General features: G+C 49.5%; 110 protein-coding genes and 1 tRNA gene (2 of these 111 running past the window's edge). 66 read left to right on the top strand and 45 right to left on the bottom strand.

From position 1 onward, the window contains the following. Nucleotides 1–1127, top strand: partial view of a CshA/CshB family fibrillar adhesin-related protein gene (locus MKQ68_RS24150; RefSeq protein WP_264281299.1) — the 3' portion only. Its footprint begins 1312 nt before the window's first position; the window shows 1127 of its 2439 coding nt (coding positions 1313–2439); the start codon falls outside the window, past its left edge; its stop codon occupies nucleotides 1125–1127. A gap of 57 nt (nucleotides 1128–1184) precedes the next feature. Here the strand turns inward: MKQ68_RS24150 and MKQ68_RS24155 are convergent, their stop codons facing one another. Continuing rightward, nucleotides 1185–1943, bottom strand: a complete 759-nt coding sequence (locus MKQ68_RS24155; RefSeq protein WP_264281300.1) for a hypothetical protein — start codon at nucleotides 1941–1943, stop codon at nucleotides 1185–1187. 150 nt (nucleotides 1944–2093) lie between these two features. Between MKQ68_RS24155 and purU the strand changes: the two genes are divergently transcribed. Both purU and MKQ68_RS24165 read left to right on the top strand, forming a co-directional pair. Next, entirely contained in the window at nucleotides 2094–2921 is an 828-nt protein-coding gene (gene purU / locus MKQ68_RS24160) for a formyltetrahydrofolate deformylase (RefSeq protein ID WP_264281301.1), read from the top strand. 48 nt (nucleotides 2922–2969) lie between these two features. Then, nucleotides 2970–3704: a TIGR02117 family protein gene (locus tag MKQ68_RS24165; RefSeq protein WP_264281302.1), complete on the top strand. Its 735-nt coding sequence runs from the start codon at nucleotides 2970–2972 to the stop codon at nucleotides 3702–3704. Here MKQ68_RS24165 and MKQ68_RS24170 read toward each other — a convergent pair. Further along, nucleotides 3651–4091 (bottom strand): lipocalin family protein, encoded by a 441-nt coding sequence (locus tag MKQ68_RS24170; RefSeq protein ID WP_244845027.1) that lies wholly within the window; start codon nucleotides 4089–4091, stop codon nucleotides 3651–3653. The two genes, MKQ68_RS24165 and MKQ68_RS24170, sit on opposite strands and share 54 nt — an antisense overlap. A 213-nt stretch (nucleotides 4092–4304) precedes the next feature. After that, the gene (locus tag MKQ68_RS24175; protein WP_264281303.1) at nucleotides 4305–4916 is read right to left on the bottom strand and encodes a hypothetical protein; all 612 of its coding nucleotides are present in this window, start codon (nucleotides 4914–4916) and stop codon (nucleotides 4305–4307) included. A gap of 190 nt (nucleotides 4917–5106) precedes the next feature. Between MKQ68_RS24175 and MKQ68_RS24180 the strand changes: the two genes are divergently transcribed. After that, the gene (locus MKQ68_RS24180; protein WP_264281304.1) at nucleotides 5107–5850 is read left to right on the top strand and encodes a class I SAM-dependent methyltransferase; all 744 of its coding nucleotides are present in this window, start codon (nucleotides 5107–5109) and stop codon (nucleotides 5848–5850) included. On the opposite strand, the gene MKQ68_RS24185 is transcribed toward MKQ68_RS24180, so the two are convergent. Further along, nucleotides 5847–6224 carry a winged helix-turn-helix transcriptional regulator gene (locus tag MKQ68_RS24185; protein WP_264281305.1) on the bottom strand — a complete coding sequence of 126 codons (378 nt, stop codon included), beginning with the start codon at nucleotides 6222–6224 and terminating at the stop codon, nucleotides 5847–5849. The genes MKQ68_RS24180 and MKQ68_RS24185 overlap by 4 nt on opposite strands. Before the next feature lie 139 nt (nucleotides 6225–6363). Here MKQ68_RS24185 and MKQ68_RS24190 point away from each other — a divergent pair, with 139 nt between their 5' ends. After that, nucleotides 6364–7008, top strand: a complete 645-nt coding sequence (locus tag MKQ68_RS24190; RefSeq protein ID WP_264281306.1) for a DUF2306 domain-containing protein — start codon at nucleotides 6364–6366, stop codon at nucleotides 7006–7008. Nucleotides 7009–7052: 44 nt separating this feature from the next. Continuing rightward, entirely contained in the window at nucleotides 7053–7907 is an 855-nt protein-coding gene (locus tag MKQ68_RS24195) for a family 43 glycosylhydrolase (RefSeq protein WP_264281307.1), read from the top strand. Here MKQ68_RS24195 and MKQ68_RS24200 read toward each other — a convergent pair. The 5 genes from MKQ68_RS24200 to MKQ68_RS24220 all read right to left on the bottom strand — a co-directional run bounded on the left by MKQ68_RS24200 (nucleotide 7897) and on the right by MKQ68_RS24220 (nucleotide 11431). Further along, nucleotides 7897–8442 (bottom strand): cupin domain-containing protein, encoded by a 546-nt coding sequence (locus MKQ68_RS24200; RefSeq protein WP_264281308.1) that lies wholly within the window; start codon nucleotides 8440–8442, stop codon nucleotides 7897–7899. The two genes, MKQ68_RS24195 and MKQ68_RS24200, sit on opposite strands and share 11 nt — an antisense overlap. A gap of 74 nt (nucleotides 8443–8516) precedes the next feature. Further along, nucleotides 8517–9353 (bottom strand): AraC family transcriptional regulator, encoded by an 837-nt coding sequence (locus tag MKQ68_RS24205; protein ID WP_264281309.1) that lies wholly within the window; start codon nucleotides 9351–9353, stop codon nucleotides 8517–8519. 94 nt (nucleotides 9354–9447) lie between these two features. Next, nucleotides 9448–9534, bottom strand: a tRNA-Ser gene (locus tag MKQ68_RS24210). Nucleotides 9535–9587: 53 nt separating this feature from the next. Continuing rightward, a complete protein-coding gene (locus tag MKQ68_RS24215; RefSeq protein WP_264281310.1) occupies nucleotides 9588–10619 on the bottom strand; it encodes an asparaginase in 1032 nt (343 codons plus the stop codon). 41 nt (nucleotides 10620–10660) lie between these two features. Beyond that, entirely contained in the window at nucleotides 10661–11431 is a 771-nt protein-coding gene (locus tag MKQ68_RS24220) for a TatD family hydrolase (protein ID WP_264281311.1), read from the bottom strand. Nucleotides 11432–11543: 112 nt separating this feature from the next. Between MKQ68_RS24220 and MKQ68_RS24225 the strand changes: the two genes are divergently transcribed. Then, complete coding sequence (locus MKQ68_RS24225) at nucleotides 11544–12440, top strand: hypothetical protein (protein ID WP_264281312.1); 897 nt, start codon at nucleotides 11544–11546, stop codon at nucleotides 12438–12440. A 52-nt stretch (nucleotides 12441–12492) separates the two neighbouring features. Here MKQ68_RS24225 and MKQ68_RS24230 read toward each other — a convergent pair whose 3' ends face one another. Further along, nucleotides 12493–13134, bottom strand: a complete 642-nt coding sequence (locus MKQ68_RS24230; RefSeq protein WP_264281313.1) for a polysaccharide deacetylase family protein — start codon at nucleotides 13132–13134, stop codon at nucleotides 12493–12495. A gap of 64 nt (nucleotides 13135–13198) precedes the next feature. On the opposite strand from MKQ68_RS24230, the gene gltX reads away from it, so the two are divergent. Next, nucleotides 13199–14728 (top strand): glutamate--tRNA ligase, encoded by a 1530-nt coding sequence (gltX, locus tag MKQ68_RS24235; protein WP_264281314.1) that lies wholly within the window; start codon nucleotides 13199–13201, stop codon nucleotides 14726–14728. Between the two features lie 238 nt (nucleotides 14729–14966). On the opposite strand, the gene MKQ68_RS24240 is transcribed toward gltX, so the two are convergent. Beyond that, on the bottom strand, nucleotides 14967–16631 hold the full coding sequence (locus tag MKQ68_RS24240; RefSeq protein WP_264281315.1) for a glutamine--tRNA ligase/YqeY domain fusion protein: 1665 nt from the start codon (nucleotides 16629–16631) through the stop codon (nucleotides 14967–14969). Between the two features lie 122 nt (nucleotides 16632–16753). Here MKQ68_RS24240 and MKQ68_RS24245 point away from each other — a divergent pair, with 122 nt between their 5' ends. The 3 genes from MKQ68_RS24245 (at nucleotide 16754) to fumC (ending at nucleotide 19429) form a co-directional block, all read left to right on the top strand. Continuing rightward, entirely contained in the window at nucleotides 16754–17173 is a 420-nt protein-coding gene (locus tag MKQ68_RS24245) for a cobalamin B12-binding domain-containing protein (RefSeq protein WP_264281316.1), read from the top strand. Nucleotides 17174–17185: 12 nt separating this feature from the next. Next, entirely contained in the window at nucleotides 17186–17962 is a 777-nt protein-coding gene (locus MKQ68_RS24250) for an enoyl-CoA hydratase/isomerase family protein (protein WP_264281317.1), read from the top strand. Nucleotides 17963–18025: 63 nt separating this feature from the next. Further along, on the top strand, nucleotides 18026–19429 hold the full coding sequence (gene fumC, locus MKQ68_RS24255) for a class II fumarate hydratase (RefSeq protein WP_264281318.1): 1404 nt from the start codon (nucleotides 18026–18028) through the stop codon (nucleotides 19427–19429). Nucleotides 19430–19497: 68 nt separating this feature from the next. Here fumC and MKQ68_RS24260 read toward each other — a convergent pair whose 3' ends face one another. From MKQ68_RS24260 to MKQ68_RS24290, 7 genes are all read right to left on the bottom strand, one after another. Beyond that, entirely contained in the window at nucleotides 19498–20463 is a 966-nt protein-coding gene (locus tag MKQ68_RS24260) for a sulfite exporter TauE/SafE family protein (RefSeq protein WP_264281319.1), read from the bottom strand. Between the two features lie 132 nt (nucleotides 20464–20595). Then, nucleotides 20596–21264 (bottom strand): lipoprotein signal peptidase, encoded by a 669-nt coding sequence (locus MKQ68_RS24265; protein ID WP_264281320.1) that lies wholly within the window; start codon nucleotides 21262–21264, stop codon nucleotides 20596–20598. A gap of 64 nt (nucleotides 21265–21328) precedes the next feature. Beyond that, nucleotides 21329–23830 carry a bifunctional UDP-N-acetylmuramoyl-tripeptide:D-alanyl-D-alanine ligase/alanine racemase gene (locus MKQ68_RS24270; protein ID WP_264281321.1) on the bottom strand — a complete coding sequence of 834 codons (2502 nt, stop codon included), beginning with the start codon at nucleotides 23828–23830 and terminating at the stop codon, nucleotides 21329–21331. Nucleotides 23831–23871: 41 nt separating this feature from the next. Then, the gene (locus MKQ68_RS24275; RefSeq protein ID WP_264281322.1) at nucleotides 23872–24822 is read right to left on the bottom strand and encodes a TerC/Alx family metal homeostasis membrane protein; all 951 of its coding nucleotides are present in this window, start codon (nucleotides 24820–24822) and stop codon (nucleotides 23872–23874) included. Between the two features lie 66 nt (nucleotides 24823–24888). Further along, nucleotides 24889–26604: a gliding motility-associated ABC transporter substrate-binding protein GldG gene (gldG, locus tag MKQ68_RS24280; RefSeq protein WP_264281323.1), complete on the bottom strand. Its 1716-nt coding sequence runs from the start codon at nucleotides 26602–26604 to the stop codon at nucleotides 24889–24891. Nucleotides 26605–26622: 18 nt separating this feature from the next. Continuing rightward, complete coding sequence (gldF, locus tag MKQ68_RS24285; RefSeq protein WP_264281324.1) at nucleotides 26623–27360, bottom strand: gliding motility-associated ABC transporter permease subunit GldF; 738 nt, start codon at nucleotides 27358–27360, stop codon at nucleotides 26623–26625. A gap of 62 nt (nucleotides 27361–27422) precedes the next feature. Then, nucleotides 27423–28634 carry a cysteine desulfurase family protein gene (locus MKQ68_RS24290; RefSeq protein WP_264281325.1) on the bottom strand — a complete coding sequence of 404 codons (1212 nt, stop codon included), beginning with the start codon at nucleotides 28632–28634 and terminating at the stop codon, nucleotides 27423–27425. Between the two features lie 47 nt (nucleotides 28635–28681). Here MKQ68_RS24290 and mce point away from each other — a divergent pair, with 47 nt between their 5' ends. Further along, nucleotides 28682–29089, top strand: coding sequence for a methylmalonyl-CoA epimerase (mce, locus tag MKQ68_RS24295; protein WP_264281326.1), 408 nt, complete (start codon nucleotides 28682–28684; stop codon nucleotides 29087–29089). Here mce and MKQ68_RS24300 read toward each other — a convergent pair. From MKQ68_RS24300 to MKQ68_RS24310, 3 genes are all read right to left on the bottom strand, one after another. Beyond that, nucleotides 29076–29564 (bottom strand): hypothetical protein, encoded by a 489-nt coding sequence (locus tag MKQ68_RS24300; protein WP_244845586.1) that lies wholly within the window; start codon nucleotides 29562–29564, stop codon nucleotides 29076–29078. The genes mce and MKQ68_RS24300 overlap by 14 nt on opposite strands. 3 nt (nucleotides 29565–29567) lie before the next feature. Then, a complete protein-coding gene (locus tag MKQ68_RS24305) occupies nucleotides 29568–30329 on the bottom strand; it encodes a COG1470 family protein (RefSeq protein WP_244845587.1) in 762 nt (253 codons plus the stop codon). A 147-nt stretch (nucleotides 30330–30476) separates the two neighbouring features. Beyond that, nucleotides 30477–30989: a hypothetical protein gene (locus tag MKQ68_RS24310; RefSeq protein WP_264281327.1), complete on the bottom strand. Its 513-nt coding sequence runs from the start codon at nucleotides 30987–30989 to the stop codon at nucleotides 30477–30479. 164 nt (nucleotides 30990–31153) lie between these two features. Here MKQ68_RS24310 and MKQ68_RS24315 point away from each other — a divergent pair, with 164 nt between their 5' ends. Continuing rightward, complete coding sequence (locus MKQ68_RS24315) at nucleotides 31154–33856, top strand: COG1470 family protein (RefSeq protein WP_264281328.1); 2703 nt, start codon at nucleotides 31154–31156, stop codon at nucleotides 33854–33856. 701 nt (nucleotides 33857–34557) lie between these two features. Here the strand turns inward: MKQ68_RS24315 and MKQ68_RS24320 are convergent. Then, complete coding sequence (locus MKQ68_RS24320; protein ID WP_264281329.1) at nucleotides 34558–35823, bottom strand: UDP-N-acetylmuramoyl-tripeptide--D-alanyl-D-alanine ligase; 1266 nt, start codon at nucleotides 35821–35823, stop codon at nucleotides 34558–34560. Nucleotides 35824–35935: 112 nt separating this feature from the next. Here MKQ68_RS24320 and MKQ68_RS24325 point away from each other — a divergent pair, with 112 nt between their 5' ends. The 5 genes from MKQ68_RS24325 (at nucleotide 35936) to apaG (ending at nucleotide 38630) form a co-directional block, all read left to right on the top strand. Further along, a complete protein-coding gene (locus MKQ68_RS24325) occupies nucleotides 35936–36310 on the top strand; it encodes a hypothetical protein (RefSeq protein ID WP_244845595.1) in 375 nt (124 codons plus the stop codon). A 19-nt stretch (nucleotides 36311–36329) separates the two neighbouring features. Then, entirely contained in the window at nucleotides 36330–36875 is a 546-nt protein-coding gene (locus MKQ68_RS24330; protein ID WP_264281330.1) for a YceI family protein, read from the top strand. A 22-nt stretch (nucleotides 36876–36897) separates the two neighbouring features. Then, complete coding sequence (locus tag MKQ68_RS24335) at nucleotides 36898–37836, top strand: DUF5777 family beta-barrel protein (RefSeq protein ID WP_244845597.1); 939 nt, start codon at nucleotides 36898–36900, stop codon at nucleotides 37834–37836. Then, the gene (locus tag MKQ68_RS24340; protein WP_244845598.1) at nucleotides 37833–38159 is read left to right on the top strand and encodes a DUF4157 domain-containing protein; all 327 of its coding nucleotides are present in this window, start codon (nucleotides 37833–37835) and stop codon (nucleotides 38157–38159) included. Before MKQ68_RS24335 ends, MKQ68_RS24340 begins: the two co-directional genes overlap by 4 nt. Nucleotides 38160–38243: 84 nt before the next feature. Further along, nucleotides 38244–38630, top strand: coding sequence for a Co2+/Mg2+ efflux protein ApaG (gene apaG / locus MKQ68_RS24345; RefSeq protein ID WP_244845599.1), 387 nt, complete (start codon nucleotides 38244–38246; stop codon nucleotides 38628–38630). A gap of 247 nt (nucleotides 38631–38877) precedes the next feature. Here the strand turns inward: apaG and gldB are convergent, their stop codons facing one another. Then, a complete protein-coding gene (gene gldB, locus MKQ68_RS24350) occupies nucleotides 38878–39924 on the bottom strand; it encodes a gliding motility lipoprotein GldB (RefSeq protein ID WP_264281331.1) in 1047 nt (348 codons plus the stop codon). A gap of 20 nt (nucleotides 39925–39944) precedes the next feature. Between gldB and MKQ68_RS24355 the strand changes: the two genes are divergently transcribed. From MKQ68_RS24355 to MKQ68_RS24395, 9 genes are all read left to right on the top strand, one after another. Continuing rightward, complete coding sequence (locus MKQ68_RS24355; protein WP_264281332.1) at nucleotides 39945–40688, top strand: porin family protein; 744 nt, start codon at nucleotides 39945–39947, stop codon at nucleotides 40686–40688. 18 nt (nucleotides 40689–40706) lie between these two features. Continuing rightward, entirely contained in the window at nucleotides 40707–42362 is a 1656-nt protein-coding gene (locus MKQ68_RS24360; RefSeq protein ID WP_264281333.1) for an NAD+ synthase, read from the top strand. 61 nt (nucleotides 42363–42423) lie between these two features. Then, a complete protein-coding gene (gene serS, locus MKQ68_RS24365) occupies nucleotides 42424–43695 on the top strand; it encodes a serine--tRNA ligase (RefSeq protein ID WP_264281334.1) in 1272 nt (423 codons plus the stop codon). A 674-nt stretch (nucleotides 43696–44369) separates the two neighbouring features. Next, nucleotides 44370–44663 carry a hypothetical protein gene (locus MKQ68_RS24370; RefSeq protein WP_264281335.1) on the top strand — a complete coding sequence of 98 codons (294 nt, stop codon included), beginning with the start codon at nucleotides 44370–44372 and terminating at the stop codon, nucleotides 44661–44663. A gap of 114 nt (nucleotides 44664–44777) precedes the next feature. Beyond that, a complete protein-coding gene (locus MKQ68_RS24375) occupies nucleotides 44778–45323 on the top strand; it encodes a GNAT family N-acetyltransferase (protein WP_264281336.1) in 546 nt (181 codons plus the stop codon). Nucleotides 45324–45330: 7 nt separating this feature from the next. Continuing rightward, the gene (locus tag MKQ68_RS24380) at nucleotides 45331–46410 is read left to right on the top strand and encodes a M48 family metallopeptidase (RefSeq protein WP_264281337.1); all 1080 of its coding nucleotides are present in this window, start codon (nucleotides 45331–45333) and stop codon (nucleotides 46408–46410) included. A 19-nt stretch (nucleotides 46411–46429) separates the two neighbouring features. Next, nucleotides 46430–47518, top strand: coding sequence for a HesA/MoeB/ThiF family protein (locus MKQ68_RS24385; RefSeq protein WP_264281338.1), 1089 nt, complete (start codon nucleotides 46430–46432; stop codon nucleotides 47516–47518). A gap of 259 nt (nucleotides 47519–47777) precedes the next feature. Continuing rightward, on the top strand, nucleotides 47778–49223 hold the full coding sequence (locus tag MKQ68_RS24390) for a DUF1800 domain-containing protein (RefSeq protein ID WP_264281339.1): 1446 nt from the start codon (nucleotides 47778–47780) through the stop codon (nucleotides 49221–49223). A 19-nt stretch (nucleotides 49224–49242) separates the two neighbouring features. Beyond that, nucleotides 49243–50451 (top strand): DUF1501 domain-containing protein, encoded by a 1209-nt coding sequence (locus MKQ68_RS24395; RefSeq protein WP_264281340.1) that lies wholly within the window; start codon nucleotides 49243–49245, stop codon nucleotides 50449–50451. Between the two features lies 1 nt (nucleotide 50452). On the opposite strand, the gene MKQ68_RS24400 is transcribed toward MKQ68_RS24395, so the two are convergent. From MKQ68_RS24400 to MKQ68_RS24410, 3 genes are all read right to left on the bottom strand, one after another. Next, the gene (locus MKQ68_RS24400; RefSeq protein ID WP_264281341.1) at nucleotides 50453–50950 is read right to left on the bottom strand and encodes a hypothetical protein; all 498 of its coding nucleotides are present in this window, start codon (nucleotides 50948–50950) and stop codon (nucleotides 50453–50455) included. A 106-nt stretch (nucleotides 50951–51056) separates the two neighbouring features. Further along, on the bottom strand, nucleotides 51057–53120 hold the full coding sequence (locus MKQ68_RS24405; protein ID WP_264281342.1) for an OPT family oligopeptide transporter: 2064 nt from the start codon (nucleotides 53118–53120) through the stop codon (nucleotides 51057–51059). A gap of 86 nt (nucleotides 53121–53206) precedes the next feature. Continuing rightward, entirely contained in the window at nucleotides 53207–54916 is a 1710-nt protein-coding gene (locus MKQ68_RS24410; protein ID WP_264281343.1) for a peptide MFS transporter, read from the bottom strand. Nucleotides 54917–55181: 265 nt separating this feature from the next. Here MKQ68_RS24410 and purD point away from each other — a divergent pair, with 265 nt between their 5' ends. From purD to MKQ68_RS24450, 8 genes are all read left to right on the top strand, one after another. After that, nucleotides 55182–56459 (top strand): phosphoribosylamine--glycine ligase, encoded by a 1278-nt coding sequence (gene purD, locus MKQ68_RS24415; RefSeq protein ID WP_244845620.1) that lies wholly within the window; start codon nucleotides 55182–55184, stop codon nucleotides 56457–56459. Nucleotides 56460–56659: 200 nt separating this feature from the next. Beyond that, nucleotides 56660–57682, top strand: coding sequence for a rod shape-determining protein (locus tag MKQ68_RS24420; protein ID WP_264281344.1), 1023 nt, complete (start codon nucleotides 56660–56662; stop codon nucleotides 57680–57682). 57 nt (nucleotides 57683–57739) lie between these two features. Continuing rightward, on the top strand, nucleotides 57740–58627 hold the full coding sequence (mreC, locus tag MKQ68_RS24425; protein WP_264281345.1) for a rod shape-determining protein MreC: 888 nt from the start codon (nucleotides 57740–57742) through the stop codon (nucleotides 58625–58627). 3 nt (nucleotides 58628–58630) lie between these two features. Continuing rightward, nucleotides 58631–59140 (top strand): rod shape-determining protein MreD, encoded by a 510-nt coding sequence (locus MKQ68_RS24430; protein WP_264281346.1) that lies wholly within the window; start codon nucleotides 58631–58633, stop codon nucleotides 59138–59140. A gap of 120 nt (nucleotides 59141–59260) precedes the next feature. Next, complete coding sequence (gene mrdA / locus MKQ68_RS24435) at nucleotides 59261–61198, top strand: penicillin-binding protein 2 (protein ID WP_264281347.1); 1938 nt, start codon at nucleotides 59261–59263, stop codon at nucleotides 61196–61198. A gap of 6 nt (nucleotides 61199–61204) precedes the next feature. Continuing rightward, nucleotides 61205–62494 (top strand): rod shape-determining protein RodA, encoded by a 1290-nt coding sequence (rodA, locus tag MKQ68_RS24440; protein ID WP_264281348.1) that lies wholly within the window; start codon nucleotides 61205–61207, stop codon nucleotides 62492–62494. 43 nt (nucleotides 62495–62537) lie between these two features. Further along, nucleotides 62538–63284, top strand: coding sequence for an MBL fold metallo-hydrolase (locus MKQ68_RS24445; protein ID WP_264281349.1), 747 nt, complete (start codon nucleotides 62538–62540; stop codon nucleotides 63282–63284). Nucleotides 63285–63348: 64 nt separating this feature from the next. Then, complete coding sequence (locus MKQ68_RS24450) at nucleotides 63349–63699, top strand: nuclear transport factor 2 family protein (protein ID WP_264281350.1); 351 nt, start codon at nucleotides 63349–63351, stop codon at nucleotides 63697–63699. A 66-nt stretch (nucleotides 63700–63765) separates the two neighbouring features. On the opposite strand, the gene MKQ68_RS24455 is transcribed toward MKQ68_RS24450, so the two are convergent. The 8 genes from MKQ68_RS24455 to MKQ68_RS24490 all read right to left on the bottom strand — a co-directional run bounded on the left by MKQ68_RS24455 (nucleotide 63766) and on the right by MKQ68_RS24490 (nucleotide 70560). Then, complete coding sequence (locus MKQ68_RS24455; protein WP_264281351.1) at nucleotides 63766–64239, bottom strand: hypothetical protein; 474 nt, start codon at nucleotides 64237–64239, stop codon at nucleotides 63766–63768. 6 nt (nucleotides 64240–64245) lie between these two features. Continuing rightward, nucleotides 64246–64842: a hypothetical protein gene (locus MKQ68_RS24460; RefSeq protein ID WP_244845628.1), complete on the bottom strand. Its 597-nt coding sequence runs from the start codon at nucleotides 64840–64842 to the stop codon at nucleotides 64246–64248. 75 nt (nucleotides 64843–64917) lie between these two features. Continuing rightward, nucleotides 64918–65469, bottom strand: a complete 552-nt coding sequence (locus tag MKQ68_RS24465) for an RNA polymerase sigma factor (protein WP_264281352.1) — start codon at nucleotides 65467–65469, stop codon at nucleotides 64918–64920. A gap of 96 nt (nucleotides 65470–65565) precedes the next feature. Then, nucleotides 65566–66528 (bottom strand): transketolase family protein, encoded by a 963-nt coding sequence (locus MKQ68_RS24470; protein WP_264281353.1) that lies wholly within the window; start codon nucleotides 66526–66528, stop codon nucleotides 65566–65568. A 56-nt stretch (nucleotides 66529–66584) separates the two neighbouring features. Beyond that, nucleotides 66585–67616, bottom strand: a complete 1032-nt coding sequence (gene galE / locus MKQ68_RS24475) for a UDP-glucose 4-epimerase GalE (RefSeq protein WP_264281354.1) — start codon at nucleotides 67614–67616, stop codon at nucleotides 66585–66587. A gap of 27 nt (nucleotides 67617–67643) precedes the next feature. After that, nucleotides 67644–68507 carry a glucose-1-phosphate thymidylyltransferase RfbA gene (rfbA, locus tag MKQ68_RS24480; RefSeq protein ID WP_264281355.1) on the bottom strand — a complete coding sequence of 288 codons (864 nt, stop codon included), beginning with the start codon at nucleotides 68505–68507 and terminating at the stop codon, nucleotides 67644–67646. Between the two features lie 358 nt (nucleotides 68508–68865). Next, nucleotides 68866–69870 carry an inorganic phosphate transporter gene (locus MKQ68_RS24485; RefSeq protein WP_264281356.1) on the bottom strand — a complete coding sequence of 335 codons (1005 nt, stop codon included), beginning with the start codon at nucleotides 69868–69870 and terminating at the stop codon, nucleotides 68866–68868. A gap of 39 nt (nucleotides 69871–69909) precedes the next feature. Then, a complete protein-coding gene (locus tag MKQ68_RS24490; protein ID WP_264281357.1) occupies nucleotides 69910–70560 on the bottom strand; it encodes a DUF47 domain-containing protein in 651 nt (216 codons plus the stop codon). A 305-nt stretch (nucleotides 70561–70865) separates the two neighbouring features. Here MKQ68_RS24490 and MKQ68_RS24495 point away from each other — a divergent pair, with 305 nt between their 5' ends. The 9 genes from MKQ68_RS24495 (at nucleotide 70866) to MKQ68_RS24535 (ending at nucleotide 79328) form a co-directional block, all read left to right on the top strand. Beyond that, on the top strand, nucleotides 70866–71702 hold the full coding sequence (locus tag MKQ68_RS24495; RefSeq protein ID WP_264281358.1) for a UDP-2,3-diacylglucosamine diphosphatase: 837 nt from the start codon (nucleotides 70866–70868) through the stop codon (nucleotides 71700–71702). 137 nt (nucleotides 71703–71839) lie between these two features. Beyond that, nucleotides 71840–72223, top strand: a complete 384-nt coding sequence (locus tag MKQ68_RS24500) for a hypothetical protein (RefSeq protein ID WP_244845634.1) — start codon at nucleotides 71840–71842, stop codon at nucleotides 72221–72223. Between the two features lie 166 nt (nucleotides 72224–72389). Next, nucleotides 72390–73361 carry a carboxypeptidase-like regulatory domain-containing protein gene (locus tag MKQ68_RS24505; RefSeq protein ID WP_264281359.1) on the top strand — a complete coding sequence of 324 codons (972 nt, stop codon included), beginning with the start codon at nucleotides 72390–72392 and terminating at the stop codon, nucleotides 73359–73361. Further along, a complete protein-coding gene (locus MKQ68_RS24510) occupies nucleotides 73358–75160 on the top strand; it encodes a TonB-dependent receptor (protein ID WP_264281360.1) in 1803 nt (600 codons plus the stop codon). The genes MKQ68_RS24505 and MKQ68_RS24510 overlap by 4 nt, the downstream gene beginning before the upstream one ends. Nucleotides 75161–75238: 78 nt before the next feature. Further along, nucleotides 75239–76657 (top strand): beta-helix domain-containing protein, encoded by a 1419-nt coding sequence (locus tag MKQ68_RS24515; RefSeq protein WP_264281361.1) that lies wholly within the window; start codon nucleotides 75239–75241, stop codon nucleotides 76655–76657. 186 nt (nucleotides 76658–76843) lie between these two features. Then, complete coding sequence (locus MKQ68_RS24520) at nucleotides 76844–77113, top strand: hypothetical protein (protein WP_264281362.1); 270 nt, start codon at nucleotides 76844–76846, stop codon at nucleotides 77111–77113. A 22-nt stretch (nucleotides 77114–77135) separates the two neighbouring features. Beyond that, nucleotides 77136–77543, top strand: coding sequence for a hypothetical protein (locus MKQ68_RS24525; RefSeq protein WP_264281363.1), 408 nt, complete (start codon nucleotides 77136–77138; stop codon nucleotides 77541–77543). A 5-nt stretch (nucleotides 77544–77548) separates the two neighbouring features. Next, the gene (locus tag MKQ68_RS24530; protein ID WP_264281364.1) at nucleotides 77549–77941 is read left to right on the top strand and encodes a hypothetical protein; all 393 of its coding nucleotides are present in this window, start codon (nucleotides 77549–77551) and stop codon (nucleotides 77939–77941) included. A gap of 82 nt (nucleotides 77942–78023) precedes the next feature. Beyond that, on the top strand, nucleotides 78024–79328 hold the full coding sequence (locus tag MKQ68_RS24535; protein ID WP_264281365.1) for a porin: 1305 nt from the start codon (nucleotides 78024–78026) through the stop codon (nucleotides 79326–79328). A 39-nt stretch (nucleotides 79329–79367) separates the two neighbouring features. Here the strand turns inward: MKQ68_RS24535 and MKQ68_RS24540 are convergent, their stop codons facing one another. Both MKQ68_RS24540 and MKQ68_RS24545 read right to left on the bottom strand, forming a co-directional pair. Continuing rightward, a complete protein-coding gene (locus MKQ68_RS24540) occupies nucleotides 79368–80477 on the bottom strand; it encodes a sensor histidine kinase (protein WP_264281366.1) in 1110 nt (369 codons plus the stop codon). 108 nt (nucleotides 80478–80585) lie between these two features. After that, a complete protein-coding gene (locus MKQ68_RS24545; protein ID WP_264281367.1) occupies nucleotides 80586–81272 on the bottom strand; it encodes a response regulator in 687 nt (228 codons plus the stop codon). Nucleotides 81273–81536: 264 nt separating this feature from the next. Between MKQ68_RS24545 and MKQ68_RS24550 the strand changes: the two genes are divergently transcribed. From MKQ68_RS24550 to atpA, 7 genes are all read left to right on the top strand, one after another. Next, complete coding sequence (locus MKQ68_RS24550; protein WP_264281368.1) at nucleotides 81537–83750, top strand: hypothetical protein; 2214 nt, start codon at nucleotides 81537–81539, stop codon at nucleotides 83748–83750. A 228-nt stretch (nucleotides 83751–83978) separates the two neighbouring features. Then, a complete protein-coding gene (locus MKQ68_RS24555) occupies nucleotides 83979–85649 on the top strand; it encodes an ABC transporter ATP-binding protein (protein WP_264283669.1) in 1671 nt (556 codons plus the stop codon). A gap of 238 nt (nucleotides 85650–85887) precedes the next feature. Further along, entirely contained in the window at nucleotides 85888–87087 is a 1200-nt protein-coding gene (gene atpB / locus MKQ68_RS24560) for a F0F1 ATP synthase subunit A (protein WP_264281369.1), read from the top strand. A gap of 36 nt (nucleotides 87088–87123) precedes the next feature. Beyond that, complete coding sequence (atpE, locus tag MKQ68_RS24565; RefSeq protein WP_078670146.1) at nucleotides 87124–87381, top strand: ATP synthase F0 subunit C; 258 nt, start codon at nucleotides 87124–87126, stop codon at nucleotides 87379–87381. A gap of 90 nt (nucleotides 87382–87471) precedes the next feature. After that, nucleotides 87472–87966, top strand: a complete 495-nt coding sequence (gene atpF / locus MKQ68_RS24570; protein WP_264281370.1) for a F0F1 ATP synthase subunit B — start codon at nucleotides 87472–87474, stop codon at nucleotides 87964–87966. A 53-nt stretch (nucleotides 87967–88019) separates the two neighbouring features. Further along, entirely contained in the window at nucleotides 88020–88580 is a 561-nt protein-coding gene (atpH, locus tag MKQ68_RS24575) for an ATP synthase F1 subunit delta (RefSeq protein ID WP_264281371.1), read from the top strand. A gap of 86 nt (nucleotides 88581–88666) precedes the next feature. Next, the gene (gene atpA / locus MKQ68_RS24580; protein ID WP_264281372.1) at nucleotides 88667–90244 is read left to right on the top strand and encodes a F0F1 ATP synthase subunit alpha; all 1578 of its coding nucleotides are present in this window, start codon (nucleotides 88667–88669) and stop codon (nucleotides 90242–90244) included. Nucleotides 90245–90411: 167 nt separating this feature from the next. On the opposite strand, the gene MKQ68_RS24585 is transcribed toward atpA, so the two are convergent. Continuing rightward, on the bottom strand, nucleotides 90412–90924 hold the full coding sequence (locus tag MKQ68_RS24585; protein WP_244845332.1) for a hypothetical protein: 513 nt from the start codon (nucleotides 90922–90924) through the stop codon (nucleotides 90412–90414). A 169-nt stretch (nucleotides 90925–91093) separates the two neighbouring features. Between MKQ68_RS24585 and MKQ68_RS24590 the strand changes: the two genes are divergently transcribed. From MKQ68_RS24590 to MKQ68_RS24615, 6 genes are all read left to right on the top strand, one after another. Continuing rightward, nucleotides 91094–93247, top strand: a complete 2154-nt coding sequence (locus MKQ68_RS24590; protein ID WP_264281373.1) for a TonB-dependent receptor — start codon at nucleotides 91094–91096, stop codon at nucleotides 93245–93247. Between the two features lie 33 nt (nucleotides 93248–93280). Continuing rightward, nucleotides 93281–93925 (top strand): hypothetical protein, encoded by a 645-nt coding sequence (locus MKQ68_RS24595; RefSeq protein ID WP_264281374.1) that lies wholly within the window; start codon nucleotides 93281–93283, stop codon nucleotides 93923–93925. Nucleotides 93926–93985: 60 nt separating this feature from the next. After that, on the top strand, nucleotides 93986–94576 hold the full coding sequence (locus MKQ68_RS24600) for a hypothetical protein (RefSeq protein ID WP_264281375.1): 591 nt from the start codon (nucleotides 93986–93988) through the stop codon (nucleotides 94574–94576). A 2-nt stretch (nucleotides 94577–94578) separates the two neighbouring features. Beyond that, nucleotides 94579–95196 carry a hypothetical protein gene (locus MKQ68_RS24605; RefSeq protein ID WP_264281376.1) on the top strand — a complete coding sequence of 206 codons (618 nt, stop codon included), beginning with the start codon at nucleotides 94579–94581 and terminating at the stop codon, nucleotides 95194–95196. Next, the gene (locus MKQ68_RS24610) at nucleotides 95193–95489 is read left to right on the top strand and encodes a winged helix-turn-helix domain-containing protein (RefSeq protein ID WP_264281377.1); all 297 of its coding nucleotides are present in this window, start codon (nucleotides 95193–95195) and stop codon (nucleotides 95487–95489) included. The genes MKQ68_RS24605 and MKQ68_RS24610 overlap by 4 nt, the downstream gene beginning before the upstream one ends. A gap of 74 nt (nucleotides 95490–95563) precedes the next feature. Further along, a complete protein-coding gene (locus MKQ68_RS24615; protein ID WP_244845345.1) occupies nucleotides 95564–96409 on the top strand; it encodes a class I SAM-dependent methyltransferase in 846 nt (281 codons plus the stop codon). Nucleotides 96410–96417: 8 nt separating this feature from the next. On the opposite strand, the gene pdxA is transcribed toward MKQ68_RS24615, so the two are convergent. Continuing rightward, nucleotides 96418–97488 (bottom strand): 4-hydroxythreonine-4-phosphate dehydrogenase PdxA, encoded by a 1071-nt coding sequence (gene pdxA / locus MKQ68_RS24620; protein WP_264281378.1) that lies wholly within the window; start codon nucleotides 97486–97488, stop codon nucleotides 96418–96420. Between the two features lie 184 nt (nucleotides 97489–97672). Between pdxA and rsmA the strand changes: the two genes are divergently transcribed. The 4 genes from rsmA (at nucleotide 97673) to MKQ68_RS24640 (ending at nucleotide 100442) form a co-directional block, all read left to right on the top strand. Further along, nucleotides 97673–98425: a 16S rRNA (adenine(1518)-N(6)/adenine(1519)-N(6))-dimethyltransferase RsmA gene (gene rsmA / locus MKQ68_RS24625; protein ID WP_264281379.1), complete on the top strand. Its 753-nt coding sequence runs from the start codon at nucleotides 97673–97675 to the stop codon at nucleotides 98423–98425. After that, complete coding sequence (locus MKQ68_RS24630) at nucleotides 98422–99345, top strand: NAD(P)-dependent oxidoreductase (protein WP_244845348.1); 924 nt, start codon at nucleotides 98422–98424, stop codon at nucleotides 99343–99345. The genes rsmA and MKQ68_RS24630 overlap by 4 nt, the downstream gene beginning before the upstream one ends. A 127-nt stretch (nucleotides 99346–99472) precedes the next feature. Beyond that, entirely contained in the window at nucleotides 99473–99946 is a 474-nt protein-coding gene (gene greA / locus MKQ68_RS24635; protein ID WP_264281380.1) for a transcription elongation factor GreA, read from the top strand. Between the two features lie 106 nt (nucleotides 99947–100052). Continuing rightward, nucleotides 100053–100442: an HIT family protein gene (locus tag MKQ68_RS24640; RefSeq protein WP_264281381.1), complete on the top strand. Its 390-nt coding sequence runs from the start codon at nucleotides 100053–100055 to the stop codon at nucleotides 100440–100442. Between the two features lie 64 nt (nucleotides 100443–100506). On the opposite strand, the gene MKQ68_RS24645 is transcribed toward MKQ68_RS24640, so the two are convergent. Both MKQ68_RS24645 and ruvC read right to left on the bottom strand, forming a co-directional pair. Next, nucleotides 100507–101202 (bottom strand): response regulator transcription factor, encoded by a 696-nt coding sequence (locus MKQ68_RS24645; RefSeq protein ID WP_264281382.1) that lies wholly within the window; start codon nucleotides 101200–101202, stop codon nucleotides 100507–100509. Nucleotides 101203–101379: 177 nt separating this feature from the next. Next, nucleotides 101380–101940 (bottom strand): crossover junction endodeoxyribonuclease RuvC, encoded by a 561-nt coding sequence (gene ruvC / locus MKQ68_RS24650; protein ID WP_264281383.1) that lies wholly within the window; start codon nucleotides 101938–101940, stop codon nucleotides 101380–101382. A gap of 13 nt (nucleotides 101941–101953) precedes the next feature. Between ruvC and MKQ68_RS24655 the strand changes: the two genes are divergently transcribed. The 3 genes from MKQ68_RS24655 to MKQ68_RS24665 all read left to right on the top strand — a co-directional run bounded on the left by MKQ68_RS24655 (nucleotide 101954) and on the right by MKQ68_RS24665 (nucleotide 104571). Beyond that, nucleotides 101954–102961 carry a lysylphosphatidylglycerol synthase transmembrane domain-containing protein gene (locus MKQ68_RS24655; protein WP_264281384.1) on the top strand — a complete coding sequence of 336 codons (1008 nt, stop codon included), beginning with the start codon at nucleotides 101954–101956 and terminating at the stop codon, nucleotides 102959–102961. A gap of 9 nt (nucleotides 102962–102970) precedes the next feature. After that, a complete protein-coding gene (locus MKQ68_RS24660) occupies nucleotides 102971–103765 on the top strand; it encodes a DUF3108 domain-containing protein (protein WP_244845352.1) in 795 nt (264 codons plus the stop codon). A 104-nt stretch (nucleotides 103766–103869) separates the two neighbouring features. Further along, nucleotides 103870–104571: a response regulator transcription factor gene (locus MKQ68_RS24665; protein ID WP_264281385.1), complete on the top strand. Its 702-nt coding sequence runs from the start codon at nucleotides 103870–103872 to the stop codon at nucleotides 104569–104571. Here the strand turns inward: MKQ68_RS24665 and ruvB are convergent, their stop codons facing one another. Then, nucleotides 104572–105600 carry a Holliday junction branch migration DNA helicase RuvB gene (gene ruvB / locus MKQ68_RS24670; protein WP_264281386.1) on the bottom strand — a complete coding sequence of 343 codons (1029 nt, stop codon included), beginning with the start codon at nucleotides 105598–105600 and terminating at the stop codon, nucleotides 104572–104574. 80 nt (nucleotides 105601–105680) lie between these two features. On the opposite strand from ruvB, the gene MKQ68_RS24675 reads away from it, so the two are divergent. Further along, nucleotides 105681–106985 (top strand): M28 family metallopeptidase, encoded by a 1305-nt coding sequence (locus MKQ68_RS24675; protein ID WP_264281387.1) that lies wholly within the window; start codon nucleotides 105681–105683, stop codon nucleotides 106983–106985. A gap of 203 nt (nucleotides 106986–107188) precedes the next feature. On the opposite strand, the gene MKQ68_RS24680 is transcribed toward MKQ68_RS24675, so the two are convergent. Genes MKQ68_RS24680 through MKQ68_RS24690 form a run of 3 tightly spaced genes read right to left on the bottom strand, consistent with a single transcriptional unit; the run spans nucleotide 107189 to nucleotide 112149 of the window. Further along, nucleotides 107189–110359 (bottom strand): S41 family peptidase, encoded by a 3171-nt coding sequence (locus MKQ68_RS24680; RefSeq protein WP_264281388.1) that lies wholly within the window; start codon nucleotides 110357–110359, stop codon nucleotides 107189–107191. A gap of 60 nt (nucleotides 110360–110419) precedes the next feature. Next, entirely contained in the window at nucleotides 110420–111136 is a 717-nt protein-coding gene (locus MKQ68_RS24685; RefSeq protein ID WP_264281389.1) for a LytR/AlgR family response regulator transcription factor, read from the bottom strand. Between the two features lie 2 nt (nucleotides 111137–111138). Beyond that, nucleotides 111139–112149 (bottom strand): sensor histidine kinase, encoded by a 1011-nt coding sequence (locus MKQ68_RS24690; protein WP_244845359.1) that lies wholly within the window; start codon nucleotides 112147–112149, stop codon nucleotides 111139–111141. 179 nt (nucleotides 112150–112328) lie between these two features. On the opposite strand from MKQ68_RS24690, the gene MKQ68_RS24695 reads away from it, so the two are divergent. After that, nucleotides 112329–114656: an outer membrane beta-barrel family protein gene (locus tag MKQ68_RS24695; protein ID WP_264281390.1), complete on the top strand. Its 2328-nt coding sequence runs from the start codon at nucleotides 112329–112331 to the stop codon at nucleotides 114654–114656. A gap of 149 nt (nucleotides 114657–114805) precedes the next feature. On the opposite strand, the gene leuS is transcribed toward MKQ68_RS24695, so the two are convergent. Further along, nucleotides 114806–115343: the end of a leucine--tRNA ligase gene (leuS, locus tag MKQ68_RS24700; RefSeq protein ID WP_264281391.1), read on the bottom strand. The gene runs 2231 nt beyond the window's last position; the window shows 538 of its 2769 coding nt (coding positions 2232–2769); its start codon lies off the right edge, out of view — the gene reads right to left on this strand; its stop codon occupies nucleotides 114806–114808.

A 115343-nucleotide genomic window follows, 5' to 3' on the forward strand; every position in this document is an offset into this window, starting at 1 on the left:
GCTGGGCAGCGAATAATACCCTGAGTGATGATGGCATTGGAAACCCGGTGGCCAGTCCTACAACGAACACCACCTACCAGGTAACGGCGCAGGATATACGAGGTTGCCAGGATGCGGCCAGCTTTATTGTTAATGTGCGTCCATCGCCGACCATTAATACCAGTGGCGACGTGAGGATATGTGCGGGACAGTCGGCGCCGTTGTCGGCCAGCAGTGCCATTAACGCTGCTTTCAGCTGGTCGCCGGCCGTGGGTTTGAATGATGCGGGCATCAGTAATCCGACGGCCTCTCCAACATCTACTACCAGTTATGTGGTGACTGCCACCAGTGCGAATAATTGTAAAAGTACTGCCCGTGTGAACGTGGCGGTGACCAGCGCGCCGGTATTTAGTGTGAGTTCGTACAATCAGTCCGTTTGTGTGGGGGAGGAAGTGGTGATAAAAGCAAGTGGCGGAGATGCCTATACCTGGCGGGCGCCGGATAAAACTGCGATTGGTACGGGTGGGGAGCTGCGGTTACAGGCGGCTGCGGGCGGTATGTATTCCGTAGAGATCACCGACCAGGTATGTAACATCAGCAGAACATTCGATCTTCCTTTAAGCGTGGCATCGCAACCGCAAACGTCTGTCACCAAAAGTAATGATGTTGACTGTATACATGGCAGCGCCATGCTGCAGGCCAGCGGTGGCCTCACTTACAGCTGGGACCCGGCGCCTGGTTTAAACACGCTGAGCGGCGATAAAGTGGTGGTAACGCCCGGGCAGCCCACGATGTATTATGTGAACGTAAGCAACGGTGGCAAGTGTGTGAAAAAGGACTCCGTATTTGTAGACTTCAATGCCAACAGTGAATTGAGTAGCTTCCCGATGGCCAATGCCTTTTCGCCCAACAACGATGGCCGGAATGATTGCTTCGGACTAAAGTTCTGGGGGCCGGTATTACAGCTGGACTTCTCCGTATTTAACCGTTGGGGCGAGCTGGTGTTTCATACCGATGATCCATTGCATTGCTGGGATGGATCTTTCAAAGGCGCTCCGCAACCGGCGGGTACTTACGTGTTCGTCGTGAAGGCGAAAACCGCTTGTGGCAACGGGGAGCGGCAGGGGACGGTGGTGTTGGTGCGATAGGTGTACTGCCGCTGAAGTGAGTGACACAACGGCGGCTGATTAAAGGAGAGAAGTTGATTACCCCAGTTTATAACTCGCCATTTGTTTGCGCGACAGCCATAGCCACTTCTGGTTCAGGCGGCGTACGTAACGCGGGTGGAGCCCGATTTCTTTGATCACAGTTTGAAACTGCTCTTTCGCCTCTCGGGGGCGGCGCTGTTTGTCGAGGAACATCCCGTAGCGGTACATGCCCTCAAGGGAGTGATGAATGCGGACCACCTTCTTATATTCTTCCTCGGCTTTTTCAATGCTGCCCGCGCTTTCCAGAGCTTGTGCATACGCCAGTTCATCTTCCGCTTTTTTCATAAACACCTTCTTAGACGAGAATGCTTTCTCAAAGTTTGCGATGCTCGACGTGTAGTCGCCGGCGTGATACTGCAACCTTGCCAGCAGCATCACGATGCCCGGATCATTGGCATACAGGTCGCTCAGGCAGCTTTTCACCAGTTCGATAGCCTGGTCGTACTTCTTTTGCTCACCGTACGCTTCGGCCAGCACCAGCCGATTGGTGACAGTATCGGCAGTTTGTCGTTTACGTTCCAGGTCGCGGATTAGGCTATTGGGAAAAATGTAACGTTGAAGGTTGTGCAGGAACTGTCCACGGCTGATTTCGGGTACGATCTCAAGCACGATGTAGGCCAGGGAACCGATACCGGGCAGGAAGATGAGCAGGTAGATCATATCACGCCGGCCGGTTTTGTAGGCATGAATAATACAGATTACTTGCAGGATAGGTATGATCACAAAGGCGTTATGCCAGTATGCAAACAGGTTCATTGTAGGTTAGGAATTTATGCTGATGCGTTAACAGTTCTGGCGCAATAATAAATATTTTTCCTGGTTGCTTCTTATAAAAATGAATAGACAGGCTGCGCCACCATTGCGGCACAAATTGCAAAATGCTGTTTTTTTGGCTATTTTCAGCGTATGATCATTGTTATTCAATGTACTGACCAGGTAGGCCGTGTGGCGGCTATATCCGGTGTACTATCCGCCGAAAAACTTAATATCGTATCCCTCCGCGAGCATGTAGACGTTGGGCAGAACCATTTCTATATGCGCGTACACGTTGAGCAGGATGCGCCTGCCGGGCCCCTTACCGAAAAGCTGCGCGCCGTATTGCCGGCCGATGCCATCGTACAGGTAAATCCACAGCCGGAGAAAAAGATCGTAGTAATGGTCACCAGGGAGTATCATTGCCTGGCCGACATACTCGTTCGCCATCATTTTAAAACCCTGGGCGCACAGGTGTTATGTGTAATTGGTAACCATACTACTTTGCAGGACATCTGCGGCCGGTTTGATGTGCCGTTTCACCCCGTGTTGCATGACCCGGCCGATAAGGTAAATTTTGAAGCTGAGATAGAGACGATCGTTACGGAACATGCGCCCGATTACATCGTATTGGCGAAGTTCATGCGTATTCTGTCTCCCGGTTTTGTGTCGAAGTTCGCGGGCAGGATCATCAATATTCATCACTCTTTTTTGCCCGCATTTGCCGGTGCTAATCCGTACAAACGCGCGTTTGAAAGAGGCGTTAAGATGATCGGCGCTACTGCCCACTTTGTAACCGATGAACTGGACGAGGGGCCGATCATTACCCAGCAAATCATCCCCGTAAACCATACCTATACTGCTACAGGCATGGTGAAAGCTGGCAGGGAGATTGAAACCGCCGTACTGGCCAGGGCGTTGCAACTGGTGTTTGAAGACCGGGTGTTTGTTTATCAGAATAAAACCGTTGTATTCGAATAAGTAGGGTTACCAAAATGCGTTTTCGGGATATAGAAGAAAGTGAACGGTATGAGAAAGGTGTTTCGCCGATTCCTGAAGACGCTCCTCTTTACATTCGCCTTCGTTATTGCTTTTGCGGCCTTGTACCTATTGGCCGCCTGGGGTTTGTCGCGCATTACGGTAGAACGGGTGCCGGCGCCGGCCGAGGTTGAAATTTACCTGCTCTCCAATGGTGTGCATAGTGATATTGTTGTACCGGCAGCAAATGAAGTGAGAAACTGGCGGCTGCAAGTGCCCACGGCTCATACATTGGGCAACGATACCACCGCGGCTTATCTGGCCTTTGGTTGGGGAGACAAGGGCTTTTACCTGGAAACGCCCACCTTCGCCGATCTTACCGCCAAGGTGGCTCTTAAGGCAGTATTCGGATTAAGTACTTCGGCGATGCATACTACTTACTACCGATCTATGCATGTAGGGGCTGATTGCAAACGCATCCTCATCAGCAAAGCGCAATACGCGCAGCTGGTAAAGTTTATCGATAATAGTTTTAAGGATAAAAATGTGGCAGTAATTGCCGGTGTTCACTACAATAATGATGACGCTTTTTACGATGGCCGTGGTCGATATCACCTGTTCCATACCTGTAATACCTGGACCAATAACGCCCTGAAGGCCTGTGGCCAACGCGCTTGTTTATGGACGCCCTTCGATAAGGGATCTTTTACCAGTATCGCGATTTGTAGCAATTTATTTGGCATGCGTGAAGATATACACCTGGTAGTCATAGCCAGCCTGCGATGATAAGCGCACGTAGTATTTTAATTGTTTAGGCGTCACTTCTCCCAACATATATTCGACGCCGTTAATCGTGATCTTACGACGGTTGAAGTCCATGGAGTATTTCACCTGGTAACCTGTTTCGTCACCGCCGCAGAGCGTGGCACCTTTGTTAACCGTCATAGAATCCGCGCTGAATTTATACGTATCGTCCTTCTGACACTCCAGTACCGGGTTGTACAGCAGTTTGCCGGCCGGGCTGGTTACCGGGTTTTGATCAATGGTAGTGGGAACCCATTCGCCGGCTTTCAGGAAAGCTGCGGCGGTACTCGCATTGTCGATCGTTTCCTCTTTCTCGCAGGCAAATAAAGTGGTTGCTATGGCAGCAACTATGATCATTACTTTTTTCATGCTAAAGCGGCGTGTTATTTATGACTCGATAACGGGACGCAAGATACGCCTTTTTCAGGCTGGCTGGCTTGCGGGCGCGTTGTCTGATTGTCAAATTTTCGGTGGTAAAACGGCGGAAGTAGCGTAAATGTTACAAAAAGCGAAGGCGGCCATATATGACAATGGCCGGCAGGCGTAGTACTGACGGGCATTTGTGGTTATTTTAAAGTTTTGTTAAACGCGGTTTGCTTTTTCCTGGAAATGCAGCACGTAGGTGCAGATGCGGGAAAGCGTGTTGTCGAAAGGACTTTGAAAATGCGCAAGCGAATAACGAACGGTAGGGCCGTTCTTCATCAGGAGCGTGAGGTGATAGGGCTGTTTATTGCCTGCTTTCTTAGTCAGGCAAACATCAATAATCTCGTTCCAGGGGTAAGTGCGCTGATCGAGTTGAATAGCGTATGACGATAGCACGATCTTTTGCTCCGTGGTTAGTGCAAAGATCAGGGTCCTGACAACATTGACAACGAGCAGTACTAACGTTGCGTAAAGAAATAACGCATAACTGGTCGTGCGGAATGGCAACAATTTGTCGCGTTGCATGAAATAAAATAAGGCTGTGATACCCAGGCCGAAAATAGCCTGGAAGATGTATTTGGTTTTAGGGATCGTAATCACCTTTTCGGTTAGCCATTCATCTACCGGGTATAAATCTTTATTAGCCTCGGAAGCCAGGTTGGTGATCCCCGGTTTAAACCCAAGGGTCTTTTCTAACCAGGTCATTTTTTGTTGTTCTTCGGTGGCGAGCTGCTCGTAAGCAGTGGTTTTAGAGGTTATTTCCTGGAACATAGCTAGAGATGTTTCGTACAAATATTGCATCAAAATAAAGCTTTAATAGGTGAAATGGGATCTGATAATGCATTTTGTTTTTATCAAGTTTCCCTTTACGTGTAACCTTTCCCTTTACCGTGCGTTTAACGTGCATGTAGAAGATCTGGCAAACCCACTCTTTACCCGAAAAGAACATATGCGTAAACTTATGAAACGAGCCTGGAAAATGGGCTCCAGGATTCCTTTGCTTGTAGACAACCTGTTCGATGCAGACTCCCTTGCACATGACGTGTCTTCACCCAAACACGTATCTCACACCGAGTGGGAAAATTATTTATACAAAAACTGGAATAAGTCCGGTGTCCGCATCCTTGAGATTGGCAGCCGGGAAGTAACCGGATTTTCCAAAGCGCGTAAACAATTTGATAAGGCAGCATATGTGGGATTTGATTTTTACGCTGGCCACAACGTAGATGTGGTGGGCGATGCGCATAAGTTGGCCAGCTATTTTGGCGAACAGCGGTTCGACCTGATTTATTCCAGCGCGTGTTTCGAGCATTTCGCGATGCCCTGGGTAGTAGCGGGTGAAATACAGAAGCTGTTGAAAATGGGCGGTGCTGTGTTTGTTGAAACCCATTTCTCATTCCGCTCTCACGAGCGCCCCTGGAACTTCTTTCAGTTTAGCGATATGGGCTTGCGGGCGCTGTTTTCCCCTGCCATGGGCTTTGAGTGCCTTGACTCGGGCATGTCTACCCCGATAGTAGCCCGTTTCTCCTCCAAAGGCCCGCGTTACCTGCGTAACGTGCGGATCGATGGTATGTATTGCCATAGTGAGTTTCTTGGCAGGAAGGTGAGAGAGGTAAATGATTTTAGCTGGCAGCAGGTGGATTTGGATGAAGTGGTGGAGGGGACGAGGTATCCGGAGCCGAAGAATAATCCAGGCGTCGTTTAACATACCGCCTCCACATCTCTCACCGGTGTATACTGATTTATCCGCTGCACCACCTCCTTATGCTGGTTGCCCCATGCGCTTAGCTGCTCCAGTATAGGCAGGATGCTTTCGCCCATAGGCGTCAGTGAGTATTCTACGTATAGCGGAAATCCGGGCTGCACTGTTTTAGTCAGCACTTCGTAAGTTACGAGTTCGCTCAGCTGCATGTCTATCACTCTCGGGGTCGTAGATGTGATTTCACGATGAAGTTCACTTGGCCTTCTGATACCGCGGGAAATAGCCTCAATGATGCAGGGCTTCCATTTCGCGCCGAACACTTTCATCGCTACGATGATGCCGCAATCGAGGTCCTCCTTTATCTTCTTTTCGTACATCTTTTTTTAGATGAAGTTAACCATTTTCGGGGTGTTCTGTTCGCGTCGGAATACCGAATAATTATTCGGTACCTGAAAATGCTTTCGGTTATTTTTTTCGCGCCAGGGGTGGCCGAATTTGCAGTCTAAAATTTTACAGATGTCTGCATATTCTAAATCCCGTTTACAAACGCCCTGGCATAAGTTGATCACTATCCCGCAGCTGCTGGGATGGCTGCTGATTTTCGCGCTCACGAAGTACTTCATGAGCGGCGCCGACCATTTCCTGGCGCTTACGAAGGAGGCATTGGGTAAGTACTTTACGCTGCGTTGGGTGCTGATTGCGCATATCACGGCCGGTGGCGGCGCATTGATATTGGGGCCGGTACAATTCTGGAGCCGATTGAGAACACAGTATGTACGGCTGCACCGCTGGCTTGGCCTGGCGTACCTGCTCGCCATACTGGTGAGTTCTGTATGCGCACTGATTTTAAGCTTTACCACATCTTATGAAGTAAATTGGGCCTACGCATTTTCGTTGCAGGTGTGGGTGGCTGTATGGATTATTACGACGGTCATCGCTTACCGCGCTGCGCTTATGCATCAGTATAAATTACACCAGGAGTGGATGGTGCGCAGTTACATGGTATCGCTCGCTTTCATCATCTCCGGCCTGGCGCTGAAATTTCTGCTGTGGATAGATTTTGGCAGCTTTGAAGATATTGCTCCCTCGTTATTCTGGATGGGCTGGTCGGTGCCATTGTTTATTTACCAGGTGATCTTAAGTTTTAAGCCGAAACATTAACTTACTGGCAGGTCATTTGTACCATTCCTGCAAACATCGCGCATATGGCAAACCCGATTGTCCGACATGTATATACCGCCGATCCTACCGCCCTTGTACATGAAGGTCGCGTCTATCTTTTCACCGGTCATGATGAACCTCCGCCTGGTGTGGATGATTATGTGATGCATGACTGGCAGTGTTTTTCTTCTGGAGATATGCTTCAATGGCAAGATCACGGCTCGCCATTATCAGCAGCAGACTTTAAGTGGGCTTCCGGGGATGCTTATGCGTCGAAAGTGATCTGCTATCACGACAAGTTTTATTGGTTTGTAGCAGTCACCAACAGCGCTGATAGTAAAAGTGCGGTCGGTGTTGCCGTGGCCGACGTGCCTTATGGTCCTTACCAGGATGCATTGGGCCGGCCTTTGATCACGCATGATATGTTGCCTGCCAATGACAATCCCAAGGCCAATCTCGATCCCACGGTGTTGTTGCATGACGATCGGTTGTACATATGCTGGGGTCATCAAACCTGTTATTCTTCCAGGCTGAACGAGGCTGTTACCGGTCTGGATGCGTCTATCCAAACGATAGCCCTTCCACAGTTCAGCGAAGGAGCGCATCTGCACGAAAGAGATGGTTGGTTTTATTTATCCTACGGATATGGAATGCCTGAGCAGGTGGCCTATGCGATGAGCAGAGACATTGCCGGGCCATGGAACTTTACAGGAATATTAAACGATGTGCCGGAAAATTGTGAGACCAACCGGCCCTGCGTTTTACACTTTGCGGGCAAAGACTATTTCTTCTATCACAACGGCGCCCTGCCCGGCGGTGGCAGCCATCGGCGATCGGTTTGTGTGAACGAATTGTTTTATGAGGAGGATGGCACGATGAGAAAGGTGATCATGAAATAAGCAGTGGCGGTCCCACCACTTTCATATCATGCGCTGCAAAGATCCGTGCCCCTTCTTCCGGTGTTGGTACGCCTTTCAAAGCGCCAATCGCCCGAAAGAAGTCTTCCATTTTACCGGATGGCTGGAAGAAGAAAAACATTTTGCCCTGGTCCGTCAGCTGCGCAAAAGTGTGCGGCACATTTCTCGGTAGAAATATCGTATCACCCGCCTGTAAGGTGAACTGTTCTTCGCCTACCTGGAAGAGGTAGCGGCCTTCCACGATGTAAAACGTTTCGTCCTGGTGGGGGTGAAGGTGTAATGGTGGACCGCCTTTTTCTCTGCCCGTATAGTCGAATACCGTCAGTTGTGCGTCCGTATCCTTTGACGATACCTTAATATTGTTAGGGCTGAGGCCAACAGTCGTCTTTTCGCCAAAGCGGCTTTCCCCATTTCGGATCACGAACCCTTTTGGATTCCTATCGGTGAAAAGGCTGTTGCTGATAGCGAGGGTCGGACTGGCCAGTACAGCGGTCAGCAGGAAGTTTCTTCTTTGCATATGTTGATGTTGTTGCTCGGTGCAAAGTTGATAGAAACAGGCCAAGCATCAGTGGTAAAAAAGCGACATTTTACTCAGTAGGTGTCTGCATCCCCAAACACTCGTTCAGGCGCTGATAAGTCGAGCAAATGGAAGTCGCGCGGTGTTTGTCCGGTGATCGTTTTATAATCCTTTACGAGATGTTGATAATCGTGATAGCCACAATGTACAGCGATTGTAAGCCAGTCCAGCTGTGGGTACCGGTTTTTCATCCGGAAGGCATTTTCGAATCGTACTACCTTTTGAAAGTATTTAGGAGATGCGCCCATCCGGTCTAAGAATTTGCGCTCGTATTGACGGAGACTCAGACATGATTCTTTAGCGAGCCAGTCGATGCTCAGCGGTTTATCTGCCGTTAACACCAAGTTGCCGATCGTATCCATCGGATGCTCGTCCTTACAAACTTTCATGTTGCCCAGCAATCGTTCAACGATGTTGATCATCTCCCGAAAGTTGTCCGTCGCCGCCAGCTTTTCATTCACCTCTTTCAGCTCGTTGGTATTGAAGATGGTCGTTGCGTCCAGGTAACAGTTTGCCAGCTCGTGTGACGGAATGCCCGTAATACGATACAGCGCGCCCGGACGGAACACCACCTGGAACAGCAGGAAATCATGCCCCACGAAGCGTTGGCTCACCTCGTGCTGGATGCCGAATAGCACTACCGGTATTTTTTCGTACGTAGTACCGCTGTGCGCGTATTGTGCAGTTTCCGTATCGCGTGGGTAGAAGCTGAGGCAATGCTCTGGTCGCGGTGGATAAGGTTTGGGAGGGATGGTGAGATGCCTTTCGAACTTGAAATTGATGACACGATACACCCGTATCAGGTTTTGTAACCTGGCACTTGGCGTAAATTCGTGTAGGACGAGGGGCATGGGGTGAGGTTGTAGTTAAAATTAAGGAAAATAGGGGAGGAGGCATTAAACAAAAAATGCCCAAAGACCGAAGTCAATGAGCATTTAAAGCTTGCGGAGAAGAAGGGATTCGAACCCTTGAAACCCTTTCGAGTTTACACACTTTCCAGGCGTGCCAGTTCAACCACTCCTGCACTTCTCCGTATGGGTTGAAGGGCTGCAAAGATAGGGATCTTTTGCAACTTTCCAACCTTTTTATAAAGTTTCTGAAGGGGTCAGCTCCCCGCGTAACGAGGTTTCTACCTGGCAGCGCAGCTCCTCCGGGCTTAGCTCCTGGCCGAGCAGGAACATGAGCTTCGTAGTGGCCGCCTCAAAGGTCATGTCATGACCGCTGATCACGCCAATGTCCTGCAGGTAGCGGCTGGTTTCGTATTTGCCAAGCTCTACCGATCCGCCGTCGCACTGGGTGATGTCCACCATCGTGATGCCTTTATCGATGCCGCGTTTCAGGCAGTCGATGAACCATTGCTGGGTGGTAGCGTTGCCGCTACCGAAGGTTTCGAGGATCAGGCCTTTTAAACCGGGTGTGTTGATGATCGCATCTACGGCGCGACGGCTGATGCCGGGGAATATCTTGAGTACGGAAATATTGGACTCGAGGTTCTTATGCACTTTCAGCGGCTTTTCGGGCGCGGGCAGTACATAAGGATTTTTGTATTTGATGTCGATGCCCGCTTCGGCCAGGGCCGGGTAGTTCATGGAGTAAAACGCCTCAAATTTCTCGGCATTATACTTTTTGGCGCGGTTACCGCGGAACAGCATAAAGTCAAAGTAGATGCATACTTCGGGCACTACTACCTGCCCGTTATGCCGCGTGGCGGCGATTTCCATGGCGGTAATGATGTTCTCCTTCGCATCGGTCCTGATTTTACCGATAGGTAACTGCGAACCGGTAAGGATTACCGGTTTGGACAGGTTCTCGAGCATGAAGCTGAGGGCGGAGGCGGTAAAGGCCATCGTGTCGGACCCGTGCAGGATCACGAAGCCATCGTAGCGGTCGTAACGGTCTTCTATAATGCCGGCCAGTTCTACCCAAACATCGGGCGACATGTCCGAACTATCCATGGGCGGATTAAAAGCGTAAACGTAAAAGTCGATCCCCATCCTGTACAATTCAGGCAGGTTGTTGCGGATTTCGTTAAAGCCGATTGGTCGTAAAGCGCTGGTCTTCTCGTCGTAGATCATCCCCACGGTTCCTCCCGTATAGATGATAAGTATTTTACTCATGTATCTGGTGCAAGTGCAATGCAAATGTACCTCGTTATCGGTTAGAGCATTTTGAATAATTTCCGTGCATTCATGCTCGTAATCGCAGCGACGTCTTCTATTTTTAGATTTTTTATATCTGCTATCTTTTCGCCCACCAGCGGAACGTACGCGCTTTCATTCCTTTTACCGCGATACGGTACCGGCGCTAAGTAGGGCGCATCTGTTTCCAGTACAATGTGTTCCAACGAAATTTCTTCCATCACCTGTTCGAGGCCCGATTTCTTAAAAGTCACCACACCACCGATGCCTAAATAAAAGCCCATTTCGGCGATCTCTTTCGCTTCGGCCACGCTGCCTGAAAAGCAGTGGAACACGCCGGTGAGGCTGCCGTTATGCAATTCTTTTACCACGTCGATACACTCGCGGGTAGATTCGCGGCTGTGGATGGCGATGGGGATGTCATGTTCCAGGGCCAGTTTGATCTGCTCGCGGAAGGCGTCGTACTGCTGGGGTACAAAGGTCTTTTCCCAGTAAAAATCCAGCCCAATTTCACCTACTGCCCAGAATTTTCGCTTACTCAACCATTCGCGCACAATAGCGAGCTCACTTTCAACGTTTTCTTTCACGTCGCAGGGGTGCAAACCCATCATTGGCAGGCATTGTCCGGGAAATTGAGCTTCCAGTTCCAGCATCCCATCTACCGAAGAACTATCGATATTAGGCATAAATAACTGCGAAACCCCGGCTTCCAAAGCCCTTTTGATCATTTCGGTACGGTCACTTTCGAACTTATGGCTATATAAATGAGTGTGAGTGTCAATCCAATTCATGGTTATTTTTTTAGCGATAATTTGGTTTTCTCCGGTTTTATATTAATTTTAATGTTAATTAAACCGGAAAGCAAAGTTACGGTCTGATTGAACCATACCTATAAAAACTTCTATGATGAAACACTATTTTAACACCAACAAAGTGTTGGCGCTTGGCGTACTGGCTGTTACAAGCGTATCTATTTTCTTTGCATGTAAAAAAGATGACAAGGTAGCCGACAACAAAGAGGAAACCAAAACCCTCGCGGCTGCTGAAGTCAATGCGGCTGTAGGGGCGCTTTATGAAGATGCGTTTAATGTAACGGTGAATGCCAGTGCTTCCGAAGATAATCTTAACAAAAATCAAGGACGTATAGCGGCTGGCGGCCAATATAAGACAGGCACGATCTGTCCGGGTATGGGCATCAGTGTTTCGCCCATAGAGTTTGGCATATGGCCTAAAACGGTGACGATCGATTTCGGTACCGGTTGTACGGTAGGTCAACGTACACGCAAAGGCAAAATAGTCATTGAAATCAGCAAAATTCTTTTCACAAGCGGTGCTATAGCCAAACTGACGTTCGAGAACTATTCTGTTAACGGCATCAAAGTAGAAGGTACTCAGCTTATCACGAACACATCTTCTAACATGGGATTCAGCTTCACCTACACCGTGACAGGTGGTAAAGCCACTTATCCTGATAACAGCGTTTACACTTACGTTACCAACCGCACCATCGCACAAACCGAAGGCAGCGAAACGTTACTGGACCTCGGCGACGACGCCTACGGCCTCTCCGGTACTGCCACCGTTAGCTACACCGACTCCACCAACGCTGTAACGACTGCTAACTTCAACACGAAAGCAACGCTCATCAAAAAAGCAGATTGCCCTTATGTAGCAGAAGGCATTCTCGAAATCGCGCTGAATAACATCAAAGGCACGATCGACTACGGTAAAAAAGAAACCTGCGATAACAAAGCCACGCTCACCGTGGGCGACAAATCCAAAGAAATTACACTTCCCTAAAACAGAAGGAATTTATACACTACAGATGGCTGGGCGTAATGCCCGGCCATCGTCAATTGAGGGCACGATATTGTGGCAACGCTTCCATGCGTAACCCTTCCTTCTTACAATAGGCGAGCACCCGCGGCAACGCATACTCCAGCCGCTCCCAGGCTTTCGTACTGTCGTGAAATACGATGATCGACCCTTTCTGCAATTTAAACACCACGTTCTGCAAACACTGCTCGCCGCTGATAGCGGTATCGAAATCGGCACTCAGCACATCCCACATAATGATGTGAAAAGGCGTTTGCTGCTGCTTCAATTGTCTTATCTGAAAAGGAGAAATGCGGCCGTAAGGCGGACGAAATAAATTACTGCGGATGTATTGACCTGCTGTATGAATGTTCGCGAGATAGGCTTTAGTCCCCGTCTTCCAGCCGTTCAGGTGGTTATGGGTATGGTTGCCCACGGCATGCCCTTCCGATAAAATACGCTGGTAAATCTCCGGCTGCTCCACCACATTTTTGCCGATGCAGAAAAAAGTGCCCTTTGCGTCGTACTGTTTCAGTTGGTCCAGTACGAACGGCGTAGCCTGTGGGTGCGGACCGTCGTCAAAGGTGAAATAAACCACGGGGGCGGTGGGTGAGAGGCTCCAGGTACAGCTGCTGTAAAGGCTTTTAAGTAGGGTGGGCGTTTTGGTAAAATAGAACATATGCTTGCCGGTAAATACGCGCTAAAAGTACCTATAATAAACCATTTGTTTACCTTTGCGGCCTATGGAACAGAAAAAAGTAAGGGTACGTTTTGCACCGAGCCCTACGGGCGGCCTTCACCTGGGAGGTGTTCGTACGGTGCTGTTCAATTATTTGTTCGCCAGGCAGCACGGCGGTGATTTTGTGCTGCGTATTGAAGATACTGATCAAACCCGTTTCGTTGCCGGAGCGGAAGAATATATACAGGAATGCCTTCGCTGGTGCGGCCTCGTGCCCGACGAAGACCCGGTAAAAGGCGGCCCTTTCGCCCCTTACCGCCAGAGTGAGCGTAAGCCAATGTACCGCGAGTATGCCGGGCAGCTCATCAAAGCCGGTCACGCCTATTACGCTTTCGACTCCCCGGAGGAGCTGGAGGCTATGCGTGAAGTGGAGAAAGCCAAAGGCAATCACGCCCCGCAATACAACCGCGCTATCCGCAGCACGATGCGTAACTCTTTCACGCTTTCCGAAACGGAAGTGGCCGAACTGCTGGAGAAAGGCGCTCCGCACGTGGTGCGCATCAACATGCCCGAAAACGAGGACGTGTCTTTCACCGATATGATCCGCGGCACGGTGACTTTCAACACTTCGACCTTAGATGATAAAGTACTGCTGAAGGCCGACGGTATGCCTACGTATCACCTCGCGGTGGTGGTAGACGATTACCTGATGAAGATCTCACACGCTTTCCGCGGCGAAGAATGGCTGCCTTCTGCACCTATTCACATCCTGTTATGGCGCTACTTCGGCTGGGAAAATGACATGCCGCAATGGGCGCACCTCCCGCTGATCCTGAAGCCCGATGGTAACGGAAAACTCAGCAAACGTGACGGCGACCGCCTGGGCTTCCCGGTGTATGCTATGAACTGGGGCGTGCCTGGTAGCGAGACTTTCACCCGTGGTTTCCGCGAAATGGGTTTCCTGCCCGAAGCGTTCATCAACATGCTGGTAATGCTCGGTTGGAACGACGGTTCCGGCCAGGAAATATTCAGCCTCGACGAACTTATTAAACGTTTCTCCATCGAACGTGTTCACAAGGGCGGTGCGAAGTTCGATTTCGATAAAGCAAAATGGTTCAACCAGCAGTATATCCAAAAAGCGGATAACGCAGTACTGGCCCAACTCTTCCAGCCCGTGTTGCAGGAAAAAGGCATCACTGCCGATCCGTCTTTCACCGAAAAAATCACCGGACTCGTAAAAGAACGCTGCCAGTTCGTCAACGAGATATGGGACCATGGTTTCTACTTTTTCCAGAAGCCCGAAGCCATCGATGCCGACGCCGTAAAGCCAAAATGGACGCCCGAAAAGCAACAGTTCTTCGAAGAATGGGCCGCCAGCTTCGACCAGCTGCCCGACTTTAACGCCGTTGCCCTCGAGGAAAGCTTCAAACAACTTGCTACTGCTAAAAGCATCAAACCCGGAGAGTTGCAAATGCCTTTCCGCATTATGCTCTGCGGCGGCAAATTCGGCCCACAGGTATTCCTCATCGCAGAAACCCTCGGCAAGGCGGAAACCATCGCCCGCATCCAACACGCCCTGCCTTTATTCGCGTAGTACATCTGAACTTTCATCATACGGAAGCCTCACCGCACGGTGGGGCTTTTCTTTTGTTAGCCACCTTTCACCCCATTTTTCAGCCGCCGTTGTGTCACTCACTTGTACTTTCATCTTGCTATTCGACATTCGCAGATGCATGCTGCTGCGGCGGCGAAGACACACCCATCCCCCAAAACATTTAAACAAAAAAAGCCCCCGCACATCGCAGAGGCTTCTCGTTCGACAAACTATCGAATTATTTCTTAGCTTCTTTCGCCCAGGTATCCTTCAGCGTTACGGTGCGGTTAAACACCGGTCTGCCGGGCGTACTGTCCTTATCCACCACAAAGTATCCCTTGCGCATGAACTGTAAACGCTCGCCCTCCTTAGCTTCCAGCAGGGAAGGTTCAATGTAGGCGTTCTGTATGAGGTGCAGCGAATCAGCATTGATGTGATCTTTAAAATCCCCTTCGGCGTTGCCTACATCTTCTACCTTAAACAGGCGGTCGTACAAACGTACTTCCGCAGTGGCGGCATGTTGCTCGCTCACCCAGTGGATCGTACCTTTTACGGTGAGACCGCTGTTATCGGTACCGCTTTTGCTCTCTGGCAGGTAGGTGGCATAAACGGTTGTGACGTTGCCGTCAGCGTCTTTGTCAAACCCGGTACAGGTAACGATGTACGCGCTCTTCAGGCGAACAGACAGGCCTACGCCCAGGCGGAAGAACTTCTTGGGAGGGTTCTCCATAAAATCTTCACGCTCTATCCACAGCGAACGGCTGAACGGTATGCTGCGGCTGCCGGCAGTTGGATCTTCCGGGTTGTTTTCTACCTGCATATGTTCTACTTCTCCTTCGGGATAGTTGGTGAGTACCAGCTTGATCGGGTCCAGCACGGCCATTACGCGGTTGGCTGTTTTGTTCAGCTCCTCGCGGATGCAGAACTCCAGCAGGCTGATGTCGATCAGGTTATCACGTTTTGCTACACCGATCTTTTCGCAGAACTGGCGGATGCTTGCAGGCGTATAACCACGGCGGCGCAAACCGCTGATCGTAGGCATGCGGGGATCGTCCCAACCGGTTACGTGGTTCTCGTTCACCAGCTGCAGCAGTTTACGTTTACTCATCACCGCGTAGGTCATGTTTAAACGGGCAAACTCATACTGGTGGCTTGGGAAGATGTTCAGCTTCTCTATAAACCAATCGTACAGCGCACGGTGGGGAATAAACTCCAGGGTACAGATCGAATGGGTAATCTGTTCGATGCTGTCGCTTTGTCCGTGTGCGAAGTCGTACATCGGGTATATACACCAGGTATCGCCGGTGCGGTGGTGATGTGCGTGACGAATACGATAGATGATCGGGTCGCGCATGTGCATGTTCGGCGAAGCCATATCTACTTTAGCGCGCAGCACCTTTTCGCCATCCTTGAACTTGCCTGCTCGCATGTCTGCAAACAGAGCCAGGTTTTCGGCCGCAGTACGGGCGCGGTACGGACTCTCCTTACCAGGCTCGGTAGGCGTGCCTTTCATGGACGCAATTTCTTCGGAAGTGGAATCGTCCACGTATGCATATCCCAGCTCGATCAGTTTAGTGGCAAACTGGTACAGTTGTTCAAAGTAATCACTTGCGTATAACTCGTTAGCCCACTCAAAGCCCAGCCAGCGGATGTCGGCTTTGATGGAGTCCACGTACTCGGTGTCTTCGGTTACGGGGTTGGTATCATCAAAGCGAAGATTGGTTTGGCCATTGTATTTCAGGGCCAGGCCAAAATTCAGGCAAATGGACTTGGCGTGCCCGATATGCAGGTAGCCGTTCGGCTCCGGCGGGAAGCGGGTAAGCACCCGTCCGCCATGGGTTCCGTTGGCGATGTCTTCTTCAATGATCTGTTCTATAAAGTTTAACGATTTTTCCTCGCTCATATAACTTTTGGCTTTTTACCGGACTGCAAATGTAAGATAAACTGGCGTTTTAGCGAGTTCAAACAGCTTCCGCCCTTAACTGATAAAATACTACATTTACAACTGAACATCAAAATAAACTTATGGTCAACCCTCTTCAACGCCCTGTTCGCGTACTGGTAGCCAAAGTGGGGCTGGACGGCCACGACCGCGGCGCCAAGGTGATTGCAGCCGCACTGCGCGACGCCGGCATGGAAGTTATTTACACCGGTTTACGCCAAACCCCCGAAATGGTCGTAAACGCCGCCCTGCAGGAGGATGTGGATGCCATTGGCATCAGTATCCTCAGCGGTGCCCACATGACTGTTTTTCCACGTGTTTTGTCAATTATGAAGGAAAGAGGCATGAATGATGTACTGCTGACAGGCGGCGGCATCATTCCCGATGAAGATATTAAAGCGCTCAATGAACTGGGCGTAGGCAAAATATTTCCGCCCGGCACCAATACCCAGGAAATTGCCGGCTATATTGAGAAATGGACGGCAGCACACCGAAACTTCTAAAAAAGCATTGTTATGTACGAAACCATCAAAACGGAATTAAGCGGTAGCATTTTCACAATTACGATCAACCGTCCGGATAAGCTGAACGCCCTCAACCAGCAGGTGATGCAGGAGCTGGCGCTGGCTATCGACGAAGTGTACACGAACAAAGACATTAAAAGCGGGATCATTACAGGCGCTGGTGCCAAGGCTTTTGTGGCCGGGGCCGATATCAGTGAGTTCCTTACGCTTTCTAACGAACAAGGGGCGGGTCTCGCGAAGCGTGGCCAGGTAATTTTCCAGCGGATAGAAGATTCTCCCAAACCGATAGTGGCCGCAGTAAACGGTTTCGCCTTAGGTGGCGGCTGCGAACTGGCCATGGCCTGTCATTTCAGGCTGGCGTCGGACAATGCGAAGTTCGGTCAGCCCGAGGTGAACTTAGGCATTATTCCCGGTTATGGCGGCACGCAGCGGCTTACGCAGCTGGTGGGCAGGGGCAAGGCATTAGAATTAATTATGACGGGGGATGTGATACCTGCTTCGGAGGCTTTGTCGCTCGGGTTGGTCAACCACGTTACCACTGCAGAAGAGCTGATCCCGAAAACCAGGGCTATCCTCGAAAAGATCCATACAAAGGCCCCGCTGGCTATCGCGAAGGTGGTGAAATGTGTAAACGCATCTTTCGATAAAGACCTGAATGGTTACGAAACCGAAATCCAGCAGTTTGGGGCCTGTTTTGGTACAAAAGACTTGCAGGAAGGCGCTGAAGCCTTTATCAAGAAGCGAGCGGCAAACTTTACAGGACAATAACTGACATTTTTCATATCGCAAGTCCTCATTTTCCTGTAGGTTTGTATCCCTAAATTTTAGCATATGGATTTCAGAATAGAGAAAGACACCATGGGTGAAGTTAAAGTGCCTGTAAATGCATATTACGGCGCACAAACCCAGCGTTCGATCGACAACTTCCGCATTGCCCAGGATATTAACAGGATGCCGAAGGAAATCATCCGCGCTTTTGCCTACCTGAAAAAGGCCGCGGCCTTTACGAACCAGGAAGCTGGCGTACTGCCCGAAGAAAAAGCAAAGCTGATCGGCCAGGCATGTGACGAGATACTGGATGGCAAACTGGATAATGAGTTTCCACTGGTAGTTTGGCAAACCGGCTCTGGTACACAGAGCAACATGAACGTAAATGAGGTGGTGGCTTACCGTGCACACGTAATCAACGGCGGCCAGCTTTCCGATAAAGATAAATTCGTTCATCCTAACGATGACGTGAATAAATCACAGTCTTCCAACGATACTTTTCCTACAGCGATGCACATCGCTGCTTACAAAATACTGCTGGAAACTACTATTCCCGGTATTAAAAAGCTGCGCGACACCCTGCACGCCAAAGCGGTGAAGTTCAAGAACGTAGTGAAGATCGGCCGTACCCACTTTATGGACGCTACGCCGCTCACCCTCGGACAAGAGATCAGCGGTTATGTATCGCAGCTGGACCACGGTCTGCGCGCGATCAACAATACCCTGGCACACCTGAGCGAGCTGGCACTGGGCGGTACTGCAGTAGGCACCGGCATCAACACACCAAAAGGTTACTCAGAAAACGTAGCGAAAAAGATAGCGGAACTTACCGGCTTACCTTTCGTTACAGCAGAAAATAAATTTGAATCACTGGCTGCGCATGATGCGATCGTAGAAGCGCACGGCGCGCTGAAAACCGTTGCCGTTAGTCTCATGAAGATCGCTAACGACATTCGTATGCTCAGCTCCGGCCCACGTTCCGGTATCGGCGAAATTCATATTCCCGATAACGAACCAGGATCTTCTATTATGCCAGGTAAAGTGAACCCTACGCAGTGCGAAGCGTTAACCATGATCGCTGCGCAGGTACTGGGTAACGATGTGGCGATCAACATCGGCGGCGCGAACGGTCACTTTGAACTGAACGTGTTTAAGCCGGTAATGATTTACAACTTCCTGCACTCCGCCCGCCTGATCGGTGACGGCTGCGTAAGCTTCAACGACAAGTGCGCCGAAGGCATCGAACCTATCGAAGAGAACATCCGCAAGCACGTTGAAAATTCACTGATGCTGGTAACTTCGCTGAACACAAAGATTGGTTACTACAAAGCCGCCGAGATCGCGCAGAAAGCCCATAAAGAAGGCACCACGCTGAAAGAAATGGCGGTGAAACTGGGCTACGTTACGCCAGAGGAATTTGACCAATGGGTAGTACCTGGTAACATGGTGGGTGACATCAACCTGTAATAAAAAACATCGCATAAAAAAAGGCGTCCTCATAAGGGACGCCTTTTGTAATTATGGCAAAATAAACATTAAATCCAGGAGAGAATGATGGTGCGCAGGCTCATGAGGATGACCAATACACCTACGAGCAGCATCAGTGGTTTCCTTTTGATCTTCTTCACTAACACCGCAGCAAGTGGTGATGCGATCACACCGCCGATAATGAGGCCTACGATCACATGCCAGCTGTCGATGCCGTTAAACAGCAGGAACGTACTGGCGCTGGCGAGTGAGATGAAAAACTCCGCCGCGTTCACGGAACCGATGGTGTAATGCACCGCACGGCCCTGGCTCAACAGGGTAGAAGTCACGATCGGCCCCCAGCCACCGCCGCCCACAGAGTCCATAAAACCGCCGAACAATGCCAGCGGCCCAAGATTGCGGGTTTTACTTTTACGCTTTTTCTTTTTGAGGGCTTTAAAGATGATGATCACGCCTAAAACGAGCAGGTAGGCGCTCATGTAGGGTTTGATCACATCGCCATCGATCCAGTCGCTTAACAGCCAGGCGCCTGCTACTGCGCCAATCACACCGGGCACCAGCAGGTAGAGGAACAGCTTTTTGTTAACGTTGCCCAATTTAAAATGCGCAATGCCCGAAGCGCCCGTGGTAAACACCTCCGCCACGTGTACGCTGGTACTGGTAATAGCCGGCGGAATGCCAAGGCTCAGCAGCATGGAAGACGAAGAAGCGCCATAGGCCATGCCCAAAGCGCCATCGATCATTTGCGCGGCCAGGCCAACGCCTATATAAAAGAAAAGTTCTTTCGTGAAGATTTGCTCCGCCAGCTGCCCGATACGCGTTTGCGCCTCGTTCGATACGCCGTAGAAGTAAGCATAGACGCCTGCCAACAGCACTACGCCGATAATACCGATAATGACCCAAAGCACCCGGCTGCTCTTATTTTCCTCGTTAACAAGGTCAATAAGCACCTCCTGGCTCTCAACAGTAGCCCGTCGTTGTTCAACCTTATCGATCAACTCATTATGCGACATATATTATAGTGCTTGTATAGTCTATAGATATTGTGGACTAAAATAGCAGGAATATGTGGCATCTCCAAATATTTTGGAAAATAAAAAAGCTGCCCTTAACAAGAGCAGCTTCCTAGTACAGTATATACACCACTACATCACCTGGTGCTGATCATCTACTACGGAGTTGGTCTCCACGGTATTGTGGTTAGCAGGTATGCGGCGGATGAGGAAACGTTTCTGGAAAAGCAGGATGGTGATCACGCCTATGGAAATGGCCGCATCGGCGATGTTGAACACCGGGCGGAAGAAGATGAAATACTCGCCACCCCAGATCGGCACCCATGTTGGCAGGAAGCCTTTGTATAGCGGGAAGTACAGCATATCTACCACATTACCGTGCAGGAAACCCGCATAACCACCGCCTTCAGGCATGAACTGCGCTACGCTGGCAGCCGTGCTTTCGGAGAAGATCATGCCGTAAAACAGGCTGTCGATCAGGTTGCCCGCTGCACCCGCGAGAATGAGGGAGCCGCAGATGATCAGGCCTTTGTGGTAGCCGTCGCGGATGAGGCGTTTGATATATATGAAGCCCACTATCACCGCTACGAGACGGAATAGGGTGAGGAACATCTTACCGAAGCCGCCACCGAATTGCAGGCCATAAGCCATGCCTTCATTCTCAATAAAATGAATGTGGAACCAGTCTGCAAAAATGGTGTACTCCTGCGTGAGGGTCATATTAGTTTTGATCCAGAACTTCAGGACCTGGTCTACCAACAGCACCAAAAAGACGATAATAACGACGTGACGATACTTCAAAATCTCTGATTTTTGCCAAAAATAGCATTTTCTTTTAATCCTTTTCAGGTTTGATGGTCAGTTACTATTCCTGGAAATAGATTCGTTTCACACGCTGCGATATGCCGGTGAGTATTTCGTACGGAATGGTGTCTGCCCAGGCGGCGAGTTGCTGTACGGGCAAATCCTCCCCGAATACGGTTACCACGTCGCCTACTTTCACTTCCGGAATATGGGTAACGTCGAGCATGAGCATGTCCATCGCTATGACGCCAGCAACAGGCGCGAGTTTGCCGTGTATGAGCATTTGTCCCTTACCGTTGCTGAGGCAACGGTTATAACCGTCTGCGTAACCGATACGCACCGTTGCGATCACGGAAGGTACTTTGGCGGTCCACTTGCCACCGTAGCCCACCGTTTCGCCTACGGCCAGTTTTTTCACCTGCGCTACCGTGGTTTTAAGGGTGCTTACGTTTTTCAGTTTGGCCTGCATGTCTGCCGAGTTATCCACGCCATACATCCCGATGCCCAGGCGTACCATGTCGAACTGCAGTTCGGGGTGCCGGTGAATGCCGGCGCTGTTGGAAATGTGGCGGATGATCGGGTAGCCGAGGGCTTTTTGCAGATCGGCGCTCATTTCGCGGAACAGGCTGCCCTGCCTGCGGGTGAATTCGTCCATCTCCGGATCTTCACTGGCGGCCAGGTGGCTGAAAATAGACTTCACATGAAAAGCACTATGTTCCTTCAGCTGGCTGATGAGTTCAGGTATATCTTTCTTCTCGAAGCCAAGCCGGTGCATGCCGGTATCCAGCTTCAGGTGGATGGGATAGTTGACTTTATTACTGGCCCGCACTTCTTCCTCGAACCTGTTCAGCAGGTGCATGGAATAAATCTCCGGCTCCAGGTTCCATTGCAGGATGGCGTCGAAGGTGCTGGGTTCGGGGTTCATGACCATGATAGGCATGGTAATGCCGGCCCTGCGTAAGTCTACGCCCTCGTCTGCATATGCCACGGCAAGGTAATCCACACCATGGAACTGCAACAGGTTGGCGATCTCGAAGCTGCCGCTGCCATAGGAAAAGGCTTTCACCATTCCCATTAACTTGGTGCCGGGCTTCAACAGCGCCTGGTATTGTGTAATATTATGAGCGATGGCCGACAGGTCTATTTCAAGAATAGTCTGATGGGCTTTGTGTTCGAGCAGTTTGCCGATGCGTTCGAACTGGAACACACGGGCGCCTTTCACCAGGATGGTTTCCTGTACGAAGTCCTGCGGGTTAAACTGCTGGATAAACTCCTCTGTACTTTGGTAAAAGCTGCTTTTCAGTCCTAACACCTGCTGGAAAATTCGCTTCTCCCGGCTGATGTTGCGGCCGATGCCTACGAGCTTCTGGATGCCTTTTTGCTCGAGTAATGCAGCCACTTCCTCATACAAACTGAAGTCGCTTTTACCGCTTTGCAGGATGTCGCTGAGAATAACGGTTTTATTCGGATGCTGCCGTTGCTGTTGTAAAAACTCCAGCGCAATCGACAGCGAACCCATATCTGAATTGTAGCTGTCGTTGATGATAGAGCTATTGTTGATCCCCTGCCGCAATTCGAGGCGCATGGCGATGTTGCCGAGGCGATCCATGCGATCGATAATGGTAGCGTGAGGGATTTCCAGGTACAGCATCAGTGCCCAGCAGTTGATGGCGTTCTCGATGGAGCCTTCATCAACAAATGGGATATTGATATGCATCGCTTCGCCTTTGTACAGCGCGTCAATACGGGTGTGATTGGTGTTTTTATCGCAGCTGATAATACGCAGGTCTGCATCGGTCTTACGCGACCAGGAAAACAGCTGGATGGCTTTATCCGTTTCGCGTTTGCCTACCTGGTTATGGAAGTTGAGCACACATTCATTTAGCGCGAGGTAATCTTTCGGGTAGATGAGTACATCACTTTTCATGAAGAGGATCAGCTTTTCGTTGATCTTCTGCCGTATGTTAAGGAAGCCTTCGCTATGTGCTTCGCCAATGTTGGTGAAGATGCCGATGGTGGGTTTGATCAGCTTCTCGAGGTTCACCATCTCACCCGGTTGGGAAATGCCGGCTTCAAAAATGGCCAGGTCATTTTCCGGTTTCATCTGCCAAACGGACAGCGGTACACCGGTTTGAGAATTATAACTTTTCGGGCTGCGAACAATGTTGTGGTCCTTTTCCAGCAGCTGGTACAGCCACTCCTTCACGATGGTTTTACCGTTACTACCGGTTACGCCTATTACGGGAAAATGGAAATGGTGGCGATGCCAGGCCACGAGGGCATGCAACGCCTGAAGCGTGTCTTTCACCAATATCACATTGGCATTGGGGTACTTTTGAAGGTCTATTGATTCGCTTACGATGAAATTGCTGACGCCTTTCTCATAAAGCTCTTCAATAAACTGGTGCGCGTTGCGGCGCGCACTTACAAGGGGAATGAACAATGATGTTTCTGCAAAATTCAGCTTGCGGCTGTCCAGTACAATATGTTCGATCTCCGGAGCTCCTGTATGTTGCAACAGTTCTCCCTTCAGTACCTTGCTGATGGTTTCTGCGTTATACACTTTTTATATGGTTTGTCGAGTTGGCTACCGCCTATTAACGGTTAAACCTTCTGGTCTGTTATTTCTTCAGGTAAATCTTTTTTTTGATGGTACAAGGAATATAGGATAGAACCGCCCAAACATGCCACGATCACGATCAGCGACACGTAGATGGGAATATGAAAATTAAAGTACTCTACCAGCATTTTAGCACCGATAAACACCAGTACGATCGCAATACCCTGCTGCAGGTAGTCGAATTTATCCACCGCGCCGCGCAGCAAAAAGAACAGCGAGCGCAAGCCTAACACCGCAAAGATGTTGGAGGTGTACACCACCATCGGCTCCTTCGAAATCGCAAATACTGCGGGGATGGAGTCGAGTGCGAACACGACGTCGGTCACGGCCAGCATCATCACTACCAGTGATAAATTCGTGAAATAGGTTTTGTTATCCCGCTTTACCACGAACTTCTCTTCCGGGTTATCATGTGTAATACGGAGGCGTTTGCTAAAGAATTTATAAATGGGACTGTCGGCCGGATTGTACTCATCGTCCTGGTCCACGAAAAACATTTTTACGCCGGTATATACCAGGAACGCGCCAAAGATGTACAGTATCCAGTGGAAACGGTCGATGAGGGCTACGCCCAGGGTAATAAATATCGCACGCAGTACGATCGCCATCAGGATACCGATCAGCAGCACCCTGGCGAAGTTGGACTCTTTAACTTTAAAGAAGCCAAATATCAGGATGAATACAAAGATGTTGTCGATCGATAGCGACCATTCCATCAGGTAAGCGCTGAGGAAGCTGACTGCAATCGTGGAACCATCTTCGTACCAGAGATAACCAAAAAACAGGAAGGCGAGACCTACCCAGAAGGAAGTCTGTATAAGTGCCTTTTTAATCGAAATACTAGCGGATTTCTTACTCAGTAGGCCGAGGTCAAAAATTAGCGCAACAATAATAACAATGCCGAAAACGATAAACGTCCATTGCTCCGGAGTCATGTAGGAAATTTTATGAAAGGCAAAGATAATGCTTTCAAATCATCCTTTTCCGCTAATCCTGTGCCACTAGGCCGTGAACCTGCGTTGACGCAAGAAATTGAATACCATGGCGAATATCAGCACAAGACCAATGGGTACAACGAAGGCCAGTAGCTGCCATTTTGTATGTTGCTGTTTCACTTTTTCCCCATCCAGCAACCGCAGTGTCAGCTCCCGGTTACGGGTTTCCATGATGCCGCTGGTGTTGGTGAGATACTCCATACAGTTGGTGAAAAACTCTTTGTTGGCAAATACTTCCTGAGTAAAACGGTTAGCGCCCATTTGCAGCGGGCCATTCTTTTCTGAGAAGAAGTTGGTCACAATATCTGCATCGGCCACCACGATCATTTTATTTGGCGCGGCGGTAACGGAGCGGTAAGGAACACCGGAGAGTTGCTGTAATACCTCCAGCTGCCGGCCGTTCAGGCGGTGATTGAACAGAGAAGTGAAGTTACCTTCCAGCAATACGGCCGCAGGAATATTACCGGGCATGAACTGGCGCGGATTGGGTTTGCGCTTTAATTCATCGAGGCTGATGCCTACGGGGCTGCTTACCTTACGGCTGCGGGCCGACGACGCCAACAGGATGGTTTTTTGAATGCCGCCACCCGTAACGGTGTCAATAGAATTGGTGAATCTGCCAAGTACCGCGTCCATATTTTTAACAATAGGGTGCGAGCCGGTGGAGGAGAATTTAGGGAAGTAGATAAACGGCATGTACTGGATCTGCGGTTTGTCGCCCATGCTGCCCACGATGATCGGCAGCACATCACTTTGCAAATCCTGGATGAGGTCCTGGTTTACGCGCGCGCCATAACGGAACAGCAGGTCCTCCAGCTCCAGCCCGCGACTCATGGCCACGAAGTTGCCGCTGGCCTGCAGGCTGTCCATATCCGTGGTTAAATTATTCAGGAACCAGATCACCTTGCCGCCGTTCATCACGTACTGGTCGATCTTCAGTTTATCTTCTTCAGTAAATGCTTCTATCGGTTTTAAGAAGATGATCGTGCCGAACTCACGCGGAATAAACGGGTTCAGTTTCAGGTTGATGGTGTCGAGCCGGTAATACGATTGCAGTGTGGTGAGCGCGTCGTACACATGTGTGCCCACTGGTTCGCCATGCCCCAGCATATAACCTACAAGCGGTTTTTCTTTCAGCGATAGTTGGTAAATCGCATTGGCAAAACGATATTCCAGCATAGCGGCCGAGCTGTTCAGCGCCTGCGCCGGATCGGTGCCTGGCTGGCCCTGCAGCAGGGTAACGCCTATCTCTTTGCCTTTATAACGCACCAGCGCACCTGGGAAAATCAGCTTTTCGGAAATACCGTCACTCGCATCTGATTGCACCTGCAGGTTAAACGGCATGATACCTTTCTGCACGAGCGAATCCTGGAAGATGAAGCGCAGACTGTCGGGCAGTTCAGCTCCTGGTGTAATAAAACGAAACCGTACATTGTTGCCGCCGTATTCAGAAAATTCTTCCAGCAGTTCCTGTGTGTTTTGTGCCAGCTGTCGGAATCCTGCGGGATAGTCGCCTTTGAGAAACACATCAATCTCCAGCGGCGCATCCAGGCCGCGCAGCAGCATTTTGGTGGAGCCGGTAAGCGTGTACCGTTTTTCAGCGGTAAGGTCCCAGCGGCGGTGCAGGAAAGACGCTGCGGTATTAATGCCTATGAGGACGAGCAGCACGAGCAGTACGCGCTGTATATATTGTTTTCGTTTATGCCTGGTCGTAACTTCCATGTAGGTATTGATATGATGTTATGCCTGCCATATCCTGCGTTGCAGCGATACTTTGGTGAGGTACAGCATAAAGCCGATCACACTGAAAAAATAAATGATGTCGCGACTGTCTATCACCCCGCGGCTAATGGAATTGTAATGAAAGCTGATGCCCGCCATTTGCAGGTAGTAGTCGAAACCGCCCGCCAGCACCGGCAGTTTACTTAACGCATCAAAGCCGGTGTAAAATATATAACAGGTAAACACCGATACCAGGAACGCCACCACCGCATTGGAAGTAATAGAAGATGCCCAGATGCCTATCGCGGTAAACGTACTGCCCAGCAACAACAGCCCGATATAAGAGCCTGCAATGCCGCCTGTATCCATAGCCCCCGGTTGCGCAGCGAGTTGCGACACCGCGATGTAATATATAAATGTCGGTATCAGTGAAATCAGCACGATGAGCGCACATGCCCAGTATTTGCCCAGCACGATCTGCCAGCCGGTGAGTGGTTTGGTACTCAGTAACTCCATCGTGCCGCTTTTAAATTCCTCCGAAAAGCTGCGCATGGTGATGGCTGGTATCAACAGTAAAAATATAAGCGGCGCCAGTTCGAACAGTGGGTCCAGGTTGGCGTAGCCCGCATCCAGCAGGTTGGTGTCGCTGAACACGAACAGGAACAGGCCGTTCGCGAGCAGGAACAGGATGATGGCAACATACCCGGTGATACTGCTGAAGAACTGGTGAATTTCTTTTTTAAATATTGCTAGCATGAAAGTTCAAAGTTGCGTAAAACTAAACAGTTTATGTGCAAGCTACAAATTAACTTTAAAAATCATATAGAAGAAAAGGGTTGCAGCGAGCGGAGTTGCGCTACGGCTGTTCTGATGGCGCTGACAGCGAATTGTATTTCCTCCTCCGTAGTGAACCGTCCTAAAGAGAACCGCAGGGAGCCGTGCGACAGTTCGTCGGGCACTCCCATGGCCTTCAGCACATAACTCGGTTCGCGGCTCGCGGAGGTGCAGGCAGAGCCGGAAGAAACGGCAATGCTTTTACCGGTAGCCATCATGATCGCTTCGCCTGTAACACCGGCAAAGGAGATGTTGGTCACGTGTGGGAGGCGTTTGCCTGGACTTGCCGGTTGACCGGGCGTTGGCGTGCCGGCAGCAGCGAAAGGCAGACCATTCACGTTTGTTCCCGGTATATCGAGCAACCCGCTCTCCAGTTGGTCGCGGAGTTGAACAATGTTTTCGGTGTTAAGCTGATGCGCAGCCAGTTCGCAGGCTTTGCCAAATCCTACAATCCCCGGTACGTTCAGGGTGCCGGAGCGTACGCCGCGTTCGTGTCCGCCCCCGTCGATCTGCGCGATAACACGTACGCGGGGGGATTTGCGCCGCAGGTAGATAGCGCCCATTCCTTTAGGGCCGTATAGTTTATGGGCACTGCAGGTTAAGATGTCGATGCCGTCGGTATTTACGTTCACCGGTATTTTACCAACGGCCTGTGAGGCATCACACATAAACAGCACGCCGTGTTTCCGTGCGATCTTACTGATCGCGTCAACGGGATGTACGACGCCGGTTTCATTGTTGGCATACATCAGCGAAATGAGTATTGTATCGGGCCTGATGGCGGCTTCCAGCGCTGCGAGGTCGATGGCGCCTTCCTGGTTAACGGGCAGGTAGGTGATGTCGTGCCCTGTGTGCGCCAGGTGCTGACAGGCGTCCAGCACGGCTTTGTGTTCGGTAACGCAGGTGATGATGTGGCGGCCTTTGCTGGCGTAAGCTTCGGCCACGCCTTTGAGAGCGAGGTTGTTAGCTTCGGTGGCGCCCGAGGTGAAATGTACTTCCTGCGGCTCCGCGCCTATAAGGCCGGCTACCTGCTCACGGGCCAGGTCAACGGCGGCATGTGCGTAAAGGCCGGGAGCATGACTGCGACTGGCGGCGTTGCCAAAATGTTCGGTAAAGAAAGGCAACATGGCTTCCACTACCCGCGGGTCGCAGGGAGTAGTAGCATTGTAATCGAGATACACCGGCAGTTTCAGCATGTCCATTCACTTTTTACGCCATTAAAAATACTACATTTACTTCCATTATGCTGAAAGTTGAACATATCGGTATCGCGGTACGCTCCCTGGCAGACGCCGTGCCCCTGTACGAAAAACTGTTGAATACAAATTGCTACAAACAGGAAGCTGTGCAAAGCGAAGCAGTACAAACTGCCTTCCTGCAACAAGGTGAAACGAAGATCGAATTACTCGAGGCCACTGCACCCGAAAGTGCGATCGCCAAATTCATAGATAAAAAAGGAGAAGGCATTCATCACATCGCTTTCGAGGTAGCAGATATTCATGCGGAGATGCAACGACTCGCGGCGGAAGGATTCGTGTTACTGAACGAGCAACCGAAACGTGGGGCAGATAATAAACTGATCTGTTTTGTGCATCCTAAAAATACACATGGGGTGTTGGTGGAAATCTGCCAGGAGATTACAACCCCGTAGTACTGAATATCACTGTTCCTGTATAGTTCCCGGCCGGCTGCAGCAGGTGATTGCCGCCCTTCAATGTATACCGGAAGTTGAAGCTCGATCCCAATGTTAGTACACTGCTCGCCACTACCTGGTTCGTAGTCGATAGTGTTATTACACCTGTACCAAATGTAGCACCCACCACTTGTATAGTGACCTGGTTCACCGGGATGGTATTGATGCCGTTATTCAGTGTAGCGGTTTGTGCGCGCACGGAAACGGTCCAGGCAATACCTACCGCCAATAAAATACTGGAAGGCGCATCTGAGAATTTTCCGTTCTGGTATTCCGCGGCTGTAGCGATGGTGATTACCGGCGGGTTAGATGTTGTAAATCCAAGAAAGTCACGCTCGTCATTAATACTGCGCGGCCCGTTCTGTGCCATGCCGGCGAACGGCAGTAACAGGCAGATACAAATAGCGCTATATAGTTGTTTACCTCGTGTCATTTATTATTTGTGGTCAAACTCCAGTTCCCCGATGCGTAATGGTATATCGGGACCATTGTCCACGATCGCTACGCCTAAATAATTGCCTGGCTTCAATGTGGCCGGCAATCCAAAACGGATCACGCGTTTAACACCCGGCATCATCGGTACCGGCTGTGGTTCAAGTTTTATTTCTTCGGCAGTTTGTTGGTTCGTAAGTTCCAGTTTTACCATACTCTCCGTCATCAGTTCGCCAGTATTATGCAATACCACTTCTAACACATGTTTCGTGGAGTCCCCCAGCTTTGTAACACCCTTATCCCTGAAGTCGATTACTTCTAACGACTTCTTGCTTAATGACGGCGGTGTGTAGTAAATATGCACGCCTACTTCTAATCTGATAATCATACTGGCGCCCAGTTTTTTCTGCGAGCGAATACTCTCATCATCTTCTGCCTGCGTAAAAAATATCATTGCGTTCCTCACTATGTTTCCTGCATCGCGTGTTGATGCAAGTTTTACAGGAATGCTTCTTTCTTCACCGGCCTGCAATACGATACTGCTATAGGGCAATTCTATCCAGCTTGCGCAGGAATGTTTCAACGTATTGGCCTTACTGTATTGCTTGTCGCCTAAGCTGTCGCGGTACCAGTCGGCCAGCGTTATACTAAACACCATAGAGGTTTTACCCGGATTGGAAATACGTATTTCCTGCGTAGATGATTGTCCCGCAGGAAACGAGTAAAACAACCGCGAGGGTGCAACAGAAACAGAAGGTTGTGCCATCGTTGTTAATCCGAAAAGGCACGTCGTCAATAGTAAAATGTAAAATCTATACATGGAACGTATTGAGGTTAGCGCAATAAAATCCCCACTGCATGTTGTTGTAACATGCAGTGGTAATAAAATAAAAAGATGGCTGAATGCTAACGGTTAACCGGCAGTTGCGGTAAACGTAATTTGCGTGGTGTAATCACCTGCCGGTTTACCAATAAACGCTGCATTGTTTGCATCTGTGCTGTACTGCAGATTGATGTTCTTCAGGATAGCTGCAGGTGCGCTCGTAACAATGTTTTGATCGGTGGTCGACAGACTTACCTGCGATGGTGTTCCAATGCCTGTAGTTCCTGTTGGCTGTACTTTTACGTTGCTTACAGGAATACTGTTAGAGCCATTGGTAAGATCAGCGGTAGCTGCTTTTACTTTGATCGTATAAGCAGAAGTGCTCGTTACCGTAAGCGCATTCGGATAGGTGACAGATACCCCATTCGCGTAGTCTGCTGCGTTCGCAAACACTAAGGTCGGGTTTGTCTCGTTAACAGTCATAGTCAATACTGCAACCAATCTTACAGTAAGTGTGGCGTTCTGGGCTTTCACATTTTTGGAGGTGGTTAGGCCGGCCACAACAATCAGCATAGCGATAATTATTCTGCTTGGGTTTTTCATGAGAATGAAAATTTAGGTACATGATTCTGCGGCAAATGTGCGCATTTTTTTTGTGATAAATATCACCTACATTTATCAAAACGAACCTGCCGAATATGCCTTATGGCTTTCATTTGAAGCTATTACTCATCTATATCCTAGTCATTTTTTCAAGCAGAATTTGCTTGGGACAGGTCGTTATTTCGCTCGAAAAAGATGTGCTTCATGTAAAGGCAGGACAAACGGTTACGACTACACTACATCTTCGCAATTCGGCTACAGAAAAGGTTTCCGGTCGAGTGGTAATAAAGCCGGATGGAATTATGCTGCTCAGCAGTGATGTGCGTGAAGTAACACTTGCACCAAATGAAACACGTCCCATCGTGCTGAAATTTTTTGTGAAAGAGACGACTAACAACCGCGACAATAACAGCTGTGCTGTAAGCTTTACCTCTGCTGTCAATAACATTGGCTTAACAAAAAAGATACGCTTTGTCGTCGAACGGAAGAGGCGGATTGTTTTGGTTGCGCAAGAGCAACCTGTATTGATGCAATCAGCGAAAGATACGGTGCGTTGGCGCGTGCAGATCATGAATCGCGGTAACAGCGAAGAGCCTTTGTCAGTGCGGTATGCAGCCATTCCGGGCGGCTTTCGTTTTATGCCTTCGCCACCGATGTTTACACTTGCAGCAGGCATGGATACCACGGTGATCGTAAGGGCTGTGGCGGACGAGCAGCTGGGTGCCATTCAGAAACCGCAGATCAGTATATCGGTGAGTACGCCTAATAACTTGTTGCTCGCATCTGCTTACTGCATTCCACTTATTGTCTCCAACCGTTTCTCTGATCGCGCGCAGGATCTGTTACTGCAGGGCAACTACCTGGATGTGTCTGCACGCAATCTTTTTACCGGCACGCCATTCCTGCAAACCACGCTGATGTCTGCACACGCCAATGGCAACAATGCGTTAGATGTACGCTTACAAAGTTTGTGGTTCTATCAACAAAATCAAAGCTTCCTCACCGATAGTTACATCTATTTAAAACAAGGCGCCCTGTTCGCCAAAGCCGGCAGTATCACAGATTTACAAGAGGTGATCCTGAACGGCCAGGGCGTGCGTGCAGGCGCGGAAATGGGTAAGGACTTGACGGCCAGTTACACGTATCTGCATGATAATAATAACCAGCTGCGCTTCTCATCGGAGAAAGGTTCTATTAAAGTACCGCGGGTGACAACGCATGCGGTCGACTTAGACTTCACCCGCGAGCAGGGCTTTAGTTTTCATACACAGGCCATGTACCGGGAAGATGGGAGGGAAGGTCTTACGTCGCGGCTCGGCTCTCTGAGCTGGCAGTACAACGAGCAACAACTCATCAACCTGCGGGGCGTTGTTGGCTTTAGTGATGAGACGGTCGACTCCACCGGTAAACGTTACACCGCTGCCGCGGGTGGACTCGACATCACCGGCACAGCGGGGCGTTATTCCTGGGTATCTTCCAATTATGTGTCGGGCCGGCATTACGCAGGTTTCCGGCGGGGGCATCGCTTTTTCGACGAACGCTTTAACATGTTATTAACCGAAAAGCTGCAACTAGGCGTGCGGTATTTTCAACAGGCCAATGCACCTGCGCTGATGAATGAACTCGTTTACAACTTCCTGCCCGAAAGTGATGAGCAGGAATCGGGCGAAGTATCCTTACGCATCATGCCATCTCCGAATTTTAGTGTAACGTTAAGGCCATATCGTAACTGGCAACGTGTGAACTATCGTCCGCAAAGCATCCCCGATTTCAGTTCGGTGAGCGACCGCCTGGCAATGGATATATTATGGCAAACGCCATCCGGTTTTTTCGCTACTACTACTTATGATATCGGTAGCACGCAGTACAATATTAATCGCGCGAAGGCGAATGTGTTTCAGTCGCACCGGTTAAATATGAACCTCGGTTACAGCTGGTTTTCGTTTTCCGGCTGGGGGCAAATTGCGCCTTACTACCTGCGCGAGTATGTCAACATGGACCGGGTGTACCAAACCTATCGCACGCTGCAATTCGGCCCCACCTTCCAGAAAACTTTCCTGAAAGGGCAGCTGCAAACAATGGCCACTGCGCAATGGATTTACCAGGATGCGCTGCCCGGATGGATGTCTATTTACACCGGCCGTGCAGCCTGGCAGGCGGCGAAACACTGGCTGGTGCACGCCGATTACTCGCTCTTAGGTCCGGGCAGGTACGACTTCTCCAACCTGAGCGCCGGCGTGAGTTTCCTGTTCGGTAAACCTATCGGTACGCCCAGGCCGGCGCGGCACCGACTCAGTTTCTACGAAGACCGTAATAATAACGACGTGCGCGATGCCGGCGAGCCGGGCCTAAAGGGCGTATTGGTGCATGTAGGGGAACATGGCCTCGTGTCCGGAGAAGATGGCAACGTGGTATATGAAAGCTCCAATAGTGAGGAGCGCATCGCCCGCGTGGCCGCGCCTGGTGGCTGGATGACTGATGGGCAGTTACTACTTCCCGCAGGCCGTGGTGTACGGGCGTTGTCGGTGCCGATGAAGAAGAGTGCGGGCATTACCGGCCAGGTGCAATGGGAAAAAGGTCGCTACAGTCAGTACGCGCAGTCGTCGCAAGGTTGGCTGGTAGAGGCAACGGGCGGCAGCGGTAAGCTTTACCAGGCGTATGTTTCGAACGAAGGCCGCTTCAGACTGTGGTTGCCGCCGGGCGTTTACGATGTAGCGCTGCGGCAGGTGCAGCCTACGGGCAACTTCCACGGCATCCCTTCGCAGGTGGTGGTGTTGAACGGACATGAGGAAGCAACGCTCCAATTCCGGGTAAAGGAAAACGAAGGTGGGGCGATAATTAAACACTTTGGGAAAACGAACAAATAGGTCGGGCTCGGTGTTGTAATTCAGTTAAAAGTGCAGAAAGTCAGTCTGGGTAAGGGTTATAGCAGTTGTGGCAGGTTCACTCCAATGCAGTGGCTAAGTTTTTGTTTAATTAATGTTAAAGCAACAAACGCATAACGAGAAAATATTTCTTAAACGGGTCAAACCGTGATTGAACAATTCTCGTAGATAACTGTTGTTAAATAAATTAAGTTCTTATATAACTGTGTTTTAATTAGGAAAAGTAAGGAAACCTTACTAACTTGATTTTCAATAAAATAATCTAGCCGTAGGCTATTTAAAGATACTCTAAAGTTGGCATAGGTTATGAAAACCTGTGAGTTTTTTAGCTCGCAGGTTTATTTTTTTATCAGCTTCTGTAAAATAATTAAGCCGCCGTTGTGTCACTCACTTCGGCGGCTTTTTCTATGATCATCAATCGAAAATATTCGTCATGGCGAGCGAAGCGCGGCCACCTTCGTGCGCAGGCTTCGCTCCTGTAATTTAATGTTGCCAGACACTACGATGTCGGAGACGGGAGCGTATGTTCGCTTCATTTCATTCGAGATGTCGAAGACAATGATGATGCGCAGTATGACGATGGCTTACAATAACTTCTTCATCCCCGCGCTACGCGATCTTTTGATCAGAGGACTTACAATAACTTCGTCACCCCACGCTAAGCGATCCTTTGATCAGAGGACTTACAATACCTTCTCCATCCCCACACTACGCGATCCTTTGATCAGCAAATGGGTGTTTTCGAACGCCTGCTGCTCCAGCCATCTTTTCGCTTCTTCTGCATTCTTCATAAAGATATATGGGTGCTTCACCTTTGCAAAATCACCCCCTACTAATACCACCGCTTTCCAATGTGTTCTTTCCAGCAGCGATACCAGTTCCTGGTGTTCTTTTTCGCTATCCTCACCCAGTTCCATCATACCGCCGAGTAACAATACTTTCTGCGCTGCATCCAATCCCGCAAAGTTCTCGATCGCCGCTTTCATACTCGATGGATTGGCGTTATAAGCGTCCATGATCACCGTATTGCTGCCTTGTTGAATGATCTGCGAACGGTTATTTGAGGGTACGTACCCTTCAATCGCCTGTTTAATCGTAGCAGCCGGAATATTAAAATGCCGGCCGATCGCATACGCTGCCAGTGCATTTGGCAGGTTATAAGCGCCCACCAGTTGGGTGCGTATCAGGTCGTCGCCGGTTTTTACTTCGAGCAACGCTGTACCTGCTACTGCCGATCCGTTATAGTCTGCCCCTTCAATCCCATAAGTTACCACGTGGGCAATGCCTTTGCTCATTTCGGCCAGGTAGTCGTAGCCATTGTAATAAAACACCGTACCATTGTTGGCCCGCAGGTAATCATACAGCTCGCCTTTGGCCTTCTTTACCCCTTCCGGACCGCCAAAGCCTTCCAGGTGCGCTTTGCCGATATTGGTGATAAGGCCGTGGGTAGGCAGCGCTACTTTACAATACCCTTCGATCTCCAGCTGGTGGTTGGCGCCCATTTCTATCACGGCCATCTCAGCATCCTTTGGAATACTGAGGATGGTTAAAGGCACGCCAATGTGGTTGTTCAGGTTACCGACCGTCGCCACAGTTTTATAGGTGCTCGCCAGCACGGTTTTCACCAGCTCTTTCGTAGTGGTTTTACCGTTAGTGCCGGTAATACCAATAAACGGGATGGTGAATTGTTTGCGGTGATGTAAGGCCAGTTGCTGTAAGGTTTCCAGGGCGTCCGGTACGAGCATCATTTTATCCGGCACAGTAAAGTAAGCTTCCTCATCCACCACGGCAAAGGCAGCACCTGACTCCAGTGCCGACTGCGCATAGGCGTTGCCGTTAAAGTTTGGTCCTTTCAGCGCAAAAAATAGATCGCCGGACTGCAGTTTACGGGTGTCCGTTTGTATGCTTGGGTGTTGCTGGTATATATGATATAATTGCTCGATGTTCACGTTGTATTAGTTTAATTGTAAATATATTATCTTTCGAGGGAAAGACAACTGTTTGCAATATAAGCACGTATACAGAAAATCGTAAGGATTCAAAAAAGATAAATTAGCTAAGATGATGAGATACTTTTCCGGCCTGTTACTATTATGGGTAATCTACAGCGCCTGTACGGCCGACAAGGCCCCTAAGCCCGAAGCGCCCATCGTGGCCTGCGACACGGCGACCATTACATCGGCACGTATATACGCCATTGTACAGCAAAACTGCACCAACTATGCCTGTCACCCCGGTGGCGGTGCACCTTCAGCTGCTAACTTCAGCTCACAGGCGAACCTGAAGGCGTACATCAATGCAAATAAAGGGCTGTTCGCCGCCCGCGTTACCGCTGCCAATGCCGATATGCCCCAGTCACAGGGGTTTCCTGCATTGCCACGTGCCGTACGCGACTCTATCGCCTGCTGGATATCCAAAGGAATGCCAGATCAATAACCATTAAAGGAACCATGACATGAAACACCTGATCCTGCTGATGCTCTGCCTGCCCCTCGCCCTTGGCGCCACAGCGCAGGACGTGTACGCTTCGCGTAACGTAAGTTTGTCTTTCTTTTCCAAAGCGCCCATGGAAGATATTGATGCGAAAACCACGCAGTGCGTATCTGCCATCAATATCAAAACCGGTGCGGTATACTTTAAAGTGGCCGTCAACACTTTTCAATTTAAGAAGTCATTGATGCAGGAGCACTTTAACGAGAACTACCTGGAAACACATAAGTTCCCGAACGCCGAGTTCAAGGGCAAACTGCTCGATCTGCCCGATCTCACCAAGCCCGGCACCTACACGGTTACGGTAGAAGGTACGCTGGATATGCACGGCGTAAAAAAGACGTACCGCGAAAAAGGTACTTTAACCGTAGCTGTCGGCAGCATCGCTGTAAGCAGCACTTTCAAAGTGAGGGTAGCGGATCACAATATTAAAATTCCACGCCTCGTCGTGAAAAACATAGCGGAGGTCGTAGACGTAACGGTCAGCGGCAAATACGCACCAGCCAAATAATCAACCATATTAAAAACGCTTTATGTCTTTCGTAAAAATACTTTTCGCCGCCTGCCTGTTACCTGCCGCCTGTTACGCACAGGACGATCTCAGCGGCATGTTCAAAGACTCCGCAAAACGCAGTCTGCCCGTTATCGCCACGTTCAAGTCCACCCGTATCATCAATGGCCAGTCCAACGAAACGCTCGGTAAAAACGAACTGGATTTCCGCGTAGGCCACCGTTTTGGCGATATGGCCGGCAGCAACGGCGGTGCGAAAACTTTCTTCGGGATGGATAATTCCACCGACATCCGTATTGCCTTTGAGTACGGTGTTTCCGACAATCTCACTGTGGGTATCGGCCGCAGTAAAGGTTCCGGTAACCTGTCGCAGTTATATGAGGGGTTGGTCAAATACCGGCTGCTGCAGCAAACGACCGATAACCGCATACCATTGGCCATTACGCTGTTCGGTAACGCCGTGGTAAGCGCCATGGAATCCGCCGAAGAAGAAGCCTCGCCTGCCTATTTCGGTAAGTTCAGCGATCGCATGAGTTACACGGCGCAGGCGGTGTTGGCGCGGCAGTTCGGCCATGCGTTTTCACTGGCGGTGTTGCCGACTTACGTACATCGAAATCGGGTAGGATATGCAGACATGAATGGCATGTTCGCGCTGGGCGTGGGTGGCAGACTGCGTTTCACGAACCGCCTGGCGCTGGTGGTCGATTACTTTGTGCCCTTCCGCGATCAGGCCAGTAAGGACTTTGCCAAAACGCAAGGGATGGAGTATTATAACTCACTGGGTGTAGGCCTCGAGATAGAGACAGGCGGCCACGTGTTTCATGTGAACTTTACCAATTCCACTGCTACGCTCGAAAACCAGTTTATACCGGAAACCACGTCCACGTGGACGAACGGTCAGTTCCGCTGGGGTTTTAATATTTCCCGTAGATTTGACCTGGACCGGAAGCATAAACATTGAGCATCATCATCTGCACTATAAAAGAAAACTCCTGGGTGGCCCGACTGGCCGCCCGTAAGATGAAGTCGCCGGCTGTCGCCATCGTATTTGGTCACAAGATTCACCTGTACGGCGCCGACCGCCAGCGCTTTCTGCGCGACGTGGCCTGGGTGCGTCATGAGGTGTGTCATGTCCGTCAATACCGCCGCCATGGCTTTTTTGGGTTTCTCGTCAGGTACCTGGCAGACTGGATACGTAATGGCTACTTCCTCAACAAGTTCGAAGTAGAGGCCCGTCAGGCGGAGCACAGCCCGGTCGTGATGCAGGACGTCCGAATTGTATAAAGAATCGTTAAAACGCCCCCGGCCGTGGAAAATATTCGATCTCTGGGTGATTTTTCCTTATTTTTACTTACAAAGGTTGTTCCTATGGTCAAGAAGGTAACAGAGGGAATTACAATCAGCGTGGAGACGTTCTACCAGCCGGATTACTCTAATCCGATCGGGAGTGAGTTTATGTTCGCTTATCGTATTACGATTGAAAATAACAACACTTTTCCGATCAAACTACTGCGCCGTCACTGGTATATCATCGACTCGAACGGTACCCACCGTGAAGTGGAAGGAGAGGGTGTAGTAGGTGTACAACCGCTGCTGGCACCAGGCGAGAGCTATCAATATGTATCGGGCTCCAACCTGCGCACGGAAATCGGTAAAATGTACGGCAACTACCAGATGGAGAACCAGCTGAACAAAAAGATGTTCGAGGTGAAAATCCCCGAATTTCAGATGGTGGTACCTTTCAAGCTGAACTAATACCTCATCGCATAGCCCTTATGGCTTTATCCCTGCTCACCTGTCATTATCTGAGCCAGTACTTCGCTTTTTCTTTACTGAAAATAAAAAGGCATCGACAATCGTTGATGCCTTGTCTTTTATAGCAGGCGGCTATGCGGTAAAAGGCATGCGCCCTCGTATAATACTTAATCTTGTAGCCAGCCAGCTATTGATCGCAAAATGCATCAACATGAATCATGCTGATGCATTTTGCTGTAAGGATTAATCACTTCGGCCTGTATTTCGCTGCATTGAATATTTGCAACGCATCCTTCGTTTCCATCAGTTGTTGCAACGTCACATCCGGATGACGCTCCATGTAAGCGCTTACGATACGGCTGCCTGTATACACCCCGATCTTACCGGGCGAGCCAGGCGGCATGCCTTGTGTACTGGGGCCCTCGCCCATAAAGTGCATCAGTTGCTGCCAGTCGGTGCTGTACAACAGGTTCCGCTGTACAAAAAACTGCCATATCATTTCTTCGTTTTCGTCGCACCAGTCCAACTGCTGGCGGGTATACCCGATGCGTAATGTATCTGCTGTATGTGGTAACACTTTCGATAAAAAGTATTGCTGCCTGCCCGCATCGATCATCTGTTCTACCAGCTTACGCCCTTCCGCCGCGCGGGGAAACAGGTCCTGCTCGACCACTTTCATCACATTCACCGGGATGTACGCAGGTTCAAAAGTGCGTACCAGGTAAGACGGTAATTCCGCCGACAAAACCTGGTAAATCGGGAAGTTCGCACCCAGGTACATATCCAGCCCGATGCCCACCGTGCTATCCACCGTTAACGCGCCATAGTTACCGATGGCCGACATGAACGTGCGCACTTTAGGGGCTTTAAAGGACGGGATGTAATATTTCGTAAAGCGGAAAGCATCGGTGATTTCCTGCTCCAGTTTATCCAGCGATTGAAAATGTTGATTGATGCTATCCTGTAGTAACCGGAAGTCGTTGTTCTTCAGAAAGGCGCGGGTTTGCATCTGTACAATGTGGTCGGTATCGCTGTATGGACCAAAGTTGAGTACATGCTGGAAGTAAAAGGGGGTGAAGTCCGGGTACTTCGAACGCAGCAATTTTAAGCCCTCCGCGGCGTTATTGGTGTCAATAGCAAAAAAATCCTTGTCAAACCTTTCTATCGTTACGTCGATGGGAATGTTGCTTACGTCGGGCGTTTTAACGCGATCGCCACAAGCGGAAAGGCCTGTCCATAAGGTAAAAGAACACAGGATAAGGCGCAGGATATTTTTATTAGAGTAAATTTGCATCGCTTTTTAAAACTTAAATGATGGTAAAAATATTGCATAACATCGTATCGGGGAAACAGAATTATTGGAAATGTTTAATGTTTGCAGGGGTGATCATGGGCGCCAGCGTATCTGCCCAGGCGCAGGAGGGCTTCTCCAAAAGGATGTCCAGGAAGATGGAGCGGAAGGTTCGTTTTGGTTTTAAACTCGATCCGGGTGTTGCGGTGATGAAGTCGCAGGACAATGGAATTGAACGTAATAGCGGTAAGTTCCACCTGAATTACGGCATCATGGCCGATTTCTTTTTAGATAAGGAAGAACGTTATGCGGTGGGCACTGGCTTCCAGGTAACACATACTGGTAGTGTATTGCAATACGACCAGGGAATAGGATTGAATGAGTATAACGATTACCCTACGGAGTACGATTTGCGGTTGCAATACCTCGAAGTGCCCCTTACCTTAAAGCTGAAAGCGGCTACCCGCGACGATATTGGCATATGGGGCCAGTTCGGCACCTACTTTGCAGCACCTATCCGGGCGCGTGCAAACGTGATCAGTAACCAGAAAGAGTTCAGGAAAGAAAACGTACTCAACGAAATGCACCGCCTCAACATGGGCCTGTTGCTGGCGGCCGGCGTTGAATACCCGCTTACCGAAACCTTGTCCGGCATTGTTGGATTTGGCTACCAGGGCGGCTTTACTGATCTTACCCGCAATAAAAAGTGGAACGATGGTAAGGTAAACCTCAACAGCTTCTCGCTCAGATTAGGGCTTTATTTTTAGTAGCAGTAACTTTAACACATGAAAATAGTATTAGCGCAGCAGAACTACCATATTGGCAATTTCGAGAGCAACACCGCGAAGATCATCGCCGCTATTAAGGATGCAGAAGCCGCCGGGGCCGACCTGGTCGTATTCAGCGAACTATGCGTGTGCGGTTATCCCCCCCGCGATTTCCTGGAGTTCGAAGACTTTATCAATAAGAGTTATGCTGCGATCGATGCTATTAAAGCACATACCGCCAACATCGCTGTGCTGGTAGGCGCTCCCGCCCGACATACACAGCGCGAAGGGAAAGATCTCTTTAACGCCGCCTGGTTCCTGCACGAGCAGGAAGTAAAACAGGTAGTGTACAAAACGCTGCTGCCTACGTACGACATATTCGATGAGTACCGCTACTTTGAACCGGCTTACGAATGGAACGTGGTGCAGTTCAAAGGAAAGAAACTGGCCGTTACCATCTGCGAAGACATCTGGAACCTGGGCGATAACCCGCTTTACCGCGTATGTCCGATGGACCAGCTGATTACGCAGCAGCCGGATGTGATGATCAACCTGTCGGCCTCGCCGTTCGATTACGATCACGATGAAGGCCGCAAAGCCATTGTGCTGGCCAATGTACAGAAGTACAAGATCCCCATGATCTATTGTAATACCGTAGGCTCACAAACAGAAATCGTATTTGATGGCGGCTCACTCGTATACGATGCCCAGGGCAATATCATGAAGGAGCTGCCTTACTTCGAGGAAGCCACTGATATGGTGGATCTTGAAAACCTGCATGGCACCATACAGGAGCAATTGAAGCCCAGCGTACATGAGCTGGTGTTCGATCATAACATCGATCGCATACATGCGGCGCTTATCCTCGGTATAAAAGATTATTTCGGGAAGATGGGCTTTAAGAAAGCCATCCTGGGATCATCCGGCGGGATCGATAGCGCGGTGGTGTTAGCACTGGCCTGCGAGGCGCTGGGTAAAGAAAATGTAAGGGCTATCCTGATGCCGTCGCCTTACTCTACAGAGCACTCCGTGATTGACGCGGTGGCGTTAAGCAAGAACCTCGGCAACCCATACGACGTCATCCGCATCAACAATATTTATGAATCTTTCCTGGATACGTTGGACCCCTACTTCCAGGGTCTGCCGTTTAACGTGGCAGAAGAAAATACGCAGTCACGCATCCGCGGTAATCTGCTGATGGGGCTGAGCAACAAGTTTGGATATATTTTGCTCAACACCTCCAATAAAAGTGAGCTGAGTACCGGTTATGGTACGTTGTACGGCGACATGGCCGGCGGCCTGTCCGTACTGGGCGACCTGTACAAAATGCAGGTGTATGCCCTGGCCCGCTACATCAACCGCGACAGAGAAATCGTTCCCGAAAATATCATCGATAAAGCGCCTTCGGCGGAGTTGCGTCCCAATCAGAAGGACAGTGACAGTCTGCCCGACTACGCCATACTCGACCGCATTTTGTACCAGTACATCGAGCGTCGCCAGGGCCCACGCGAAATTATCGCGCAAGGCTTTGATGAAGCGCTGGTGCAGCGTACCCTCAAATTGGTCAATACCAACGAGTACAAGCGTAACCAATTCTGTCCCATCATCCGCGTATCTTCCAAAGCGTTCGGGGTGGGAAGAAGGGTGCCCATCGTAGGCAAATACCTCTCTTAAGCTAAAATCATTGTGCCTTTCCCCCTGTTAACGCTATATTTGTCAAAATTTTTTTGACAAGATGTTACAGGTTCAGTTTATCCGTCAGCACAAGGAACTGGTACTGGAACGCCTGGCCCTGAAGAACTTCAGGGAACTGGGTGTTGTGGACGAAGTATTGGCGCTGGACGACAGAAGGAAGAAACTCACACAGGAGTATGATGATACCCAATCACGTGTGAAATCAAGTTCCAAGGAAATCGGTAAACTGATGTCGCAGGGTTCGCAGCAGGAAGCAGAAGCGCTGAAAGCCGAGGTGGCCGCCCTTAAAGAGCGCCTGGCACCCATCAACGATGAACTGAACGCTACCGAGAAATTACTGCTCGAAACAGTCGTAAAGCTTCCGAACCTGCCGGCCGCCATGGTGCCCGCCGGTAAAACCCCGGAGGATAACGAAGTTGTGCGCGAAGGTGGTGCCAAACCAGCACTGCATGGCGCCGCCGTTCCGCACTGGGACCTGGTGAAAAAATACAACCTCATCGACTTTGAACTCGGCAACAAGATCACCGGCAGCGGTTTTCCTGTATATACCAACAAAGGCGCGCGTTTACAGCGTGCGTTGCAGAACTACTTCCTGGATTTCAATACTGCCGCGGGTTACATCGAACATCAGCCCCCGTTGCTGGTGAATGAAGACAGTGCCTTCGGCACCGGCCAGCTGCCTGATAAAGAAGGCCAGATGTATTACGCCAGCGAAGACAAGTACTTCCTGATACCGACCTCCGAAGTACCGCTGACCAACATCTACCGCGACGAGATCCTGAAGGACAGCGACCTGCCGGTAAAGCTCACGGGCTATACGCCTTGTTTCCGCAGGGAAGCAGGTTCCTACGGTAAGGATGTGCGTGGCCTCAACCGCCTGCACCAGTTCGATAAAGTGGAGATCGTGCAACTCGTACATCCCGAAAAGTCCTTCGAAACCCTGGACAACATGGTGGAACACGTAGAAAAGCTGATCCAGTCACTCGGGTTGCATTACCGCATTTTGCGTTTATGCGGGGGTGATATGGGCTTTGCCTCTGCGATTACCTACGACTTTGAAGTATACAGCGCCGCCCAGCAAAAATGGCTGGAAGTAAGCTCCGTATCCAACTTCGAAAGCTACCAGACCAACAGGATGAAGATCCGTTACAAAGATGCCAACGGTAAAACCCAGTTGCTGCACTCGCTGAACGGCAGCTCCCTGGCCTTCCCGCGCATTTTGGCCTGCCTGCTGGAAAACAACCAGTACGAAGACGGCATCCATCTGCCGGAAGTACTGCACAGCTACGCCGGATTCGATAAGATCCAATAATCAGCCTAACCGCTTTATATAAGCCCGTCGGTACCCACCGGCGGGCTTTTTTATGTGTGCTGGCTGCCTTCATTTCCTCTTTTTCACCAGCTTTCGTCAGCTCTGCTCAGCCGCCGTTGTGTCACTCACTGCAACGTCCGTTCCCTACTCTTCAACCCGCTTCAGTCTTCGCTCGCCACACTTACTGCTGCTTCGACGGGAGCGGATGCTTGCTTCCTTTCATGACGACGAAATAGGAGGGCGATTGTCTTCTCTTTCCGTCATTGCGATTGAAAGGAAGCAAACCTCCGCTCCAGTATTCGCGCTTGCAACACATGATGACGGAAATTATGTTGATCTGCTGTCAACCTGCCGGATTGTAGCCAGATCGTTCGACCATCCTTGCCGGATCCTTCGTTCATCCTTCGTATATAGTTCGTAGATCCTTCGTATATCGTTCGTACAAATACGAATCATATACGAAGGATGAACGAAGGATCTACCTATGATCAACGAAAGATGCAGCAAGGATGCATAGAGGATGTAGCCGGGAAGTTGGGCCATCTCCCCAAAAAAAATAACGGCGCTCTCCCCAGGCAACCGGCACACTTTTCGTACGTATATGTTTAAACGTCTATTTTTTGATTTGGTATAAATCAGCTACTTTGCCCTCGGCTTTAACTAAATACACTATTATGAAAAGATTAGGTCAAATCGCTTTCGCCATGGTGTTACTGAGCGCCTGCTCCCGTAACACGACAAACACCGGCCAGGATGCGGCCACTGCATTTGCTAAGTATCCGGCTTCGGAAGGTAAAACGCTGTTCCAGGAGAAATGTAGCCGCTGCCACAAATACCGCATGCCGGAAACGCGTACTACAGAAGCCTGGGTGCCCATCATGAACAGGATGGCCCGTAAGGCAAAGCTGAACGACGCGCAAAAGGCTTCCGTGCTGGCTTTCGTGCAGGAGCACAGCAAGAAGTCATAACTTCCCCCCAATGAACCTCTTACAGGAAACGCAGCGGTCACCGTACCGGCTGCGTTTTTTTATGCGGCGAACTGATGCCACTTTTTTCGCCCTGAACCTTACATTTGTGTTCGTATGCAGCAGTTTTTGCCCAATGGCAGTACCCTCATCATCCGCCGGCCCACGTTGGAGGATGCACCCGCCTTGCTGGAGATATTTCGCCAGATGACGCGGGAAAGCGACTTTTTGCTTTACACACATGCGGAAGCGATGAAATTCGGGCTGCGCGACGAGGAGGACTTCATCCGCCAATACCTGCTGCAGCCACGGCATTTATTGTTGCTGGCAGAAGCAAACGGGCAAATCGTGGGATCGATTACTATTAACCAGGGCCGCCAGCAAAAGCAGGCACACCTGGGCGAATTAGGGATAGCGGTGCTGCGGGATTGGTGGAATATGGGCATCGGGCGGCGGTTAATGACGGCCGCTTTACGATGGGTGGAAGAGCATGCCGAAATCGAAATTGTTCATTTTTCCGTATTTGCCAACAATGAAAAGGCGATACAGCTGTACCGGAACTTCGGTTTCCTCGAATGCGGGCGCATGCCGCAAGGGGTAAAAGGCACCGACGGCCAGTTTATAGACCTCATTACTATGTCCAAACGCATCAAAAATTTCTAGTCGATCCATGTATACTTATACCGGAGTTTACCATTACGAACAGAACGCTGCCCCTGAACAGGCGGCGGTTACCTTTGCCAACAATAAGTTAGAAATAGGTTTAAAAGACGAACATGGTAATCCACGCAACGTGTTCTGGTTCTGGGAAAAGATTTCGGTAGAAAACATCACCGGCGATCATTGCTGGCTGTCGTACGACGGCTTCCCGAAACAGACGCTCGAAGTAATATCGATGGACTTTGCCGTGGAGGTGGAAAAGCGGCGGGCCAAGTTTGGTAAACCGGCTACCGCCAACAAAACGATTTCCGCCCTGGTGATCATGGGGGCTATAGTATTGGCACTTGGCGTTGCCCTATACTTTTGGATCGTGCCCTGGCTGGCAGGCCGGGCGGCCATGTCGGTACCGGTATCGTACGAGGAATCGCTGGGGGATAAGGCTTACCAATCGCTGATCGGGCAGTACACGGTGCTGCCGGAAAAAACGAAGCTGGCCAACGATTTCTTTAAAGAACTGAAGATACCGAGTGCGTATAAAATCCGGATCACGGTGGTGAAGCAGGATCAATTGAACGCCTTTGCCATTCCGGGCGGCAACATCATTGTATACGATAAATTGATTAAGCAGATGAAAGGTCCGGGTGAGCTGGCGGCCTTACTTTCGCACGAGTTTTCGCACGTAGAGCTGCGGCATACGACCAAAACCATGTTCCGCAGCATGGGCAGTTATGTGATGTTATCGCTGGTGTTCGGCGACCTCACCGGCGTAGGGGCCGTGGTGGTGGAGAACGCGCATAGCCTCAAAACCCTGCAATACTCCCGCAGCCTTGAGCGCGAAGCGGACCTTAACGGCCTCAAATTGCTGGATGCCCGCCACATCGGCGGCGACGGCTTCGTTGGACTGTTTAAAACGCTAAAGAACGAAAGCGGCGTGGCGCCATCCGAGTGGATGAGCAGCCACCCCGACCTGGACAACCGCGTTAAATACGTGGAGTCAGATGAACATTACCAGGCGGGTAGCGTAACAGATAGCACGCTTATCCGTATTTTTAACCAGCTGCAGGCGGACGGTAATAACTCTTCCTGGTAGAACATTAAAAACACAAAAGATGCAACGATACGACAGGCAAACCCGGTTAAAAGATTTCGGGATAGAGAAGCAGCGGCTGTTACAACAGGCTGCCGTGTTGGTGATAGGCGCAGGTGGACTGGGTGTACCGGTGTTGCAATACCTCACCGCCATGGGCGTTGGGCGCATAGGTATCGTGGAGCACGACACCGTATCGGTAACCAACCTGCAACGCCAGGTAATATACGACACTGCTGATGCTGGTAAACCCAAGCTGGACGTAGCTATTCGAAAATTGAAAGGCTTAAACCCGGAGCTGACTTTTGAAGCCTGGGACACCTATATTTTACCGCAAAACGCGCTGGAGATCATCAGTAAATACGACTTGGTAGTCGACTGTTCCGATAATTTCGGTACCCGTTACCTGGTAAACGACGCCTGCGTCATTACCGGCAAACCGCTGGTGTACGGGGCTATTTATCAGTACGAAGGACAGGTAAGCGTGTTCAATTACAAAGGCAGCGCCACTTACCGCTGCCTGTTCCCCGAGCCGCCAGGCGAGGGCGAGCGGCTGGACTGTAACGAACTGGGCGTACTGGGCATCCTGCCCGGCATCGTAGGCAGTTACATGACCAACGAGGTGGTGAAGTTGATTTGCGGCATCGGGTTACAGTTGACCAACCAACTGCTTACCATCCACATTTTACAGAACGATCACCAGTTGTTCCACTTCGGACCTGTAGCCGGTAATCACCAGATTCAAACCTTGCAACCATCGTATGACCAGGGTGCCTGCGAAGCCCCGCCCTCCCTGCAATTGCTGGAGGTGGCCGAACTGCAACGCTGGCGTACCGAAGGCCGCTCGTTCCAACTACTGGACGTGCGCGAGCCGGACGAATGGGAAATTTGCCATATTGAGGGCGCCATCCACATACCCATGCACTTTGTGATGGGACAGGCAGGCCGCCTATCGCCCGACGAACCGGTAGCGGTATTGTGCCATCATGGAATGCGCAGCCATGCCGTAGCGCAGCAACTGCTGAAGGCCGGATTCAAAAAAGTGTACAACGTAACCGGTGGCATACATGCGTGGGCGTTGGAAGTGGACCTGGAAATGAATATGTATTGATGTTTACACCTTTCCCTGCCGGCAATGACACAGGGAAGGTGCAGGCACTCCCAAATTCGTCATTGGTAATGAAATGAGGCAATCCCTCGCACCAGTCTACCCGCGAAGACTCCGCACAAGGATTGCTTCCCTGTGGTTATAATGAGGTGAGGAAGTTAATCCTCCCCCTTCTGGAATAATATTTGAACCTCATAATTTGTTAACACAGCCGCGTTAAACTTCGCGCGTATATTTCAGTCATATATCCAAACCTACTTATATGGCCCTTGTCCCAGAGAAAATACAAATGCAGCACCTCGCCTGGCGCGCCGGATTCGGCGAAAACCTGCCCGTGATTGAAGGGTGGGGCAAAAGGAAGCGCAAAGAAACGGTGAAACGCGTACTGGCAGGGCAGGATAAGGAGATGGAAGTACTGCGTGTGATCAATGAAACGGACCTGCCTGATTACAAGCGGCTGAAAGACATGAACGAAGAGGAGCGCAGGGCGGTACAGAAGCTCAATACCGACGGCATTAAGGACCTGAACGTATCGTGGATGAGCGCGATGATTAAAACCAATCACCCGCTTCGCGAGAAGATGGCACTCTTCTGGCACGGCCACTTCGCCTGCCGTACGCAAAACGTATTATACAATCAGCAACTGCTGGAAGTGATACGCACCCACGCCCTTGGCAACTTCGGCGACCTGCTGACCGGCGTGTCTAAAAGTCCGGCCATGTTGCAGTTCCTCAACAACCAGCAAAACCGCAAGCAACGCCCTAACGAAAACTTCGCGCGCGAGGTGATGGAGTTGTTTACCATGGGGCGCGGTAATTATACGGAGAAAGATATCAAAGAAGCCGCCCGCGCCTTTACTGGCTGGAGCTTTGATGAAGTGGGCCAGTTCCAGTTCCGGCAACGGGTACACGACGATGGTGAGAAAACAATACTGGGCAAGAAAGGTAATTTTACAGGGGAAGATGTGATCCAGCTGTTACTGGACAACAAACAAACAGCGAAATACATCACCGGGAAGATATACCGCTACTTCGTAAACGATACGCCCGACGAGGCGCGCATTCAGGAGCTCGCGGGTAAGTTCTATCAATCCGGTTACAACATCAGCTCCCTGATGCAGGACATCTACATGGCGGACTGGTTTTACGATGAAAAGAACGTGGGTGCGATCATCAAATCTCCGGTGGAATTGATTGTAGGCTTGCGCCGCGCGATACCCATGCAGTTCGAGCAGGAAGAAACGATGTTACTGTTCCAGCGCGTACTCGGACAAACGCTTTTTTATCCGCCTAACGTAGCGGGCTGGCCGGGGGGCAGGAGTTGGATTGACAGTTCCAGCCTGATGTTCCGGATGCGTGTACCGCAGGTGGTGTTGTACTCCCAGGCTTTCAACATCCGCCCGAAAGAAATTACGCCGGAAATGGGAGAGGGTGCGAACTACAAGATGACATTGGAGATTAACGACTTCCTGAAACGGCAGTACGCCAAAAAGGTGAACGCGCAGATCGACTGGAAGCCCTACGTGGATGGGTACAAAGATGTACCGCGCGAGCAACTGGCTGATACGATTGCCGGCACCTTGTTACTAAAGAACAAGAGCCTCGACAAAGCTTTCCTGGAGAAGTATGCGGATGCCTCCACCCGCGATAACTATATTAAAACTGTGACCATCGACGTCATGAGCACGCCGGAGTACCAGCTGTGTTAATCATCAAATTATTCGTCTTATGCTTATCCTGAACAGACGCCGTTTTTTACAGGTTGGATCACTCGCTTCGGCATCGCTGATGCTCCCTAAGTTTTTAAAGGCCTTCGAGAAAGGTGAACTCGTGCCTCCCGGCAATAAAGTGCTGGTGGTAATCCAGTTGTCCGGCGGCAATGATGGTTTAAATACGATTATCCCTTACCGTAACGATATTTATTACCGCAGTCGCCCGGCATTAGGTATCAAGCGCGATGCGGCACTTGGCCTGAACGACGATCTCGGTATTCATCCCGCCCTGAAAGGTTTTAAGGCATTGTACGATGAAGGCCACCTGGCCGTATTGAACAACGTCGGTTACCCGAACCCCGATCGCTCGCACTTCCGCTCGATGGACATATGGCATACTGCCAGCGACAGCAAGGATTATTGGGGCAGCGGCTGGTTAGGTCGTTACCTGGATGCACAGTGTAAAGGTTGCGATAAACCTACGCAGGCATTGGAGATAGACGATACCCTTAGCCTGGCGCTGAAAGGTGAACAGGTAAAAGGCCTCGCACTCACCGACCCTACCCGCCTGTTTGGTACAAGTAATGAAAAATACTTTAAGTCGTTGCTGAAAAAACAGCAACAGCACGGGCACGATGAGCACGACAACGCCGACTACCTGTATAAAACAATGGCCGAAACAGTATCGTCGGCCGCATACATCCAGCAGCAGCATAAAACCTTCAAGTCTACCGCTGCCTATCCTAACTCGGCCCTGGGTAAGAATTTAAAAACCATTTCGGAACTGATCATGACCGATATCAATACCAGCGTGTATTACGTGTCGCACGGCAGCTTCGATACGCACGTAGGGCAGGATGGCCAGCAGAAAAGATTGTTTACGCAATTAGATGATGCGGTGAAAGTGTTTACAGACGATCTGAAAAAGAATAACCGCTTCCAGGATGTGGTGGTGATGACCTTCTCCGAATTTGGCAGAAGGGTGGCGCAGAATGCGAGCGGAGGGACCGACCATGGTACGGCGAACAACATGTTCCTGATCGGTGGCGGATTAAAAGAGAAAGGCGTGCTGAATGAAGGCCCGGACCTCACCAACTTACAGGATGGCGACCTGAAATACAAAGTGGATTTCAAGAGCGTATACGCCACCCTGCTCGGCAACTGGCTGCAGGCAGACGATGCCGCCATCCTGCAACACAAGTACGAGCGTTTAAACTTCGTATAGATTAGTAAGAGGTGTACACAATGCGAAAAGCGCCGTTGGACACCGTTCTTGGTATGCCAAAAGCATCGGTTACCGTACCGGCAAAGCTACCCTCGATTACCGAATCGCGTTTAGCGTAAATCTGGAAAGTCATATCACCCGTTTGATCGTCGGCCAGGTAATCGTTGCCTTCAAATGGCAGTGTGATGGACAGGCTGTTGCCAGCCTTTGTGCTGGTATATACACCCGGCTTCAGTTCTGCTTCTTCACTCTTCAGCGAGATGATCGCCCTGGCACCATGGTCATTTAGTGCGGTGGCGTACAGTGCCGAAAAGTTGTACAACGGGTCGGGACTCGTAGGCAGAAAGAGGGTGCCGGAATGTAATTCGGTAGCATATGGTACCCCGTCCAGTTTAAAGGAAATGAACTTGCGGGTTGACGGTTCAGTTCCTTCTTTGGTACAGGCGAACAAAAAGAGGGCAACAAGCACTACTCCAAGTGGCATCAGTTTGCGGCGCATAGGTATTTCAAATTTTAATCAAAAGTAATATATAAGACTGATATTATATACGTCCCCGGAGCGTTTTTATTGCGCTTCGGGGACGTTAATTTAGTGTAGGCTCGTATTAGGCGGCCAGTTTCTTAGGCTGTTTTTTAGCGATGCGATACAGCACCCAACCCATAAATCCGAATGCCAGTGCGGCGAGCAGCTGGTAGCCACCGTTGCCGAGGTGCTCTTCAATAGCGGGTTCCAGGCTGAGGGAGCTGAGGAAGTTGGCGGCGTTTTCGTTCACGGTAAGTACCGCAACGACTACGCCCGCAATGGCACCACCGGCCACGAGGCCCGTGGCGAACAGGCTGCCGCGACCCAGTTCTTCTTCTTCCGGCGTTAAAACGATACCCTGTTTTTTACGACGCCAGTCAATCAGTCCACGAATGGCGCCACCGCAGAAGATGGGCAGCGTGGTAGATAAAGGCAGGTAAGCACCTACCGCGAAAGACAGGGAACTGATGCCGCACAGTTCCACCGTAACAGCAATGGCGGCACCCACGATAATGAATTGCCAGTCCAGCCCACCCGACTGTATCCCTTTGATCAACACCGCCATCAGCGTCGCCTGTGGGGCGGAGAACTCCGTAGTACCAATGGCGTGCATCGTGCCGTTAGCGACCATTTCGCGTGTTGGCGTATCGAGAATGTGTACCGTCCAGCCCACGACCAGCGCCGACACGATAGCACCGATAAACAGCGCGATCTGCTGGTAACGTGGCGTAGCGCCTATGAGATAACCGGTTTTTAAGTCCTGGGACGTATTGCCCGCATTCGCAGCCGCGATACAAATGATGCCGCCTACTACCAGCGCCATCGGTTCGTAAGCCTTACCGCTCCAGCCCACCGCCAGGAAAATAAGACAGGTCCCCATGATTGTAGCGATCGTCATGCCCGATACCGGGTTGTTGGTGGTGCCGATAAGGCCTACGATACGGCTGCTCACCGTTACGAAGAAGGCGCCGAAAAACACTACCAGTATACCGATCAGGAGGCGCTGCCAGATCGTATCGCCCGGCAGGATGGTAATGAGCGACATGGACACGATGAGGCCAATAACTCCAACGATTACCACGTTCATCGACAGGTCTTTTTCCGTACGCAACGTAGATGCTGGTTCGGCGGAGCCCTTAATAGAACCCAGGCTGCCTTTGAAGGAGCTGATGATCGTAGGAATTGTTTTCAGCAACGTGATGAAACCACCGGCTGCTACCGCGCCTGCACCGATCTGTTTTACGTATGCCTGGTATACTGCATTGGAAAGATTCGTGAATGTATGCGTGGCAGGGTCCCAGCCGAAACGGGCGTTCGGCGTTTCAAGACTGGCCAGCTGACCGAGTTTTACGAGCTGCGTAGCGATCATATCAGGCGATACCAGCGAGGCCAGCAAGGGAATGAGTCCCAGCCAGGACAGCACACCACCGGCTACCAGTACACCACAAATGCGCGGACCGATAATGTAACCCACACCCATATACTCCGGCGTGATCTCACCGCCTACTTCCGCAGCAGGGTAGTATTTGTTGGTGGCCTTCGTCACGAATGATGGTGCTTCTGAAATAACATGCAGCACCTTTTGGAAGAAGGCATATACCACCGCGAAGCCTAAGCCCAGGAACGCCGTTTTGGCGAAGTCGCCGCCCTTTTCACCGGCTTTCAGCACCGAGGCGCAGGCCGTTCCTTCCGGATAGGGAAGCGTGTGATGTTCTTTTACGATGAGCGATTTACGTAACGGGATCATGAGCAGCGTGCCGAGCAGGCCGCCGAGGATGGCGAGTATCAGGATTGTCCAGTAATTAAAGTAGGACGCGCCGTTGCTCACGCCCAGTTCATTAACGGAAAGAAACAGGAAGCCCGGCAGCGTAAACGCTACGCCCGATGCGATCGATTCGCCGGCGGAGCCGGTAGTCTGGATAATATTGTTTTCGAGAATGGTGGTTTTGAAAAAGCGCCTGCCGAGCGTGATGGCCATTACAGCGATCGGGATGGATGCGGACACGGTGAGGCCGGCTTTCAGCGCCAGGTAAACGTTGGCTGCGCCAAAGATGATCCCGAAAATGCAACCCATCAGGATCGATTTAAGGGTAAATTCTCTCATTTGCGTTTCAGGCGAAACGAAGGGTTTGAAGTGTTGACTCATAATCAGGATAAAGGTAGTTGCTGCAAAATATACAAAAAAAGGAGCTACCGTGGTGGTAACTCCTTTTATATCAGTTGGGAATGCGACTATTGCGCGTTCATTAATTTCTGTAACTGCTTGGTAATAAGGAACAGGATCAGCGATGCAACACCCGCCATACCTACGAACAACATGAAGAAGTCGAACAGGTTAGACATCTGGTAGCCCAGGAACTGGGTGGGGTGTTTGTCGGGGTACAGGGCGCTCAGTTCACCTGCCAGTTTGTTGGCGCCGGCGTTGGCCAGGAACCAAACCGCCATCAGCAGTGAAGCGAAACGTACCGGCGAAAGTTTGTTCACCAGGGCGAGGCCTATCGGCGACAGGCAAAGTTCACCCCAGGTATGTAATGCGTACATACTGATCAGGTACAGCATGGTTACTTTCAGGCCAGGAGTAATATCTTTCACACCCATGCCGATCACCACATAACCCAGTGCCAGCAATAACAGGCCAATCGCCATTTTGGTCGGAGAGCTAGGTTCGTACTTCCCGAGTTTCAGCCACAGCCATGCAAACACCGGCGCAAATACCACTACGAAGATCGAGTTCAGTGACTGGAAGGCACTGGCAGGAAGTTCGTTAATCTGGATGGTCATGTTACCCGAGAGGAACAGTTTCACGTTCAGGTACACCAGGAAGATGCCGGCAGCAATCAGCAGGAACGACAGTACGTTCTTAACACTGTTCGGATCTTCCTGCATTTTAACACGGATCATGCGCAAGAGTACCACGATGTAATACAGCACCGCTGCACTTACGATAGACACGCTCCATACCGGGATGTGCCAGTTTAACGTACGGTTAGTCTGCTCATCTGCAAAGAAGGTAAGAGAAGCACCCGCCTGCTCAAACGCCGACCAGAAGAACACCACGAAAAACGAGAGGATAAAGATTACGCCGATCTTCTTCTTTTCAATTACCGTAAGGGTTTTATCCGAGAAGATCATAATCATAATAACGACTACGGCGGCGATAAGCAGGTAGGTTAAGTAGCTCACTACCTGCGCATCGAGGTACAGCATACCGATAGCCACTGCCGAGAACAGGATGAGTGCGGGTATTACGACGATGGGGGCAGTCGCCATTTTAGGCGCGGTAGCCGGAACGATACCTAAAGGCTCACCATTGTGCTTGCGGATATAGAAGTCTTTCAGCCACTGGAAAACGATCACGCTCAACAGCATACCGATACCGGCTGCGAGGAACGCCCATTTGAAGTCCTCGGGATTGTCGGTGTCACCCAAAGCGCCGCAAATAGCGGGACCTAAAGCGCCACCTACGTTAATGCCCATATAGAAGATCGTGTAAGCAGCATCTATCCTGCGATCGTTCGCGGGGTAAAGCTGTCCTACCATCGAAGAAATATTGGGCTTGAAGAAGCCGTTACCGGCGATCATAAGGCCGAGGCCCGAGAAGAAGAGGAAAGTGGAAAGGCCGTGATTGGTGTTATAGAGCGATGCACAGCCGAACATCAGGAACTCGCCCAGTGCCATTAACAGGCCGCCTGTAATGATAGATCTGCGGTTACCCCAATACCGGTCGGCTACAAAACCACCTACGAGCGGTGTGAGATAAACGAGACTGGTGTAACTGCCGTACAGGCTGGAGGCAAAGGCTTTGTCGAACAACAGTGCTTTCGTCATAAACAGTACGAGGATCGCCCTCATGCCATAGTAGTTGAACCGCTCCCACATTTCTGTTGCAAACAATACGTACAAGCCTTTCGGATGCCCCTTAGGCGTAGCATTTTGATTCATAAATGGTTAGTTTTATAATAGCTGTTTTTTAGATTTTTGCTGCGTTTTTAGCTTCTGGAGACAAGGATGCGGGGCGTAAGTTAAATAAATTCGGCTTTCCAGCTAAAAAAATAAGGCATTTGCACATTTTTACTCTTTCTTTGCAAAAAAATCCAATTCCCCATTTTTCATGTCCATATCCCGGCAATTATCCTCGAAAGAGACTAATTGATGCACGACCTTGAAAAGAGCGCCGACAGCGGCGGGGGAGTACTATTTGAATATTATGAAGATACTGTTACTTGGAAGCGGCGGCCGCGAACACGCACTGGCCTGGAAAATGTCTCAAAGCACTCAATGTACGGGCCTGTTCATCGCGCCCGGCAATGCCGGCACCGCACAGTATGGTACCAACGTAAATATCGCGGGTACCGATTTCGACCAGATCAAGAATTTCTGCATTGACAATAAAATAGAGCTGTTGGTAGTGGGTCCGGAAGATCCGCTGGTACACGGCGTTTACGACTTCTTTACGCAAGATCCCGAACTGCAGCACATCCCCGTAGTTGGCCCTTCCAAACAAGGTGCCCAGCTCGAAGGCAGTAAAGCATTCGCAAAGGAGTTTATGCTCCGCCACAACATTCCCACCGCCGCTTACCGCGAGTTCAGCGAAGCCAATTACGAAGAAGGGGTTGCTTATCTTAAGCAACATTCCCTGCCTATCGTGTTAAAGGCCGACGGACTGGCTGCCGGCAAAGGTGTGGTAATTGCGGCTACGCATGAAGAGGCCCTGGCCGAGTTTGCGCAAATGATCAAAGACGCCAAGTTTGGCGACGCCAGCAAAAAGGTGGTAGTAGAACAATTCCTCACCGGGATCGAACTCTCCGTTTTTGTGCTGACCGACGGTACATCTTACAAAATTCTCCCTGCTGCAAAAGATTACAAACGTATTGGCGAAGGCGATACCGGTCTGAACACAGGCGGTATGGGCGCTATTTCACCAGTGCCGTTTGCGGGCAAAGCCTTTATGGACGAGGTGGAAGAAACCATCATTCGTCCGACGGTGGAAGGCCTGGCAAAGGAAAACATCACGTACAAAGGTTTCGTTTTCGTTGGATTGATCAGCGTAGACGGTAAGCCATTCGTGATCGAGTACAACTGCCGTATGGGCGATCCGGAAACCGAAGTGGTAATGCCCCGTTTGCAGAACGACCTGCTGGAATTGTTCACTGCCCTTCACAACGGCACACTGGGTACGCAAACGATCTACGAAGATCCGCGTGCGGCAGCCACTGTTATGCTGGTAGCGGGCGGATACCCGGAGGCTTACGAAAAAGGGAAGGAGATTACAGAGATACCTGCCGCTAGACCGGACCAGCTGGTGTTTCACGCAGGCACTAAAGCAGAGGGCGATAAGGTACTGACCAACGGAGGCAGGGTATTAACCGTGACTTCACTGGCCACCGATCTGCACCTGGCATTGGCGCATTCGAAACAAACTGCCGAAAGCATCCAATTTGACGGTAAGTATTACCGCAGGGACATTGGCTATGAATTTGTGTAACAAACACTTGTGCACTAATTTCAGACCTGTATTTCTGGGAAACGCAGCAATTAAACCGACATTATTCCGTTAAAACGGAAAAGAATATCTAGCAGGGCTTCATACTATAAAAAAAATTCTTATACTTTAAGCTTTTTGCATCGTATATTCGTTGGAATTATTCATTTTTGCATATCTAATTCTTTTGACCGTATCAAACAATGGGCTTCTTTAATTTTTTAACACAAGAAATAGCGATAGACCTGGGAACCGCGAATACGTTGATCATACACAACGATTCAGTGGTAGTGGACGAACCCTCTATCGTCGCCATCGAAAGAGCCAGTGGCAAGATCGTTGCCGTGGGCAAAAAGGCGATGATGATGCACGAGAAAACGCACGAGTACCTTCGCACTATACGTCCCCTGAAAGACGGGGTAATTGCCGACTTCAACGCTGCCGAGGGCATGTTGAGGGAGCTGATCAAAATGGTTTATCCAAAGAAACCGCTGTTCGCCCCGAGCTGGCGCATGGTGATCTGCATCCCTTCCAGCATTACCGAGGTGGAAAAACGTGCCGTTCGCGACTCCGCTGAACAGGCCGGCGCTAAAGAGGTATACCTGATCCATGAACCAATGGCGGCCGCACTCGGTATCGGTATCGATGTGGAAGAGCCTGTTGGTAACATGATCATCGACATAGGCGGTGGTACTACCGGTATTTCTGTGATAGCCCTCGCAGGTATCGTGTGCGACCAGAGTATCCGTATCGCGGGTGACGAGTTCACTTCCGATATCATGGAAGCCCTGCGCCGTTACCACTCGCTGCTGATCGGCGAAAGGACGGCCGAACAGATCAAGATCCAGATTGGTTCTGCGCTGAAAGAACTGGATAATCCACCAGATGATATCGCGGTGAATGGTCGTGACCTTGTTACCGGTATCCCTAAACAGATCATGGTATCTTACCAGGAGATCGCCGAAGCGCTCGATAAATCTATCTTCAAAATTGAAGAAGCGATCCTGAAGGCGCTGGAAACTACGCCTCCGGAGCTGGCTTCCGACATTTACCGTCGTGGTCTTTACCTCACCGGTGGTGGTGCATTGCTGCGCGGCCTGGACAAACGTCTTTCCCAAAAAATCAAACTGCCTGTTCATGTGGCAGACGATCCGCTGCGTGCCGTAGTAAGAGGCACCGGCATTGCCCTCAAACACATTGGCAAATACCCATTCTTGATGCAATAATTCCTGATAGTTCCGGAACCGCAGTAATGCTGTTCCGGAACCTATACTTTTAACAAGGTGCGTAATCTCATTATTTTCTTCAGGCGGTATTTTAACTTCTTTCTGTTTTTGCTGCTGGAAGTGATATGTATCGCCTTCGTGTTCCGTAACAACAATTACCAGCGCACGGTATACATCAACTCTTCCAACAACATGAGCGGCCGGCTGTATACCTGGTACAACGACGTTCAGTATTACTTCCATCTCAAATCTACCAACGATAGCCTGGTAAGAGAAAACGCGCGCCTGCACAACGAACTGTTGTCGGCTTTTAATACGTTTGATACGACCCGCATCCTCAAAGCAGATACCCTCAGGAAATTCAGCAACGACACTATGCACCGTGTAATCGGTACAGAAGTGCGTCGCTACCACTGGCTGGAAGCTAAGGTGATCAACAACAGCGTTACCCGCCAGATCAACTATATCACCATTAACCGCGGCAGCAAATACGGCATCAAACCCAATATGGGTGTTGTTGGCCCCAGCGGTGTTGTAGGGGTGGTGCGTAACGTAAGTGAGAACTACGCAACCGTAATATCCCTGCTTTCTAAAACAGCTGCATTCGGCTTCAGCGCCCGTCTTTACAGCACCAGGGAAATGGGTACGGTAGTCTGGGACGGCAGCGATGGCGGACATGCGATCATGAAAGACGTGCCTAAGAGCGCGAAGATCAAAGCCGGCGATACGGTGGTGACCAGCGGTTACTCGGCCCTGTTCCCGGAAAATATTCCCATCGGTTATATCGAAAGCTTTTCACTGGCCGATAAGTCCAGCACCGCATATACCATCCGTTTAAAGCTGGCGACGAACTTCTTTAACGTACAATACGTGTATGCGATCGATAACCTGCTGAAAGACGAGCAGGCACATTTAGAAGATTCAACCTACAAGCAGATAAAATAAGAGATGAGCGTACTGTTAAAAAATATAATCCGCTTCGTGCTGCTGTTGTTAATACAGGTGCTTGTACTTAACCAGGTGATCATTCACAACCTGGTGAACCCTTATATCTACATGTTGTTCATCCTGCTACTGCCCTTCAACCTTCCCAGGCCGGCGGTACAGTTACTGGGCCTGCTGCTCGGTCTTAGCCTCGACATGTTTATGGATACGATGGGCATTCATGCTGCGGCTTGCGTGTTTATCGCTTACCTCCGCCCGTTTATTCTCAATGTACTGTCGCCCCAGGGTGGCTTTGAGGTAACACAAAAAACACCGTCCATCACCAGCATGGGCACTTCACAGTTTGCTACTTACGTTTCTATACTGGTGTTTTTACACAACATCGTTTATTTCAGCCTCGAAGTGTTTAGCTTCAGCAGTCCGTTTTACCTGTTACTGAAAATCCTGGTAAGTACGGCGGCCAGCCTTGCCCTCATCCTGATCTACGAGTTGCTTTTCTTCGCCAGGAAGTAGGATGTTAAATGCATGTGAAAGCAGCGGCAACGCTGCCCGTTATTTTGTATATTCGTTTCATTAGCCTGCAGTTTACAGTCCATGTCCGTTTATAATCAGCCCAGACAAAGAGTCATCCAGATGATCATCCTCGGGATGGTATCGATCATTGTTGTGAGGTTGTGTTACCTCCAGCTGGTTGACAAGAAGTATTCGAAACTTGCGGATGCCAATGCGGTATTGCGCAAAGTAGTGTATCCCGATCGTGGCATTATCTACGACCGCAAAGGCCGCAGTATTTTGGGCAACGATGCGTTGTACGACCTGGTCGTTACACCTATCGATGTAAAAAATATCGATACCAACCACCTTTGCAACATTCTCCAGATCGATAAAACAGAGTTCCTGCGCCGCATCGCCGATGCCAAGAAAAAGAACGGCCATCGCCGCCAGTCGGTGTTCTTCCCGCTCATGCCGCCTGAAATGTACGGCAAACTGCAGGAGAGCATGTACCTGTTTCAACCCGGATTTGAATTGGTGTTAAGGCCGGTGCGCTCGTACCCTTATCACGCCGCCGCTAATATTCTCGGTTATATTGGTGAGGTACCGCCCTTCATGCTGCAGGATTCCCTGCAACGCTGGGCAGACTACAACATGGGCGACTTTATTGGCCGTACGGGACTGGAAAGCTCCTACGAACGGGTATTGATGGGGCAACGTGGTATACAGTATCTCGTAAAAGATAACCTGAACCGTCCGCAGGGGCCATTGGAAAACGGCGAGTTTGATACGGCCGCTGTTGCCGGTAAAAACCTGCGCCTGTCACTTGACATAGAACTACAGGCGCTCGGGGAGCAGTTCCTTAAACACAAGATAGGCAGTATCGTAGCCATTGACCCGCAAACAGGCGGCATCCTGGCTATGGTTAGCGGCCCAACCTACGACCCCAACCTGCTTACCGGCTCGATGGGACGTAAAAACTTTAACCGCTTATTTGTCGATACCGTATACCCGATGCTGAACCGCGGTATGCAGGCGATTTACCCGCCAGGCTCCTCCATGAAACCACTCACCGCGCTCATGGCGCTGGATGAGGGAGTGATCACGAAAGACTATGGTTTCCCATGCCATGGGGGATATGCCAACTGCGGTAAGTTTATCCGCTGTACGCACTCCAACGCGGGCCACGCCGCTAACCTTCGACTGGCGATCGCCAACTCCTGTAACGCTTATTTCGTACACCTTTACCGCCTGGCGGTAGACGCACCCAAGTGGGGCGGGGTGAAGAACGGGCACCATAAATGGGCGGATTATATGCGCTCCTTCGGTCTTGGCCACCGCCTGGGCATCGATATTCCGGGAGAGTACCCTGGCACCGTGGCCGATACGGCGGAAATTAACCGTCGCTACCGCGGGCAGTGGAACTCCTGTAGTGAATTGTATGTAGGCATGGGACAGGGTGCGGTGGTAACAACACCACTGCAGATGGCGAATGCGATGTGTATTATCGCGAACAAAGGATTCTACTACATCCCGCACTTCGTGGAAAGTATCGACAACGACAAATCGGACATACTCAAAAAATATAAAGAACGGCACAAGGTGGCCAACGTAACCGACGATGCGTATGAGGCGGTAAAACTGGGTATGGCGGACGTGGTAACGTCTGGTACCGGCCGTATCGCTGCCATCGACGGCATCGAGGTAAGTGGTAAAACCGGTACGGCGGAAAACCAGGCGAAGATCAACGGAGTACTCACGAAACTGAAAGACCACTCCGTATTCGTAGCCTTCGCCCCCCGCGAAAATCCGAAGATCGCGGTTTGTGTGATCATCGAAAACGGCGGTTTTGGCGCTACCTATGCAGCGCCTATCGCCAGCTTAATGATGGAAAAATACCTGAACGACACCATCGCCCTCACGCCTAAACGCCAGGCGATGATGCAAAAAATGCTGACCGACAATACCATGTCGCCTGCCATCCGTGAGAAGTCGCGGCTGGATTCGATGAACAACGCTTATGCCGGCTCGGGCCGCACAGGTGTAGATAGCAGAGGCAGATTTATACTGAATCAATAACGAGCAATGAACCGCGCACAATCCAAACTTACCCAGGGTATCGACTGGCCCACTGTCGGACTCTATTTCGCACTGGTGATCATCGGCCTGTTCGCCATTTTTGCGGCCGAACACCGCGATGGCGATAATGTGTGGCATAACATTCTCGCACAGAACAAGAACTACGCCCGCCAAACCATGTGGCTGGGAGTATCACTCGTTCTGGCAACACTCATCTGGCTGATGGACAGTAAATTTTTTACGGCCACGGCTAACCTGCTTTACGCATTCGGTATACTGCTGCTACTATTGGTATTGGCTATCGGGCATGATGTAAAGGGTTCCAGTTCCTGGTTGAACATAGGCTCGTTCAGGTTTCAGCCGGCGGAGCTGACCAAACTGTTTACCAACCTGGCGCTGGCCAAATACCTGTCGTCACTCGAAACAGACTTTACCAAACTTCGTCCCCGATTGATCGCTGGTGCTATTGCGCTCGCGCCTTGTGCGATTACTATCTTACAAAATGAAACGGGCCTGGCGCTGGTGTACTTTTCGTTCTTCCTGGTGATGTACCGCGAAGGGCTGCCATCGGCCCTATTGGTGATCGCCTTTTCCGCGATCGTACTGGTATTGTCCGCGCTATTGGTAGAGAATAAGTTGATCTTGTTTATCATCTTTACCGTGCTGGCAGGTTTGACGATATATTTCAGCCGCAGGGAGATCCGTCGCCGTAAATCACGCCTGTTCATGATCATTGGCATATGGGCGTTTTGTTCCGCCTTTGTGACGATCGTAGTGCCTTTTGCCTTTACAAAGGTGTTGAAGGACTACCAGGTGAAACGTATCAATGTAATGCTGGGTAAGGAAAACGATCCCAAAGCAACTTATAATACCCGCCAGAGCATGATCGCCATTGGTTCCGGCGGCCTGTTCGGCAAAGGTTACCTCAAAGGCACACAAACCCGGTTCGACTTCGTGCCCGAACAAAGTACCGACTTCATTTTCTGCACGATCGGTGAGGACTTCGGCTTCCTTGGGTCTATGATCTTCGTGGGCATTTATGTAGCCCTGCTCTTACGGATCATCCTGATCGCCGAACGACAGCGATCGACATTCAGCAGGGTGTATGCTTACGGCGTGGCATGCATCATCTTTTTCCACGTCGCCATCAACCTGGCTATGACCATCGGTTTGGCCCCGGTTATTGGTATTCCCCTGCCCATGGTGAGTTACGGCGGTTCGTCGCTCATGACCTTCACCATGCTCATCTTCATCATGCTGCGGCTCGATGCCGACAGGCAGATGGTGTTGCGGTAAAAGCACGATTATTCTGAACAGATAGCCGTATTTTTGCAGCAGCATGGCACGAATCATACCACTCTCGGAAGGAAGTTTTACAGTAGATGGAACAAAGGCTTTTGTTCCCTTCGATACCAGTAAAGATAATATGCAGCAGCGCGGCCCCGGTGCCCTGCTGGTAGAAATACAGCCGTTCCTCGTCATCACCGACAAGGACTACCTGCTTTGTGATACCGGTCTTGGCTTTCGTAATGCGGACGGCGTACTGCAACTGCATCAAAACCTGATCGATAACGGCATTAACCCGCTGGAGATCACTAAAGTGCTGATGAGCCACCTGCACAAAGACCACGCGGGTGGGGTGAGCGCGAAAGATCCCGTAACGGGCGAACGTTCCCTCAGCTTTCCACATGCTACTTATTATGTCAACACCCGCGAAATGAACTACGCCATTGAGCAGGACGGCAAATCCTATCTGGCAGAAGAAGTAGGCCTGCTGCGCCAGCGCGACAATGTAGTGTTTATTGACGGCAATGGCAGCATTGACGGTTATATCCATTATGAATTTACAGGCGGCCACTGCCCGTACCACCAGGTGTTCTTGATCGACGACGGCGAGGATCAAATATTTTTTGGTGGAGATGTGGCGCCACAGGCTTCACAAATGCGCGGCCGCTTCATCGCCAAATACGATTACGATGGTAAACTGAGTATGGAACTGCGGCAGCAATTTATGGAGCGGGGCAAGAACGATAACTGGCAATTCCTCTATTATCACGATACCAAACAGCCGATCGGCAGGTTTTAGCGCACCGTTTGCTCAATAACGTTACCGGCGGCTCCGCGGAAGTTTTATTTTTACGATAAAAACGATGACTGCTGCTCAATTTGCAAAGGAATGGCTTGCGGCGTGGAATAGTCACGACCTGGATGCGATCATGCACCATTATGCCGAATCCATTATATTTTACTCTCCCTTTATACGCCGGGTAAATAACGATCCGTCCGGCTGCATCAGCGATAAAGCTGTATTACGCGCGTATTTTGAAAGAGCGCTTAAAGGCTACCCGGACCTTCACTTCGAACTGTTCCAGGTGTTGGAGGGCGTTGGCTCTGTGGTGTTGTACTACAAAAGTGTAAACAATAACCTGGCGGCCGAACTGATGGTATTGAACGAAAAAGGTAAGGTGACAGAAGTAAGGGCACATTACTTTCAGGCATAAAAAAAGACCGTCTCCAACATAAGACGGTCTTCTCGCTAAAACAAAAAATCGAACGTACCAGTTATTTTATTGTCTTTGTCTCCGCATATTGCGGTTCTCTTTTCTTTCTTTTAACTGACGGATCATCATTGTCCGGAACTCGCGCTCTGAGCGGAAAAAGTCGGTTACCTTCCGTGGAGGAATTACCTTTTTAAACTCCTCTTTATACCGCGTACGGATGTCCAGCATCTTCCTTTCATAACCCAGTTCCGCATCCATGGCATCATCCGCGGTGCGGTCGGTGCGGGTTTGCTGTTTATTTACCTTCATCCGCTGTTTCCGGTCCTGGATCAGCAGTTCAATTTCCCGGGAGTACTTGTTGTACACCGGCCAGAACTTCTGTGCTTCATCCGGAGAAAGGTTTAGTTCTTTCGAGATGTAAGCGATTTCCAGTGATTTCACCTTGTCCTGGATGGCCTTATTAGTTTCCTGCGCCGAGGCGGCAGGAAGATGACCAAGGAGCATCACTGCCATAATCCATATCAGGTAAAATTTCTTCATGTAGTATTAATTAAATTCAGCTTCGTTAATCATGTTATCGTCTACGTATTCTTCCAAAGCGTTGGTAGACACGTTTTCCAGCACGGAGGGCAGTTCTGTTTCGTAGCTAACGGTGGAAAAGAGGGCTTCATTATCGAAGTCGTCCACATGGTTTTGCAGGAACTCCTCAATTTCCTGATCGCTGAGCGCTGCCATCTGTCGGTCGATGCCGGCCGGACTGGCATTATTGCTGACGAGCAGCCAGCCGCCTACAGCCACTACTGCTGCCACAGATGCCGCTATCAGCCAACGTTTCAGGTTACCGGTGCGGCGCGGCATGGATATTACCTTCGTTTCGCTATCGGTCATCCCGGCAAGGTCGGGTCTCAGCTGGCCGAAATACCCCGGTGGTGCCTCAAAAGGCGTGCGTTTAGGCATACCGGCCAGGAACGGAGACAGCTCCTCCAGTTCTTCCTGAACAGCTGTAGCCCCCAGGCGCTGCATGATCATGCCGGGAAGGGCATCGAAATAACCTTCCGGCACCCTGTAATCCGGGTGGCCCGGTACAGGCATTCCGGGAGCAATTTCCCGCAGTTCGTCCGCTATATCTTTCCCCTTTTTCATGCTATTTCTTGTTCGTTAGACGCTTTTTTATGCCGGGAGTTTAACCTACCCCGCCAATTTTTTTGTTGAATACGCTTATTCCGTCTTCATAAACTCTTCAATTTTCTTCACCGCATGGTGATAAGAGGCCTTCAAAGCTCCCTCGGAAGTCTCCAACACCCTGGACATTTGGTCGTAAGGCATTTCGTCGTAATAACGCAGGTTAAATACGATCCGCTGCTTTTCCGGCAGGCTGAGGATCGCCTTTTGCAGTTTCCATTCCAGTTTATTGGCATCGAACTGTGCATCGGCCTTCAGCTTGTTTTCCAGGCCGCTTTCCACATCCGACAGGGATACGGAGGCTTTGCGTTTTTGCTGCTCCAGGTAGGAGAGGCTTTCGTTTGTAGCAATTTTATACAGCCAGGTATACAACTGGGCGTCCTCCCGGAAGTTTTCCAGGTTTTTCCACACCTTGATAAATACATTTTGCAGCACATCGTTGGCATCCTCGTGGTCGATCACCAGGCGGCGGATGTGCCAGTACAGCCTTTCCTGGTACTTTTGAATGAGAAGCGTAAATCCCTTTTCCTTCGTGCCAGGCTGCCGGTATAGTGCCAAAAGCTCTTTGTCTTCCTGCGTTACGGCCATATCGGTTAAATGGTTAGGAGCATGTCCAAAATAAAATAAAAAACCCATCACTTGGATGGGTTTTTTAAACGAAGGTTTAATCCGTTGTATAGATCATTAGCCTTTTTTACGGGCGATCGCTTTTTCAGCTGCTTCTACGATGTTAGGCGTATCCAGTCCGTACTTTTTCAGCAGGTCGGTTGGTTTACCGCTTTCGCCGAAAGTATCGTTGGTGCCTACGTACTCGATAGGGCATGGAATATGACGCGCTGCCACCTGTGCAATGCTGTCGCCCAGGCCGCCCAGTACGTTATGTTCTTCTGCCGTTACCGCACAACCGGTTTTTGTCAGTGATTTGATCACCGCTTCGGTATCCAGTGGCTTAATTGTATGAATATTGATCAGCTCAACGCTGTAGCCTTTTTCTTCCAGTATACGGCCAGCTTCTACCGCTTTCCATACCAGGTGACCGCAGGCGAAGATGGTAATGTCGGTACCTTCATTCAGTACCTGTGCTTTACCGATCTCAAACTTTTGGTCTTCCGCGGTGAAGTTTGGCCATTTCGGCCGGCCGAAACGCAGGTAAACCGGGCCCTCGTAATCAGCTACTGCGATAGTGGCCGCTTTGGTCTGGTTAAAGTCGCAAGGCACGATCACGGTCATACCAGGCAGCATTTTCATGAGGCCGATATCTTCCAGGATCTGGTGGGTAGCGCCATCTTCACCCAGGGTAAGGCCTGCGTGGGAAGCACATATTTTAACGTTTTTGCCGGAGTAGGCTACTGACTGGCGTATCTGGTCGTACACGCGGCCGGTAGAGAAGTTGGCGAAAGTCGTGGTATAAGGTATTTTACCGCCGATGGTTAAACCGGCAGCCACGCCGATCATGTTGGCTTCAGCGATACCGCATTGTACAAAGCGATCGGGGAACTCTTTAATGAAAGCGTTCAGTTTCATAGAACCCAGCAGATCTGCAGTAAGTGCTACTACATTCGGGTTCTTGCGAGCCGCTTCGAGGATGCCTTCGCCAAACCCGCCACGGGTTTCTTTTTCGTTAAGGACTTTTATGTCTTTTACCATAGTTGCCAGTATTAATGCCGCAAATTTAGAAAAATAGGAGTGGAATTATCGATGAATTAGTTATTCAGTACCCGGTCCCTCAAAGACACCTCCCACTGCCAGGCAGTGCGCATCATGTCCTCAATACCCTGTTTGGGTTCCCAGCCGAGCCTTTCGCGGGCGTAGGAGTTGTTGGCGTAGATCTCTATTACATCGCCCGGGCGACGGGGGCCCAGTTCGTAATTCAGCTTCACGCCCGATACTTTTTCGAAAGCTTTGATGGCTTCCAGTACGGTAACGCCATTGCCAGTGCCGAGGTTGATGATCTCGCGGTTGCTTTCATTTTTACCGTCCAGCAGGTACTGCAGCGCCTTGGTATGTGCGTTGGCGATGTCCATTACGTGAATATAATCGCGTACGCAGGAGCCGTCGCGGGTATGGTAATCGGTGCCAAATACCGTTACCTTCGGCAGTTTACCGATCGCGGTCTGGGTGATTACAGGAACCAGGTTATCGGGCCTGCCCAGCGGTAACTCACCGATCAATGCAGATGGATGGGCACCTACCGGGTTAAAGTACCGCAGTACGATGTTGTTAGTGCTATTCACACGGGCATAATCTTCAATAATCTGCTCACCCATTTGTTTTGTACGGGCGTAGGGGCTTTGTGCCTCGCCCAGCGGGGTGCTTTCTACAACAGGCAGGGCCGTCGTATTACCGTAAACGGAGCAGGAAGAAGAAAATACCAGGTTAGGTACGTTAAATTCTTTCACACATTTCAGCACATTGATCAGGGAGGTGAGGTTGTTCTGGAAGTAGTACAACGGGTCAGAAACGGATTCGGGTACCGTTTTTAGCGCCGCGAAATGAATCACCCCAACGATATCCCTGTTTTCATGAAACACAGCGTGCGTGTCTTCAAGATTGCAAAGGTCCACCTTGTAGTTATGGATCTTTTTGCCGGTAATTTTTTCAATACCTTCTAAAAGCTGTGTAGAACTGCGCACGTTACTATCAACGGACACCACTTCAAAACCATGATTGATCAGGTCGACTATCGTATGAGACCCGATATAGCCACAACCACCTGTAACAAGGACTTTTTGCATATGCTGAATTATTGAGATTCTGGTGAATTAATGTTTTACAAGCTCCATCAGGTACTGGCCATAGCCGCTTTTGATCAGTGGTTTGGCAAGTTTTTCCAGCTGAACTGCATCGATAAAGCCTTTCCTGTAGGCGATTTCCTCGATACAAGCGATTTTAATTCCCTGGCGTTGTTCGATTACCTGCACAAACTGCGAGGCCTGCATCAGGGAGTCGAATGTACCGGTATCAAGCCAGGCGGTACCACGTGGCAGCACGCTTACCTGTAGTTTGCCGCGACGAAGGTATTCGCGGTTTACATCCGTGATTTCATACTCGCCGCGAGGGCTGGGTTGCAGGTTTTTAGCAATTTCCACCACGGAGTTGTCGTAGAAGTACAAACCGGGCACCGCGTAGTTGGACTTAGGCTGTGTTGGTTTTTCTTCGATAGATACCGCTTTCATGTTGGCATCGAACTCTACCACGCCATAACGTTCAGGGTCAGATACATGGTAAGCATACACGATACCGCCGTCGGGCTTCACATTGTTTTCGAGCTGGGTACCCAGGCCGGCGCCATAGAAGATATTGTCGCCCAGTACGAGGGCCACATTGTCTTCCCCGATAAACTGCTCGCCGATCACAAAAGCCTGTGCCAGGCCGTTAGGCTCCGGTTGTTCGGCGTAAGTGAGGTTCAGGCCATATTGAGAGCCATCGTTAAACAGGCGTTTGAAGGACGGCAAGTCGTGCGGTGTGCTGATGATAAGGATGTCTTTAATGCCTGCCAGCATGAGCGTAGATAGCGGGTAGTAGATCATGGGTTTATCGTAGATAGGCATGATCTGCTTGCTGATAGCATACGTAATCGGGTGTAAACGCGTTCCGGACCCGCCGGCAAGTATAATTCCTTTCATGAATCGAACAATCGGTTTAAAATCAAAGGACCTGTTTTGAGGCCGCACAAAAATAGGGGGTATATAGTTATTGCCATAATTTTTTAAGGGAAAAGATCAATAGGTGAGCGGTTATTTTAGCAGGGAGTGATTTTAGTATGCGAATTCTGGACGATTGTTGCTACATCCTTGCTACATCCTCCCTACATCCCTGCTAAAAAGGGGGTGTTTTAGCAAGGAGTCAGCAAGGATGTAGGGAGGATGCAGCAAGGATCCCGGGAGAACCCGGGTGCGGAATGATAGTATTTTATCTCAATTGACACAAAAAAGCCCGCCGGAAACACCGACGGGCCAGAGATATACTAAAGATACAGTTAGCTTAGATGAACAGGCTTACAATAAAGTAGGTACCTGCTGCCAGCAAGGCGCTGATGGGGATGGTCATAATCCAGGCCCAGAGCAGGTTTACCGTAACACCCCAACGAACGGCAGACAGGCGTTTGGTAGCGCCTACACCGATAATAGAGCCGGTGATGGTATGAGTGGTACTAACCGGGATACCGAGTGATTCCGTGAGGTACAGGGTAACCGCGCCCGCGGTTTCAGCACTCACGCCTTCCAGTGGTGTTACCTTGGTAATACGGGATCCCATGGTTTTTACGATCTTCCAGCCACCGCTGAGGGTACCGAGGCCAATGGCTGTAAAACAGGCGAAAGGCACCCAATCCGGTACAGACTTCAGGTCGGGGATCATACCGTGGGCCACCATGGCGGCTGCGATAATACCCATTACCTTCTGCGCGTCGTTACCACCGTGGCCAAGGCTGAAGGCAGCGGATGACACCAGCTGCAGGCGTTTAAACCAGTTTTCTGCCCGGTACGGGTTGGCTTTGCGGCAGATGTTAACGATGATCACCGTAATGATAAAGGCCATGATCATACCAATGAGCGGTGCCAGCACGATGAAATACACCGTAGGCAGTACTTTGGTATAGTTGATTACGTCGAAGTTGCCGTGGGCGTTGGCGATCGCTGCGCCAATAAAACCGCCGATGAGCGTGTGCGAGGAGCTGGAAGGGATGCCATACCACCAGGTAAGCAGGTTCCAGGTAATAGCGGCCACCAGGCCACAGAAGATCACTTTTAGGGTGATAAACTCTTCAAATACAGATTTGGCAATGGTGTTACCTACCTTAAATTCGCCGTATACATACTTGGAAATAAAGAATGCCGCAAAGTTGAAGAGGGCCGCCCAAAGCACCGCCTGAAAAGGCGTAAGTACCTTGGTCGATACGATCGTAGCGATCGAGTTGGCAGCATCGTGAAAACCGTTAATGTAATCAAAGATGAATGCCAGGATTATAATAATAACCAGAAAAGTCATGATACAGGTGAATTGCGCCGTAGATGTGCAAAAGCTTTATCAGGCGTACTTGATAATAATAGTTTCGATCACATTGGCAGAATCCTCACACTTATCAGTGGCAATCTCAAGCGCCTGGTAAATTTCGCGCATCTTGATCAATTCAGCAGCGTTCGTCTCGAACTCGAACAGGTCGCCGATTGCACGGTCGTAAATATCATCGGCGTGGTTTTCCAGGCTGTTGATCTTTACACAGGCATCGGTGATCAAACGCATATTATTCATGGTACGCAGCTCGGGAATTGCGCGGTGCAATTCTTTACAACCCTCCAGGATGAGGTGCGCCAGTTTGCGTACACTGTCAGTAATTTCCTTGATTTTGTAAAGGTCCATCCTTTTGGCAGAACCGTGGATGTAGTCGGCCACATCGTCCAGCGTAGAAGCCAGGTAGTGGATATCTTCACGGTCGAACGGGGTAATGAAGTTCTGCCCCAGTTCTACGAATATGCGGTGTGTATAGTCGTCGTTTTTGTGCTCAAGGCGCTCAATCAGGTGAGTTTTGTCTTTACGAAATGCAGGATCATTGCTCTCTACCAGGTTCACCAGTTCCTGGGCCATATCTACCAGGTTTGCCGACACATCTTCGAACAGTGAATAAAACACCCTGTCTTTCGGCATAAAGAGTTTAACGATAGAATTGAAGCCTCCCATATAAGTTGAGTTAAATTATAAATTTGCCGCAAAAATAGCCTTCAAAGGGTATAGGAGCCAAGAAATTGTAGGAATTAATAATTCCTTAATACTGGATTAATATAAAAGTAATATAGCGATTTTTCCTTTGCAGAAGAAAATATAGACCGCGAAATTGTAGCGAAATGAGGTCTGACGCGGGTTTAGGGTGTTGAAACGGCTCCCTCCAATCCGAAAAAGCCGGCATCACTCAGCCAATTACCACTTTTTTATTTTTTAAAAGAACCGGGTTTTGCGGTCCATGCCCGGCCAATTATCCGACGCGCATGCCCGATAAACGCCCATTAGATATAGTCGTGATCTCAGATGTACACCTGGGCATCTACGGCTGCCACGCCAAAGAACTGGTAAGCTATCTCGACAGCATCGATCCTAAAATTTTAATACTCAACGGCGATATTATTGATATATGGCAGTTCAGTAAACGCTATTTTCCCAAGTCGCACACCAAAGTTATTCGCAAGATCCTGAAAATGATTGGCAAGGGGACGGAGGTGTATTATCTGACGGGCAACCACGACGAGGCACTGCGTAAGTACGCGGGCTTTGGACTCAGCAACTTCACCATCGATAACAAACTTATCCTGGAAGTAGACGGCAAACGGCATTGGTTCTTCCATGGCGACGTGTACGACATCACCATGAAAAACTCCAAGTGGCTTGCCAAGTTAGGTGGTAAAGGCTACGATATCCTCATCATCCTTAACCGGTTAGTGAACAACATGCTCGAAAAAATGGGCCGGGAAAAAATGTCGTTCTCTAAGAAAGTAAAAGAAGGTGTAAAGAAGGCTGTTACCTTCATTTCTGACTTTGAGCAAACCGTAGCCGAGATAGCCGCCGAGAAACACTTTGACGTGGTGTGCTGCGGGCATATCCATCAACCCGTAATAAAAGAAATGACCTTCGAGGGTAAACAGATTACCTATCTGAACTCCGGCGACTGGGTGGAAAGTCTTACGGCACTGGAATACACCAAAGGCGATTGGCGTTTGTATGTACACCCTGTGAGCCGTGCCTCCCAACTGGTGGCGGCAGAGGAAGAAGAGGAGAGTGGCGCGATCGAGTGGCCCGACGGCAAAGTGATCAGTTTTCCATCGATATAAATTAATTTAGATATTATATTTATTTCGATATATTTGTCGAGACAATCTAGTTAGTTGTTTACAATTAAGTAACCTGATATTAATATTCAGGTAACCCTGTGTTACTAAGTTTGCCTGTACCTGTTTAAGAAATTTAGATGAAGATCCTGAAGTTACATCCTTTAATGACCATATCCCTGTTGCAGATGCAGTTCCAGCGTCTGTTGAATTGTAATGTTACCGTGTACATCAAACATTCCCTGGCCAACGCTTTTGACACCTTGAAAGAAGCCGGCCTGGACGATGACCAGATGATAGAACACCCGATAGACGAAACCCTGAGCCTGCGGGAATTTGAAGAAGAGTTGGAAGACAAGTACAACTTTTGCCTGGAAATTTGCCGGATGGACCAGAAGCCGTTTATGAACAAAAGCCTCAGATTATTTCAACTGGGAGAGTCTAAAGTTAACACCAACGTATCGCCCGATTTATTGGCCCAACAGATGAACAACATGTACCCTGGCCGCAGCGCATCGCTGTAATCCCTTTACCATGGCTATTTTTATTGGATTGTAATTGTTACATAACGCGCGTTGGTGTGTTAATAATTTAGTAATGATTACTTAACAACTTAACATTCTGGTAACATTGCCGTAACAATGGGGTAATGCTGTGCTGGTAGTTTTGCGTCGAAATAAACAAACTAAAGTGAGACGCATAACTATCGTATTACAATTCATTATCGTTTTTGTGTTGGGCGCTATTACGCAAGCGTCTGCGCAGAGCAATGGCAAAGTATCCGGTAAGGTGACCGACCGTAAATCAGGTGAGTCGCTGATCGGTGTGACCGTGATCGTACAGGGTACTTCTACCGGTGCTGTTACCGACGTAGAAGGCCGTTATAATATTTCTGTAAAGCCAGGCACTTACACCCTGCAGGTGAAGTTCATGGGATATGCAACGAAGGAGATTTCCGAAGTAGTGGTGAAGGCTGGTGGTGTAACTAACCTGGACCTTACAATGGACGAGCCGAAGTCGGAAAAGCTGAATGAGGTGGTGATCAGGGGATCGGCGAGGACGGAAACGCTTAATTCGCTGCTGACATTTCAGAAGAATACCAATACAGTAGCGCAGGTTGTTTCTGCGGAAACCATTCGTAAGTCACCTGACCGTAATACCAGCGACGTGTTGAAGCGTGTGCCCGGTGCATCTATGATCGATGGTAAATACATCGTAGTACGCGGATTGTCTGACCGTTACAACCAGACAATGATGAACGGCGCCCTGATGTCTTCTACAGAGCCCGACAGAAAAACGTTTTCTTTTGACCTGTTCCCATCCAGCATCATCGATAACATCATTATCAATAAGGCAGCTACGCCTGAGATGCCTGCAGAATTTGCAGGAGGTCTCGTTCAGATCAATACTAAAGACGTTCCGGACCAAAACTTTTTCAATATTTCCGTAGGCTCCGGCTTCAATACAAATGTACTGGGTAAAGACTTCTACTCTTACAAAGGTGGTAAGTTCGACTTCTTTGGTGTTGATGATGGTGATCGCAAATTACCTGGAATTATTCCGAGCGCGGATGAACTTAGAAGAAGCAGCCCTGCCCAAAGAGCTGAAATGGCGCAGGCGCTCAATGATAAATGGTCAGTGAGCGATGAGAGTGGAAATTGAACCTGAACTTACAGGCGACCGGCGGTTTCGTTGCAAAGAAAGACGCTTCTAAAGGTTGGGCCGGAGTGTTCTCCTTCACCTATAACAAACAAAACAGGGCAGGTTCCATTATCAGGAACAACTATCTGCCAAGTGACCTGACACCAACTTTTAATTATAGAGATCAGTTTTACAGGCAGAACGTGTTGATCGGTGGTCTAGCTAACTTTACCTACCGGAACCGGGATACAAAGATCAGCCTGAAGAACTCTTACACGATTAACAGTAACGATCAGACGACCTTACGTGAAGGTACTGATATAGAAGGTACTGCGGTTTACGGCATCAGAAGCCAGGAACTCGCCTTCACGTCTAACAGGCTCCTGAACTCTCAGTTGCTGGGTGAACATTTCCTCAAAGGCAGCAACATCAAAGTAAAATGGAATGGTAGCATAGGATGGATGTCGCAGGACATTCCTGACATGCGCAGGTTGAAGTATACATCACTGAATAATGATGGCAACTATTATGTAAACGTGCCTAAGTTTACCGGCAACCCGAGAAACGCGGGCCGCTTCTTCTCTGATCTGAATGAAGTTGTACTTGGCGCCAACGCAGACGCAACCAAAACGTTCAAAATTTGGGGCAATCAGCAACAGGTTAAAGTCGGTGGTTTATTCCAGCGTAAAGACAGGACCTTCAACGCAAGAGCGCTGGCTATTATTGGTGGCGAAAACAGTGATCCGCTATTAACCCTGCCTGCTTCTGAAATATTCAACAAAGAAAATTTTGCTTCAGACAAATTTTATCTGGACGATCTGACAGAGCCTTCCGATGCTTACAAAGCCTACGCTAACCTTGCTGCCGGTTTTGTGCAGTTCGATAATCAGTTCGGCGAAAAGTTAAGAGTGGTTTGGGGTGCACGCGTAGAATATTTCCTGCAAAGCCTGAGATCTGAAAATGGTAACCCAAGCGAAAACTCAGCTACCGACATCTTGCCTTCGGCCAACTTTACGTACATGCTGAATGCACGGACGAACTTACGTTTGACCGGCTCACAAACAGTTGCCCGTCCAGAGTTCCGTGAGATCGCTCCATTTGCTTTCTACGACTTCGAGCGTAATGGTACCGTTTTCGGTAACACATCACTCGAACGTACTAAGATTACAAACCTCGACCTGCGATATGAGTTATATCCTGCAGCAGGTGAATTGTTAACCTTCGGTGTATTCTACAAACATTTCAAATCCCCGATCGAGATGATGTTTGAAAATGCACAGGGCTCGCCAAACTTCACCTATGCTAACGCTGAAAGTGCTACAAACTTTGGTGCAGAGATAGAGTTCCGTAAGAAGCTCGACTTCTTCGGTCCTGAGTTCCTTAAGAACTTTGCCCTATTCGGTAATGCGGCATGGGTTAACAGTGAAGTGAAATTCCGCAAAGGATATATTGGTGTAACAGACAGGCCTATGTATGGTCAATCACCATACCTGGTAAATGCCGGCCTTCAGTTTGATAACGAAACTTCCGGTACCAACGCATCTGTGTTGTTCAACCTGATCGGTCAGCGTATTGCGCAGGTAGGTAATGCTACAACGCCTAATATCTGGGAAAATCCTCGTCCATTGCTCGACTTCCAGATTACGCAAAAAGTGTTTAAGAATGCCGATATCAAGTTTAGTGCAGCTGATATCCTGAATCAGAAGGCTACCTTCTATTGGGGACAGGACAAGAAAAAGTATAACGAAGGTAAAGACCTGGTACTTTCACAGTTTACCTACGGAACCAATATCAGCGTAACATTCAACTACAAGTTCTAGTTGTTCACAATTATTTAAGATTGGCTTAACATACCCGTAATAAGTAAAGTAGAATTTCGTAATATAAATCAAGTTATGATGAAAAAAAGCTTAGTAGCGATCGCAGCATTAGCGATGATTATTGCCACCGCGTGCTCTGATAAGGATTCTGGTCCAAAACAAACCGCCGGAGACACACTGACATTGAAAGGGAACATCGACACCAGCATGACCCTGAAAGCTGGCCAGACTTACTTCCTCGAAGGACTGACTTTCTTTAGAAAAAATGCTGTTCTTACTATCGAGCCGGGTGTAGTTGTTAAAGCCAGAAAAGGTACCAAAGCTACCCTGATCATTACTCGCGGTTCTAAAATTATGGCGGAAGGCACAGCTGCTAAACCTATCGTCTTCACTTCTGCAGAAGCTGCGGGTGCACGTAACTACTCTGACTGGGGTGGTGTTGTATTGCTCGGTAAAGCTCCTGTAAATACCGCTTTCCTTGGTACTGCTAACAGCAGGCAGATGGAAGGTCTGACCCAGGCTGACCTGGAGGCATATGCACAAGACGTTGTTGGTGGTGGTGACATCCCTACTGATAACTCAGGTATCCTGAAATACGTAAGGATCGAGTTTGCAGGTATCTCCCTGTCAACTCAGTCAAACTCTGAACTGAACTCTCTGACAATGGTTGGTGTAGGTAGCGGTACTGTTATCGACTACGTACAGTGTTCTTTCGGCGGTGACGATGCTTTTGAATGGTTTGGTGGTACTGTAAACGCAAAACACCTGATCTCTTACCGTACACTGGATGACGACTTCGATACAGATAACGGTTATAATGGTAAAGTTCAGTTTGGCCTGGCTATCCGCGATAAAGACATTTCTGACAAGGCGTTACCTGGTCAGTCTAATGGCTTCGAGTCTGACAACGATATCGACGGTTCTGATAATCCTCCATATACATCTCCCGTTTTCTCAAACATGACCATCGTAGGCCCATGGGCTATCAACAACGGTGAGAACATTGGTTCCAACGTATTCCAGTGGGGTGTTTTCGTAAGAAGAGCAAGCCGCATGAACCTGTATAACAGCATCGTTGTAGGCTGGCCTTACGGTGTACTGTTCAACGGTGTTAAATCTGCCGCTGCTGCTATCGACGGTAACCTGGCAATGAAAAATAACATCATCACCGGTAGCACTATCGCTAACGTATCAACTGCCGGTGGCATCACTGCCGATTTCCGTGGTTGGTTCGCTAATGCAGCTAACGCAAACGACACTACGACTACTCTGGCTAACCTTAAGCTGGCTAAGCTGAGCGGCGTTAACGCTACAACTATGGCTGACCTGGATGCCCGTCCGATTGCTGGTTCTCCAGCACTGACTAAAGCGGCTTTCACTGATGCTAAAGTTGCTGACGCTTACTTCAATAAAGTACAGTACGTAGGTGCATTGAACGTTGGTGATACCTGGACTACAGGTTGGACTAACTTCGATCCTAAATCTGCTGCTTACTAATAAGTACATAAGTATAAGTTTTCATAAGCTGTTTTTTGGAGGCTGGCCTTTTGGCCGGCCTCTTTGTTTGTTAGCTACCCTCTAATGTTAACTTTCTCGAAGATTGTAACTGACATTACGCTTACCCGCTTTATAATAGCAGAAGGTTCAAATACATTATAAACCCAATAATATCAACCCGACTTTATGAAACTGATAATTCCTTTCGGTACCCTCGCTTTAATGCTTGCATTTGCATCCTGCGAAAAAGAAACGACACCCGAAGTTCGCGATCCCAATAGCCGGTTCTACGGAATATGGCAGGAAGTGGCGCTGCTTAACACCGAAATTCGGACTTCTATATTCCCTATACGTTCATTACAAGCTTCCTTCCATAATGCTCAAAGATGTTCAAAGAATATCATTACTGACCTTGTTGGTGCGACAGTAACTTTATTGGGGGACTTATCGTTCTAATTGATAAATCCCCCGATTCCGCATGAAAAAAGCTTATCTACTACTGCTACTGACTTGCATGCTATTTATTGCCGCCTGTAAAAAAGAGGCTGCAACCCCGGAAAAGCGCATCACCGGCGAATGGCACACGCTCAGCTACAGGCACTTGTTCTCCTCCAGCACGCTCTGGCAAAACTTTTCCGGCATACGTATTACCTTTGGTTTTAAGCCTAACCAGGTATTTACGGTGGACGGAGAGGCGCCGGTGAGGCCCGACGGCAAATGGAAGCTGACGAAACATATGGACGATTTCTATAACCTGGAAGTGACGACCGGCGATACGCTGCATCAATACCACGCCAGGTTCTCACATAACGATACCCTCGAACTGTGGCCTGTTAAACAAACGATCGTTAATCAACTGGCGATCCTGCGACTGGTCCGTAAGTAAATTATATGCGCTACCTGTTATTATTACCGTGCTGCCTGCTGGCGACAGCTTGTTCAAAAACAAAAGACGCCGGCCCCAAACCGCTCACCGGTACATGGGAGGCTGTAGCTTACCGTGGAATGCAAACAAGCTTCATGTGGAGGGATTTGTCCGGGCCACGCATGACTTACCAGCTGAAAAGTAATGGACGATGGGTATCCTCCGGAACCCCGCTGAACATCACTTCCGGCATGTGGGAAGCACAGGAGAATTGGGGAGGTGGCTTTTCCCTTACACTAAAAACTGCCGACACATCCCGCTTTTTTATTGCGCGGGCCGGTGCTAATGACACCATGATCTGGAGTATTGAAACGGATGTAATGCCAGGTCCGGAGGGGTGGAAAATGGTAAAGCGGTAGAATCAAGGGTGTATTAACTTATTGTTACCAAATTGTTACGTTAACCTTTTCCGGCTATTTTTGCGCAAATTCTATGTGTCGCATGAAAAAAGCCGTGTTCCCGGTAATGCTCTGCCTGCTGCTTTCTATCAGCAGTGTTTCCCGCGCCCAGTTCCTGATGGACATGATCGATACTTCCACCGACGTGGGGAAGGGGATGTTCTCTATGTATAAAAATTTTAATTCCCTGCGACTGGGTGGTTATATGCAGCCGCAGTTCCAGATTGCGCAACGCCAGGGGGCAAAGGGATATGCCGGGGGCGACTTCGCTCAACACGTGAACAATCGCTTCATGTTACGCCGGGGCCGTATCCGCGTAGACTACGAACGTTCCAATAAAGACAGTATGCCGGTGGTGCAGTTTGCTTTCCAGTTCGATGGAACAGAACGCGGCGTAAATATCCGTGACTTCTGGGGGCGCTTCTTCGAAAACAAATATGACATGTTCTCGCTTACAGCGGGCGTATTTCCCCGCCCGTTCGGCTACGAGATCAACCTGTCGTCCAGCGACCGTGAAACGCCGGAACGTGGCCGTATGTCACAAATCCTGATGCGGACGGAACGTGACCTGGGTGCAATGATCAGTTGGGAGCCGCGCCGGCGGAAGGACTTCTGGCGGAAGCTGAAAGTAGATGCCGGTTTTTTTAACGGACAGGGGCTGTCCGGAACAGCGGATTACGATAGCCATAAGGACTTTATCGCCCGTGCATACTTCCGCCAGCTGAAGGTTTCGCCTAAGATGCGGCTGTCTGTGGGCGCGTCGGTGCTACAGGGCGGCATGCAACAATTTACTCCTTACATCAATAAAATCCAGGGGAAAGCATTTGTCATCGATTCCACCGGGAATATAGATAAGGTAGCGCCACGCCATTATTACGGCGCAGACGCTCAATTGCGGGTCGCCAATCGCGTTGGGTGGACGGAGTTCCGCGCCGAATATATCCGCGGTAAACAGACTGCCACGGCAGCGACAACCGAAACGCCGGGGAGCATTCCTATGGCGGGCGGCGTGCCCGCTCCGCTGTACATCCGTCCATTTGATGGTGCTTACTTCTATTACGTGCAACACCTGCATAGCCTCAAACATCAGCTGATTGTGAAGTACGACTGGTACGATCCCAATACAGAGGTGAAAGGAAAGGACATCGGCGATAATGTGGACGATCGCTTTACAGCGGCGGATATAAAGTACAACACATTGGGCATTTGTTACTTGTATCACTTCAGCCCGCAACTGAAAATGTTCTTCAACTACGATATGGTAGATAATGAGGGAACGAGTTTGGAAGGGTATACAGATGATTTGAAGGATAACGTGTTTACATGCCGGTTACAATTCCGGTTCTAAAATAAGAAAGCCGCCGGTGATCCCGGCGGCTTTTTATATCTATTCTCTTACAGTTTCCAGTGTAAACCCAAACGTCGACCCCACGTCCGGCTTGCTCCTCACATTAATGGTTTGCCCATGCGCCTCAATAATGTGTTTTACGATGGCCAGCCCTAAACCGGTACCGCCAATATCGCGGCTACGCGCTTTGTCGGTGCGGTAAAACCTTTCGAATACACGCGGCAGGTGTTCTTCCTGCATGCCGATACCGTCATCGGATATCTCTACGAGCAGCGTTTTGCCATCCAGGTTATAAATGCTGGCTACCGTGCTGCCCTGTTGCTTGCCGTATTTGATAGAGTTGTCGATCAGGTTAATCAGTACCTGGCGTACTTTTTCCTTATCTGCCAACACTTGCACCGGCGCTTCACATCCTTTCTTGATACTGAATTTGATCTCTTTTTGTTTTGCCTTGAGCGAGAGGGTGTCAAATACATCGCGCACCAGGTCCTGGATGACGAATATCTCAGTATTGATGGTCATTTCACCGCTCTCCAGTTTGGATATTTCGTCCAGGTCGTCGAGCAGTCCGCAAAGACGATCGATGTTCTTGGTGGCGTTTTTCAGGAACATCTTATTCACGGTCGGGTCTTCCATGGCACCGTCCAGCAGGGTGTGGATATAACCTTGTACCGCGAAAATGGGTGTTTTCAATTCGTGCGAAAGGTTCATGAGGAACTCCTTACGGAAAGCTTCGTTCCGGCGGAGGTTGTCCAGTTCTTCCTTTTTCTGGCTCGCCCACTTTTCTACGTCTTCACTTACTTCCTCAATAGTTTTGAGGGGCAGGATGTTTTTGTTGAAAAAGTCTTCCCGTTTGGTCGCTTTGGTTTGGTAGATGAACTTATAAATGAGTTTGATCTTCCGGTAGATGAAGTTCTGCAGCGTATACAGGTACAGGTAATACGCCACCAGGAAGGTCACCACGAAAGCGATGGCCACGGTTTTAATGTTCGGATCAATCAGCAAAGTACCGATAGCGGCCGCCACAGATAAGATCAGGGCGGTAAAAGCGGCCAGTTTTTGCGGTGATAGGTTTTTGGCTTTGAGCATACTCCAGAGTGAGTAATTGTTGTAATACAGGGAAATTAAGTCAATTTTTTTATTTGCCATAACAAGCACTTAGCGCCTTCACGTTTGTAAAGCTCCAAAAGTAGGTAAAAGAATAAACAAAGAAAGCGCATTACGCGCTCCCTTCCATATTAATATTTTATGTAAGCCTTACATCTCGAACTTGTAGCCCACGCCTTTTACGGTGGTAATCAGGTCGATACCGATCTTCTGGCGGATTTTGCGGATGTGTACGTCAATGGTACGGTCGCCCACGATTACTTCGGTGCCCCATACCTGGTTGAGAATCTCGTTGCGGAGAAATACGCGGCCGGGCTTGGAGGCCAGCAGCTGCAGCAACTCAAATTCTTTCTTTGCCAGTACAATTTCCTGGTCTTTATAGGTAACTGCAAACTTTTCGCGGTCGATGGTGAGGTCCCCGAGCAGCAGTTTGGTTTCTTCCTGTTTGTAGAGCCTGCGGAACAGCGCATTGATGCGGCTTACCAGCAATTTCGGCTTGATCGGTTTGGCGATATAATCGTCGGCACCCATGTTCAGTCCTTCGATTTCCGACTTTTCGTCGTTCAATGCAGTGAGGAAGAGGATCATGGTGTCTTTAAATTCAGGCAACTTTCTCAGATCGCGGCAGGTATCGATACCATTTTTGTTAGGCATCATAATATCCAGCATGATCAGGTCCGGGCGGAAAATTTTCGCTTTCTGGATGGCTTCACTGCCATCTTTAGCGACTACCGTGTCATAGCCTGCACTTCTCAGGTTATAACTGATAATTTCAAGGATGTCCGTTTCATCATCAACTACCAGTATTTTTCCGGCTACCGCTTGGTCCATCATCATAAACTTTAGTTTTAAAAGACGCTGCAAAATTAGGCAGGATAGGGCGTGATTAATGGAATGATAACATTATATAATTGTTAATTCAGGTCACTGCCTTAAGGTATTTATAGACAGCAAGTTACGGAAAAAATAAATGCCTGGATTTTACGATCTCAACCGCCCCTTGCGGACCTGCCATTTTTTCAGGGCCGGGCGTGGGCTGCTTTGACGGGGGCAAATTTGGTCGTAAATTTGCAGTATAGAAGAGAGTGTAAATCATTATTAATGAGAAAATTATTGATAATCATATCTTTTGGAGTATTTCAAAGTGGATGGTTATACGCACAAAACGGAAATGGTAGCAGCAGTTTGCAGATCCCTATAGGTCGGCAAGGTTTCCATGACAATATCGACAAGGAACAAACCGAGGCCCTCAAATTTGGTAATAAAGGAGAAGCTAAGCCAGAGTTGGTAAAGGTTTCTGAAGACAGAAGCCTGAACCTACAGGTAACCAACGCCCTGATCAAACAGGTGGATGCCATGCAGGTGGACATTGAGCGCGATACCGCGCTGGACCATCGTTTGAAGGTGAAATACCTGTCAGGCCTGCACCAGATTTTGCGTGACTATAATACTAAACGTGCTTACGGCCGCATTAAGGCTGAAGAGGCGCCCGCTATTGTGGCGGCCTATAGCAGCATGATGAAGGCAGATATCGCCGGCAAAAGTATCGTGCCCTATATGGGCTCTCTGTCGTTTGAGGCCGGCGAGCGCCTGGTAGAGCCTTTCCAGGACAATCCCGGTTACAAAGAGGCGAAGGTGCAGCTGTTCTCGAAATATGCGTTCGACAACCTGGAAACGATCATGCCTAAACTTGGGCCCTTTCTCGAGTACCCGGTAACCGACTCTATTATCGCTGCCGTAGCGCGCATCAGCCCGAACCAGGTATTGACTTACGCTACTTCCTATACGCCGACAGCTTCCGCCATCCGCAGAAATAACGATCCGCTGGTGCAAACGATCGTTAGCATCGGTAAATCAAACCAGTCTATCAAAATATTACCTTTTATTGATGAAATACTCGCGGGCCGTGCGACCGTCAGCGACCTGGAAAAGGCCGTGGACAACGACGACCAGTATTTTCGCCAGATGGTAAAGACCACTATTCAGTTGCAGAAGCGTAAGGTGGACGGGGAGCAGATACTGGGTATGAAGGCCATGAATGATAACATGAGGGCTAAATCCCTCCGTTACATCCGCGAAATTAATGACCTGCATGAGGAAGGTGCCCCTGTGCGTTTCCGCATTGTAAAAGACTTTACCCCGGAAGAGCTTTACTACCTGATCGTAAATGGCCAGGAGGAATTGTATACTTCCAGCTATACGAACCACGCAGGGGCGGGCTTGTACGACCAGATGATGAGCCGTATGAAGCCGCCGCGTGGCGACAGCCTGCTCTTACTGGTAAGCTTCGATCGCTTTAAGAAATTCCTGGCGATGGCCGCGGGCTTTAATACCCTCGACCACTTCCTGAAATCCATGGCGGAGGAAAACTCCACTTATCTCATGAAAAAATTCGTGAGCAACCTGGAGAAAACCGAGGACCTTGAAGATGCGGTGGACGTGGCTAACTCGTTCGGTAGTATCCGCGACGAAAAGCTAATGACCTTCCTGCGTTCAGAAGTGCAATCCAACCTGAGCTACGTAAGCCGTAAGAAAGACAGGCGTGGTATCGTGATTTACGAGCTGCTCAGCAGCCTTTTTGCACCTGAAGGTAAGAGCACCGATTCTGCCTGGGCAAAGCAAATGTCGGCCAAGCTGCAACTGCCGCCGATCAACCATGTGGAGTTTAGCTCTCTGCAAAGTGACAGCGGCCGCATCTACCAGCAGGTGTTCTTTTACGGCGATAAAGACGGCCAGGATTCCTACGCCAGCTTCATGGGCAACTTCCCTGGCGGCGAATGGAAAGTGCAGAAAAACGCGCACTGGACCACAATCACCTCGTTGAAAGGCAAACCCACGACGATTTACGCTAACAACCCGATCGATGAGCCGGGTGATAAGGAAGCCATTACCAAACTGGGTCAGTACCTGGATGAGAAAGGTATTCACCCGACGATCTTCATCCACCGTGGTCACAGTTACCACGTGAACACGACGCTCGACAACCTGCAAAGCACGGCGCGCATCGTGATACTGGGATCCTGCGGGGGGTATCATAACCTGGCCGTGGTGCTGGAAAAATCGCCGGAGGCGCACATCATTTCCTCTAAACAGGTGGGTACCCGCTGGGTGAACGAGCCGATCATCCGCAGCCTGGAAGACCAGGTACGTGCAGGTAAAAATGTGGACTGGGTAAACATGTGGGCGTCGCTCAGTAAAAAATTTGCAGGGGATGCCCGTAACAAGCCGCTGTTCGACGACTACGTGCCGCCACACAAAAACCTGGGAGCCATCTTTATCAAGGCCTACCGGCAAATTATGAAAGACGAAAAATAACATACATTGCAAGGGGGAACAGGCAACTGTTCCCCCTTGCCGATTATACCGCACGACATGCAGTTTGCCTAAAAATCACTAGGTTTGTAAACCACTTTGTTATTGTTGAATACGTAATCTGAAGATAGCTTGGAGAATACTGCGGTTAAGAAGAAGGTTTTCGATTTTAGTTTGTTAAGGAGGGTTTTTACATTCGCCCGGCCCTATCGGCGGTCGTTTTACTTGTCCATGTTCCTTACGGTGTTGCTGGCGTTACTATCGCCGGTACGACCTTATCTTATCCAGTTGTCGGTAGACAAGTATATTTCCAACGACCTGATGCGCATGTTGCTGACGGTCACTATTTTGCAGGTGGGATTGCTGGTGATAGAAACCGTTGTGCGTTTCTTCTTCTCCTATCTCACGAACCTGCTGGGGCAATCCGTAATCAAGGATATGCGTGTGGCCGTGTATAAAAAGGTAGTGCGGCTCGACCTGGCATTCTTCGACAAAACGCCTATCGGTACGCTTACAACGCGTACGATTAATGACATTGAGGCGATCAACGATATTTTCTCGGAGGGTATCATCTCCATCGTAGCCGATCTGCTGATGATTGTAGCCATTCTCGGCGTGATGTTTTATGAGGACTGGCGGCTTACCCTGATCAGTCTGTCTCCTTTCCCCGTGCTTATCTTCGCGACTTACATCTTCAAAGAAAGCGTAAACAAATCCTTTCACCGCGTGCGTAACGCCGTGTCGGCCCTGAACGCCTTTGTGCAGGAGCATTTGACCGGTATGGTGGTCGTGCAGGCGTTTTCCGCCGAGAACCGTGAATATGGCAAGTTCCGCAACATCAATAAAGATCATCGCAAAGCGAACGTCGACGCTATTTTCGCTTACTCTGTATTTTTCCCGGTAGTGGAAATAATCCTGGCCATTTCTCTTGGGTTGATGGTGTGGTGGGGTGCCAATAAAGTGCTGAACTTCGAAGTGACCCAGGGCGTGATGATTGCTTTCATCATGTACCTGAACATGCTGTTTCGTCCGCTGCGTATACTAGCCGATAAGTTTAACACCCTGCAAATGGGTATGGTGGCCAGTGAGCGCGTATTCAAAGTGCTGGACAGCAACGAGTACATCGCGGATAACGGTACCAAGACCGGCGAGCACATGAAAGGTGGTATCACCTTCGATCATGTTTGGTTTGCTTATAAAGAAGAGCGTTATGTGCTGAAAGATGTGGATTTTGACGTTAAGCCCGGCCAGACCGTGGCCATCGTTGGGCATACCGGCTCAGGTAAAACGACCATCATCAGCATCCTGAACCGTTTGTACGAGGTGCAGAAAGGTACGATCAGCATTGATGGTGTGCCGCTGGCTGACTATAGGCTGGATGCGTTGCGCAGCAGGATAGGCGTGGTGTTGCAGGACGTGTTTCTGTTCTCTGGTTCTATCTATGAAAATATTACCCTTCGCAACCCGGCCATTAGCAGGGAGCAGGTGGAGCAGGCGGCGAAGCTGATCGGCATGCACGAGTTTATCCTTCAACTGCCAGGCGGCTACGATTACCAGGTGATGGAGCGCGGTAGTACCCTATCGCTCGGGCAGCGCCAGCTCATCTCGTTTATCCGTGCCCTGTTATATGACCCCGCCATCCTCATCCTCGACGAGGCTACCTCTTCCGTAGATACAGAGTCAGAAATGTTGATCCAGCATGCGATCGACAAACTTATCGCCGACCGTACCGCTATCGTAATCGCTCACCGCCTGTCGACGATCAGCAAGGCTGATAAAATCATTGTGCTGGACAAAGGGGAGATCAAGGAGATGGGTAACCACGAGGAGCTGCTTCGATTGGAAGGTTTTTATCATAAGTTGTACATGATGCAGTTTAAAAAGGCGGAAAGCCAGATTTAGTCTTTTTTTTGACAGTAGCTGATGTTTTAACGCGTATGCCTGAAGGTTCACCTTATATCTAATTTTTTATCATTTAAGTTGATGCGATTTCCGTTGTGAAAAACTGATATAAATCAGGTTGATTTTGTGCAGTAAACATTTGATATTTACAGAATTACAGCAGTATGCCCCTTTTTTTTACACGCCGGGTCCAAAATGAACTAAAATCTCATATCTTTGCGCAAAATTTCAGAAAGCGGTGATTTCTTTAATCAAATCCAAATACAGACTGGTAGCCCTGATTGCGGCATTTTGCATGGTTGGAACAACCATCGTTAGCGCCCAGCATCAACAGCACACTGACACTACGATTCATGAAGCTGACCTCGCCAACGAGGCTGGTCATGAGGCGCAAGCCCATGGCGAAGGCCATCATGAAGAAAAGAAAGGTTTTGACGCGAAAGAAGTGATTCTCGGTCACGTTAAAGATGCCCACGACTGGCACTTTTTCAGCATCGATGATTTTCACGCCACTATTCCGCTGCCCGTAATTATCTACCATCCTGAGCGCGGTTTTACCTCGTTCATGTCAAGCGAGTTTCACCACGGTCACACTACCTACGAAGGCTACCGCCTGCTGGACGAGCATTACATCCATGAGAAAGGCCTGGACCCTAACGTATACTCCGCTGGTAAAATCATCGAAGTGGACGAAGCGGGCATGCCTACCGGTGCTAAAATCCAGGACTGGTCAATTACCAAAAACATTACTGCCATGCTCATCGCCACGCTGTTACTGGTGTTCCTGATGATCGGCGTAGCAAATACTTATAAGAAGCGTGGTGTTAAATCCGCTCCGAAAGGTTTCCAGGGCCTGATCGAGCCGGTGATCATCTTCATCCGTGATGAGGTGGTGAAACCAAACATTCCTGGTTACCGTGCAGAGCGTTTCACTCCGTTCATTCTGACCATCTTCTTCTTTATCCTGATCAACAACCTGTTTGGCCTTTTGCCTGGTTCTGCGAACGTAACCGGTAACATCGCGGTAACGGCTGCGCTGGCGCTGTTCAGCTTCATCGCTACTTGCTGGGCATCTAACAAACATTACTGGGGTCACATCGTGAATCCTCCGGTTCCATCATGGGTGAAGCCAATCCTGGCGCCGGTAGAGCTGATTGGTGTGTTCACCAAACCGATCTCCCTGATGATCAGGTTGTTCGCGAACATCCTGGCTGGTCACATCATCATCCTGAGCATTATTTCCCTGATATTCATATTTGGTTCACTGAACAAAGCGGCCGGTTACGGTTTCATGCCTATCTCCATCATCTTTAACCTGGTGATGATGATGCTGGAACTGCTGGTAGCCTTCATTCAGGCATTCATTTTCGCTAACCTCACAGCAGTGTTTGTGGGCCAGGCGATGGAAGGAGCGCATCACGAGGAGCATCATCACTAATCAAGCACATTTTTAATTTCAAATACATAATCAATTATGGCACTTTTAACTGTTTTATTGCAGGCTGCAGCTGCGTCTGGCCTGGCTAAAGCCGGTGGCGCTGTTGGCGCTGGTATTGCTGCAATCGCTGCAGGTATTGGCGTAGGTAACATCGGTAAGAGCGCGCTGGAAAGCATCGCTCGTCAGCCAGAAGCTGCAAACGACATCCGTGCAAACATGATCCTGGCTGCGGCGCTGGTAGAGGGTGTTGCCCTGTTCGGCGTTATCGCGGGTCTGCTCGCTGTTGTACTGTAAGAACAATCTTAATTACTGCATCCTGCGCATAGGGCAAGGGATGCAGTAATTCTCTTAAGATCAAAGTAAATTTCTAAATATCATCAGAACATGGATCTCTTATTGCCTGCACTAGGCTTGTTTACCATTTCATTTGTCATTTTTGGCATTCTTTACCTCATCCTGAAGAAGTTCGCGTGGAAACCAATCCTGGCTGCACTGAAGGAAAGGGAAACTTCCATCGCTGATTCTATCGCTTCTGCTGAACGCGTGAAAGACGAAATGGCGCAGATGAAAGCCGAGCACGAACACGTACTGGCTGAAGCTAAAGCAGAGAGGAGCAAGATCCTGAAAGAAGCTAAAGAAGCGAAAGATCAGATCATCAGCGAAGCTAAAACACAGGCGCAGGCTGAAGCGAAAAAGATCATCAACGAAGCTTACAACGCTATCGAAAACCAGAAGATGGCTGCCCTTACCGACGTAAAAAACCAGGTAGGCAAACTCGCGGTGGAAGTGGCTGAGAAAGTTCTGCGTAAAGAACTGGGCGGCCAGGCTGCACAGGAAGCTTACATCAAAGAGCTGGCAGGAGAAATTAAACTGAACTAATTCTAAATATGCCAGGCCGGGAGTAATTTCGGCCGGCATCAGAATAAAACAATATGCAAAATCCCCGTTTAGCATCCAGGTACGCGAAGGCAGTAGTTGACCTGGCCGTCGAAAAAAATGAACTGGAAGCAGTGCATACCGATATGCAGCTGTTGAAGGCGATCTTCAAAAGCAACCCGGACGTGGTGGCCTTGCTGAAAAGCCCGATCATCAAAGCTGACAAAAAGGTGAAAATCCTTGGTGCTGTGCTGGAGGGAAAAATCAGTGCGATCACTGCCGGTTTCGTGAAACTGATCACGGAGAAAAGCAGGGAAAGCGCATTGCCGCAGGTAGCTGAAGAGGTGATCAAACAATACAACGTGATCAAAAACATCACAACTGTAAAAATCACCACTGCCGTTCCTGTTGCGACTGAAACACTGGACGCAATCCGCCTGAAAGCCGAGCAGACTGCCGGCCGTAAGGTAACCATGGAATCTGCTGTAAACCCCGAGTTGATCGGTGGCTTTGTACTGGAAACCGGTGATCAGTTGTTCGACGCTTCTGTACAGCGCGACCTGAAAGACATTAAAAAACAATTCCTGTCGAACATTTACGTGTCCGACATCCGATAAAATTTTTACAACAGTCGCTGCGTAGCCGCAAGCTGTTGTCGTTATTTTAGTTAAAACCTTAACGACGTTTATTAAAGTTTATAATTATGGTAGGTATTAAACCCGATGAAATTTCGGCGATATTACGCCAGCAACTGAGCAACTTCAACGCCTCTGCGGAGCTCGAAGAAGTAGGTACAGTGCTGCAAGTGGGTGATGGTATTGCCCGCGTGTACGGTTTGAACAATGTTCGCTCCGGTGAACTGGTTGAATTTGAAAGTGGCGTTAAAGCCATCGCACTGAACCTGGAAGAAGATAACGTGGGTGTGGTATTGATGGGTGAGCAGGGCAATATCAGGGAAGGCGCGAAAGTGCGTCGTACCGGTCAGATTGCTTCCATTAAAGTAGGTGAAGGTCTCGTTGGCCGGGTAATCAATACTCTCGGTCAGCCGATCGATGGTAAAGGTCCAATCGCTGGCGAACTGTACGAAATGCCTATCGAACGTAAAGCTCCGGGTGTAATCTACCGCGAGCCAGTTAAAGAACCGCTGCAGACTGGTATCAAAGCGATCGACGCGATGATCCCTATCGGCCGTGGTCAGCGTGAGCTGGTGATCGGTGACCGTCAGATCGGTAAAACTGCGATCTGTATCGATACCATCATCAACCAGAAAGAATTTTACGACGCAGGTAAACCTGTATACTGTATATATGTAGCGATTGGTCAGAAAGCTTCTACCATTGCAGGTGTAATGAAAACCCTGCAGGAAAATGGCGCGATGGCTTACACTACCATCGTAGCAGCATCTGCCGCTGATCCGGCTCCTCTCCAGTTCTATGCTCCGTTCTCCGGCGCTGCAATCGGTGAGTTCTTCCGCGACACTGGCCGTCCTGCCCTGATCGTATACGATGACCTGTCTAAACAGGCGGTTGCTTACCGTGAGGTGTCCCTGCTGCTCCGTCGTCCTCCAGGCCGCGAAGCTTATCCTGGTGACGTATTCTACCTGCACAGCCGTCTGCTCGAGCGCGCTGCGAAAATCATCGCGAAAGATGAAATCGCACGTGAAATGAACGACTGCCCGGATTCCATCAAACACCTGGTTAAAGGTGGTGGTTCCCTGACAGCTTTGCCGATCATCGAAACTCAGGCTGGTGACGTATCTGCATACATCCCAACGAACGTGATCTCCATCACCGATGGTCAGATCTTCCTGGAGTCGAACCTGTTCAACTCCGGCGTACGTCCTGCGATCAACGTAGGTATCTCTGTAAGCCGCGTAGGTGGTAACGCTCAGATCAAATCCATGAAAAAAGTATCTGGTACCCTGAAACTTGACCAGGCACAATACCGTGAGATGGAAGCGTTCTCTAAATTCGGTGGTGACCTCGATGCTGCAACCAAATCCATCCTGGACCGTGGTGCCCGTAACGTGGAAATCCTGAAGCAGGCGCAGTTCAGCCCGTTCACTGTTGAAAAACAGGTAGCGATCATCTTCCTGGGTACGCAAGGTTTGCTCCGCGAAGTACCTTTGAAAAACGTGAAAGCGTTCGAAGATGCATTCCTGAACGAAATGGAAGTTCGCCTGCCGGAAGTACTGGCTGCCTTCAAAAAAGGTAACCTGGAAAAAGCTGATACCGACCGTATGGTAGCATTGGCTAACGAACTGAAACCAAGATTTGCTTAGTTTTTAAGTAAGTCTGATCATATCACGCTCCCGTCACGTAGTGGCGGGAGCGTTTTTTTATGGCGAATTTACTTCGCGAAGAAATTGATTATAGCTGACAGTGAGTCCGAGAAACGCGGTACTTGTCACGGGAATGCAGATCATTAGCAGATAATAGCGTCTGAACCTCATGGCGTTTTCCTCACGCTCTCCACCAAAGGCTCCAGTTGCTTCACCATCTGTACCCAATCCGTTGCCGTACCTTTTGGCACGGTGCCCGTTACCTTCGCATCTATCTTTTTCCCGTTCTGATAATAGTATCGGCCCTCGTACGTGATATTCGTCCGGTCTTCATCGAGTTGCTGCTTCTTTTCATCGTAGGCGAACGCTTTCAGCAGGTCGTACACGAAAATGAGCTGGCCGTTCTGAAAGTAATATTCGGTGATAGCGATGCTATTCGAATAGCCAATCCAGCTGATCATCTTTTTAAGCTGGTCCTTTTTGTATAACCCCATAAGATAACCTCCGCGATCCGTCATTTCTTCGAGATACGATTCATTGTCCAGGCGAACCTGTACGTACGCCGTATCTGCGTTTATCGCGGCCACGGCTTTACGGATCTCGGCAATCTGAGGCTGCTGGCCGAAGCAGGGGCTCAGCAAAAAGGTGAGTACGGCAATTAAAAGGTATCGATTCATCATAGGATAAATATAAGAAAACTATCAATCGTCCCAGGCGGGCAAAAAAACTTTATCTTTTTTTCTGACTGATTACCATGCAATTGGACGGATTTATCAGTGCCTTGTTTGTTTTGTAGTTTGGTTTATAAAATAAACCAAACTACATTTGATCCATCAAACAACACCTGTTATGTCCCCTAAATTACTCAGTCTGCTCTTCCTGCTCGTCCCTGCAGTATTACAGGCACAAACAAAAATCTCCGGCAAAATCACTGACGGTAAAAAGCAGCCGCTTCCCGGCGTAAACATATACATCAAAGGCACCTACGACGGCGCGTCGTCGGCAGCGGATGGTTCCTATAGTTTCACCACTTCGGCAAAAGGTGATCAGTTGTTGTCGGCCACGATCGTGGGGTATAAGCCGTTCGAGCAAACGGTGAACCTGGGCGGTACTGCTATCAACTTAAATATTATGCTGAAGGATGCGGTGAATGAATTGAAGATGGTAACGATTTCGGCAGGCAGCTTCGAAGCAAGTGACGATAAAAAGAATACCATCCTGCAGTCGCTGGATATTGTGACGACAGGCGGCGCGAATGCAGATATCGTGGCTGCGTTAAAAACTTTGCCTGGTGCGCAGCAGGTGGGTGATAAGGAAGGCCTCTTCGTACGGGGTGGTACCAGCTATGAAACGCAGACGTTCATCGATGGCATGATGGTGCGCAATCCATTCTTTTCCGGTATGCCTGATTTTGCCGCCCGTGGTCGGTTTTCGCCATTCCTTTTTAAAGGCACTTCCTTCAGCAGCGGTGGCTACTCCGCACAATACGGACAAGGTCTTTCATCGGCGCTGATACTCGAGTCGAATGATTTGCCTACGCGTTCTTCGTCCTCAGTCGGCATTATGACGATCGGCGGAAGCCTTGGATTTGAGCAGCTTGCAAAGGACCAAAAGAGTGCTTATACAGTGGAAGCAAACTATACCAACCTGTTGCCTTACTTCAAAGTCTTTAAAACATTACGGCAACCCACCACGTATCCCGAAATTGCAGGTGGCTCGTTCAGCTATCGCCGAAAAACATCTAAAACAGGTATGCTGAAGGCTTATTTCTACGGCAACTGGAGCCGCTTCGGCTATCGTAGCGAAAGCCTCGAATATGAAGGCGATGAAGAGTTGTTCGAGTTGAAAAACTATAATGTATACAGCAACATCACTTACCGCGAAAGTTTGGGCAAGGGTTGGAGAATGAACGCGGGCATTTCTTACAGCACGAACAAAGACAACCTCCATATGGACACGGTAATGAAAAACCTGGAAGCCAGGGTAGGCAGCCGTTCCGACTTATCGCAGGCGCGACTGGTGTTCTCAAAAAGCCTTGGCGCTTTTTCATCGCTGCGCGTTGGTGGTGAATATCAATACGCAGTAGAAAACACTTCCTACAATCAGTATCAACTCGACTACGATGATAATTTCGGGGCAGGTTTTATTGAAGCGGATGTATACTTCACGCCGAAGTTCGTTGGCCGCGCGGGTTTGCGGACGGAATACACTTCACTGATGGATAAGGTGAACCTCGCGCCGCGTGTATCGATGTCGTACAAACTGGATGATGCGGGCCAGGTATCGCTGGCTTATGGCGAGTTTTATCAAAAGCCCGAGCAACAGTATCTGCGCCAGCGAAATGATTTGAATTACATGCGTGCTACCCACTACATCGCTACCTACGAACGGCGCTCGGTTGCCTATACCTTACGTACGGAACTGTTTTACAAAAAGTACCATGATCTGATTAAAACGGCACCGGCCCTGAATAACGATGGAACTGGTTATGCGCAGGGTGTAGAGCTGTTCTGGCGTGATAAGAAAACAATTAAGAACGGTGACTACTGGATATCGTATTCATATCTCGACACAAAAAGAGATTACCTGAATTATCCGCGGGAAGTGCAGCCGGACTTTGCTGCGAAGCACACTGCATCATTCGTATACAAACAATTCTTCTCGGCGATATCTACGAATATCGGCGTTACGTACAGCTTTGCTACGGGCCGCCCATACTACAATCCAAATCGCCCCGTAGCGGAGTTTATGCGTGACCGTACAAGAACTTTCAATACGCTCGGCCTCACGGCCAACTACCTGACCACCGTGGGTAAAGCATTTACGGTGTTCGTACTGTCCATCTCGAATCTGGCCGGTCAGCAGCAGGAGTATGGCTATCGTTACTCCAGCGACGGATTACGCCGCAGTGCGGTAAGGCCCATGACGCCGAGCTTCTTTTTCGTAGGCATGTTTATGAGCTTTGGCGTAGACCGCCGCCAGGAAGTAATCGACAACAATTAATTCATCTGTTCAATACCAAAAAATATATCACTCATGAAACGTTTTCTTTCTTTCTTTTTGATGCTGACGACCGTTGCGACCATTGCAAATGCACAAAGCGCGCAATACCAGGAAACAATGGAACAGCAAATTGGCGAAATGTATAAAAACCAGCAGTCTGGCGGCCTGGCACAAAGCGCCAACACGTTCGACCGAATTGCCGAAGCCGAAAAAACACAATGGCTGCCTTACTACTACGCTGCCTACTGTCGTGTGATGCAGGCGCTTGACGCACAAGGCTCAAATGCCATCGACGCGTTCGCCGATCAGGCCGAAAAGAGTATTGAAAAAGCGGAAGCGCTGAGCAAAGATAACGCTGAAATTGCCTGCCTCAAATCGCTGATCACCACCGCACGTATCAACGCCGATCCCATGACCCGCGGCCGCAAGCTGAGTCCTGTAGCGGCCAGGTACCTAAGTGATGCGAAAAAATACGATGCCGAAAATCCGCGCATCTATCTGCTGGAAGGACAAAGCCTTTTCTATACACCAGAGCAGTTCGGCGGCAGCAAAGTAAAAGCGAAAGAGAAGTTTGAGCTGTCACTGAAGAAGTTCGATGCTTTCAAACCCGCCAGCAGCCTTGCGCCTAACTGGGGTAAAGAATATACGGAATCATTGTTAAGTAAAATCGGCAGGTAATCCACATACGGCTGATGAATAAAAACGTATATTCATCAGCCGTTATTAAAACACTATACTATGGAACAGCAGGAACAGTTTTCGTATGAAGACAGTCTACGCGTCATCACCCAGATGATAGAACAGGTAAAAGAGCGGGTACTGAGTGATGGATTCGACTACATGTTATGGGGCGGCTTTGTAGGTGCGGCCGCTTTGTTGCAATATGCGCTCATGAAGTTCGGGGTAACTTTTCACTGGATCGGTTGGGCTACATTGATGCCGCTGGCAGGCATTATTACAGCGATCTACAATACGCGATGTCGTAAACGCAGCGGGGCGAAAATTGTAGCCCTGGAAATATTTCTTTCGGTGCTGACGGCGTTTCTCGTATCGCTCGGCATCATCATCTTTTCCTTCTCTGCACTGGGTTATAAACATGGCCTGGGGGTAATATTAGTGTTGTACGGTTTGTGGATCTTTATTTCTGGTCGTATTTTTAAGTTTAAACCGTTCGTTTACGGTGCGATCATCAATTGGGCGGGCAGCTTACTGATTTTCCACGTGTTCGATTATTATAATACCTTGCTTACGGTAGCCACAGCCGCGTTGTTGGGATATTTTTTACCCGGTTACCTGCTGCGTTTGGACGTGAAAAAGAAAAGCATTTAAACATGATGCCTGAAGACGAAAAACCAATGACCGGGCGCGAAAGCCTGGAACTGATACAAACGATGATCCACTCCGCAAGGGAAGGTATGGCCATGAGTGGCAGCGGCCTGCTGTTCTGGGGTTGGATGTTGCTGGCCTGCGCCGTCTCCTCTGCGGTGCTGATCTACACGGAGTATGCCTGGCCATTTCTGCCATGGAATATCTTTTTATTGGTGTGCGTGGTGTTGCTCATCATCAACCTGGTAAAACCTAAAAAGCAGGAAAAGGTAAAAACATATATGGACGAATTGTTCCGCCATTTTGCGACAGGTTTTTACATTTGTGTTTTCATTGTGATCTTTTCCATGAACTTCAGTTCGGTGTCAGCCAACCACGCTTTTGCTTTTTTACTGATGTTATATGGGCTCATGATGTACGTATTGGGCGTATCGATGAAGTTGCGTGCGATGATTGTTGGCGCGGTCATTACCTGGCTTTGCTGCCTCGCTTCCCTGCTGCTCGTAAAGTTTTTATATGTGATGTTGTTTACTGCCCTCGCAGTGTTCGCCGGTTATTTAATTCCCGGTTACATACTCAGGGCCGCGTGGAAAAAGCAGCAACAACGTGAAATGGAATCATGATGGACTTTCAGGAACTGGATCCGGTATTACACTCGCAGCTACGGCTGGCGATCATGTCTGTACTCATCAGCGTGAAGGAGGCCGAGTTCACTTTCCTGAAAGAAAAAACGAATGCTACCGCAGGCAACCTGAGTGTGCAGATCAACAAACTAAAAGAAGTTGCTTATATAGAAGTGATAAAGCAGTTCAAAGACAACTATCCCCAGACGATTTGTAAAATTACCCCGACAGGTGTGGCGGCTTTCGAAAATTATGTGAAGTCGATACAATCTTATCTTAACGCTGGCAAATAAATCCGGCGCATGCGCAATGCAGTTCCTGGTGTTAACTTCAGTATACCACGTTTAACCCAAAAAAAGACACTGCTATGGAACTCCTCGATCAAAAAGTACAGGTGGCTCCCACCGCCGCGCTGGTGCTGTTACAGGCCCGCGAGATCTTTGTTGATGGTATTGGCAGGGATTACCTGTCGCACCTCGACCTCTCCGCCATTGAGCCGATGCTCGAAAAGCTGAACGATGTACCCGGTGCCATGAGCCGCGTGGTGCAGTTCCGCAAGCAATATCTGCGTTTCCTCGCGGACGCTTATCTGCCCGAAAGTGAGCCGGTACAGGTGGTGATCTTAGGTGCAGGCCTCGACCCGCTCGGCTTGCAGCTGCTGGAACGTTACAGCGATGATATCGCACAAATCTTCGAGGTAGACACAGCGCATCTGGCCGAAAAAGAAATTATTTACCGCAAACTCGCGCCAAATGCCACGCAGCTGCATCTCATCCACTGCGATATTACGGACCCGCACCACCTGCTGGACTGTCTCGTTACAGCAGGATACGACAAGGATGTGCCGACGATCGTCGTTTTTGAAGGTGTTGTGCATTACATCACGCAGGAAAAGTTTTACGACATCATGCGCCGCTTCCGCACCCGCAACCGTACTAACCTGGTGTTGATGGATTACTCTTTGCCTTATGAGGATGTGTCGCCGGGGTTGGCACCGGCGTATCGTAAGTCGATACAGTCGCTGGAATACACTTTTAAATGCCGTTTTTACCAGCACAGCCGCTTACAGGTATTTGGCCTCATCGACCGGCTGGGCGGCGATGTGTCTACCATCGACAGCCTGCAGGACGTAGAGTTTAAAATAAAGGGCAGGAATGAGCATTACTACGATGCAGCAGATGGCGTGCTGGAGATCATTTCGTTTTACCTGTAGGTAAGCTGTTATTCGGACGCGAGTTCCATTTTCTTCAGCGGGTTGCGCGTATTTTCGGCGTAACGCTGGCGCTGGTTAATGATATCGATACAACTGTAAATCGACTGGCGGAAGGAATCCGGGTCGGCCAGGTTTTTACCGGCAATATCGAACGCGGTGCCGTGGTCGGGCGAGGTGCGTACGATCGGTAATCCTGCGGTGTAGTTGATGCCGTGGCCGGCAGCGAGTGATTTAAAGGGGATGAGTCCCTGGTCGTGGTACATCGCCAGGATGCCATCGAACTGCTCGTGCATACCGCGTGCAAAAAAGGCATCTGCACTGTAAGGCCCGAAGCAAAGAGTACCGTTATGTTTGGCCTGTTTAATGGCCGGGATGATTTGTTTTTGTTCTTCCGTACCGATAAGGCCATCGTCACCTGCGTGCGGGTTAAGGCCCAGCACAGCGATGCGTGGATTGTCGATACCGAAGTCGCGTATAAGGCTATCTTTCATCAATGCCAGCTTCTGGAGGATGTTTTCAACCGTTACATATTTGGCGATTTCTGCTACCGGCACATGTTCGGTAAGCAGGCCCACCCGCATGTTGTCGGCAGTCATCAGCATCAGCACGTCTTTCGCTTTAAAGCTGTCGCGCAGGTAAGGTGTATGACCGGTGTAGTTGAAGTCCTGGCTTTGGATGTTGTTTTTGTGGATGGGCGCGGTAATGAGCCCCGCGATGTCGCCGTCTTTAAGACATTGAATGGCTACGGCCAGCGAGCGGGCTGCGTATTTGCCACCAATTTCATTGATCACTCCCGGGGTGATCTGCACCTCTTCTTCCCAGCAGTTAAATACATTTACCTGCTTATCGCTAAGTTTTGTAAAGTCCTTTATGCTCTGGTAGTTAAAGTTGTTTTCGTTGACCAGCTTACGGTAAAAGTTCACCGTTTTGTTGGACGCGAAAATGATGGGCGTGCATAGCTCCAGCATCCGGTTATCTGCAAAAGTTTTAATAATGATCTCAGCGCCGATGCTGTTGATGTCGCCGATCGTGATGCCGATAACGGGCCTGTTGGCTGTATTTGTTTGTGGTGTGCTCATGCTTACCTCGGGAATTGGCTAACAAATATACGGGATTCCTTATTGACTCCCTACTGTTTTCCTTTGTGAGCCCGTCTCAGGCGCCGGTTAAACCGCAGTAATCCCATAAAATCCCGCAATACGTCAAAGCTAACGTGGCCCCGATCAGCCCCTTTTCCTTAATTTTGCATCTTATCTCGTTTACATGTACACGCTAAAGAAGTCACTGGGGCAGCATTTTCTGAAGGATGAAAACATCTGCCGGAAGATCGTGGATGCCCTGCCCGCACCGGAAGGCACACAGATACTGGAAGTTGGCCCGGGTGCCGGCGCCATCACCAAATACCTGCTGGAGCTGCCGGGTACCACTTTTAAAGCGGTGGAGCTGGATACGGAAAAGGTGGAATATCTCCAGAAAACTTACCCCGCCATCCAGGGTAAACTGATCAACGAAAGCTTCCTGGAAGTGGCGCCGCCGTTTGAAGGCAAATTTTCCGTGATAGGCAACTTTCCGTACAACATATCCACCCAAATCATGTTTCGGGTGCTGGAATGGAAAAACCAGGTACCGGTTGTGGTGGGCATGTTCCAGAAAGAAGTGGCGCAGCGTATTGCCGCCCCGCATAACAATAAGGATTACGGCATCCTCAGCGTACTGATACAGGCATTTTACCGGGTAGAATACCTTTTCGATGTGTCGGAGAACTGCTTTAACCCGCCCCCTAAAGTGAAGTCGGGCGTAATTCGCCTGCATCGACTGGAAGAGCAATACGACATCCGCAATGAAAAGAAGTTTTTTCTGCTGGTGAAAACCGCGTTCGGGCAACGCCGCAAGCAACTCCGCAACCCGCTGAAAGGCTTATTTAAGAAAGAAGATTTACAGGACGATATATTTACCAAAAGGGCAGAAGCGCTTACCGTAGCAGATTTCGTAGCCCTCTCGCACAAAATGTTATGAAGCAAGTACTGATCACCGCGAAAGTGAATCCTTATCTCATTAATGAACTGGAACAAAAAGGCTACACCGTAATTTATCAACCTGCTGTTACCTACGATGAAGTAACTGCGCAAATCGGCCAGGTAGACGGTATGATCGTGACCACCCGTATTAAGGTCGATAAAGCGATGCTGGACAAAGCATCCAGGCTGCAGTGGATCGGTCGTTTGGGTTCGGGCATGGAATTGATCGATGTGCCGTATGCGGAAAGTAAGGGCATAAAATGTGTCAGCAGTCCCGAAGGTAATGCCGATACGGTAGGCGAACAGGTAGTGGGTATGTTGATATGCCTCCTGCACAACCTGCTTAAAAGTAATCTCGAACTGCGCGAAGGGATATGGGAGCGTGATGGCAACCGTGCCTGGGAACTGGGCGGTCGCACAGTAGGCATTATCGGGTATGGGCATACCGGAAGCGCCGTTGCCAAACGTTTACGCGGCTTCGGTGTAAACATCATTGCCTACGATAAGTACAAAAAGAACTACGGCACCAGCGAAGTAAAAGAGGTAAGTCTGCAGGAGATATTTGAGCAGGCCGAAATCGTTACTACTCACCTGCCGCTTACAGAAGAAACACGTCATATGGTGAATGCGGAATTTTTTCGTTCGTTCGCCAACCCCATTTATTACATCAACGCTTCGCGTGGTAAGGTGGCAGATACACGTGCGCTTGCAGATGCGTTGGAAACAGGCCTGGTGAAAGGAGCCTGCCTCGATGTACTGGAGAACGAAAAGCTGTCAACCTACACAGAAGAGGAGAAGATATTGTTCAACCGTTTGCTTCGCAATCCCAATGTAGTCATGACTCCGCACATTGCCGGGTACTCTCACGAGGCAACGATCAAGATGGCTAAAATCGTGCTGCAGAAGTTAGATATATAGCTATTATATATATGATAGCTACTGGCTATCGTACTGAAAAAAGTATATATTTGCAGTTCATCAGTTTACAACGCTTCTATGCAAATGGGGGCGTTGCTTTTTTTTCTTATTTCTAAAACAAAAGGTTATGTCTGGCGTAAATTACGTTACCAAAGAAACCCTTGAGCAAATGAGAGAGGAGCTTACGCAACTCAAGACCAAAGGAAGAGCAGAAATTGCCCGCGCTATTTCAGAAGCTCGTGAAAAAGGGGATTTGAAGGAAAATGCAGAATACGATGCAGCTAAAGAGGCGCAAGGCCTCCATGAGGCAAAGATCGCCGTGCTGGAAAATGCCATAGCCACCGCCAGGGTAGTGGAAGCCGATTCCATCGATACATCCAAGGTTTCTATTCTTTGTAAGGTGACGATCACCAATATGGCCAGCAAGAAAACAGTCACTTACCAGTTGGTTTCTGAAAAGGAAGCTGATCTGAAAGCAAATAAGATCTCCGTTACTTCCCCTATCGGCAAAGGTTTGCTTGGGAAAAAAGTGGGTGAGGTAGCAGATGTGGTAGCGCCAAATGGCAGTATGAGTTTTAAGATCGAGAACATCGGTATCTGATACAATACATTATTATAACGAAAGGCCCGTCTGTTACAGACGGGCCTTTGTTTTGAGCATCAATTCAAATTGCTTATTTTTCCGTTACCTTAAAAACCTGTGGGCCATGACACTTTTTTCCAAGATCATTAAAGGCGAAATTCCTAATTACCGCATTGCCGAAAACGACCAGTTCTACGCTTTTCTCGATATTTTCCCGCTGATGAAAGGGCATGTACTCATCGTGCCGAAAGTGGAAACCGATCGCTTTTTCGACCTGGAAGATGACCTGTTGCGCGAGTGCCTTCTATTCGCCAAACCGATTGCCCTGGCGATAGAAAAAGCATATCCCTGCAACCGCGTAGGCATAAGTGTAATGGGGCTTGAAGTGCCGCATGCGCATATGCACCTGGTGCCGATCAACAGTGCTGATGACCTGAACTTTACGCGTCCTAAATTGAAATTATCGACCGACGATTTTCAAACCATCCAGGAGCGGATCATTTCCTTCCTGTAAATAAAGAAGGGCGTATACGGGCAATGGGCCTGTATACGCCTTGGTATATTTTACATGAACTTGTTTACGGAACGTAAAACTTGAACCCGATGCCATGCAGCGTTTCCAGCCTGATGTCATCGACGTCGTCGAAATGTTTCCTGATCTTAGTTATGAAAACGTCCATACTGCGGCCGAGGAAGTAGTCGTCTTTACCCCAAACGTGGTAAAGTATTTCTTCGCGTTTAAGCGTTTTGTTGGCGTTTTCGCAGAAAAACTTCAGGAGGTCGGCTTCTTTTTGTGTGAGTGTGGATTTGGTTTTGCCGTCTTTGTCCAACAGCTTCAGTTCTCCATAATCAAAAGTGAGGGGGCCAAGTTGAAATTGAGCGCGTTTGTCGGCGTTTAAAGGCCGGGTCCTTTTGAGGAACACTTCGATGCGCATCAATAATTCCTGCATGCTGAAAGGCTTGGTCACGTAGTCATCCGCACCGGTTTTAAAACCAGTGATCTTATCTTCATCCATCGATTTGGAGGTAAGAAAGAGTATCGGGATAAGGTCGTTTTTCTTCCTGATTTGCTGGGCGAGTGTAAAGCCGTCCTTTTTAGGCATTACCACATCCAGCAAACATATATCAAACATTGCTTTTTGAAATTGTTTCCAGGCCATCTCTCCGTCGGAGCAGTGTGTTACTTCGTACCCGGCTTCTTCCAATCTGCGTTTGGTAACAGCCCCCAGGTTGTAGTCATCTTCAACAAGGAGGATTTTTGCTTTCGTATCCATCTACGAACTGGATTAGGGTAAAGTTGATAATTGATAAAAAGAACAAGTCTTCATAGTTGCTATGGTATTGCAATGGGGCTTTCCGGGAATTTTACCGGCAAACCCGGTTCAAAATAAGTACATTTTCGCAATTAACAAATAATAATACCTTGTTCATTCCTGTTCATTTTGTATAAGCTATTTGGAAATTCGCTCGGGATTGAGTTTTAAAAATGCCTCCCAGCCCTTGGCTTTGCCGGCCCCTGCCGCCGGTCCCGAGTCCTGGAAGAAGTGGCAAACCGCTACTGCCAGTGCATCGGAGGCATCCAGGAAGGTGGGGCGTTCGTTGTATTGAAGGATGTGCCGCAGCATTTGCCACACCTGCTCCTTGTCTGCATTACCGTTGCCCGTTATGGACTGCTTCACTTTTTTAGGGGAGTATTCGGCTACCTGCAAACCGGCCTGCATGGCGGTAGCAATGGCCACGCCCTGGGCGCGCCCCAGCTTTAGCATACTCTGTACGTTCTTGCCGAAAAAGGGGGCTTCGATAGCGCAACAGTCAGGTTTGTATTGTAAAATGAGCTCGTTTACCCGCGAATGGATCAACTGCAAGCGCTCATAATGGTCTTTGTGTTTGGATAATTTAAGTACGTCCAGGTCTATCACTTTGGCCTTTTTACCCTCCACTTGGATGAGTCCGTACCCCATTACGATCGTACCGGGGTCTATTCCAAGAATTATTTTTGATTTGTTTGCCAACCGCAGTTTATTTTTGCCAAAATCTGAAATCCTGAACAAAAGTACAAAAATACTCCTCAATTACCTGTTGGGCATCAGCCTGTTCGTTTGGTTAACCTACTCGATTTACACACAGCTAATGAACCAGGCCAACCTGGGGGAAGCGCTCGATCGCATGCTCGATCTACTGGCCGACCGCGGCTTGTTCACCCTTTTAGGGGTTATTTTGCTGATGTTGGTGAACTGGGGGCTGGAGGCCCGTAAATGGCAGTTCCTCGTAAAACCGCTGGAGGATGTGCCCTTTCGCCGGGCGTTTATGGCCATCTTATCCGGCGTATCGCTGTCCATCAACACACCAAACCGCATTGGCGAGTACGGAGGGCGCATCCTGTATGTAAAAAATCGTAACAAGCTGAAAGCCATAGCGGCCACGGTGGTGGGCAGTTTTAGTCAGCTGATCGTGACGGCGCTGTTCGGACTGGCCGGCCTGATTTATTATTTAGATAACTTTGGCTTAAACGAAGCTGGGAGCCGACTTTCGCCCCAGGTGAGAGAGATAGGGCTCATTTGCCTGCTGGTAATTGTTTCCTTGTTGATTATATTACTTTATTTTCGACTAAAGATTATCGTCTCGCTTTTTGAAAAGGTATCCTGGTTGCGGAAGGCTAAAGTGTTTATACAGATCATTGCCCGGTATTCCCCCAAAGAACTGCGAAAGCTGCTGCTGTTATCCGCAGTGCGATACATAGTCTTCTCGGCACAGTATTTGATTTTATTGTATGTGTTAGGTGTTGAACTTGTGTGGTGGCAAGGTCTTTTGATGATCAGTACCATTTACCTCGTTATGGCGGTGGTACCCACGATTGCAATAGCAGAACTGGGCCTTCGCGGAAGGGTAAGTATTTACTTCCTGGGTTTGCTAAGCCCCAATACGGCCGGCATAATTGCTGCCACCGTGGCGATATGGCTCATCAATCTCATACTGCCCGCCGCAATGGGCAGCATTCTTCTGCTGGGCGTAAAAATATTCAAGGAAAAATAGCGATGATCAATGAAGCATTTGTTACTAATACTTTGTGGGTTAACCATTGCCAGTACCGTCTTCGCACAAAGTGATTTTTGCGGGGCCGCCAACACGTCTTTCAAGGCAGGCGAAAGCATCACGTTTAAAGTGTATTACAACCTCGGCAAAATGTTCGTTGGCGCCGGGGAAGCTACCTTTTCCACTTCTCTCGAAAAGTATGCGGGTCATGATGTGTACCACGTAGTAGGGGACGGTAAAACGTTTCGTACCTATGACTGGATATTCAAAGTGCGCGACCGCTACGAAAGTTATATCGATACGGCTACCATGCGTCCTTTGCGTTTTATCCGCAATGTGAACGAGGGTGGCTATAAGATTTCCCAGAACGTGGTGTTCAATAACGAAGCGTCCACTGCCACGAATGAAAAAGGTGCGGTCTTTAAGATGCCGCCCTGCGTGCAGGATGTGATCAGCGCGATCTATTACGCCCGTAACATCGACTTCTCCAAATACAAACCGAACGATAAGATCCCCTTCGCCATGTTCCTCGATAACGAGGTGTACAACATTTATATCCGTTATATCGGTAAGGAGGAAGTGAGCACCAAGTTCGGTAAGTTCCGCGCCATCAAGTTTAAGCCATTACTGGTAAAAGGCACCATTTTCGAAGGTGGAGAAAGCATGACGGTGTGGGTGAGCGACGATGGCAACAAGGTGCCTCTGCGGGTGGATAGTCCCATCTCCGTAGGAAGTATTAAGGTAGATATGGTGGGGTATAAAAACCTGCGCTACAACTTCACATCGCTGATCAGTAAACGCTAAAAGCTCAGCAGTTTTAACAAATCCTTGGCGCGGAAAGGCACGATTTTTCCGCATCTTGCTGCTTCAGAAAAACTTATATTTGTTTACATACTTAACCTGATATAATGGAAGAACGTAAACCTCATATACTATTGGCCGAAGACGATACCAACCTTGGTATGGTGCTGAAAAATTATCTCGAGCTGAATGATTATGAAGTAGAACTGTGCCGCGATGGCATCCTGGCCCTGGCCGCATTCCGTCGTGAGAAATTCGATATTTGCCTGCTGGACATTATGATGCCCAACATGGACGGTTTCAAACTCGCAGAAGAGATTCGTGATGTTGATCCCGATGTACCCTTGTTTTTCCTTTCTGCCAAAACGATGAAGGAAGATATTATCCAGGGCTACAAACTGGGTGCTGACGATTACATTTCAAAACCTTTCGATAGCGAACTGCTGCTGCTCAAGATCAAAGCGATCCTGAAACGCAACCAGGAACTGAACCAGAAAGAGGAGGAGCAACACGAGTTTAACATCGGTGACTACCACTTTAACGCGCGTTTGCGTACGCTGGCGAAGGATGGTCAGTCGCACACATTATCTCCTAAAGAGAACGAGCTGCTGCACATGCTTTGCGAGCATAAGAACGACTTGTTACCACGCGAAGTAGCCCTCAAAAAGATCTGGGGCAGCGATACGTACTTTAACGGCCGTAGTATGGACGTGTACATTGCTAAACTGCGCAAATACCTGAAAGAAGATCCCAATATCGAGATCGTCAACATTCATGGTAACGGCTTCAGACTGGTGGTGAAAGAGTAATCAGAATAACGTATTTCCACTTCCTCTATAAGGAGTTTTTCCTAAATGGGTATAGGCTTTATCGGTGACTTCCCTTCCACGGGGCGTACGCTTGATAAAGCCTTCCTGTATTAAGAAGGGTTCGTATACTTCCTCCAGTGTACCCGCTTCCTCACCCACCGCCGTTGCGATAGTGGTAATACCCACAGGCCCACCTTTGAAGTTCTCGATGATCGTGTGCAGGATGCGGTTGTCCATTTCATCGAGCCCGTATTCATCTACATTAAGGGCCTTCAGACTGAACTTCGCGATCTCCATATCAATTACACCGTTGCCCATTACCTGCGCAAAGTCGCGCACACGGCGTAACAGTCCATTCGCAATACGTGGCGTACCACGGGAGCGGCGTGCAATTTCACCAGCCGCGTCAGAAGTAATCTTGGTATTAAGCAGTCCTGATGCCCGCCAGATGATCTGTTGCAAAGTAGCGGCGCTATAATACTCCAGTCTTGATTTGATGCCGAAGCGGGACAGCAGCGGGGCCGTTAACAGCCCGGAACGAGTGGTGGCACCGATCAATGTAAAAGGATTCAGGTTGATCTGCACAGAGCGCGCATTGGGACCGCTGTCGATCATAATATCGATGCGGAAGTCCTCCATGGCGGAGTACAGGTATTCTTCCACCACGGTGCTTAACCGGTGGATCTCGTCTATAAACAGTACGTCTTTATCTTCCAGGTTGGTGAGCAATCCCGCCAGGTCGCCGGGTTTTTCGATCACTGGTCCGGAGGTTTCCTTGATGTTTACGCCCATTTCGTTGGCTACAATGCGCGAAAGCGTGGTTTTACCCAAACCCGGAGGGCCGTGAAAAAGCACATGGTCCAGCGCTTCGCCGCGCATTTTAGCGGCTTTGATAAACACTTTCAGGTTCGTGATGATCTGTTCCTGCCCCGCAAAGTCAAGTATCTCCTTGGGACGGATGCTGTTTTCAAACTCGCGTTCAGCAGCGCTCAGTCTATTCTCTTCTGGTCGTAAATGCGGATTGGACATAATGTCCAAAAGTAAGAAAACCTGCATTTTGGATGGAGTTATGGCCCCGAAATTTTATTTTTGGGCAATATCAAGCTCCTATGATCATGAAAAAGGCTTTATTACTGGCATTACCAATTAGTTTAGGCATTGTGGCGCAAACGGCTCAGGCGCAAAAGATTCGCGCTAAAGAGGTGAAAAAGATCATTACTACCCTGGCCGCCGACGATATGGGAGGCCGCCCCACTTTTAAACCGGGTATCGACAAGGCTTCTGTCTTCCTGGAGAATGAATTTAAAAAAGCCGGGCTGCAACCCCTGGCCGGTTCCAAAGGTTACCGCCAGGAGTTTAACATGTATACCGTAAAATCGGCTTCCGTACGTTTCCTGGTAAATAGCAGGGAGTGGCGGCGGGACGACGTGGCCGTAGTAAGTAATCAGCCACGTATCGAATGGAGAAACACCGATAAAATCACTGTAGAAACGATTACTGATGCAGGCGTTTTGCGCGACAAGTACCGCGCTGCGCAGGATGGCTCGGTAGAATCACCTACTTTGGTTTGGGTAGATGCTTCCCTTGCCAGCGCCTTCAAAGGACTGAAAGGTCGCCGCGCCCGCCCGCTCATGTCTGGTGAAAAAGATAACCCGGTAGTGTTCGTATTAAAAGACGGTGCGAACGAAAAGGTGGCGGAATGGAGCCTGTCGGCCACGCAGGAACTGAATATTATGCACCTGAACAACGTTGCAGGCATTATTACTGGCGAAAGTAAACCGGATGAGTATGTGGTGTTCTCCGGCCACTACGACCATATCGGCATCCTGAAGCCCAACGAAGCGAAAGACAGTATTGCCAACGGTGCGGACGACGACGCGTCTGGTACCACGGCAGTAGTGATGCTCGCTAACTATTATAAAAAGAAGAAACCTGCACGTAGCATCATCTTCGTTGCGTTTACTGCGGAAGAAATCGGCGGCTACGGTTCGCAGTACTTCTCCCGCCAGCTTGATCCGGCGAAGGTAGTAGCCATGTTTAATATCGAAATGATCGGTAAGGAATCGAAGTTCGGCCGGAACAGCGCGTTCATCACCGGCTTTGAGAAGTCAGACTTCGGAACGATCCTGCAAAAGAACCTGCAGGGATCGGCCTTCAAGTTTCATCCCGATCCTTATCCGGAGCAGAACCTGTTCTACCGTTCGGATAACGCTACCCTGGCCCGCTTAGGCGTACCGGCACATACCATTTCCACTACACAGATCGATAAGGATAAACTGTATCACAGTGTGGATGATGAGGTAGAAAGCCTGGACATCCAGAACATCACCGACATTATTAAAGCAATCGCCAAAAGTGCGGAAAGTATTATCAGCGGAAAGGATACGCCAACGCGTGTAACAGATGTGAAGTAATCAAAACTTGTTATAAGAAAGGGGCTGACCAAAGTGATGGTCAGCCCCTTTTATTATTTTCCGGGTACCTGGTGAACCGTTGTCACAGTTCAAGCGATTACCAAATGATTGCGGTGAGCTCCCGTTTATTTAATTAGAACTTGCCGGTGAACTCATTTTATTTCAGATACCCGATGAAGTTCCTGTCATCAAGCCTTGCATGACTATTTCAGGTCTTTCAATATTTCTTCGATCGCCCTGTCAAGCTGGGGATCTTTGTTTTCCAGTTTGTCGGCGAAGGTAGTTTTCACGTAAATGTCCGGCGCAACGCCTTCTTTCTCCAGGTCTTTTCCGTCCAGCGTGAAGCAACCCCACGATGGCATGCGGTAGTACGATCCGTCAACCAGGCTGCGGCCGGTGGTGAAGATGATCCAGCGGTAGGTTTCGGTACCGATGATCTTGCCCAGCTTCAGTTCTTTAAAGCCGGCGCTGGTCATTTCCGCATCGCTGAGCGATTGCTCGTTGATCAATAGCACGATTGGTTTACCGGCGGGCGCGAAGCTCGGTTGGGGCGAGCGTTTGCCGTTGCGATACTGCCATTGCAGGTAAGGGCGCTGGCTCAGGAAGTTCAGCACGGCGTCGTGTACGTTGCCGCCCGTATTATAACGCAGGTCGAATATCAACGCATCTTTATCCTGCAGCTCACCTACCAGGTCGGTCAGGAACTTTTCCAGCTCCTCGCCACCCATGTTTTTCATGTAAGTATACGCCACCCGGTTTTTCGTCTTTTTATCAACATAAGATTGATTGAAGTCGATCCATTCATTATATAATTCGTGACTGAATTGGTAAGTGCTTTCAGGGTGCAGTTTTACATCGAAGCTTTTGCCGCCGCGGTTAAAGGTCAGCAACAGTTCACGCTCCATAGTAGGACGGGTAAAGTAGATGTCGCGGCACTTTTTCGCGTCCACTTCTTCACCATTTACTTTAGTGAGCACATCGCCGGGTTGAATGTCTATGCCTTTTTTATCGGCATTGCTGTTGTTTACGACGTACTTCACTTTGTATGGATTACCGTTCTCGAACATAATGCCAGTTTCCATCGTGGTATAGCTTTGGGTGATGCGCTCCTCCGGACCATTGGACGAAAAGCCCATGTGTGAGGAGTTCAGTTCGCCCAGCATGTCGTTCAGCAGCACGCGCAGGTCCGTGCGGGTATTCACGAACGGCAGGTATTTGGCGTACTGGTCGCGCAGTTGTGCCCAGTTTTTACCGTGAAAGTCGTTGTCATAAAAGTTCTCTTCCAGGTTAGCCCAGGTTTCATAAAACATCTGGTTAAACTCACCTTCGAGGTTACGGTAAAACGATTTGTTCACTTCGATCTTATCGGCGCCTTTCAGTTCACCATTCAATTTGAAGATGTTGCCATTGTAAAGCGTAAAGTACTTACCGTCTGCCGCGATAATGCCTTCGTTGAAGCCATCGATGTTGGCCACCTTTTCGGTTTTAGGCTGCTCGAACGGTTCAAACACTGTTTTATACAGCTGGTGTTTGCCTTCGTGATTAGAAATGTAAAGAACGGTGGTCTTATCGTCTTTCTGTATCACATACGGGTTCGCCTGCCAGCCATTGGGGCCTACACGCTCCACGCGCTCCATAATGCCTTTGGCGTTGATCGTTACGACCACTTTCTTCTTATCGTCTTTCTTTTCTTCTTTTTTCTCTTCTTTCTTGTCGTCCTTCTTTTTATCGTCTTTCTTTTCCTCTTTCTTCTCTTCCTCTTTTTTGAAGAGTTCATCGAATTTATCCATACGATAAGGCTCGTCAAATTTATCCAACGCTATGCGGTAAATGCGCGGGTTCTGCGCACCGGTGGGATAATCGGGACGGGTACGGTCGGAGCTGAAGTAGATGTATTTACCATCGGGCGACCAGAACGGATCACTCTCAGAAACACCTGTCTTCGTAAGGTTGATCGTTTCCTTCGTCTCGATGTTGTACAGCATAATGTCTGTCTCAAAGTTGCGGATCGCGTTAAAAGCGATGTATTTATCGTCGGGAGAGAAGCGGGGGGTATAGCTGTACATCGCCCATATCTCGTCATTCACGATGTTTTTGCTCTCGAACGTTTTCAGGTCCATGAGGCGTACTTCATCACGTCCGCTGAGGTATACGGCCTGGCTGCGATCTTTGTTGAACGACAGGGCGCGGTTGTTCTTTTTATCGCTGGTAAGCTGTTTTGCTTTGCTTTTGCCGTCGGCTGCAATGGTGTACCAGTTCTGGTAGCCATTCAGGGTTTGACTAAAGAGCAGGGTGCGGTTATCCTTCAGCCAGTATACTTCGCCTGCGCGCTCGGGCGACTTAGGCAATTGCTGGATGAACTTACCTTCTACGTCGCTCACGAACAATTCACCGCGGCTTACGTAAGCCAGCTTTTTACCATCGGGCGAAACGTCGAAGGCAGCTACTTTACCGGCGGTTTCGAAAGTTTGTTGCTTGGCCAGGGTAAAGTTACGGGTCATGCGCAGCGGTAGTTTCTTAGACTGATTCGATGCTACGTCATACACATATACCTGGTAATCTTTCTCAAACACGACGGTGCCGCCATTAGCCGCTACAGATGGACGTTTGATGGAGGTGGTAAAGTTAGTGAGCGCCTTTTTGGTACCGTTGCTGAAGGTATACAGGTTGTATTCACCGTTCGCTTCGTCGGACACAAAGTACACATTTCCTTTGCGGTCGATGGTGGTCCAGAAGTCTTTACCGCGGTAGTCGGTATAACGTTTATAGGTTTTGGAAGCCGGAATATAAGACTGGATATCCGGGTTAAAGTCGCCTTTATAACCTTTACGGTTGCTGAAGTTGTCGCTTTCCCAGGTATCGTTGAAGAAGATTTCTCCCGTAGTAGGATGCTCGGCCAGGTTATGCACCTGGTTAAAATAGTGGTTAAACAGTCTTACGGGCGTGCCGCCATCTACACTCAATTTATAGCCGGTGGCCTGTCCCTCGCGAACGGAGCGGATGTAGAGCGTTTTGGAATCCCATGCCCAGTTTTCGAGTACGTCGCTGGTGCTGTGGAAGGTAAGTTGCTTTACCTCGCCGCCGTCAATCGGCATTACGAATACATCCGCATTGCCGAACTGGTAGCCGGTAAAGGCGATCCATTTGCCGTCGGGCGATACTTTGGCGCCGGTTTCGCTGCCTGGCATGGCGGTAAGGCGGGTGGCGTTGGGTTGACTAACGTCCGCTTTCCAGAGGTCGCCTTCGTAGCTGAATATCACGGTTTTTCCGTCTGGAGTAAGCGTGGGGCTTGTGGTGAAATAAGCTTCGCTGGTCTGGGCGCTGGCAGTTTGGCATAGCAGCGCGCCCAGGAAACTAAGAAATGTAGTCCTCATGAAGTTGATTTTGTAGGCGTCAAAATAAGAAGGAATCGGCATATCCCGAAACCATTTGTACTATTCCCGTCCCTCTATTACCTGGAACAGCGCGTCACGATAAGTATCCCCGATGGGGATCACGTCCTTCCCGATAAAAATGCGGCTGCGTTCGATGGTATCGGTTTTTTCGAGTGATACAATGTAGGACTTATGTACGCGCATGAACCGGGGGGCGGGTAATATCTTTTCCATCCGCTTCATATTCTGCAGCGTGATGATCTTTTCGGTAGTGGTTTGTATGGAGATGTAGTCTTTGAGGCCTTCCACATACAGGATGTCGGCCAGTTGCAGCTTCACCATTTTGTTATCCGTTTTTACGAAGATGAACCCTGGTGTGTCGGCAGGCTTTTCCGCTATGGGCAGAGGTTGGGCTGGACGAATAACCGCCACTGCTTTTTGGGCCGACTTGTAAAAGCGATCATAAGCAATGGGTTTAAGCAGATAGTCTACCACATCGTGTTCATAACCTTCCAGTGCATACTGCGGATAGGCGGTGGTGAGTATTACACGTGCTTTTCCGAAAATAATTTTCATGAACTGCAAGCCATTGAGCTGCGGCATTTGTATATCCAGGAAAATAAGATCGGCACCACCGCTTTCCACAGTAGGTAAGGCTTCCAGCACATTGGTCGTGCTTAACACCAGTTCCAGGAAAGGCGTTTTCTGAATGTAATCAACGATCACATCCAGCGCCAGCGGCTCGTCATCAATCGCTATGCAGCGAAGCTTTTGCATGATCAGTTTAATTGCAGGTTCAGTTCACAAATATAGTAGTCGTTCCTCGTTTCGATGTGCAGCTCGTGTTTTTGCGGATATAACAACGCGAGCCGGCGTTTGATATTCGTTACCCCGATGCCGCCCGTTTCATCCTTGCCCAGCAGGTTGACACGGTTCTGCACATACAGTTGCAGACTGTCGTCATTCAGTGTCAGTTGTATGATCACCGGGTCGGCCGGATCATTAAGTACGCCGTGTTTAAAGGCGTTCTCGACAAACGCGATCAATAATAGTGGTGCAATATGTTGATGCGTTACCTCGCCTTCCACCAACAGATCCGCATAAATCGTTTCCTTAAAACGCATCTTCTGCAACTCCACGAAGTTGTGCAGGTAGCGTATTTCTTTTTCCAGCGGTACACGTTTGTCTTCGGTATCGTACAGCATATACCGCATAATCTCCGATAGTTTCAGGATGGCCGCGGGTGCTTTTTCTGAGTGTTGATACGATAATGAGTAGATGCTGTTGAGCGTATTAAACAGGAAATGCGGATTGATCTGCGACTTGAGAAAAGATACTTCCGCACTCAGGCGTTGCTTTTCCAACTCGCGCTGCTCGCCCCGCATACGAAGCCATTGCTGCCCGAAGCGGACTGCGCTGCCGAAAAAGATCCACGTGCCGAAGCGCAGGTAATTGTCTTTAAAGTAGTACGACAGCGGCGTATTGTTAAAATAGTTATGCACGCCAAACCAGCGGAGAAACAGTATTTCTTCTACCAGGTAGCGCAGGCTGATGGCGCCCAGTACTAGCGCCATGACGGCGAGGATCCATGCAACATACTTTTTACGCTCCAGCAGCTTGGGATGCAGCCATTGGTAGTTGATATAAAAGACGGCCAGCTTCAATATGGTAAAGCTTGTGCCCCATATATTGAAAGTGAAATCGATGGTGATGTTCAGGTAGAAATCCACCACCACTACTGTGATGAACAGCAGCAGCGTGAATAATCTTTGTCGTTGCGATGGCGTCATATACGTTCAAAAGTAGCCAGTACGGTACGCCCCTTCGTCTTTCATTCGACCAACTGCCCTTTACGTACGACGAACGGCCGGCGGTTATGTTGGTCGTGCGCACGCGCCGGTTGGTATAAATAGGGGGCGTCGGCCGGGTAAGGACGGGCATCTTTGCACTGTTCCTCAATTTAAGGCATATGAAACCAGTTTTTACTTTCGTTCTCGTTTTTTTACAGCTTTACCTGTACGGCCAGGGTCGGGTTACAGGCCGCGTGGCCGGTCCGGCAGCGCCTTTCGCCACCATCGCATTATTAAAAGCAACCGACAGCAGCCTGGTACGGGGCGGGCAATGCGATAGCCTCGGCCGGTTCGATCTGCCTGCCGCTTACGGCCATTATATGTTGGCTGCGGGCAAAACTTACAGTACGCCTTTTATATTGGACAGTGTTCGCACGTCTGTGGAACTACTGCTCGAACCCGCCGCCACCGCGTTAAAAGAAGTGAGCGTTACCGCCAGCAAACCTTATATAGAACAACAGATCGACAAGCTGGTGCTGAATGTGGAGAATAGTGTGATGGCCGCCGGCAACACTATATTCGACTTGCTGTTACACGCTCCCGGTATGAAGCAGGACCAGGACGAGAACCTGGTAATGATGGGGAAACCCGGCGTGCAGATATGGATAGACGGCCGTCCGTCACCATTATCAGGCGAGGCATTACGCACCTGGTTAAAGAACCAGCCGGCCGATGTAGTGGCTAAGATAGAGCTGATCGCCCATCCCTCGGCGCGTTACGATGCGGCGGGTGGGGCAGGCATTATCAACATCCGCCTGAAGAAAAATGTACAGCAGGGCGCTAATGGCAATGTATACACCTCACTCGCAGCAGGAAGGTATCCCAAAGGTAGCGCGGGGCTGAATATGAACTACCGAAAAAACCAGCTGAACTTCTTCGGCAACTACAGTTACAGTTATTCCGAGTCGTTTAACTACCGCACCCAAAGCACCACGAGCGCGGGCAAACCCGTAATGAGCTATGATAATTACTGGCACCCCATCGGTCATTATCATTACCTGAATGCCGGTGCCGATTATAAGCCTGACAGCCGCACCACGATCGGTTTACTGGTGAATGGTAACCTGAGCGCCACCGATGCCACCACGGACGCCAATACGGTCGTATACGATCTCCAAAGCACGCTCAGGGCCCGCTCCGCCGCAACGGACCGCTGGCATCGTTTGGGCTACAACCTGAACTTCCTCCGCGAACTCGATACACTCGGCAGCACTTTTAATATGGATGCGGATTACTCCCGCTACGATAAAACCGCCCGCGAAGGCATTACCAACGATGACGGTTACCACATTTTTATATTGCGCAACGCCGCACCAGTAAATGTTGCCGCCGCATCCTTCAAAGCAGATTATGTAAAGTATTTCACTAAAACCCTGCGGATAGAAGGCGGCATTAAAGTGAATCATGTGCGTACCGATAACGACATCCGCTATGATTCCTTATTACAACAAAAGTGGGTGCTGGATAAAGCCCGCAGCAACCAGTTCGTGTATACGGAGCAGATACAGGCGGTCTATATTGCCGTTGCCCGGGAGTGGAAGCAGCTAACCGTACAGGCAGGCCTGCGCGCAGAACGTACGGATGCTACAGGTCATTCGGTGACGCTCGGCCAGCAGGTGCAGCGCCGGTACATCGACTTGTTCCCAAGTGTCAACATCCTGAAGAAGATCAATGAAAACAATACACTCAGTTTTAGTTACGCCCGCCGCATCGACCGGCCATCGTATCAATCGTTAAATCCATTCGCAGTAGCGATCGATCCGTATAATATCCGTACGGGTAACCCGTACCTGCGCGCGGCGTACAACAACACGTTTGAGCTACGACACGGCTTCCGGCAGTTTTTGTGGACGACGCTGTACTATCGCCGCGGCAGCAATGACGTGAACAGCATTTACCTGCAAGACGATGTGACCAAAATACAGACCGTCACCTATCAGAACATTGGCAGCAGCGACTACGGCTATATTTCCGTAAGCGCCGGCGGCCCGATCACCAGCTGGTGGCAGATGGACCTGAGCGGTGGTTTCGGTTACGCTGCCTATCGCTCCGCCACTTTCGAAACAGGCAACTGGGGCGCGGAAACCAGCCTGGATAACACTTTCACCTTTTGTAAAGACCTCCGCCTGATGATCAGCATGTTCTATAACACCGCCGCTCCCGGTGCGCAACGGTTACAACGGGCCAACTACGGCGGCAGCATCAGTGCTAATAAACCGGTGTTCAATAAACGCGGTCGCGTAAGCCTCAGCGTGCAGGATCCGTTTAACCTGCAACGTTATGATGCGGACATCTATACCAATGCCTCCACCATTCGCTGGATCAACCGTTGGGAGAGCCGGAAAGTGAGTGTAAGTTTCTCCTGGAAGTTCGGTAGTCAGCAGATTAAGGCGGCGCGCGAAAGGAAAAGTGGATTGGGGGATGTGGAGAAGAGGGTGAATATGTAGTAAAAAATCCGTCATGGCGACCGCAGGGAAGCCAACCTCCGCGCTGACTGTCGGGGTTGCAAACACAAGATGACGAAAGACGAAATAAACAAAGTCAAATATAAAGCAGAAAAAAAGCCGGCACTTTCCAGTGCCGGCTAATTCGCGTATTAAACTACGATGTTGATCATTTTACCTTTTACGAAGATAATCTTCTTCGGGTCCTTACCTTCCGTCCACTTCTGTACAATGTCGTTGGCAAGGGCGATCTTACCTGCTTCCTCGGCTTCCACGTCCAGCGAAATATTAATGGTGGTACGCATTTTACCGTTGATGGACACAGGGTATTCTTTCGCACTTTCGGTCACATACTTCTCTTCGAATACCGGGTAGGTTGCATCGAGAATGGAACCGCTGTTCCCGATAAGACTCCACAGTTCCTCAGCAATGTGCGGCGCGTACGGCGTAAGCAGGATCAGTACCTGTTCCAGTACGGCTTTCTTATGGCATTTCAGGTCGCTCAGTTCATTCACACATACCATGAAGGCACTTACGGCGGTATTGTAGCTCAATCGCTCGGAGTCGTCGTCGATTTTACGGATGGTTTTGTGTAAGGTCTTCAACTCGTCGGCGGTGGGGGCGTCGTTGGTGACGATGAGGCCCTTTTGCTCGTCGGCGAAAAGGCGCCAAAGTTTCTTCAGGAAGCGG

Source organism: Chitinophaga horti (genome assembly GCF_022867795.2).
Lineage (GTDB): Bacteria > Bacteroidota > Bacteroidia > Chitinophagales > Chitinophagaceae > Chitinophaga > Chitinophaga horti.

Excerpts from the sequence above, each read along its gene's own strand:
- MKQ68_RS24305 (WP_244845587.1), bottom strand. The coding sequence starts at position 30,329 with ATGGCACAACCTTCTGTTTCTGTTGCACCCTCGCGGTTGTTTTACTCG.
- MKQ68_RS24175 (WP_264281303.1), bottom strand. The coding sequence starts at position 4,916 with ATGTTCCAGGAAATAACCTCTAAAACCACTGCTTACGAGCAGCTCGCC.
- mrdA (WP_264281347.1), top strand. The coding sequence starts at position 59,261 with ATGATCATCCTCGGGATGGTATCGATCATTGTTGTGAGGTTGTGTTAC.
- MKQ68_RS24325 (WP_244845595.1), top strand. The coding sequence starts at position 35,936 with ATGATGAGATACTTTTCCGGCCTGTTACTATTATGGGTAATCTACAGC.
- gldG (WP_264281323.1), bottom strand. The coding sequence starts at position 26,604 with ATGGAAGTTACGACCAGGCATAAACGAAAACAATATATACAGCGCGTA.
- MKQ68_RS24200 (WP_264281308.1), bottom strand. The coding sequence starts at position 8,442 with ATGCAAAGAAGAAACTTCCTGCTGACCGCTGTACTGGCCAGTCCGACC.
- MKQ68_RS24520 (WP_264281362.1), top strand. The coding sequence starts at position 76,844 with ATGAAACTGATAATTCCTTTCGGTACCCTCGCTTTAATGCTTGCATTT.
- MKQ68_RS24405 (WP_264281342.1), bottom strand. The coding sequence starts at position 53,120 with ATGAGTCAACACTTCAAACCCTTCGTTTCGCCTGAAACGCAAATGAGA.
- MKQ68_RS24640 (WP_264281381.1), top strand. The coding sequence starts at position 100,053 with ATGACACTTTTTTCCAAGATCATTAAAGGCGAAATTCCTAATTACCGC.
- rsmA (WP_264281379.1), top strand. The coding sequence starts at position 97,673 with ATGTACACGCTAAAGAAGTCACTGGGGCAGCATTTTCTGAAGGATGAA.
- MKQ68_RS24610 (WP_264281377.1), top strand. The coding sequence starts at position 95,193 with ATGATGGACTTTCAGGAACTGGATCCGGTATTACACTCGCAGCTACGG.
- atpF (WP_264281370.1), top strand. The coding sequence starts at position 87,472 with ATGGATCTCTTATTGCCTGCACTAGGCTTGTTTACCATTTCATTTGTC.
- MKQ68_RS24375 (WP_264281336.1), top strand. The coding sequence starts at position 44,778 with ATGCAGCAGTTTTTGCCCAATGGCAGTACCCTCATCATCCGCCGGCCC.
- ruvB (WP_264281386.1), bottom strand. The coding sequence starts at position 105,600 with ATGTCCAATCCGCATTTACGACCAGAAGAGAATAGACTGAGCGCTGCT.
- MKQ68_RS24410 (WP_264281343.1), bottom strand. The coding sequence starts at position 54,916 with ATGAATCAAAATGCTACGCCTAAGGGGCATCCGAAAGGCTTGTACGTA.
- MKQ68_RS24445 (WP_264281349.1), top strand. The coding sequence starts at position 62,538 with ATGGCACGAATCATACCACTCTCGGAAGGAAGTTTTACAGTAGATGGA.
- gltX (WP_264281314.1), top strand. The coding sequence starts at position 13,199 with ATGGAACAGAAAAAAGTAAGGGTACGTTTTGCACCGAGCCCTACGGGC.
- MKQ68_RS24245 (WP_264281316.1), top strand. The coding sequence starts at position 16,754 with ATGGTCAACCCTCTTCAACGCCCTGTTCGCGTACTGGTAGCCAAAGTG.
- MKQ68_RS24385 (WP_264281338.1), top strand. The coding sequence starts at position 46,430 with ATGCAACGATACGACAGGCAAACCCGGTTAAAAGATTTCGGGATAGAG.
- pdxA (WP_264281378.1), bottom strand. The coding sequence starts at position 97,488 with ATGAGCACACCACAAACAAATACAGCCAACAGGCCCGTTATCGGCATC.
- rodA (WP_264281348.1), top strand. The coding sequence starts at position 61,205 with ATGAACCGCGCACAATCCAAACTTACCCAGGGTATCGACTGGCCCACT.
- atpH (WP_264281371.1), top strand. The coding sequence starts at position 88,020 with ATGCAAAATCCCCGTTTAGCATCCAGGTACGCGAAGGCAGTAGTTGAC.
- MKQ68_RS24450 (WP_264281350.1), top strand. The coding sequence starts at position 63,349 with ATGACTGCTGCTCAATTTGCAAAGGAATGGCTTGCGGCGTGGAATAGT.
- rfbA (WP_264281355.1), bottom strand. The coding sequence starts at position 68,507 with ATGAAAGGAATTATACTTGCCGGCGGGTCCGGAACGCGTTTACACCCG.
- MKQ68_RS24225 (WP_264281312.1), top strand. The coding sequence starts at position 11,544 with ATGATGAAACACTATTTTAACACCAACAAAGTGTTGGCGCTTGGCGTA.
- MKQ68_RS24585 (WP_244845332.1), bottom strand. The coding sequence starts at position 90,924 with ATGATGAATCGATACCTTTTAATTGCCGTACTCACCTTTTTGCTGAGC.
- MKQ68_RS24195 (WP_264281307.1), top strand. The coding sequence starts at position 7,053 with ATGGCAAACCCGATTGTCCGACATGTATATACCGCCGATCCTACCGCC.
- MKQ68_RS24545 (WP_264281367.1), bottom strand. The coding sequence starts at position 81,272 with ATGATGATGGACCAAGCGGTAGCCGGAAAAATACTGGTAGTTGATGAT.
- MKQ68_RS24310 (WP_264281327.1), bottom strand. The coding sequence starts at position 30,989 with ATGAAAAACCCAAGCAGAATAATTATCGCTATGCTGATTGTTGTGGCC.
- MKQ68_RS24360 (WP_264281333.1), top strand. The coding sequence starts at position 40,707 with ATGAAAATAGTATTAGCGCAGCAGAACTACCATATTGGCAATTTCGAG.
- greA (WP_264281380.1), top strand. The coding sequence starts at position 99,473 with ATGTCTGGCGTAAATTACGTTACCAAAGAAACCCTTGAGCAAATGAGA.
- MKQ68_RS24250 (WP_264281317.1), top strand. The coding sequence starts at position 17,186 with ATGTACGAAACCATCAAAACGGAATTAAGCGGTAGCATTTTCACAATT.
- MKQ68_RS24485 (WP_264281356.1), bottom strand. The coding sequence starts at position 69,870 with ATGACTTTTCTGGTTATTATTATAATCCTGGCATTCATCTTTGATTAC.
- atpE (WP_078670146.1), top strand. The coding sequence starts at position 87,124 with ATGGCACTTTTAACTGTTTTATTGCAGGCTGCAGCTGCGTCTGGCCTG.
- MKQ68_RS24420 (WP_264281344.1), top strand. The coding sequence starts at position 56,660 with ATGGGCTTCTTTAATTTTTTAACACAAGAAATAGCGATAGACCTGGGA.
- MKQ68_RS24460 (WP_244845628.1), bottom strand. The coding sequence starts at position 64,842 with ATGAAAAAGGGGAAAGATATAGCGGACGAACTGCGGGAAATTGCTCCC.
- MKQ68_RS24180 (WP_264281304.1), top strand. The coding sequence starts at position 5,107 with ATGAAACGAGCCTGGAAAATGGGCTCCAGGATTCCTTTGCTTGTAGAC.
- gldF (WP_264281324.1), bottom strand. The coding sequence starts at position 27,360 with ATGCTAGCAATATTTAAAAAAGAAATTCACCAGTTCTTCAGCAGTATC.
- MKQ68_RS24215 (WP_264281310.1), bottom strand. The coding sequence starts at position 10,619 with ATGAGTAAAATACTTATCATCTATACGGGAGGAACCGTGGGGATGATC.
- MKQ68_RS24665 (WP_264281385.1), top strand. The coding sequence starts at position 103,870 with ATGGAAGAACGTAAACCTCATATACTATTGGCCGAAGACGATACCAAC.
- purD (WP_244845620.1), top strand. The coding sequence starts at position 55,182 with ATGAAGATACTGTTACTTGGAAGCGGCGGCCGCGAACACGCACTGGCC.
- MKQ68_RS24355 (WP_264281332.1), top strand. The coding sequence starts at position 39,945 with ATGGTAAAAATATTGCATAACATCGTATCGGGGAAACAGAATTATTGG.
- MKQ68_RS24680 (WP_264281388.1), bottom strand. The coding sequence starts at position 110,359 with ATGAGGACTACATTTCTTAGTTTCCTGGGCGCGCTGCTATGCCAAACT.
- MKQ68_RS24260 (WP_264281319.1), bottom strand. The coding sequence starts at position 20,463 with ATGTCGCATAATGAGTTGATCGATAAGGTTGAACAACGACGGGCTACT.
- MKQ68_RS24275 (WP_264281322.1), bottom strand. The coding sequence starts at position 24,822 with ATGACTCCGGAGCAATGGACGTTTATCGTTTTCGGCATTGTTATTATT.
- MKQ68_RS24470 (WP_264281353.1), bottom strand. The coding sequence starts at position 66,528 with ATGGTAAAAGACATAAAAGTCCTTAACGAAAAAGAAACCCGTGGCGGG.
- MKQ68_RS24170 (WP_244845027.1), bottom strand. The coding sequence starts at position 4,091 with ATGAAAAAAGTAATGATCATAGTTGCTGCCATAGCAACCACTTTATTT.
- purU (WP_264281301.1), top strand. The coding sequence starts at position 2,094 with ATGATCATTGTTATTCAATGTACTGACCAGGTAGGCCGTGTGGCGGCT.
- MKQ68_RS24525 (WP_264281363.1), top strand. The coding sequence starts at position 77,136 with ATGAAAAAAGCTTATCTACTACTGCTACTGACTTGCATGCTATTTATT.
- atpA (WP_264281372.1), top strand. The coding sequence starts at position 88,667 with ATGGTAGGTATTAAACCCGATGAAATTTCGGCGATATTACGCCAGCAA.
- MKQ68_RS24555 (WP_264283669.1), top strand. The coding sequence starts at position 83,979 with ATGTTCCTTACGGTGTTGCTGGCGTTACTATCGCCGGTACGACCTTAT.
- MKQ68_RS24530 (WP_264281364.1), top strand. The coding sequence starts at position 77,549 with ATGCGCTACCTGTTATTATTACCGTGCTGCCTGCTGGCGACAGCTTGT.
- MKQ68_RS24290 (WP_264281325.1), bottom strand. The coding sequence starts at position 28,634 with ATGCTGAAACTGCCGGTGTATCTCGATTACAATGCTACTACTCCCTGC.
- MKQ68_RS24675 (WP_264281387.1), top strand. The coding sequence starts at position 105,681 with ATGATCATGAAAAAGGCTTTATTACTGGCATTACCAATTAGTTTAGGC.
- MKQ68_RS24500 (WP_244845634.1), top strand. The coding sequence starts at position 71,840 with ATGAAGATCCTGAAGTTACATCCTTTAATGACCATATCCCTGTTGCAG.
- MKQ68_RS24240 (WP_264281315.1), bottom strand. The coding sequence starts at position 16,631 with ATGAGCGAGGAAAAATCGTTAAACTTTATAGAACAGATCATTGAAGAA.
- MKQ68_RS24400 (WP_264281341.1), bottom strand. The coding sequence starts at position 50,950 with ATGCGCCGCAAACTGATGCCACTTGGAGTAGTGCTTGTTGCCCTCTTT.
- MKQ68_RS24185 (WP_264281305.1), bottom strand. The coding sequence starts at position 6,224 with ATGTACGAAAAGAAGATAAAGGAGGACCTCGATTGCGGCATCATCGTA.
- MKQ68_RS24370 (WP_264281335.1), top strand. The coding sequence starts at position 44,370 with ATGAAAAGATTAGGTCAAATCGCTTTCGCCATGGTGTTACTGAGCGCC.
- MKQ68_RS24430 (WP_264281346.1), top strand. The coding sequence starts at position 58,631 with ATGAGCGTACTGTTAAAAAATATAATCCGCTTCGTGCTGCTGTTGTTA.
- MKQ68_RS24690 (WP_244845359.1), bottom strand. The coding sequence starts at position 112,149 with ATGACGCCATCGCAACGACAAAGATTATTCACGCTGCTGCTGTTCATC.
- MKQ68_RS24300 (WP_244845586.1), bottom strand. The coding sequence starts at position 29,564 with ATGACACGAGGTAAACAACTATATAGCGCTATTTGTATCTGCCTGTTA.
- MKQ68_RS24540 (WP_264281366.1), bottom strand. The coding sequence starts at position 80,477 with ATGGCAAATAAAAAAATTGACTTAATTTCCCTGTATTACAACAATTAC.
- galE (WP_264281354.1), bottom strand. The coding sequence starts at position 67,616 with ATGCAAAAAGTCCTTGTTACAGGTGGTTGTGGCTATATCGGGTCTCAT.
- MKQ68_RS24220 (WP_264281311.1), bottom strand. The coding sequence starts at position 11,431 with ATGAATTGGATTGACACTCACACTCATTTATATAGCCATAAGTTCGAA.
- MKQ68_RS24205 (WP_264281309.1), bottom strand. The coding sequence starts at position 9,353 with ATGCCCCTCGTCCTACACGAATTTACGCCAAGTGCCAGGTTACAAAAC.
- MKQ68_RS24155 (WP_264281300.1), bottom strand. The coding sequence starts at position 1,943 with ATGAACCTGTTTGCATACTGGCATAACGCCTTTGTGATCATACCTATC.
- MKQ68_RS24535 (WP_264281365.1), top strand. The coding sequence starts at position 78,024 with ATGAAAAAAGCCGTGTTCCCGGTAATGCTCTGCCTGCTGCTTTCTATC.
- MKQ68_RS24490 (WP_264281357.1), bottom strand. The coding sequence starts at position 70,560 with ATGGGAGGCTTCAATTCTATCGTTAAACTCTTTATGCCGAAAGACAGG.
- apaG (WP_244845599.1), top strand. The coding sequence starts at position 38,244 with ATGGTCAAGAAGGTAACAGAGGGAATTACAATCAGCGTGGAGACGTTC.
- MKQ68_RS24455 (WP_264281351.1), bottom strand. The coding sequence starts at position 64,239 with ATGAAGAAATTTTACCTGATATGGATTATGGCAGTGATGCTCCTTGGT.
- MKQ68_RS24550 (WP_264281368.1), top strand. The coding sequence starts at position 81,537 with ATGAGAAAATTATTGATAATCATATCTTTTGGAGTATTTCAAAGTGGA.
- MKQ68_RS24630 (WP_244845348.1), top strand. The coding sequence starts at position 98,422 with ATGAAGCAAGTACTGATCACCGCGAAAGTGAATCCTTATCTCATTAAT.
- MKQ68_RS24695 (WP_264281390.1), top strand. The coding sequence starts at position 112,329 with ATGAAACCAGTTTTTACTTTCGTTCTCGTTTTTTTACAGCTTTACCTG.
- MKQ68_RS24380 (WP_264281337.1), top strand. The coding sequence starts at position 45,331 with ATGTATACTTATACCGGAGTTTACCATTACGAACAGAACGCTGCCCCT.
- MKQ68_RS24335 (WP_244845597.1), top strand. The coding sequence starts at position 36,898 with ATGTCTTTCGTAAAAATACTTTTCGCCGCCTGCCTGTTACCTGCCGCC.
- MKQ68_RS24330 (WP_264281330.1), top strand. The coding sequence starts at position 36,330 with ATGAAACACCTGATCCTGCTGATGCTCTGCCTGCCCCTCGCCCTTGGC.
- MKQ68_RS24605 (WP_264281376.1), top strand. The coding sequence starts at position 94,579 with ATGATGCCTGAAGACGAAAAACCAATGACCGGGCGCGAAAGCCTGGAA.
- MKQ68_RS24465 (WP_264281352.1), bottom strand. The coding sequence starts at position 65,469 with ATGGCCGTAACGCAGGAAGACAAAGAGCTTTTGGCACTATACCGGCAG.
- fumC (WP_264281318.1), top strand. The coding sequence starts at position 18,026 with ATGGATTTCAGAATAGAGAAAGACACCATGGGTGAAGTTAAAGTGCCT.
- MKQ68_RS24190 (WP_264281306.1), top strand. The coding sequence starts at position 6,364 with ATGTCTGCATATTCTAAATCCCGTTTACAAACGCCCTGGCATAAGTTG.
- MKQ68_RS24645 (WP_264281382.1), bottom strand. The coding sequence starts at position 101,202 with ATGGATACGAAAGCAAAAATCCTCCTTGTTGAAGATGACTACAACCTG.
- gldB (WP_264281331.1), bottom strand. The coding sequence starts at position 39,924 with ATGCAAATTTACTCTAATAAAAATATCCTGCGCCTTATCCTGTGTTCT.
- serS (WP_264281334.1), top strand. The coding sequence starts at position 42,424 with ATGTTACAGGTTCAGTTTATCCGTCAGCACAAGGAACTGGTACTGGAA.
- MKQ68_RS24165 (WP_264281302.1), top strand. The coding sequence starts at position 2,970 with ATGAGAAAGGTGTTTCGCCGATTCCTGAAGACGCTCCTCTTTACATTC.
- MKQ68_RS24495 (WP_264281358.1), top strand. The coding sequence starts at position 70,866 with ATGCCCGATAAACGCCCATTAGATATAGTCGTGATCTCAGATGTACAC.
- MKQ68_RS24660 (WP_244845352.1), top strand. The coding sequence starts at position 102,971 with ATGAAGCATTTGTTACTAATACTTTGTGGGTTAACCATTGCCAGTACC.
- mce (WP_264281326.1), top strand. The coding sequence starts at position 28,682 with ATGCTGAAAGTTGAACATATCGGTATCGCGGTACGCTCCCTGGCAGAC.
- MKQ68_RS24615 (WP_244845345.1), top strand. The coding sequence starts at position 95,564 with ATGGAACTCCTCGATCAAAAAGTACAGGTGGCTCCCACCGCCGCGCTG.
- MKQ68_RS24685 (WP_264281389.1), bottom strand. The coding sequence starts at position 111,136 with ATGCAAAAGCTTCGCTGCATAGCGATTGATGACGAGCCGCTGGCGCTG.
- MKQ68_RS24600 (WP_264281375.1), top strand. The coding sequence starts at position 93,986 with ATGGAACAGCAGGAACAGTTTTCGTATGAAGACAGTCTACGCGTCATC.
- MKQ68_RS24595 (WP_264281374.1), top strand. The coding sequence starts at position 93,281 with ATGAAACGTTTTCTTTCTTTCTTTTTGATGCTGACGACCGTTGCGACC.
- MKQ68_RS24590 (WP_264281373.1), top strand. The coding sequence starts at position 91,094 with ATGTCCCCTAAATTACTCAGTCTGCTCTTCCTGCTCGTCCCTGCAGTA.
- MKQ68_RS24230 (WP_264281313.1), bottom strand. The coding sequence starts at position 13,134 with ATGTTCTATTTTACCAAAACGCCCACCCTACTTAAAAGCCTTTACAGC.
- MKQ68_RS24390 (WP_264281339.1), top strand. The coding sequence starts at position 47,778 with ATGGCCCTTGTCCCAGAGAAAATACAAATGCAGCACCTCGCCTGGCGC.
- MKQ68_RS24515 (WP_264281361.1), top strand. The coding sequence starts at position 75,239 with ATGAAAAAAAGCTTAGTAGCGATCGCAGCATTAGCGATGATTATTGCC.
- MKQ68_RS24395 (WP_264281340.1), top strand. The coding sequence starts at position 49,243 with ATGCTTATCCTGAACAGACGCCGTTTTTTACAGGTTGGATCACTCGCT.